Origin of the sequence: Ruegeria sp. R8_1 (assembly GCF_017743815.1) — a bacterium.
Lineage (GTDB): Bacteria > Pseudomonadota > Alphaproteobacteria > Rhodobacterales > Rhodobacteraceae > Ruegeria > Ruegeria lacuscaerulensis_A.
Genome location: NZ_JAGHRL010000005.1, coordinates 173,015 through 288,357 on the forward strand (window position 1 = coordinate 173,015; position 115,343 = coordinate 288,357).

98 protein-coding genes, 1 tRNA gene, 1 pseudogene and 1 riboswitch (2 of these 101 running past the window's edge) are annotated in these 115,343 nt (G+C 57.0%); of the genes and pseudogenes, 55 read left to right on the forward strand and 45 right to left on the reverse strand.

Annotated features, from left to right (window positions below; genetic code table 11):
* From J7380_RS13030 to J7380_RS13075, 10 genes are all read right to left on the reverse strand, one after another.
* Positions 1–1,350, reverse strand: the 5' portion of a protein-coding gene (locus tag J7380_RS13030; protein ID WP_209196216.1) for an alpha/beta fold hydrolase. The gene continues 288 nt to the left of window position 1, outside the view; only the first 1,350 of its 1,638 coding nucleotides appear in the window; the start codon lies at positions 1,348–1,350; its stop codon lies off the left edge, out of view.
* A gap of 27 nt (positions 1,351–1,377) precedes the next feature.
* Positions 1,378–1,857: a MaoC family dehydratase gene (locus tag J7380_RS13035; protein WP_209196217.1), complete on the reverse strand. Its 480-nt coding sequence runs from the start codon at positions 1,855–1,857 to the stop codon at positions 1,378–1,380.
* Positions 1,858–1,860: 3 nt separating this feature from the next.
* On the reverse strand, positions 1,861–3,492 hold the full coding sequence (locus J7380_RS13040) for an AMP-binding protein (protein WP_348539101.1): 1,632 nt from the start codon (positions 3,490–3,492) through the stop codon (positions 1,861–1,863).
* Positions 3,493–3,801: 309 nt separating this feature from the next.
* Entirely contained in the window at positions 3,802–4,644 is an 843-nt protein-coding gene (locus J7380_RS13045) for a fumarylacetoacetate hydrolase family protein (protein WP_209196218.1), read from the reverse strand.
* 105 nt (positions 4,645–4,749) lie between these two features.
* The gene (locus tag J7380_RS13050; protein WP_209196219.1) at positions 4,750–6,252 is read right to left on the reverse strand and encodes an aldehyde dehydrogenase (NADP(+)); all 1,503 of its coding nucleotides are present in this window, start codon (positions 6,250–6,252) and stop codon (positions 4,750–4,752) included.
* 13 nt (positions 6,253–6,265) lie between these two features.
* Entirely contained in the window at positions 6,266–7,378 is a 1,113-nt protein-coding gene (locus tag J7380_RS13055; RefSeq protein ID WP_209196220.1) for a fumarylacetoacetate hydrolase family protein, read from the reverse strand.
* A gap of 1 nt (position 7,379) precedes the next feature.
* The gene (locus J7380_RS13060) at positions 7,380–8,210 is read right to left on the reverse strand and encodes an amidohydrolase family protein (protein ID WP_209196221.1); all 831 of its coding nucleotides are present in this window, start codon (positions 8,208–8,210) and stop codon (positions 7,380–7,382) included.
* Complete coding sequence (locus tag J7380_RS13065; RefSeq protein ID WP_209196222.1) at positions 8,207–8,635, reverse strand: RbsD/FucU domain-containing protein; 429 nt, start codon at positions 8,633–8,635, stop codon at positions 8,207–8,209. Before J7380_RS13065 ends, J7380_RS13060 begins: the two co-directional genes overlap by 4 nt.
* Positions 8,625–9,677, reverse strand: coding sequence for an aldo/keto reductase (locus tag J7380_RS13070; RefSeq protein WP_209196223.1), 1,053 nt, complete (start codon positions 9,675–9,677; stop codon positions 8,625–8,627). Before J7380_RS13070 ends, J7380_RS13065 begins: the two co-directional genes overlap by 11 nt.
* Positions 9,674–10,411 carry a GntR family transcriptional regulator gene (locus J7380_RS13075; RefSeq protein ID WP_247742552.1) on the reverse strand — a complete coding sequence of 246 codons (738 nt, stop codon included), beginning with the start codon at positions 10,409–10,411 and terminating at the stop codon, positions 9,674–9,676. Before J7380_RS13075 ends, J7380_RS13070 begins: the two co-directional genes overlap by 4 nt.
* An 84-nt stretch (positions 10,412–10,495) precedes the next feature.
* Between J7380_RS13075 and J7380_RS13080 the strand changes: the two genes are divergently transcribed.
* The 6 genes from J7380_RS13080 (at position 10,496) to J7380_RS13105 (ending at position 18,310) form a co-directional block, all read left to right on the forward strand.
* Positions 10,496–12,049, forward strand: coding sequence for an altronate dehydratase family protein (locus J7380_RS13080; protein WP_209196224.1), 1,554 nt, complete (start codon positions 10,496–10,498; stop codon positions 12,047–12,049).
* Between the two features lie 39 nt (positions 12,050–12,088).
* Entirely contained in the window at positions 12,089–13,615 is a 1,527-nt protein-coding gene (locus tag J7380_RS13085) for a sugar ABC transporter ATP-binding protein (RefSeq protein WP_209196225.1), read from the forward strand.
* Entirely contained in the window at positions 13,612–14,619 is a 1,008-nt protein-coding gene (locus J7380_RS13090; protein WP_209196226.1) for an ABC transporter permease, read from the forward strand. The genes J7380_RS13085 and J7380_RS13090 overlap by 4 nt, the downstream gene beginning before the upstream one ends.
* Before the next feature lie 41 nt (positions 14,620–14,660).
* Positions 14,661–15,605, forward strand: coding sequence for an ABC transporter substrate-binding protein (locus tag J7380_RS13095; protein ID WP_170355084.1), 945 nt, complete (start codon positions 14,661–14,663; stop codon positions 15,603–15,605).
* A gap of 198 nt (positions 15,606–15,803) precedes the next feature.
* A complete protein-coding gene (locus J7380_RS13100; protein WP_348539102.1) occupies positions 15,804–16,454 on the forward strand; it encodes a GNAT family protein in 651 nt (216 codons plus the stop codon).
* Positions 16,455–16,564: 110 nt separating this feature from the next.
* Positions 16,565–18,310: an adenylate/guanylate cyclase domain-containing protein gene (locus J7380_RS13105; protein ID WP_209196227.1), complete on the forward strand. Its 1,746-nt coding sequence runs from the start codon at positions 16,565–16,567 to the stop codon at positions 18,308–18,310.
* A 54-nt stretch (positions 18,311–18,364) separates the two neighbouring features.
* Here J7380_RS13105 and J7380_RS13110 read toward each other — a convergent pair whose 3' ends face one another.
* The 5 genes from J7380_RS13110 to J7380_RS13130 all read right to left on the reverse strand — a co-directional run bounded on the left by J7380_RS13110 (position 18,365) and on the right by J7380_RS13130 (position 23,638).
* Positions 18,365–19,255 (reverse strand): hypothetical protein, encoded by an 891-nt coding sequence (locus J7380_RS13110; RefSeq protein WP_209196228.1) that lies wholly within the window; start codon positions 19,253–19,255, stop codon positions 18,365–18,367.
* A gap of 148 nt (positions 19,256–19,403) precedes the next feature.
* Positions 19,404–20,702: a hypothetical protein gene (locus J7380_RS13115; RefSeq protein WP_209196229.1), complete on the reverse strand. Its 1,299-nt coding sequence runs from the start codon at positions 20,700–20,702 to the stop codon at positions 19,404–19,406.
* Positions 20,703–20,733: 31 nt separating this feature from the next.
* Complete coding sequence (locus J7380_RS13120) at positions 20,734–22,047, reverse strand: TfuA-like protein (RefSeq protein ID WP_209196230.1); 1,314 nt, start codon at positions 22,045–22,047, stop codon at positions 20,734–20,736.
* Complete coding sequence (locus tag J7380_RS13125; protein WP_209196399.1) at positions 22,044–23,249, reverse strand: YcaO-like family protein; 1,206 nt, start codon at positions 23,247–23,249, stop codon at positions 22,044–22,046. Before J7380_RS13125 ends, J7380_RS13120 begins: the two co-directional genes overlap by 4 nt.
* Before the next feature lie 304 nt (positions 23,250–23,553).
* A tRNA-Leu gene (locus J7380_RS13130) sits at positions 23,554–23,638 on the reverse strand.
* A gap of 296 nt (positions 23,639–23,934) precedes the next feature.
* Between J7380_RS13130 and J7380_RS13135 the strand changes: the two genes are divergently transcribed.
* The 12 genes from J7380_RS13135 to J7380_RS13190 all read left to right on the forward strand — a co-directional run bounded on the left by J7380_RS13135 (position 23,935) and on the right by J7380_RS13190 (position 39,687).
* Positions 23,935–24,342 carry a hypothetical protein gene (locus tag J7380_RS13135; protein ID WP_174821893.1) on the forward strand — a complete coding sequence of 136 codons (408 nt, stop codon included), beginning with the start codon at positions 23,935–23,937 and terminating at the stop codon, positions 24,340–24,342.
* 3 nt (positions 24,343–24,345) lie between these two features.
* Complete coding sequence (locus J7380_RS13140) at positions 24,346–26,358, forward strand: dynamin family protein (protein ID WP_209196231.1); 2,013 nt, start codon at positions 24,346–24,348, stop codon at positions 26,356–26,358.
* Positions 26,359–26,366: 8 nt separating this feature from the next.
* The gene (locus tag J7380_RS13145; RefSeq protein WP_209196232.1) at positions 26,367–28,064 is read left to right on the forward strand and encodes a dynamin family protein; all 1,698 of its coding nucleotides are present in this window, start codon (positions 26,367–26,369) and stop codon (positions 28,062–28,064) included.
* Between the two features lie 32 nt (positions 28,065–28,096).
* Positions 28,097–28,498 carry a hypothetical protein gene (locus J7380_RS13150; protein ID WP_170355095.1) on the forward strand — a complete coding sequence of 134 codons (402 nt, stop codon included), beginning with the start codon at positions 28,097–28,099 and terminating at the stop codon, positions 28,496–28,498.
* 23 nt (positions 28,499–28,521) lie between these two features.
* Positions 28,522–29,367: a hypothetical protein gene (locus tag J7380_RS13155; RefSeq protein WP_209196233.1), complete on the forward strand. Its 846-nt coding sequence runs from the start codon at positions 28,522–28,524 to the stop codon at positions 29,365–29,367.
* A 67-nt stretch (positions 29,368–29,434) separates the two neighbouring features.
* Positions 29,435–31,477 (forward strand): dynamin family protein, encoded by a 2,043-nt coding sequence (locus J7380_RS13160; RefSeq protein ID WP_209196234.1) that lies wholly within the window; start codon positions 29,435–29,437, stop codon positions 31,475–31,477.
* Positions 31,474–32,760, forward strand: coding sequence for a dynamin family protein (locus tag J7380_RS13165; RefSeq protein ID WP_209196235.1), 1,287 nt, complete (start codon positions 31,474–31,476; stop codon positions 32,758–32,760). Before J7380_RS13160 ends, J7380_RS13165 begins: the two co-directional genes overlap by 4 nt.
* 336 nt (positions 32,761–33,096) lie before the next feature.
* Complete coding sequence (locus J7380_RS13170) at positions 33,097–35,238, forward strand: serine/threonine-protein kinase (RefSeq protein WP_209196236.1); 2,142 nt, start codon at positions 33,097–33,099, stop codon at positions 35,236–35,238.
* A gap of 207 nt (positions 35,239–35,445) precedes the next feature.
* Positions 35,446–36,462, forward strand: a complete 1,017-nt coding sequence (locus tag J7380_RS13175; protein WP_209196237.1) for an FHA domain-containing protein — start codon at positions 35,446–35,448, stop codon at positions 36,460–36,462.
* A gap of 3 nt (positions 36,463–36,465) precedes the next feature.
* A complete protein-coding gene (locus J7380_RS13180; RefSeq protein ID WP_209196238.1) occupies positions 36,466–37,254 on the forward strand; it encodes a protein phosphatase 2C domain-containing protein in 789 nt (262 codons plus the stop codon).
* A gap of 19 nt (positions 37,255–37,273) precedes the next feature.
* Positions 37,274–38,536 (forward strand): transporter substrate-binding domain-containing protein, encoded by a 1,263-nt coding sequence (locus J7380_RS13185; protein ID WP_209196239.1) that lies wholly within the window; start codon positions 37,274–37,276, stop codon positions 38,534–38,536.
* Positions 38,537–38,580: 44 nt separating this feature from the next.
* Positions 38,581–39,687 carry a transporter substrate-binding domain-containing protein gene (locus J7380_RS13190; protein ID WP_209196240.1) on the forward strand — a complete coding sequence of 369 codons (1,107 nt, stop codon included), beginning with the start codon at positions 38,581–38,583 and terminating at the stop codon, positions 39,685–39,687.
* A 227-nt stretch (positions 39,688–39,914) separates the two neighbouring features.
* Here the strand turns inward: J7380_RS13190 and J7380_RS13195 are convergent, their stop codons facing one another.
* From J7380_RS13195 to J7380_RS13230, 8 genes are all read right to left on the reverse strand, one after another.
* Entirely contained in the window at positions 39,915–42,128 is a 2,214-nt protein-coding gene (locus J7380_RS13195) for an NADP-dependent isocitrate dehydrogenase (protein ID WP_209196241.1), read from the reverse strand.
* Positions 42,129–42,366: 238 nt separating this feature from the next.
* On the reverse strand, positions 42,367–43,527 hold the full coding sequence (locus J7380_RS13200) for a tetratricopeptide repeat protein (RefSeq protein ID WP_209196242.1): 1,161 nt from the start codon (positions 43,525–43,527) through the stop codon (positions 42,367–42,369).
* 111 nt (positions 43,528–43,638) lie between these two features.
* Positions 43,639–44,664: a proline racemase family protein gene (locus J7380_RS13205; RefSeq protein ID WP_209196243.1), complete on the reverse strand. Its 1,026-nt coding sequence runs from the start codon at positions 44,662–44,664 to the stop codon at positions 43,639–43,641.
* Positions 44,665–44,673: 9 nt separating this feature from the next.
* Positions 44,674–45,912 (reverse strand): FAD-binding oxidoreductase, encoded by a 1,239-nt coding sequence (locus tag J7380_RS13210; RefSeq protein ID WP_209196244.1) that lies wholly within the window; start codon positions 45,910–45,912, stop codon positions 44,674–44,676.
* The gene (locus J7380_RS13215; RefSeq protein ID WP_209196245.1) at positions 45,909–46,841 is read right to left on the reverse strand and encodes a proline racemase family protein; all 933 of its coding nucleotides are present in this window, start codon (positions 46,839–46,841) and stop codon (positions 45,909–45,911) included. Before J7380_RS13215 ends, J7380_RS13210 begins: the two co-directional genes overlap by 4 nt.
* A complete protein-coding gene (locus J7380_RS13220; RefSeq protein ID WP_209196246.1) occupies positions 46,832–47,791 on the reverse strand; it encodes a dihydrodipicolinate synthase family protein in 960 nt (319 codons plus the stop codon). The genes J7380_RS13215 and J7380_RS13220 overlap by 10 nt, the downstream gene beginning before the upstream one ends.
* A gap of 153 nt (positions 47,792–47,944) precedes the next feature.
* Positions 47,945–49,003 (reverse strand): sn-glycerol-3-phosphate ABC transporter ATP-binding protein UgpC, encoded by a 1,059-nt coding sequence (gene ugpC / locus J7380_RS13225; RefSeq protein WP_209196247.1) that lies wholly within the window; start codon positions 49,001–49,003, stop codon positions 47,945–47,947.
* A complete protein-coding gene (locus tag J7380_RS13230) occupies positions 49,000–49,806 on the reverse strand; it encodes an IclR family transcriptional regulator (protein WP_209196248.1) in 807 nt (268 codons plus the stop codon). The genes ugpC (J7380_RS13225) and J7380_RS13230 overlap by 4 nt, the downstream gene beginning before the upstream one ends.
* Positions 49,807–49,945: 139 nt before the next feature.
* Here J7380_RS13230 and J7380_RS13235 point away from each other — a divergent pair, with 139 nt between their 5' ends.
* The 10 genes from J7380_RS13235 to J7380_RS13280 all read left to right on the forward strand — a co-directional run bounded on the left by J7380_RS13235 (position 49,946) and on the right by J7380_RS13280 (position 61,196).
* Positions 49,946–51,205, forward strand: coding sequence for an ABC transporter substrate-binding protein (locus J7380_RS13235; RefSeq protein WP_209196249.1), 1,260 nt, complete (start codon positions 49,946–49,948; stop codon positions 51,203–51,205).
* Positions 51,206–51,299: 94 nt separating this feature from the next.
* Entirely contained in the window at positions 51,300–52,223 is a 924-nt protein-coding gene (locus tag J7380_RS13240; RefSeq protein ID WP_209196250.1) for a sugar ABC transporter permease, read from the forward strand.
* Between the two features lies 1 nt (position 52,224).
* Entirely contained in the window at positions 52,225–53,073 is an 849-nt protein-coding gene (locus J7380_RS13245) for a carbohydrate ABC transporter permease (protein ID WP_170355113.1), read from the forward strand.
* Positions 53,074–53,095: 22 nt separating this feature from the next.
* Positions 53,096–54,436 carry an alpha-glucosidase/alpha-galactosidase gene (locus J7380_RS13250; protein WP_209196251.1) on the forward strand — a complete coding sequence of 447 codons (1,341 nt, stop codon included), beginning with the start codon at positions 53,096–53,098 and terminating at the stop codon, positions 54,434–54,436.
* 13 nt (positions 54,437–54,449) lie between these two features.
* Entirely contained in the window at positions 54,450–56,159 is a 1,710-nt protein-coding gene (locus tag J7380_RS13255; RefSeq protein ID WP_209196252.1) for an IlvD/Edd family dehydratase, read from the forward strand.
* Positions 56,159–56,923, forward strand: coding sequence for an SDR family oxidoreductase (locus J7380_RS13260; protein ID WP_209196253.1), 765 nt, complete (start codon positions 56,159–56,161; stop codon positions 56,921–56,923). The genes J7380_RS13255 and J7380_RS13260 overlap by 1 nt, the downstream gene beginning before the upstream one ends.
* 4 nt (positions 56,924–56,927) lie before the next feature.
* On the forward strand, positions 56,928–57,821 hold the full coding sequence (locus J7380_RS13265; protein ID WP_209196254.1) for a 2-dehydro-3-deoxygalactonokinase: 894 nt from the start codon (positions 56,928–56,930) through the stop codon (positions 57,819–57,821).
* Complete coding sequence (locus J7380_RS13270; protein WP_209196255.1) at positions 57,818–58,423, forward strand: 2-dehydro-3-deoxy-6-phosphogalactonate aldolase; 606 nt, start codon at positions 57,818–57,820, stop codon at positions 58,421–58,423. Before J7380_RS13265 ends, J7380_RS13270 begins: the two co-directional genes overlap by 4 nt.
* Positions 58,420–59,280 (forward strand): SMP-30/gluconolactonase/LRE family protein, encoded by an 861-nt coding sequence (locus J7380_RS13275; protein ID WP_209196256.1) that lies wholly within the window; start codon positions 58,420–58,422, stop codon positions 59,278–59,280. Before J7380_RS13270 ends, J7380_RS13275 begins: the two co-directional genes overlap by 4 nt.
* Positions 59,277–61,196, forward strand: a complete 1,920-nt coding sequence (locus J7380_RS13280) for a beta-galactosidase (protein ID WP_209196257.1) — start codon at positions 59,277–59,279, stop codon at positions 61,194–61,196. Before J7380_RS13275 ends, J7380_RS13280 begins: the two co-directional genes overlap by 4 nt.
* Positions 61,197–61,220: 24 nt before the next feature.
* Here J7380_RS13280 and J7380_RS13285 read toward each other — a convergent pair whose 3' ends face one another.
* The 9 genes from J7380_RS13285 to J7380_RS13325 form a co-directional block, all read right to left on the reverse strand.
* Positions 61,221–62,474, reverse strand: coding sequence for an ABC transporter permease (locus J7380_RS13285; protein WP_209196258.1), 1,254 nt, complete (start codon positions 62,472–62,474; stop codon positions 61,221–61,223).
* Positions 62,471–63,391, reverse strand: a complete 921-nt coding sequence (locus J7380_RS13290; protein ID WP_209196259.1) for an ABC transporter permease — start codon at positions 63,389–63,391, stop codon at positions 62,471–62,473. The genes J7380_RS13285 and J7380_RS13290 overlap by 4 nt, the downstream gene beginning before the upstream one ends.
* 10 nt (positions 63,392–63,401) lie before the next feature.
* Complete coding sequence (locus tag J7380_RS13295; RefSeq protein ID WP_209196260.1) at positions 63,402–64,514, reverse strand: ABC transporter ATP-binding protein; 1,113 nt, start codon at positions 64,512–64,514, stop codon at positions 63,402–63,404.
* Positions 64,515–64,629: 115 nt separating this feature from the next.
* Positions 64,630–65,754 carry an extracellular solute-binding protein gene (locus J7380_RS13300; RefSeq protein WP_209196261.1) on the reverse strand — a complete coding sequence of 375 codons (1,125 nt, stop codon included), beginning with the start codon at positions 65,752–65,754 and terminating at the stop codon, positions 64,630–64,632.
* 314 nt (positions 65,755–66,068) lie between these two features.
* The gene (ugpC, locus tag J7380_RS13305) at positions 66,069–67,157 is read right to left on the reverse strand and encodes a sn-glycerol-3-phosphate ABC transporter ATP-binding protein UgpC (protein ID WP_209196262.1); all 1,089 of its coding nucleotides are present in this window, start codon (positions 67,155–67,157) and stop codon (positions 66,069–66,071) included.
* A 3-nt stretch (positions 67,158–67,160) separates the two neighbouring features.
* Positions 67,161–68,816, reverse strand: a complete 1,656-nt coding sequence (locus J7380_RS13310; RefSeq protein WP_209196263.1) for an alpha-glucosidase — start codon at positions 68,814–68,816, stop codon at positions 67,161–67,163.
* 9 nt (positions 68,817–68,825) lie between these two features.
* Complete coding sequence (locus tag J7380_RS13315; protein WP_209196264.1) at positions 68,826–69,974, reverse strand: carbohydrate ABC transporter permease; 1,149 nt, start codon at positions 69,972–69,974, stop codon at positions 68,826–68,828.
* Between the two features lie 4 nt (positions 69,975–69,978).
* On the reverse strand, positions 69,979–70,986 hold the full coding sequence (locus tag J7380_RS13320; RefSeq protein ID WP_170754134.1) for a sugar ABC transporter permease: 1,008 nt from the start codon (positions 70,984–70,986) through the stop codon (positions 69,979–69,981).
* Between the two features lie 63 nt (positions 70,987–71,049).
* Entirely contained in the window at positions 71,050–72,318 is a 1,269-nt protein-coding gene (locus J7380_RS13325; protein WP_209196265.1) for an ABC transporter substrate-binding protein, read from the reverse strand.
* A 215-nt stretch (positions 72,319–72,533) separates the two neighbouring features.
* Between J7380_RS13325 and J7380_RS13330 the strand changes: the two genes are divergently transcribed.
* The 7 genes and pseudogenes from J7380_RS13330 (at position 72,534) to J7380_RS13355 (ending at position 78,358) form a co-directional block, all read left to right on the forward strand.
* Positions 72,534–73,565 carry a substrate-binding domain-containing protein gene (locus tag J7380_RS13330; protein ID WP_209196266.1) on the forward strand — a complete coding sequence of 344 codons (1,032 nt, stop codon included), beginning with the start codon at positions 72,534–72,536 and terminating at the stop codon, positions 73,563–73,565.
* 2 nt (positions 73,566–73,567) lie between these two features.
* Positions 73,568–74,869 (forward strand): annotated as a pseudogene (locus tag J7380_RS20385) (GH1 family beta-glucosidase); the annotation flags it as partial.
* 42 nt (positions 74,870–74,911) lie between these two features.
* Positions 74,912–75,901, forward strand: a complete 990-nt coding sequence (locus J7380_RS20390; RefSeq protein ID WP_247742571.1) for an ROK family protein — start codon at positions 74,912–74,914, stop codon at positions 75,899–75,901.
* Positions 75,902–75,927: 26 nt separating this feature from the next.
* Positions 75,928–76,854: a carbohydrate kinase gene (locus J7380_RS13340; protein WP_209196268.1), complete on the forward strand. Its 927-nt coding sequence runs from the start codon at positions 75,928–75,930 to the stop codon at positions 76,852–76,854.
* Positions 76,855–76,869: 15 nt separating this feature from the next.
* The gene (locus tag J7380_RS13345) at positions 76,870–77,535 is read left to right on the forward strand and encodes a D-lyxose/D-mannose family sugar isomerase (RefSeq protein WP_209196269.1); all 666 of its coding nucleotides are present in this window, start codon (positions 76,870–76,872) and stop codon (positions 77,533–77,535) included.
* A 96-nt stretch (positions 77,536–77,631) separates the two neighbouring features.
* Positions 77,632–77,877: a hypothetical protein gene (locus J7380_RS13350; protein ID WP_209196270.1), complete on the forward strand. Its 246-nt coding sequence runs from the start codon at positions 77,632–77,634 to the stop codon at positions 77,875–77,877.
* Positions 77,878–77,887: 10 nt separating this feature from the next.
* The gene (locus tag J7380_RS13355; RefSeq protein ID WP_209196271.1) at positions 77,888–78,358 is read left to right on the forward strand and encodes a hypothetical protein; all 471 of its coding nucleotides are present in this window, start codon (positions 77,888–77,890) and stop codon (positions 78,356–78,358) included.
* Here J7380_RS13355 and J7380_RS13360 read toward each other — a convergent pair whose 3' ends face one another.
* The 9 genes from J7380_RS13360 to J7380_RS13400 all read right to left on the reverse strand — a co-directional run bounded on the left by J7380_RS13360 (position 78,359) and on the right by J7380_RS13400 (position 89,427).
* Positions 78,359–79,528: an acetate/propionate family kinase gene (locus tag J7380_RS13360; RefSeq protein WP_209196272.1), complete on the reverse strand. Its 1,170-nt coding sequence runs from the start codon at positions 79,526–79,528 to the stop codon at positions 78,359–78,361. It abuts the gene before it with no gap.
* The gene (locus J7380_RS13365) at positions 79,521–80,915 is read right to left on the reverse strand and encodes a bifunctional enoyl-CoA hydratase/phosphate acetyltransferase (RefSeq protein WP_209196273.1); all 1,395 of its coding nucleotides are present in this window, start codon (positions 80,913–80,915) and stop codon (positions 79,521–79,523) included. Before J7380_RS13365 ends, J7380_RS13360 begins: the two co-directional genes overlap by 8 nt.
* 6 nt (positions 80,916–80,921) lie before the next feature.
* Positions 80,922–83,336: a DUF3141 domain-containing protein gene (locus J7380_RS13370; protein ID WP_209196274.1), complete on the reverse strand. Its 2,415-nt coding sequence runs from the start codon at positions 83,334–83,336 to the stop codon at positions 80,922–80,924.
* An 11-nt stretch (positions 83,337–83,347) separates the two neighbouring features.
* A complete protein-coding gene (fabI, locus tag J7380_RS13375; RefSeq protein ID WP_209196275.1) occupies positions 83,348–84,112 on the reverse strand; it encodes an enoyl-ACP reductase FabI in 765 nt (254 codons plus the stop codon).
* A gap of 168 nt (positions 84,113–84,280) precedes the next feature.
* Positions 84,281–85,609, reverse strand: a complete 1,329-nt coding sequence (glnT, locus tag J7380_RS13380) for a type III glutamate--ammonia ligase (protein ID WP_209196276.1) — start codon at positions 85,607–85,609, stop codon at positions 84,281–84,283.
* Between the two features lie 71 nt (positions 85,610–85,680).
* Positions 85,681–87,009 (reverse strand): FMN-binding glutamate synthase family protein, encoded by a 1,329-nt coding sequence (locus tag J7380_RS13385; RefSeq protein ID WP_209196277.1) that lies wholly within the window; start codon positions 87,007–87,009, stop codon positions 85,681–85,683.
* A gap of 11 nt (positions 87,010–87,020) precedes the next feature.
* On the reverse strand, positions 87,021–87,704 hold the full coding sequence (locus tag J7380_RS13390) for a GXGXG domain-containing protein (protein WP_209196278.1): 684 nt from the start codon (positions 87,702–87,704) through the stop codon (positions 87,021–87,023).
* 1 nt (position 87,705) lies between these two features.
* Complete coding sequence (locus tag J7380_RS13395) at positions 87,706–88,599, reverse strand: glutamine amidotransferase family protein (RefSeq protein WP_209196279.1); 894 nt, start codon at positions 88,597–88,599, stop codon at positions 87,706–87,708.
* A 180-nt stretch (positions 88,600–88,779) separates the two neighbouring features.
* The gene (locus J7380_RS13400) at positions 88,780–89,427 is read right to left on the reverse strand and encodes an XRE family transcriptional regulator (protein WP_348539103.1); all 648 of its coding nucleotides are present in this window, start codon (positions 89,425–89,427) and stop codon (positions 88,780–88,782) included.
* Between the two features lie 126 nt (positions 89,428–89,553).
* Positions 89,554–89,758, forward strand: a riboswitch (cobalamin riboswitch).
* Positions 89,759–89,859: 101 nt separating this feature from the next.
* Between J7380_RS13400 and J7380_RS13405 the strand changes: the two genes are divergently transcribed.
* The 15 genes from J7380_RS13405 to J7380_RS13475 all read left to right on the forward strand — a co-directional run bounded on the left by J7380_RS13405 (position 89,860) and on the right by J7380_RS13475 (position 105,096).
* A complete protein-coding gene (locus tag J7380_RS13405) occupies positions 89,860–90,216 on the forward strand; it encodes a DUF1636 domain-containing protein (protein WP_209196280.1) in 357 nt (118 codons plus the stop codon).
* Positions 90,216–91,019 (forward strand): ABC transporter ATP-binding protein, encoded by an 804-nt coding sequence (locus J7380_RS13410; RefSeq protein WP_247742553.1) that lies wholly within the window; start codon positions 90,216–90,218, stop codon positions 91,017–91,019. Before J7380_RS13405 ends, J7380_RS13410 begins: the two co-directional genes overlap by 1 nt.
* Complete coding sequence (locus J7380_RS13415) at positions 91,016–91,963, forward strand: ABC transporter substrate-binding protein (protein ID WP_209196282.1); 948 nt, start codon at positions 91,016–91,018, stop codon at positions 91,961–91,963. Before J7380_RS13410 ends, J7380_RS13415 begins: the two co-directional genes overlap by 4 nt.
* Before the next feature lies 1 nt (position 91,964).
* Entirely contained in the window at positions 91,965–92,978 is a 1,014-nt protein-coding gene (locus J7380_RS13420) for an iron ABC transporter permease (protein ID WP_209196283.1), read from the forward strand.
* Positions 92,979–93,171: 193 nt separating this feature from the next.
* Entirely contained in the window at positions 93,172–93,687 is a 516-nt protein-coding gene (gene napF, locus J7380_RS13425) for a ferredoxin-type protein NapF (RefSeq protein ID WP_209196284.1), read from the forward strand.
* Positions 93,684–93,977: a chaperone NapD gene (locus tag J7380_RS13430; protein ID WP_170355149.1), complete on the forward strand. Its 294-nt coding sequence runs from the start codon at positions 93,684–93,686 to the stop codon at positions 93,975–93,977. The genes napF and J7380_RS13430 overlap by 4 nt, the downstream gene beginning before the upstream one ends.
* Complete coding sequence (gene napA / locus J7380_RS13435; RefSeq protein WP_209196285.1) at positions 93,974–96,466, forward strand: nitrate reductase catalytic subunit NapA; 2,493 nt, start codon at positions 93,974–93,976, stop codon at positions 96,464–96,466. The genes J7380_RS13430 and napA overlap by 4 nt, the downstream gene beginning before the upstream one ends.
* Positions 96,467–96,493: 27 nt before the next feature.
* Positions 96,494–97,312: a ferredoxin-type protein NapG gene (gene napG, locus J7380_RS13440; RefSeq protein ID WP_209196286.1), complete on the forward strand. Its 819-nt coding sequence runs from the start codon at positions 96,494–96,496 to the stop codon at positions 97,310–97,312.
* Complete coding sequence (gene napH, locus J7380_RS13445) at positions 97,309–98,226, forward strand: quinol dehydrogenase ferredoxin subunit NapH (RefSeq protein WP_209196287.1); 918 nt, start codon at positions 97,309–97,311, stop codon at positions 98,224–98,226. Before napG ends, napH begins: the two co-directional genes overlap by 4 nt.
* Positions 98,227–98,238: 12 nt before the next feature.
* Positions 98,239–98,676, forward strand: a complete 438-nt coding sequence (locus J7380_RS13450) for a nitrate reductase cytochrome c-type subunit (RefSeq protein WP_209196288.1) — start codon at positions 98,239–98,241, stop codon at positions 98,674–98,676.
* Positions 98,677–98,705: 29 nt separating this feature from the next.
* A complete protein-coding gene (locus tag J7380_RS13455; protein ID WP_209196289.1) occupies positions 98,706–99,407 on the forward strand; it encodes a NapC/NirT family cytochrome c in 702 nt (233 codons plus the stop codon).
* Between the two features lie 13 nt (positions 99,408–99,420).
* Entirely contained in the window at positions 99,421–99,678 is a 258-nt protein-coding gene (locus tag J7380_RS13460; protein WP_209196290.1) for a hypothetical protein, read from the forward strand.
* A 105-nt stretch (positions 99,679–99,783) separates the two neighbouring features.
* The gene (locus tag J7380_RS13465) at positions 99,784–103,317 is read left to right on the forward strand and encodes an adenylate/guanylate cyclase domain-containing protein (protein ID WP_209196291.1); all 3,534 of its coding nucleotides are present in this window, start codon (positions 99,784–99,786) and stop codon (positions 103,315–103,317) included.
* A 28-nt stretch (positions 103,318–103,345) separates the two neighbouring features.
* Complete coding sequence (locus tag J7380_RS13470) at positions 103,346–103,603, forward strand: DUF4242 domain-containing protein (RefSeq protein WP_170355157.1); 258 nt, start codon at positions 103,346–103,348, stop codon at positions 103,601–103,603.
* 77 nt (positions 103,604–103,680) lie between these two features.
* A complete protein-coding gene (locus tag J7380_RS13475; RefSeq protein WP_209196292.1) occupies positions 103,681–105,096 on the forward strand; it encodes an FAD-binding oxidoreductase in 1,416 nt (471 codons plus the stop codon).
* Positions 105,097–105,105: 9 nt separating this feature from the next.
* Here the strand turns inward: J7380_RS13475 and J7380_RS13480 are convergent, their stop codons facing one another.
* Together J7380_RS13480 and J7380_RS13485 are read right to left on the reverse strand one after the other, a co-directional pair.
* A complete protein-coding gene (locus J7380_RS13480; RefSeq protein WP_209196293.1) occupies positions 105,106–105,837 on the reverse strand; it encodes a response regulator transcription factor in 732 nt (243 codons plus the stop codon).
* On the reverse strand, positions 105,834–107,024 hold the full coding sequence (locus J7380_RS13485) for an ATP-binding protein (RefSeq protein WP_209196294.1): 1,191 nt from the start codon (positions 107,022–107,024) through the stop codon (positions 105,834–105,836). Before J7380_RS13485 ends, J7380_RS13480 begins: the two co-directional genes overlap by 4 nt.
* A 214-nt stretch (positions 107,025–107,238) precedes the next feature.
* On the opposite strand from J7380_RS13485, the gene J7380_RS13490 reads away from it, so the two are divergent.
* The 5 genes from J7380_RS13490 to J7380_RS13510 are packed head-to-tail and all read left to right on the forward strand — an operon-like array spanning position 107,239 to position 112,531.
* Entirely contained in the window at positions 107,239–108,252 is a 1,014-nt protein-coding gene (locus J7380_RS13490; protein ID WP_209196295.1) for an ABC transporter substrate-binding protein, read from the forward strand.
* 13 nt (positions 108,253–108,265) lie between these two features.
* Complete coding sequence (locus J7380_RS13495) at positions 108,266–109,726, forward strand: sugar ABC transporter ATP-binding protein (protein WP_209196296.1); 1,461 nt, start codon at positions 108,266–108,268, stop codon at positions 109,724–109,726.
* Entirely contained in the window at positions 109,723–110,649 is a 927-nt protein-coding gene (locus tag J7380_RS13500) for an ABC transporter permease (protein WP_209196297.1), read from the forward strand. Before J7380_RS13495 ends, J7380_RS13500 begins: the two co-directional genes overlap by 4 nt.
* On the forward strand, positions 110,646–111,623 hold the full coding sequence (locus J7380_RS13505) for an ABC transporter permease (protein ID WP_209196298.1): 978 nt from the start codon (positions 110,646–110,648) through the stop codon (positions 111,621–111,623). The genes J7380_RS13500 and J7380_RS13505 overlap by 4 nt, the downstream gene beginning before the upstream one ends.
* Entirely contained in the window at positions 111,620–112,531 is a 912-nt protein-coding gene (locus J7380_RS13510) for an SMP-30/gluconolactonase/LRE family protein (protein ID WP_209196299.1), read from the forward strand. The genes J7380_RS13505 and J7380_RS13510 overlap by 4 nt, the downstream gene beginning before the upstream one ends.
* On the opposite strand, the gene J7380_RS13515 is transcribed toward J7380_RS13510, so the two are convergent.
* Together J7380_RS13515 and J7380_RS13520 are read right to left on the reverse strand one after the other, a co-directional pair.
* On the reverse strand, positions 112,528–115,230 hold the full coding sequence (locus tag J7380_RS13515) for a DUF6493 family protein (protein WP_209196300.1): 2,703 nt from the start codon (positions 115,228–115,230) through the stop codon (positions 112,528–112,530). The two genes, J7380_RS13510 and J7380_RS13515, sit on opposite strands and share 4 nt — an antisense overlap.
* On the reverse strand, positions 115,227–115,343 hold the end of the coding sequence (locus J7380_RS13520; protein ID WP_209196301.1) for an SWIM zinc finger family protein. 1,218 nt of this gene lie beyond the right edge of the window; only the last 117 of its 1,335 coding nucleotides appear in the window; the start codon falls outside the window, past its right edge — the gene reads right to left on this strand; it ends in the stop codon at positions 115,227–115,229. The genes J7380_RS13515 and J7380_RS13520 overlap by 4 nt, the downstream gene beginning before the upstream one ends.

Genomic DNA, 115,343 nt, shown 5'->3' on the forward strand with positions numbered 1-115,343 from the left:
CCCGCCCAGCATGTGCACCGTGCGATAGCAACCATCCCACGGCGTGATGTGGTCTGTGGTTCCACCCAGAACGTAGGAATCGCAGGTGACTTTGGACAAATCCGCTGCTTCGCCCAAAACCTCGGCCGTTCCGGATTTCAAGCCGTTGGCCTGCAACAGGTCCATATAGTCGCTATGCAAACCAGCGGACATATTGGTGGTGTCGTCATTCCAGAACAGGATGTCAAAAGCTGGCGGGTTCTGACCCATCAGATAGTTGTTGATCCAATATGCCCAAATCAGGTCGTTGGGACGCAACCAAGCAAAGACCTTGGCCAGATCATTCCCATCAATCACACCTTTGGCGCGCGATATTGTCTTTGCCAGCTCAAGAATCTCCATGTTGGCAAACAGGCCCATTGATGTGTTGGCCGCGCCGTCCGTATCCAAAATGGTCACAAGGAAGGTTGCGCTGGCTGCTCGGTCAATCCCTTTAGCCGCCCAATAGCTCAGGAGCATCGACATCGTGATCCCACCCGAACACGCACCCGCGATATGAACTTTTGGCGAATTGGTTATCTTTGTCACGATCTCTGAGGCATCGTCCAGCGACCGCACGTAGTCATCCAGACCGTAGTCAGCGTCTTCCGAGCCAGGATTGCGCCACGACACGATGAAAACGGTGAACCCTTGCTGCACCAAAAACTCGACCAGACTGCGTTCCGGTGAGAGATCCCACACATAAAACTTGTTGATCTGAGGCGGCACGATAAGGATCGGAGTACCTTTAACCTTGTCGGTCTGAGGCGAATATTGAATCAGTTCGCGCAGTTCATCACGGTGAACAACGTCGCCTTTACTGATACCGAGGTTCTTGCCCACTTCGAATTTGGACCGGTCTACAGAAGACGGCATGCCGCCATTGTTGACAACATCGTCCAACAAGTTCCGCATCCCGGCAACGATGTTTTCACCGCCCGTCTCAAGCGTCTTCTTCATAGCCGACGGGTTGCCCATCAGTACGTTGGTCGGAGACCACGTATCCAGAAACGTCCCCGTCAACAGCTTCATGCGCTCGGCGTCGCGATAATCCAGATCCAGCTCGTCAATCCAGTTCATCGTGTTGCTGCACCAAGCCAAGTAGCTCTGTTTTAGCGAACGGTAAGCCGGATTGCTTTCCCAAACCGGATCCGCAAAACGTTTGTCGGCAGGAGCGTCCTGAGTAGGGCCAAGGCCACTGAAAATGCCAAACATCTGGTTCCCAGTGTTCATACCCATGCGCATGAACTCCATGGGTTGCTTTGCCATAGCGCTGTAGAAATTTGAGATCGCTCCGGCAAACCCGTCGTCTTTGAAGTCTTTGTCAGACATTTCAATGTCCTCCCGTATTCTACGAAATTAGGTAAAGGCCATCGCCAGAGTTTCGGCGATAAGGGCCGGATCTTCCTGCCCAGCGACCCGAGCCGTAACGGTGGATCTGATAAGAATACGACCGCCGCTCTTGATTTCGACTCCGGTCAGAATTGCCGAAACCTCGACCGCTGCCCCGCTGGGAACAGGCGCCAGGAACCGAACCTTGTCCAAACCGTAGTTCATGACGCCTTTGCAGCCGTCAGGAACAATCCCAAGGCCCATCTGCGCCGCAGCCAACAGTGACAACGTCAAATAGCCATGGGCAATCGGGCCGCCAAACGGGCTGTGCTTTTCAGCCTTCTCGACATCAACATGAATCCACTGCTGATCACCTGTAACATCGGCAAAGCCCTGGATGCGGTCCTGGTCCACCGTAACAGGAGCGCTGGGGCCGAAGGTTCGGCCCACATGCTGTTCAATATTCTCGACTGTGTAGTCGATGGGAAACGTCTTTTCGTCGCTCATGACTTACAAACCCCGCAGGTCTTTTCTGAGAATTTTACCCACCGTCGATTTGGGCAGCTCATCCAAAAACTTGATCTGTTTAGGAACTTTATATCCGGCCAATCCTTTGCGGCAATGTTCGATGACTTGCTCAGACGTAAGGTCAGACCCTTCCGTGACGCTAAGGAACAACCGGATTGCCTCGCCCGTCTTTTCGTCTGGAACGCCGACTGCCGCCACTTCCGCCACTTCGTCAAGCATGGCCACATGAGCTTCGATTTCGTTCGGATAGACGTTAAAGCCAGAAACCAGAACCATGTCCTTCTTGCGGTCAACGATTTTGATCAGGCCCTTCTCGTCCCGCACCCCGATGTCGCCGGTGCGGAAGTAACCGTCTTCGGTAAAGTTCGATGCGGTTTCTTCCGGGCGGTTCCAATAACCCTGCATCACCTGAGGGCCTTTGGCGCAGATCTCGCCGGCTTCGCCAACACCGACCCGGTTGTCTTCATCATCCAGAAGAATGATGTCAGTCGACGGCAGAGGATATCCCACTGCGGCCGAGAACTCATCTTGCCCCATTGGGTTCAGGGTCAAGACCGGAGAGGTCTCGGACATGCCATAACCCTCCAGAACATGGTGCCCGGTGATCTCTTTCCAGCGGTTCGAGACGGCCTCTTGCACAGGGGCACCGCCGCCGATCATTGCGCGATAATTCGAAAAATCGACATCCTTCAAGCCCGGATGTGCACATAGCCCGGCAATAAGCGTATTCACGGCAGTTGAGACAGTGAAACCACTGTCTCGGTAAGCCGAGATCAGCTGTTCCGGGTCACGCGGGTTTGCCACAAGATAGTTGGTCGACCCGATCGAACTGTAGGTAATCATATTCACCATCAGGGCAAAGATATGATACAGTGGCAACGGGGTAACGATGACCTCTTGGCCGTGCCGCATGGCTTCAGGCAAAGCGGCTTTCGTCTGCTCAGTATTCGCGACAAGATTCCGGTGTGACAGAACGGCGGCTTTGGACAGGCCCGTAGTACCACCGGTGTATTGCAGGAACAGTAGGTCATCGCCAGTGATAACAGGCGGATTGAATTCCAGATCCTCACCTTCTTCTACCAGCTTGGCAAAGCTCAGCGTTTCGCTCAGGCGCGTGTCCGCAGCCGGACTTGGGATCGGCGTCGCTGTCATGTCGCCCAGATCAACCGTAATCACAGTCTTGATCGGAGTGTTATCGACAATCTCTGCCAGTGTCGGAGTCGAACCACCGAAGATCACGATGATCTCGGCGCCTGCGTCGTTCAACTGATGCTCTAATTCGTGCGGTGTGTACATCGGGTTGACGTTCACCTGAACGCCTCCGGCGCGAATGATACCCAGCATGGCAATCGGGAAGGCCAGGATATTCGGGACCATAAGCGCGATGCGGTCACCCTTTTTGACGCCCAGTTTCGATTGCAGATACGCAGCAAAATCGCGCGATAGCCGATCTGCATCCGTATAGGTCAGGCTACCGCCCAGACCGACATAGGCCGTCTTTTCCGAATAGGTCAGAAAGGCCTGCTCGAACATATCGACCACTGAGCTATAGCTATCGGGGTTAATTTCCACTCCCATGTCGGGCCAAATGACTTCAGATGTGATTTCGGTCACAGATTGTTCCTCCAAAAAAACTGCGCAAAACGCTCAATCCGGCGACAGGTCGCGATACGCAAAACCGTGACCCGCCGATCATGAATTCTGTCTGCAGGCGATCCGCGTATCGTTCAATGTCAGAAGAGGACGAAAAATCGACATGGCAGGACACTTCAGGTTCGTTTCGTAGGGTCACTAAGAACCGTAGGTCGGTTTGGTACCAATGGCGCAAGAGCAACTGCACTTCTTTCCGAGGGCTCCAACAAACAAAAACCCGGCTGGCAAATACCAACCGGGGTCGCGATTCAATAGCTTTTGGGACCAGCTCTAGCCTTGAATGACATCCTGCCGCTGCACGCCCAGTCCCTCGATCCCCAGCTCCATCTTGTCGCCGGGTTTCAGATAGGTCTGCGGGTTTTGCCCCATGCCCACACCCGGAGGCGTCCCGGTCGAGATCACATTCCCTGGCTGCAGCGACATGAATTGCGACAGGTGCGAGATCACAGTGGCGACGCCAAAATGCATCGTCTTGGTCGAGCCGTCCTGATAGCGGTGCCCGTTGACCTCAAGATACATTGGCAGGTTTTGCGGGTCCGTGACCTCGTCGCGGGTCACCAGCCAGGGGCCGATAGGGCCAAACGTGTCGGCTGACTTGCCCTTGACCCATTGCCCCGAGCGGTGCAGCTGAAAGTCACGCTCGGACAGATCGTTGACCACGCAATAGCCCGCCACATGGTCCAGCGCGTCTTCTTCCGAGACGTATTTGGCCTCTTTTCCGATCACCACGCCCAGCTCGACCTCCCAGTCGGTCTTGACCGAGTTGCGGGGGATTTCGACCGTGTCATTGGGGCCGATAATGGCGGATGTGGCCTTGAAGAAAATCACCGGCTCGGCAGGTAGGTCCATACCAGATTCCGCGGCGTGATCGGCATAGTTGAGGCCAATGCAAATGAACTTGCCAACCTGGCCCACACAGGCACCGATGCGCGGGTCGCCCTCGACCAGCGGCAGGGTTGCAGGGTCGATCGCGCGCAAACGTGCGAGGCTGTCATCACTCAACGCGGCGCCTGCGATATCACCGACTTCGCCCGACAAATCACGGATCGCGCCGTTTCCGTCCAAAAGCCCCGGCTTTTCCTGACCCGTGGGTCCGTAGCGCAGCAGTTTCATTCCACCATCCTTTTAAACTGTGATTACCCGCCCCCGATGACCGCGGCACCCGAAAGAAGGGTTGCCACATACATCATTAATGGGGGCGGGTGCACTTTAGTTTGGTTACATCTGCTCGGGCAAAAGCGCGACAGGAATATCCTGATAGCAGACCGGACGCAGGAAGCGACGGATCGACAGCGTGCCCACAGAAGTTGCACCAAAATTGGTCGACGCAGGGTAGGGGCCACCATGCACCATGGTATCACACACCTCGACCCCGGTAGGGAAGCTGTTGGCCAGCAGACGCCCTGCTTTACGCTCTAGCAACGGCAGCAGCGCCTGCGCGTCGGCCGTATCACCCGCGTCCAAATGCAGGGTACATGTCAACTGACCTTCGATGGCGCGCGCCACTTGCAGCATCTGGTCGGCATCGCGAACACGTACAACTATACCCAGAGGGCCAAAGACCTCTTCCTGCAGCTTGTGGTCGGCCAGCCAATCGTCGCCCGAGACGGTAAACAGATAGGGTGCCGCGTCGCGGGTTTCGCAACTGGTGCCAATGATCTGAGTCACGCCAGTGCCGGACGCAACGCGCGAGACGCCATCGCGATACGCGGCGGCAATCCCGTCGGTCAGCATGGTCTGGTTGGCAACAGCGGACAGGCCGGTTTCGGCCGCCGACTGGAACGCATCCGCGTCCGGCCCGTCGATCACAACGGCAATACCCGGATTGGTGCAGAACTGCCCCGCACCCATGGTCAGTGAACCCGACCAACCCGTCCCGATCTCGGCCCCGCGCGCAGCGGCGGCCTGAGGCAGGATGAACATCGGATTGACCGAGCCTAGCTCGCCAAAGAAGGGGATCGGCTCATCGCGTTGCGCGCACAGGTCGAACAGGGCACGACCACCGCCGAGGCTGCCGGTAAAGCCCACGGCCCGGATTAGAGGGTGCTGCACCAGACGAGTGCCCACATCGCGCTTACCGCCTTGAACCAGCGAGAACACACCCGGATGCACACCGGTCGCCTTGATCGCGGCATCAATGGCCTGCGCCACGATCTCACCCGTGCCGGGGTGCGCCGAATGGCCCTTGACCACCACCGGACAACCTGCGGCCAGCGCGGCGGCGGTATCCCCACCCGCGACCGAGAACGCCAGCGGGAAATTCGATGCGCCGAACACGGCGACGGGGCCCAACGGGCGTTGGATCATCTTCAGATCGGGGCGGGGCAGGGGCGCGCGGTCCGGCATAGCCGGGTCGTGGCGCAGATCCAGATAGTCGCCCTTTTCGATATGGCCTGCGAACAGGCGCAGCTGGCCGACGGTGCGGCCACGCTCGCCCTGCAGACGCGCCTCGGGCAGGCCGGTTTCTTGCGTTCCGATTTCGGTGATGGCATCGCCACGAGCGTCGATCTCATCAGCGATTTTGCGCAGCAGCGCCGCGCGATCCGCACGTGAAGACCAACCAAAGCTGGCAAATGCCTCTTCAGCGGCTTCGACGGCTGCATCAACCAACGCAGGCGTGCCCACGCAAAAGTCGTGGCTGGGCCCGTGCGCCGGTTCCGAGGTAAAAGAAGCGTCGGTCGCGACCCATTCGCCCGCGATCAGGTGTTTTCCGGTCAACATGTTCAAATTTTCCTTAAATCAGCCCGCGTTGGGCCAGGTTTCGCATCAGATGAGACGCCCCGAACGTCCATTCCGGGCATTCCGTCGAAAGGCGCACCGTATTGGTCAGAGCGCCCAGTTTGTCGTTCGCAATCGTGACAGTGTCACCGATCTTGTGAGTGAACCCACCACCCGGAGTGTCGCGATCCTGTGTCGGAGCGAAAAGCGTTCCGAGGAACAGCATGAACCCGTCCGGATATTGGTGATGACGCCCGACGGTTTGCTTCACCAGATCCGCGGGGTCGCGGCTGATTTGGGACATCGACGAATTTCCGTTCAGCACAAACCCATCCGGGCCGGTAACAGTCAGGGTCAATTCGGCAATGCGCACGTCGTCCAGATCAAAGTTGTCGTCGAACAGGCGGATCATGGGTCCGATGGCGCAAGAGGCGTTGTTGTCCTTGGCTTTGCTCAGCAGCAAGGCCGAGCGCCCCTCAACGTCGCGCAGGTTTACATCATTGCCCAGCGTCGCCCCCTTGATTTCACCCTTGGACGTCACAGCCAGTACGACTTCGGGCTCGGGGTTGTTCCACGTCGAAATTGGGTGGAGCCCAACATCCGCACCGAATCCAACCGAGGACAGTACCTGCGCCTTGGAAAACACTTCGGCGTCTGGCCCGATGCCAACTTCCAGATATTGGCTCCACAGACCTTCCGAGATAAGCGCCGCCTTTACCTGTGCCGCATCTTCCGAACCGGGCACGATGTTAGACAGGCTGTCACCAATACGGGCGCCAATGCGCTTGCGGATGGCTTCGGCCTTGGCCGGGTCGCCGGCTGCCTGCTCTTCGATGACACGTTCAACCATAGAGCCGGCGAACGTGACACCACAGGCTTTCACCGCCTGCAGATCACAAGGCGCCAGCCATTGATGTTCCCCATCTAGCGGCCCGAGCGTCTCGCCCGAAGCCGAGCGCACATACCCTGCGGCATCGTCCATTTCGAGGATATCGCGCACGGTCGGTGCAGTCTTCGAGGTGATGTCGATAACCTGACCATCGCGCAGGGTTACGACAGCAGGGCCAACACCGGGGCGTTCAACACGCCCGAGCCACAGCCCGTCTGATTCCAGTTTAGGAGAAGTCATTTCAGTCCCTGAGGTTATAGGCACGGGCGGCGTTACCGCCCAGAACCGCATTGCGTTCGTTTTCCGAGAGATCGCTCAGAAGTGTGTCGGTGGTGTCCAACCAGCGCTGATATGTGCTGGCCAAGGTACAAACTGGCCAGTCGCTGCCCCAGATCAGGCGTTCAGGGCCGAACGTGTCCAAGAGGTGCTGAACGTATGGGCGCAAGTCGTCAGTGCTCCAATCCGCAGCGGCTTCGGTCACAAGGCCGGACAATTTGCAATAGGCCGAGGTGTCCTGCGCCAAGGCCGCCATATCCTGAGCCCACCCATCAATCACACCATCGCGTATCAAAGGCTTGGAGCCATGGTCGATGACCACGCGCATCTCAGGATGGCGCGCCAGCAACTGACGCAGAGGGGCCAGATGTTGCGGCAAAGTCAGAGCGTCAAATGTCAGGTCGTTCTGCTGAATGGCAAAAAACGCAGCAGACAATGCGTCGTCCAACATCCAAATGGGATCAGCTATGTCCTGAATCATCGGCCGCATACCGACAAGCGCCGGATGTGCGGACAACGCCTTGATCTGATCAGCCGCGTCCTCCGCTTCGAAGTCGACCCACCCGACTACCCCTTTGATAAAAGGCGTGTGGTCAGCCAGAGACAACATATATTCCGTCTCGGCCACAGTCGGCGCCGCCTGCACAAGAACGGTCCCTTCAATCCCGGCCGCTTCGATTAAAGGGGCCAGGTCTGACGGACCAAAGTCCCGATAAATGGCGGCCAGTTCCGAAGTGAGCCAACCATAATCGCCCCGAGCCAAAGCCCAGAAATGCTGGTGCGCGTCGATTTTCATCCAATCACACCCTTTTTCAGGATGATGTTGCCATACAACCTGCGCTCACCTGTCTGAACTACGGCAAAAGCTGTTGCGGCGCGATCGTAGAACGCGAAGCGTTCAAGACCCTGAACCACAGCCGGGTTGTCTGCCGTTTCATTGATGATCTGCTGAAAATCCGCGACTGCCTCTGGCACAGCATCGGGGTCTCCGACCACCTGCATCGTCAGTGCCGGGTCCGGCACAAAATTGTCCAGTGGCATCACCGACAAAACTGCGCGCAGGACCTCACTGGCCGACGATCCGTCGGCCCGAATGCAGAGCGGTCCTGTACTCGTTCCCGGAAAATTGGCGTCCGCGATCACGATTTCATCGCCATGGCCCATCGCACGCAAGGTGTGCAGTAATTCGGGTGACAGGATCGGGTCGATGTCACGCAGCATCGGCGGCCTCCGAAGGAAGCGGAGCATCAGGCCGGATCAGCCCTTCGCCGCGCAGGTCGGACCAGAGGCCGGCAGGAATCTCGCGATCCAGCAACGCGACATTGGCCTGCACCTCGGCGGCGTTTACCGCGCCCGGGATCACAGTTTTGACGGACGGATGTCCCAACACGAACTGTAGTGCCGCCGCGATCAGAGGTGTCTCGTGCGCCTGACAAACAGCTTCGATGTTGCGGACGCGCTGCAAAATCTCTTCTGGTGCATCATCGTAATTGTACTTTGCGCCCGGCACTGCACCGGTTGCCAGAATCCCCGAGTTGTAGGGACCGCCCAGGATAATTCCCACGTCACGCTTTTCACAAAGCGGCAAAAAGCTGTCCAGCGCCTCTTGTTCCAACAGGGTGTAGCGCCCCGCCAGAAGGAAGCCATCGAAATCGCCCAGACCAAGTAGTTTTTCGCAAACCTGCCATTCGTTCACGCCCGCTCCGATGGCTGCGATTTCACCGGCGTCACGCAGCTCTGCCAGCGCTTTGTAACCGCCGCCGTCAAACAGCTCGCGCACCTTGGCATCGGACATCTCCTGACTGCCCTGGCTGAAAACGCAGACGTCATGGATCAGCAGAATATCCGCATTGGCCACCCCGATCCGTTCGCGGCTGGCCTCGTAGGAACGCATCACTCCGTCATAGGTATAGTCAAACACGATCCGCTTTTGCGGCACGTCAACAAAAGCCTCGGGGGTCACTTCATGCGGTTCACAATCCAGCAGAAGCCGCCCGATCTTGGTCGACAGCTGGATATTTTCGCGCCCGAAGCGGGCGATTGCTTCGCCAAAGCGTTGCTCGGAGCGTCCAAGCCCGTATTGCGGTGCCGTATCAAAAAAGCGGATACCCGCATCATAGGCCGCCTGCAGGGCCGCCTGGGCGTCTTCGTCGGAAACCTTACGATAAAGGTTCCCCAATGGTGCGCCACCGAAACCCATACGGGTCAATGGTACAGGGCGCGCCGTGCGGTTGTTCAGTAATTCTGTAGTTGAAGCGGTCATCCTGCCTCTCGTTCGGTTTGGAGCGATAAGTTGAAAAGGTGGGGTTTTTCCTGACGCAAGACTTCGATCCGAGGCATCAGCTGGCCCATATGGCGGCGCATGGCCTGCTGCGCCATGTCTTCATCGCGCTCGAGTATTGCGTTGAATATCGACCGGTGTTCATCAAGCGTTTCGACGATCCGGCCTGGTGTCGGCAGCAGCAGCATACGCGCGCGGCTAACCTGAAGGGAAACGGTCTGCGCAACATCTGCCAAACGGTGGAAACCCGTGAAATCCATCAGCAGAGCATGAAATTCCTCATCCGCCTGATAAAAGCCCGAGATATCCTCATCCTCGACCAGAAGCTCTTGCAAACGCATGTTGCGGCTCAACCTGCGGCGCTGATCCTCGGTTAGGTCGCGGGCGACTTTGGCAATTGTCGCCAGTTCTAACGCTTCGCGCAGAAACATTCCTTCGCGTATCTCTGACATCGAGAAATAAGAAACTCGGGTTCCGGATTGCGGGACGACGTCCACCAACCCTTCTGCATCCAGTCGCGCGATGGCTTCGGCAACCGGTGCGCGGGACACGCCAAGCCGTTCGCATATCGGCGCTTTCCTGAGGTTCGCTCCGGGCGCAAAGTCCAGAGACAGGATTGCGCGCTTGATAGACAAATAAACTCGGTTGGCCAACGAGCCTTCGGTCGATGAAATGTCACGCAAAAGCGTCGCGTCGATATCTTGTGGCTTATTCATGAAAGTTGATCTAGCATACTAACATGTTAGTTGACAAGTGTGTGATCGCAGTTTAGCAATCACTGGCAAGCAAGCAGGAAAACGATGCAAGCAGATCAAGAAATAAAGGCTTTCACGCCCCCGACTCGCGATACGGTGAAGCTGAGCCCCGATGACAATGTCGTTATCGCACTGCGAGAATTGCAAGCAGGCGAGCAGCCCAGTGATGTGCCGGTTCCGCTGGTCTCTCAGATTTCGCGAGGCCATAAAATCGCGGTTGCGCCAATTTCCAAAGGGCAGAGCGTGATTCGCTATGGTCAGATCATTGGTCAGGCGAAATCGGATATTGCGCCCGGTGACCATATTCACGTCCACAACCTGGGCATGGGCGCGCATCAACAGGATTATGCCTACGCATCTGCAAACACCGCGTTACCCGCAATTGCGGAAGAGCGGACATTTATGGGCTACCACCGCGCCGATGGCAAAGTGGGAACACGGAATTACATCGGGATTCTGACTACGGTGAACTGCTCGGGCTCGGTTGCACGGTTCATCGCCGAGGCAGCCGAGAAATCCGGAATGCTTGACGAGTTTCCCAATGTAGACGGCGTGGTCCCGATTGTGCACGGCACAGGCTGCGGGATGTCTGGTAAGGATGAAGGATACGCGACCTTGTTCCGCACTCTTGCGGGCTATGCGCAGCATCCGAACTTCGCGGGTATTCTTCTGATCGGTTTGGGATGCGAAGTCATGCAGGTGGCAGATCTGGTGGGGGGTCGTCCGATCCGCCCCGATGGTGCTCTGCGCTATATGACTATTCAAAACGAAGGCGGCACGCGGCGCACGATTGACCGGGGCTTGGCCGAGATCAAGGGTATTGCCGAACTCGCCAATCAAGTGAAGCGCGAACCCGCGCCAATCAGCGAAATTACGGTAGGAATGCAATGCGGAGGCTCGGACGGGTATTCGGGCATTACTGCAAACCCTGCTCTGGGATATGCATCCGACCTGCTGGTGCGTCACGGCGGAACGACAATCCTGTCGGAAACGTCCGAAGTATACGGTGCCGAGCATCTTTTGACTCGCCGCGCCGAAACGCCCGAAGTTGGCGCTAAGCTGATCGAGCGCATCCAGTGGTGGGAAGACTATACGGAACGCAACGGCGGCGAGATGGACAACAACCCAAGCCCCGGTAACAAGCGTGGCGGGTTGACGACCATTCTGGAAAAATCGCTTGGCGCCGTTGCCAAGGGCGGCACAGCGCCGATGCGAGATGTCTACAAGTTCGGCGAGATTGTCGACAAAAAGGGCTTCGTCTTCATGGACAGCCCAGGTTTCGACCCGTGTTCGGTGACGGGGCAGGTGGCCTCAGGCGCAAACCTGATCGTGTTCACCACCGGGCGGGGTTCGGTCTCGGGCTATCAGCCGACGCCTTGCGTCAAGCTGGCAACGAACTCTGAGATGTACGCACGGATGGCCGACGATATGGACCTGAACTGCGGTGACATCGTCACCGATGGTGTCAGCATCGAGGCGAAGGGAGAGGAATTGTTCGAAATTCTGATCCGCGTTGCCTCAGGCGAGAAAACGAAAAGCGAAGAGCTTGGATTTGGGGGGGTCGAGTTCGTCCCCTGGCAGATCGGCGCGGTAATGTAATTACGCACCCTGGGGGATGAGGGTAGCATGGGAGGGAACATGACAAAACTGGTCGACATGACGGGGATCGAAAAGTATTTCCCCGGCGTGCACGCGCTGAAAACAGTGCAGTTCGATCTGTTTTCGGGCGAGGTTCACGCACTTATGGGCGAGAACGGTGCCGGGAAAAGCACGCTGATGAAGATCCTGTCGGGGATTTATCAGCGCGACGGTGGTGATCTGGCGATCGAAGGCAAGTCGGTCAGCCCGACCACGCCTGGCGAAGCGCAGGATCTGGGCATCGGTATCATCCATCAGGAACTGAGCCTGATGAATGATCTGACCGTAGCGCAGAACATCTTTATCGGTCGAGAGCCCCGCAAGAGCTTTGGTAGACTGGACGAGGCCGCGCTAAACGCACAGACGGCCGAGATTTTCGCATCGATGAACCTGTCGCTGGACCCCAAGACTTTGGTGGGCAGCCTGACCATTGCGAAGCAGCAGATGGTCGAGATTGCCAAGGCGCTGTCTTTCCGGTCCAAGGTTCTTATCATGGACGAACCCACAGCGGCCCTGAACGATGCCGAGATAGCCGAGCTGTTCGTAATCATTCGCCGCCTCAAGGCCGAGGGCGTGGGCATCGTCTATATCAGTCACAAAATGGACGAGCTTAAGCAGATCGCGGACCGCGTTACCGTGATGCGCGATGGCGAATATGTGGGCACCGTAGGCGCGGCTGAGACACCAATCAGCCAAATCATCGCCATGATGGTGGGGCGTGAGGTGAACGAGAAACCTCTGGACGTGCCCGATCTTGGCGACGCCGAAGTTTCGCTTGAGGTGTCCGGTTTAAATCGCGGCAAAGAGATCAAGGATGTCAGCTTCTCGGTCCAGAAGGGCGAGATTCTGGGGTTCGCGGGCCTGATGGGGGCCGGTCGGACCGAGGTAGCGCGCGCAATCTTCGGCGCGGATGTGAAGGACAGCGGAACGATCCGCGTTCATGGTCAAGAGGTTTCGATCAAGTCACCCAAGGATGCCGTGACGGCGGGCATCGGCTATCTGTCTGAGGACCGCAAACATTTCGGGCTGGCCACCGGCATGAACGTGCGCGACAATATCGCGCTGGCTTCGATGGATCTGTTTACCGGCACCGGAGGGGTGCTGAATGACGGTGAAATCAGCACCACGGCCAAGGGATATATCGCGCAGCTAGGCATTCGCACGCCCTCGGACGTGCAAGAGGTCCGACTGCTGTCAGGGGGCAATCAGCAAAAGGTTGTCATTGCAAAATGGCTGCTGCGCGATTGCGATATCCTGATCTTTGACGAACCCACGCGGGGCATCGACATCGGTGCGAAGTCCGAGATTTACAAACTGCTCGAAGAACTCGCCGAGCAGGGCAAAACCATCATCGTGATCTCGTCGGAACTGCCCGAGATCATGCGCCTGAGCCATCGCATCGCAGTGATGTGCGAAGGCCGACTGACCGGCATTCTGCCCGGCGGAAAAGACACCACTCAGGAAGACATCATGCATCTGGCCACCCAACGTGCGGCGGCGATGCAGGTAACGGGGGCACCACAATGACCACGGCAACAGACGTTGAAAAGAAGAAACCACTCGCGGGACTGTCCGACAGCGGCGCGTATCAAAAACTGCTGGCATTCGCCAGTTTGATCGCGCTGCTGATCGGCTTCTCAATCGCGTCGCCAAACTTCATGCAGACCTCGAACATGATCGCCATTTTGCAGGCAACCTCGGTCAACGGGGTGCTGGCAGTGGCGGCAACGCTGGTGATCATCACCGGCGGGATCGACTTGTCGGTCGGCACGCTAATGACCTTCTGCGCCGTGATCGCAGGCGTGGTGCTGACCTATCTGGGGATGCCCCTGCTGCTGGGCGTAGCGGCAGCCATCGCGGCGGGCGCATTCTGTGGGCTTTGCTCGGGCACTTTCGTTGCCAAGATGAAGATCCCGCCTTTCATCGCCACGCTTGGCATGATGCTGATCCTGAAAGGCCTGTCGCTGGTCATCTCGGGTACGCGGCCGATCTATTTCAACGACACGCCGGGCTTTGACCAGATCTCGCGCGGGTCGCTGATCGGAGAGATCTTCCCAGCGCTGCCCATCCCGAACGGCGTTCTGATCCTGTTCCTGGTGGCGATTGCAGCGTCGTACATCCTGAGCCGCACGGTTCTGGGCCGCTACACCTTTGCCTTGGGGTCGAACGAAGAGGCTGTTCGCTTGTCGGGTGTCAACACCGACATGTGGAAGATGCGCATCTACGCTCTGGCGGGCGCAATCTGCGGCATCGGCGGCATCCTGATCGCCTCGCGCTTGAACTCGGCGCAGCCTGCGCTGGGTCTGGGATACGAGCTTGAGGCGATCGCGGCTGTGGTGATCGGTGGCACGTCGCTGTCGGGTGGTCGCGGCACCATTCTGGGCACGCTGATCGGCGCACTTATCATGGCGGTCCTGACCAACGGTCTGCGCGTGCTGTCCGTAGCGCAGGAATGGCAAACCGTGGTCACCGGCGCAATCATCATTCTGGCGGTCTATGCCGACATGGCGCGGCGCAAAAAGTCCGGCTGAAGAAACCAAATAATAAACGACCAACTGTGGAGGAGAAAAACATGTTTTCACGTCGTTTCATTCTGGGGGCGCTGAGCGCTGCCACCCTTGCAGCCCCGGCCTCGATGGCCACTGCCGAGGAAATCTATATCCCGCTGGTATCCAAAGGCTTCCAGCACCAGTTCTGGCAGGCTGTGAAATCCGGGGCCGAACAGGCGGCAGACGAATACAACGTCACCATCACCTTTGAAGGCCCCGATAACGAAACCATGGTGGACCGCCAGATCGACATGCTGGCCGCTGCACTGGCTAACAACCCCAAAGCCATCGGCTTTGCTGCGCTGGACAGCCAGGCGGCTATCCCGCTGCTGCGTCAGGCGAATGACAAGGGTATCCCGATCATCGCGTTCGACAGCGGTGTTGACAGCGACATCCCGCTTTCAACCGCTACCACCGACAACCTTGCTGCGGCCGGGCTGGCTGCCGACAAAATGGCTGAGAAAATCGGCGGCAAAGGCAAAGTCGCCGTTGTAGCACACGACCAAACCAGCCGGACCGGTATCGACCGCCGCGATGGCTTTGTGAACCGTATCGAAGAAAAATATCCCGATATCGAAGTTGTCACCGTTCAATACGGTCAGGGTGACCACCTGAAGTCGACTGAAGTTACCAAAGCGATCCTGACGGCCAACCCTGATCTCGACGGTATCTTTGGCACCAACGAAGGTTCGGCCATTGGCGTTGTGAATGGTGTTCAGGAACTGGGAACCGAAGGTCTGGTCATCATTGGTTATGACAGCGGCAAAGCGCAGAAGGATGCGATCAAAAGCGGCCTGATGGCTGGCGCGATCACGCAAAATCCCGTCGGCATCGGTTACGAGACTGTAAAAGCGGCGGTCTCCGCGCTGAATGGTGAAGAAGTCCCGGCCCTGATTGACACCGGTTTCTACTATTACGACGCGTCGAACATGGACGACCCGAAAATCTCGGCCGTTCTGTACGACTAAAACCACCCACTCACGGTGACTATCCCGGCCCGCCAATTCGGCGGGCCGGATTTCGTTTGGGTTTTGCAAAACGCAGTTAAGACTAAAAAATTGACCTGGCGATCGATGCCAGTTTCGCAATGATACTTACAAATTACGCAAGGAATGTGCTACTGTTCCCAATATAGTTATTTTTTTACGTTAAAGGTTATTGCTTCTGTGTCCGATAAATCGAAAAATATGTTTCGACTTCGACCGCTGGAAAGGGCTGACGTAGAAACCGTCGCGCCTTGGTTCCAGAACATTGAAGACCTCGCTCTATTTGATCGAACATCACGCATTCCCCAAAACCGCCTCCAGACTGAAGACAGTTGGAAAGATGCTTTCACATCTGAAGGTTCCGGCTGCAAATGCTGGTTCATTGTTGAGTCCGAGGAAGAAGAAGCCTTGGGCATGGCTGGTCTCGAGGGGATTTCGAATATCAATCGCGACGCGGTCGTTGCAATGTTTGTACACAAGTCTGCACGTCGACACGGGGTTGGAATCCGAGCAACCGCGATGATCGTTGACTTTGCGTTCCGGCAACTCGGCTTGAATCGTTTGACTTCATATTACCGCGCCGACAACCACACCAGCCGTGACCTTGTCAGTAGAATTGGCTGTCAGGTCGAAGGCACAATGCGGCAAGCGTGGTTTGCGGATGGAGAATTCCACGACATGATTGTTGTGGGCATCCTAAAGGACGACTGGATGCGGCACAGAGAAGTTCTCGCCTTGGAATTATCCACGGATACTGTCGTGGAAATGGGAGCATCAGCCTCATCCAATTGGTCATGGCCACCCGGGTCGGCAACAGGCAGCGAAAGGTAGAAACAGCCGACAGTCGAAAAAACTAAAAATTGCTATATGCTGAACCGGGTGCCTATTTGGCACCAATTAAACGAGTATTGCCTGTGAATACCTCTAGTCCGAATTTTTCAATGACGCAAAAGCTCGGTGCTGTTTTGTTCGCCGACGTCGTCGGCTATTCCCGCTTGATGAGTGAGAATGAGCTGGACACATATAACGCTCTGAAATCGTTACTATCTCATCTTGAAACATGTTGTGCAAAATATCAGGGACGGGTCGTCGAAGTACGTGGAGATGGGCTGCTTGCCTTGTTTGAAACGGCCACAAGCGCAGTTGAATTTGGCATCGAACTGCATCGGATCGCAAGCCAACACAACGAAACTCGAACAGATGATCAGCGAATCAAATTCCGCGCAGGCGTTCATCTCGGTGAAATTCTGATCGATGATCGCGGCATTCACGGCGACAATGTCAATATCGCGGCGCGTTTGCAGGAAATTGCAGAACCCGAGCGTGTTTACGTCAGCTCTGCAGTCTATGACCAAGTCTGCAACAGGCTGCGGTACGGCTACGAATTCCTGGGCCCCAAGCAGTTAAAAAACATACTCAATCCTGTCTCGACTTATTGTGTGCGCAGCGAAGTCGCAGGCGCGACAATGGCCGGCACCATGCGCCCGGAAACGCCCACGAGTCAGGTTCTGGAACGTCCGGACACTCCGTCCGTCGCGGTGCTTCCCTTCGGCAGCCAGGGCGGAGATGAATCCGACAGTTGGATTGCCGAAGGCATGACAGACGACATCATCATGAATCTGTCAAAGTTCAGGAACCTTTTCATAATCGCGCGAAACTCCTCTTTCTTTTTCAAAGCACAATCGATGCCTCCAAAAGAGGCCGCCCAGAGATTGAATGTACGCTACATCGCGCGGGGCAGCGTCCGCCGGTCGGCCAGCCGAATTCGCATTTCGGCGGAATTGGTGGACGCCACCACCGAACGGACGATTTGGGCGGAACGTTTCGACCGCAGAATCGACGATATTTTCGACATATTGGACGAGGTGACCGAGTGCATCGTTGCAGCGACCGCCGTGATGATCGAGTCCCATGAAAAGCAGCGAATGATCCAGGCGATGCCATCCGACCTCGAGGCGTACAGCTCGGTTCTTCAGGGGCAGCACCACATCTTCAAGTATACGCGAAACGACAATCGCAAGGCGCAAAGCTTCTATCAATCGGCACTGGAACGCGACGAAGGATATGCCCGCGCGGCTGCAGCGCTGTCGCGCACACTAAATATAGACTGGCGGTATTCCTGGACCGAAGACCCAAGCACCGCGTTGGATCAGGCTCTGAGATTTGCACAACGAGCTATCGAGCTCGACCCGACTGACGCGCGTGGGTTTGGCGAACTGGGTTATGTCCACCTGTATCGCAAAGATCACGATGCATCGATCCAGTCATACCAGCGCGCTTTGGCGCTGAACCCAAATGATGCAGATATGCATTCGGACTATGCCGACGCGCTGGCGCATTCGGGCGACAACGAAACAGCAATCACCCATCTGCAACAAGCAATGCGGCTGAACCCGTATTTCCCGGATCAGTATCTGTGGCACCTTGGCGGGGCATATTACAACCTTCGCCGTTACGAGGATGTAATCGAAACCGTCAACAAAATGAACAACCCAACCGAAGGTCAACGAATGCTGGCAGCGAGTCACGCCCAGTTGGGCAATATGGAGATGGCCCGGTTGATTGCGGACAAACACCGTGAAGCGCATCCAAATTTTTCTTTGCAACGGTGGGCCAAGGTTATGCCCGACCGTTTGGAAGACGATACCCAGCATTTTGTCGAAGGATTGAAAAAGGCCGGGTTCTGAAAAAGACAAAGGGCGCGTCGAGCGCGCCCTCGTTACATTGATCGTAAGCCACCCTCAGTCGCCGCCCCGAACTTTGGCCCCACTTACTTTGGCACCGCTAACCTTTGCGCCTGATACTTTGGCTCCGCTTACCTTAGCCCCACTCACCTTGGCTCCAGATACCTTTGCGCCACTGATCGCCGGGCTATCGAAGCCGAAATAGATATCCAGTAGGACTTGCTCGAACTGGCCGCTCATGACGTCCATGCGAATAGTGAAATCGGCCTTGTTGTAGTCCCAGACACGAATGTCGTCAGCGAACTGATAATCGGCCGTTGCAACCCCGGTCAAATCAGGCTTGTTGGGTGCCCGAGATGCAAGTCCACCGGGTGCGTTCTGTTCGGTACCTTTTCGGTTCACGGCTTCCCCGCGCCCATGCACAAGGAACATGGTCGGTTCTGGTAGCTCGTAGTACACACCCTCGTACGAAAAGCCGAAAATCTTGGCGAATCTTGCACCGTTCAGGAATTGATCACCAAGGAAGTTGTTAACACCGCGCCCCCGACGACGTTTTCCCTTGGATTCAAAAAACTGATTTTGGGAGCCGCGATTGTTTTTGAGCGTTTGTTTCCAGAATGTTCGCCGAAAATCATCGCCTTTTCTGACAAGCACGAATTGGCCCTTCCCCAACACTTCCCGATCGCTCAGAATGAATGACCCAGCGTTGTTGGTGTCCTCCGTGGCTTTATAGATACCTGATATTGCTTCGTTGTCGACTTGTACTAGGACTTTGTTGCCTTCTTTCAAACGGACATCGTCAATTTTGTTGCCGATGGTCGGCAAGGCATTAATTTCGTTGTCGACATAAGCCACCCGAACGGTTTCGTAGTCTTTCTTTATTTGAAGATCGTCTACACCGCGCCCGAACAATAGCACTTCTGAAAAACTGAGCAGGGACTCAGACATAATATTCTCTCCCAACTATGGGATCGACGGAGTCTGAGACCTCATCTCCCCCTTTTTTAACACCCGAACAAAGAGTTCGAGAAAATGTGTTCCAAAAATCACCCCTCAAATCCATGCCACAAAATGGCGAAAAAATAAAGGATGTTACTTATTGTCCCGGCACCAAAGTTCGAACCGAGTTGGCATGACTGTCTTCGTCTGGGTTCGGCAAACGCGGACCTGCCGTCGTCAAACCGATATCGCGCATCCGAAAATTACCCTCGATTATTTGCCGGAATGCGCCGCCGGTAATTTCCTGATCCACGGTAACTAGTGCTTTTTCGACACCAAAATAGCTGAGGGTATCAGCATCCAATAGGCTCCAGGTATCAGCTAAATAGGTCCCCAAGTAGTCGCGCGCCTCAAGTAGGGCAACGCGGAAACCCTCGGGGTTTTCCGCGTATCGCCTGTCAAAAACGTTTTGCATGATAGCGCTGTAGTCGGGCGAGTCTTCCAATTGGTCTGACAGATCCTCTTCCTCAGGTGAAATCAGACCGTGTAGCAAAAGGCGTTCGTGATAGATGTCGACGAAAATGTCGAACATTGCTCCGGTCAACGGCTCAGAAAGGGCATGTTCGCTGGACCAACCCGAGGAAAATTCCGAGAGGGATCTGTTATTAGCCGCCGTTCTGATTTGCGCGTTTTCGGACAATTCTGCAAATCGATTCAAACGGTTGAATGTGTAGAGATTGCCCCGAGTGTTTTCCAACAGCTTTTCAACAACTGATCCAAAATGCAAAGACGCCAACAGCGCGACCAGATCGGCGGCGGATTCATGAAACCCGTAATACTCGCCCGAAGCGTCGCCATCAGCAGGCATTCCAATCACGCTATAAATTATGGCGTGACCAATTTCGTGCGCCACGACATCGAAATTCAGACTGTAGGGCCGGTATTCGTTACCGTGCTCATGTGTTCCACCGGTTTCCAGAAAGCCCCACCCAATATGAGCATTGTCGAGACTGGGCAATAAAGACAGTTCCAAACGGTCGAAATCACGCGCGAAATGCCACGGGATGGGGCGGTCGAAATAGCCTTGCCACACATCCATGGTGAAATGAGCGGAACCGAAAAGATGCGCCGCTTCGAAGGACGGATCGGATGGGTCGATATGGATGAAATTTCCCAGTTCATCTGGCATTGCAGGCGGTTGTATATATCCATCCCATGGGGGTAGGTACATGCCCGGTCCGTTAGGACCTGGAACAATAGCACCATAGGGTGTCGTTTTCCCAACCGGATTCACCGTGTACATACGCGGACCAGAAGGTCCGGGACCGATGCTGCCTTGTGGTGCAGATATCTCGACCAGTTCCAACTCTGCGTCAGGTTCGAGAAAAGGCGACTGTGGAAAAAGCAAAAACCGAGTGCCCGGTTCCTCATTCTCCGTTTCTTCGGGTAAGTTCATAATGCGCCCTCCCGCTTGGTTCGCTGGTCCGTCACGCGTCAGAAGGCGACGAGGTATCGGTCCTATGGCAAAATAAAAACTCGGCTTCTATCAAATCGAACAAGGCATCCCGATCGGGAAGTCCCAATGAAACTGCGTATGAGTCAAAATCATCCGGTATGTCCCGGTCAAGTATTGTTTCAAAATACCACAACACCATCGACAACCTTTCAGCCTTCGCCATTTGGCTGGTCGAGAGGGATAAGGCCGCCTTTTCTTTTGCCCGGTCGCGAAACTCGGCATAACGGCCGGCACGGCATAGTTCAGCAATGAGCTGAACCTCAATTCGGTTTTTTCTATCGGCAATCGCCCCTTCAATTCGGGTATTATCGATCAGCATCGCCTCGTAGCTATCAAGACTTAGATCGTTGTCATCGAGCCACCGCATTAAATCGGAATGACGTGGCAGACCCGCGCTGGCCCGGTGGAGCGACATTTGGTGCATGACCGCGTCTCGGTCTGGCGATTTTCCAGTACGCACATCCGCTTCCTGCGCCAATAGGCTAAGCGCGGCGCGTTCGCGCAATCTGGAAAAAAGCTTAGGGTTCAGGCGCAATTCATCCAACACCGCGTGACCGTTGGTTGTTTCTCCATCAACCCGGGCGCGCAACCCCTTCCAAACCAGCGTCCTTTCCATTCGAATTGGGTTTTCTAATGATGGGGTAGATCTGGCCAAGTGTTCGGCCATCTGTCGAAGCATTGCACAGGCGTCCTCAGCCTTCGCATCGACCTGCCCGGTTTGCACCCAAGCTTGGAAGTCGGCGATACCCTTAAGATGACTGAGGGCCTGGCAGATACTTTCCCAGCTTCTTTGCTGGTAATGAATGCTTTTTGCCACGCCTAGCAGTTCATCAGCATTCGCCAAAGACACCAGCCCGTCGGCCACCGCCTTTGCCACCGTCGCACGTACCGACACCATCGGGACACTAAGCGCAGGATATCCAAGCTCTGCTGGTCCATGCAGGACGGCAACTTCATCATCGTCCTGCAAAACATCCGCGCGGTAGTCTTCGAAAATCTGCCCGACACCGATCATTCCCATGTCCGACAGCTCTGCAGCCCTGAGCGCACCCATACTGGCGCTTCCGAAGACTTGTATACCCTGCTCCATAGCCCAAAGAATTTCCTTGTGCCAAACCGACGGAACCCCTTCGAAATATCCGTCGATAATCCCGATAGCACTTGGTCGGTCGCGCGCGGCCCGATAAACATCCCCCTGCCGAACCGGAGGGAGTATCGTGGCCTCCAAATACTCTGCAATCCTTTCATGGGGCAGAGTGGGGCCGACAAATACAACGACACTCATGCCTGGGCACCGCCAGCAGCGTTCGCACGGTGCCCCGGAACATAATCGGGGTCATCATGCGGGGCCTCAAGACCGGGAATAATCGCCCTGACAACCGAAATATCCAATTCTGAGCGAGACAGATTGACGACTACTGTTTGAGCAAGTCCAACCTCGCGCAAACGGTTCAGTAACAACTCTATATCTTCGTCAAATGAATCAGTTGAGTAGGAGGCGCACTCTGTAAAATCCTGAAGCGGAGAGGTTTCTTTGATCAGGTTCTGTACAAAAGCGCTCCGATCAATTTGCGCCTGATCAGTAAACTCTGACGGATCCAAATCATCCCGTGCCCCAGAGATATAGGTCAGACGTGTCTGCGCAGCTTCGGTCACCGCGCGCAAAAGTGCAATCGCACGATCCGGGTGACACCCATCTCCGATGCCAATATGGCCAGTCTTACCTTCTGGTTCGCAGATCACACAGCGAAAACAAGCGATGCCAACATCAGACGTCGTGTCCCAAAGACCAATCTCCAACCCCGCATGTGAGATCATGTTCAGTGCCAGTTGGCATCGTTCGTCTTCAATTGTTCTGACATCTATCCGATGTGGATTTACCTTATGATGCCACAGGGTTGTCGCGTCTCTCTCGATCACTTCACAGATTGCGTGACAACTTGCTTCGGTCACCGTATTTCCAGACGCCAGCCCATTGGTGGTTCTTGGAAAAGCGCAATGCCCTCCTACTGGGGCACTGGTGTAATCCGTGTCTACCATCTCTAAAGGAACCCAACAGTCTAACTGTGTATTCAGGTCACGGCCCTGAACCCACATAATAGCTTGATCTGGATCGAAACGCCCTCCGGTCACACGGGGCAGGGCGTCAATGTCAATAATAAAGGCCCGCTGGATCAGATCATTGTAACGGGCCAACTGTTGCGGAAGTTGAATCTGTTCTGCATGCCAGGACTCGATCGCCTCCATGACGCCTGAAGCCCGGGCCGCGCTAAGAGACAAGCCTTTTCCTAAAGACACTGCAACCGACCGAGAGTTTGGTCGCGCCACCATAACCGTCGGCAAGCCTATTCGATCCAGACCTGTCAGGTTGGCCACTCGCGTAATACCCATCGCCCTCAGGTGTGGTTTGACCAAGCTGAGCGTTTGTTCAGGATCACGCGCCCGATGCGTGTCCAAAATGTATTTTTTCTGTGAGTTTAAGGACATGCGAAGAACCCAGAACAAACCAATCAGGTGTTTAACATGATGTTGAAATCAATATGAAACACGATGGTTGATCAAAGATCAGCGGTCAACAGTAACGCGCAGGGCGAAGCAGAGTCGCCTCAATTTTTAACATAACTATCATTAAGCCTATCTGGCGAGAGGAAGCGAACACATCCTAAACTAGGGTCGCCACAAATACCCTACCTTACTCAAAGCAACTGAAACGGGGCTGTGAAACGGTGGGACCACAGTGGTGGCCAAAACTATACAAACACTAATTTAATTAATGATTACAATGTATACTTGGTGCGGGTGGAGGGACTTGAACCCCCACGCCTTGCGGCGCCAGAACCTAAATCTGGTGCGTCTACCAATTTCGCCACACCCGCATCCCAGACAGAACCTGTCAGAGTGATCGGGTGAATAGCAAAGCTTGAAAGCAAGTGCGAGAGGGAATTTCACCCAGAGCAAAGGTTTATTCCACGATTTTCAAAGAATCCTACGCACGAAATTCACACACCACATTTGCGCCACAATTCAAACGCCAAAAAATCTTATTCGCGTCAAAATAACACCGCCTTGCCAGTAGTTGATGGGGGCTGAGGACTTACCGAGTCTTTTTGCCTCTGGGCCACATACGAGTTTCCAGCTCAACTTCAACAAAAGGGTCGTAACTGTGACCAACATGATGAACTCTGCTGCTACCGAGCAAGACGCCGTTGGTCTTGCACGCGAAAGTTTTCTTGGTGAACTCAAAACCCTGACCAAGGATCATCCCGACACAGGGTTTGGTATCTCATTGCGGACCCATTCGGGTGGCCACTACCTGTTAGCCAATTCCCGGATGCCTCTGCCAAAGACCAAATCCGCAGGTTTTCCGACCGGCCGTCGTCTTGCCTGCCTGGAAAACAGTGAGTGTTTCAGCTCGATCGAAGTGCTTGCCGATTCCGGAGCCTATGAAACGATCACTCCTGTCGATGAAGCGGCGATACTGGGGAATGCTTTGAACCTGATCGCACGCATTGATACGCTGACCAGCACCCAGCCCGATCAGGTCCCTCACCATATCGCCGCGACAGGAACCGGAGGCTGAACCATGGCGCGCAATGATCATCTTTTGTCCGTTGGCAACGAAGCTCTGACGCCTATGACGTCAGCCATGTCCGCGCTGACGACGCAGATCGACCAGCTGACCGAGGTGGCAGACGCGCGCTCGACCGCCCGGCTTGCCACGCTGAAGACTAAGATCGAAAATTTCACTGCCAGCGTTACGTTGGTCGGTCAGGTTAAGGCGGGCAAGTCCTCGATTGTGAACATTTTGGCCGGGCGCCCTGCCCTGTTACCCTCTGATGTAAACCCGTGGACCTCGGTGGTCACGACGTTGAACATAAACACCCGGACCGAAGGCGACACGCGGTCCAAGTTCACGTTCTTCGAGCAGGAAGAATGGGACAACCTGATGATCGGTGGTGGTCGTTTGGGCGAACTGGCAAATCGTGCTGGGGCAGACGACGAAATGGACGATATCCGCCGTCAAATCAACGAGATGAAGGATAAGTCAGAAGAACGCTTGGGCAAGCATTTCGACCTGATCCTGGGGCAAAGCCACCAATACGACTACTTCGACGAAGAGCTTATCCAGCGCTATGTCTGTCTGGGTGATGAGGATGATCCGGATATCAATCCGAAAACCGGAAGATTTGCAGACGTCACCAAGTCCGCTGACCTGTTCATGGACATTCCGCAGTACCCCATTTCGTTGAAGCTCTGCGACACACCCGGCGTGAACGATACCTTCATGGTGCGCGAGCAGATCACTCTGCGCAGCCTGCGGGGGTCCGAAGTCTGCATTGTCGTTCTGGCTGCAAGCCAGGCGTTGACAACTATGGATATGGCGCTGATGCGCATTATCGCGCAGTTTGAAAACCGCCAGATTATCCTATTCGTCAACCGAATTGACGAACTGGCGGACCCTGTAAATCAGGTTCCTGAAATCCGAGATCGCATCCAAGACACGCTCAAGCAAAACAACATCGACGCCAACACCAGCGTCGTTTTCGGCAGCGCGCTATGGGCCGAGGCAGCGATCACCGGGAATCCCGATATCCTGACCGAGGAATCGCGCGAGGCTTTGAACACTTTCTATCTGGCCGCCGGGTTTGGCGATCAGGCACCCTCACTCGACAAAATCTGGGCGCTTTCGGGCTTGCCAGACCTTTTGCTGGCCATGAATGAGCGGATCGCCGAGGGGGCAGGCAACCGCCTTCTCGAGCGCGTTCGCCACAGGGCGCGCAATATCGCAAGCCAAATCCGCGCCACTGCAGTCGCCAAGAGCCTGTCTAATAGCGACGGCATTGTCCGAGATCTGGATGGGGTGTCGACCGAAGAGGCGATCGCAAAGATCACCGAACAATACGAAAAGAAAGTGGCGGAATTGACCACGTCACTGCGTGACAAAGTGATCGAACGTCTGAAGTCGGCGGAATCTAATTTTGTCAAACGTGCAACGGACTCTTTGATCTCTCATCTCGAGCAGAATGGAGAAGAAGGCACGTGGCAATATGATCCGGCAGGATTACGCACCTTGCAAAAAGCAGCCTATTTCAGCTTTGCACGCTCGATGCGCAAGGAAGCCGGTTCGCTGTACTCAACCGCGGCCTCGGATGTCGAAGCCCTGTATCAGAAGCTCTTGGGCAATCATCTAGGCGAGTTTGCCATCGAAGCCCCCATCGTGCCACGGGTCCCGCCCCCATTGGGAATTGGCCGGACCATCGCACTGGATTTGCAAAGCACATGGTGGCGTCGTTGGTGGCAGCGTCGTAAAGGGTTCGAAGCCTATGCCGCAGACTATACGCGGTTGATAGCTTCCGAGGCGAATTCGATCACCAAAGACATCGAAGAAAACCAGGTCGCTGCAGTGTTGGAAAATGTCCGTGCCGTTCTGTCAGACTTCCTGCGTGAGCAGAAGGAGACATTGCTGAGCATTTCGGCCTCGGCCGAAGCGGTTCCAAATCCAAACGCAGCACTGTTGGCGGGTGGGGCGCCCCAGAAATCGCGGGACGATATCCTGGGCGATATCCTGAAAGATCTTAGCAACGAGGCAGCATAAGTAGCGACATGGCAAAAGATTCACAAACCCGCTTCGTTTCATCCAAGGCATGGGAACGCGTCGAGCAGTGGTCCCGCCGCAAACCTATCTTCGCTCTTATGGGCGAATTCAGCGCCGGCAAATCCACCTTGATGAACTTTCTACTGCGGTCGCACACGCTGCCAACGCAGGTAACGGCAACTCAGCTGCCGCCGGTTTGGTTCAGCTGGGGCAATCAATCTGCTTACGTTCAGCGCCACGATGGCTCGCGCGATGATATCACCCTGGATCAATTGGAAACCGTCGGAGTGAACGATGCTCAGTTCATTCGGATTTTCATTGAAGCTGACATTCTGGAGGCCGTCGATCTAATTGACACGCCCGGTATCTCGGACCCCAAAATCTCGGACGATGTCTGGCGGCGCGCGGTTGGTCAGGCCAATGGTGTGTTGTGGTGTACCCACGCGACCCAGGCCTGGCGCGAGACCGAACGCGCAACATGGGTGGCGTTGCCAGAACGGCTTCAGAATAACTCGTTACTGTTAGTGACGCGTGCCGATGTGTTGGGCCCCAAGGATCGGCAAAAAGTCCTGCGCCGCGTCAATCGCGAGGCCGGGCATCTGTTCAATCGTTCGATCTTGTTCTCGGCTCGTGATGCAATTACCGCACGCGACAAAAGCGGCGATGCCGAGCTTTGGGCTCGCAGCGGCGGCGGCAAGATGGTCGACAGCTTCCTTGAGATTACGGAACAGATCATGGACCATCGCGCCGATCTTCTGGCGCGCTACCAGATCGACGACAGCCTATCTCCCATGGCGTTGCATGATCGTGTTGACGAGATTCAGCAGGACAAGTCTTCTCCATTGCAGTTGGTGAACCCGGAAGTCGATCCATTCGAACCGGATCGCGACGAAGTTGTCACCAGTTTCCCCGTGCGCCCTGCCCGCGTGGAATTGCGCGCTGACGAAAGTGAACGCGCCTCTCGTATCGAGCCCGATGAGGCAGATCGCCTGAGGGCCGAGATGACCACCAGTACAGTTGACGCAGCACCGATTGCGGACACGCAGGAAGAAGAGGACGATCTGCGCGCTTTCTTCCGCGAGTCACCGAGCCCTACGCTGAATCTGACCGATGCACCGCTAAACACGTCCGACGAAGATGAGTATGACCTGTTGGATGAAGAGGACTTCGAAGACGAAGACTTAGTCGCAGAGGTCGCGGCTGAGGACGCTGAACAGGATGAAGACGTTTCCGACACCTTTATGGTTTCGCTTGAAGATAAACTGTCGGCAACACCTGAACAGACGGAAGATATTCGGGAAGTTGCAGAAGAAACACCCGCTGAAACATCGGTTTCTTCTATCACGGCGCTCATGGCCGAGCAGGCGAAACATAACGAAGAGTTCGAGCCCGAGACCTCGGGGTTGATCGATATGCAGGTCGTTTCGCTGCCGAACGGGTCCGAGCCACCGGTCCACAAGGAACGACTGGAGGATGTGCTGAACGCTCCCGCGGGCTCTCCTCTCAGCGCCGCCGCCATGTGGCGCGAGATCTCTGAAGATGAGGAGCTGCCGCAGGACGCCGAAAGTCTGAAAAAAATGTTCCTGTCTTTCCTGGACGAATACGATCAGATCGCGGCGGAACACTTTGCGCGCGGCACCAAATCCACGGTCACGCCATTGCCTGAGGTGAACAAAAACGGCGGGGCCGAGTGGCATGTATTGTAACAGGTTTCTGAATTAGAAAAGCAGTACGTAAGATGAAAATCGAAGCCGCTTTGATCACAGCCACCGAGACCATACCCGACTGCATCGCAGCCGGGTATGTCGATATGGAAACGGGCATGTTGCTGGGTGCTCATGCGCCCGACCCGCAAGACCAGAGTGTTCTGGACACTCTGGCAATTGCTGTTGCCAACCTGTTTCAGGGGCGCGGTGTCCGTGGGTTTGAGGCGCTTTTGCGCAGTATTGGAACGGAAGACACACAGGAAGAGGGCTTTGGCGAAATCGCAGTATTAGCTGGCGACCGGATCAATATCTTCCTGCGCACTCCTGCGTACCCGGATCACGTTGTCTGCTACATCTGCCGCAGCAGCGCCAATATCGGTTTGGCCCTTACAAAATCACATCTAAGCCTCGCGCCGGTTACGGCGGCGGTTTGAGCTAGACCAGAGGAGGTCACAGTATGATGGATGCGGAAATACTCGACCTGCTCGAGGATATCGGACGTTCGTCCGTGGCACGCCAGAACCCCGCCGTTACGTTGACAGGTGATTCAGCGCAGACCCGGCGCGATCAGGTCCTGCGCACCATTCGGGGAACGGTACTACCGCGCCGTCTGGAGTTTACAGCGGCAAATGGCGATTGCCTGGCTATCGAAGTTAACAGCTCTAGGGTGACGGATGTATTCCGCGTTCGAACCGGGATCGCCCCTGACTTCGAAACCCAACCGCGTGATACACTGGCTAAGAAACTGGCCGAAATCGTTACGGATATCGCGTCAGCTCCTGGACCGCTGACTTTGATCTCTTTGCAACCAGACGCCGTGCTAGAAGCCGACGACGTCGGCATCACTTTCAGCGAGATATCGAAAGCCTGTTCTCAGGTCGAACTGCCATCTGAACCGATCGTTTCAATCGTGCCAGAGCCCGCTACAGACGACGTGCCAGCCGACGAACAGTCTGTACTGACGAGCGGGTTCTTCGACGGTGCGGCATCTTTCGCGCTTGGCCGTATCCATATCGGGGATAAGTTCGAAGTCCGCACCGATGGCGTTTGTGCATCAGGGCAGCCAGCCCACGCCGACCAAACCGTTTTGGAACAATTCGTCAAAGACCTAGTCGGTTGGAACGAGGATTCTACAAGTGACGATCGCGGTCCTCAGTTGATCGTAATGCGACCAGCCGGTGGCAAGGGAACTGCGCTGGCCGCCCTCAAAGATGGTCAACAGACCGCTATTGTGATCCATGAAAGCCGCAAACTGGGTGCCGCGGTAAACTTGTGGAAGTCTATAACCGGCTCAGGCAGATGACCGGGCCTGAAACGTTCAAATTTTCGGCGAATTCAATTTGTGAGTTCGAGTAACCAGGGTAAATGTTATGAGTGAAAATCAACGTCGCGAATTGATAAGGGTTGCCGAAGATCTGAAAGGTCTAAGCAACGAAGAAACACGTCAGTTTATTTCCCGTATTGTCACTGATCTTACGGATCTCAAGCCCTCTATTGCCTTTGTCGGGCAGATCAAAGCGGGTAAATCACGGCTGATTAACGGGTTCACCGGTCAGGCAGAGTTTCTGCCTTCGGATGTGAACCCTTGGACGACGGTCATTACTGACATGCATTTCGGGCATCCTTCGGGCCGCACCAAAGGGGCCGAGTTTCATTTCTTTGACAACCGGCAGTGGCAATCCCTGATCGCCGAAGGTGAAGAGCTGCGCAATATGTTCCCCGATGACGAGGACAGTTATAAGCGCGAGATGATCGAAGAGCAGGTTGATGCGATGAAAGCGCGCGCCAAACTGCGTCTGGGTTTGAGTTATAAGGACCTGTTGGGTCAGCACCACGACCTCGATAATCTGACGACCGACGATTTGGCGCGGTATGTTTGTGCAGGCGACGACCCGACCGACGACGGGAACCATGACCCCGGCTCGGACCGCGGTCTATACAGCGACATTACCCGAAAGGCTGAGGTCTATTTTGACATCGGCCATTTCCCTTTTCCGCTGACAGTCACGGACACACCCGGAGTAAACGATCCGCTTCTGATCCGCGAAGAAATCTCGCGCCAGTACCTTAAGGAATCAGACTTTTTCGTCGTCGTATTGTCGGCGCACCAAGCCTTGTCACGGGCGGACCTGAAATTGTTCCGCTTGATGCAGGCGCTCGAACTGGGTCAAATCGTAGTCTTTATCAACCGCGTGGACGAGTTGGGCGGTGGTGCAGAGGATGCCGTCAAGGTGCGCGCCGACGTAATAGATGGTTTGGACAAGGCGCTTGGCAATTCGGACATCGATGTACTGATGGGCAGTGCGCAATGGGCCCACTACGCGCTTACGGGCGACGATACCGGCGTCAACCACGACCACGTCCTTGCATGGCTTCGCGCCCATCCCGAACAGATGAAGCAATATCTGGACGGTGTCGAAGAAATCAAACAAGGTCCCGGTCCGATCAGCCGCGAAGGCGTCCTGAGGTTTGCTGCGATGATCGCGTCCGGGCTTCCCGATCTGCGTCGCCACGTCACCAGCGCTTTGACCCACGGCCCGCGCGACGAACAGCTTCGTATGGCATGGCAACACTTGGACAGTTTCGCCAAGGGAGAGTTGGAACGGTCCCGTGCGCATCTGCGGGCCATCGAGGAAGAAATTTCAGGCAAACCCGAAAGCGAAGATGACAACGACAAAACTCTGGCTGGGTTGCGCGCGAAAGTGGCTGACAAGACGTCTGAGATCATCGATGGAATGGATGAAGTTCTAGCCAACTTACGTGGTGTCATGGACGATACAGTGGCCGAAGCGGTATCGGACGTGGTGCGTGGACCCAATGGGGATTCGCCCTTGCTGGCAAAGGGCGGCGAGACAGAACTGAATTTCGGCCCGCTGCGCGATCGTATGCGCGAACTTGTCCAAGGCGCCACTCAGGTTATTCGCCAGCGAATGCTCAGTGAATTATACGCGATCGACATGCAAAGTAACGCCGCCTTGCGCGCCCTGCCCGGCTGGCAGGATCAGACAGACAACCGAATGAACACAAGCGCTGTACGGTGGTTCCGGCCTGACACAACGGCGCTGACACGCGGAATTACGGTTGAGCTGCGCGTGACATGGCTGTCGCGCCTGATTTCGCGTAAAAGCGTTGTTACCCGCGCTGAGAACATGATCGTTCAGGAATTTGAAATGATCGGGGATGATCTGGTCGACACTGCTCGCAGTGACTTGCTTGAGCGGTTGAACACAGTTCTGGATCATTACATGGCCCTTTTGGCAGGGCATCTTGAAAATCGTTCTGGTTCAAGCGAAACAAATGCCAAGGCCGAAGCGCAAGAGGCGTATAACAACGCCCAGCGTGTTGCAGATGAACTGGACACCGTTTTCGGAGCTGACGCCGCGAACGAGATTTTACCTGAGGCAGCTGAATGATCGAATTTCCGGGAACCGAGAAGGAAGTGCGTAAGCTTGAGCACTTTCTGACCGCGACTGAAGACCTTCCTACTGACGCCAAGCTGGACGACATGCGCGATCGCGCATTGGCCCATGCCGAGCGCCTTTCGAATGCGGTCAATATCGGCTTCGCCGGAGAATTTGGTGCCGGGAAATCCAGCCTTGCCAATATGCTGGCGGGTGCCGACATTCTACCGACCGGCCCGCAGCATCTCAAACTGCCGCTGGTGATCGTTGCATATTCCGAAACTCCTGAAACGACAGTGGGATGGTGGGGCAAAGAACCCAAAGTGTATTCCGGTATTGCGCTGGAAAAGGCGGCTAAGGAAAATCCGGATTTTATCTCTGTGGGGATTAACACCCCTGCCCTGCAGGAGATTTCGTTGTTTGATTTGCCTGGAACCGGCGCATTGGACGACAGTTACAAGCCAACACTGGATTTGTTGAAATTCGTCGATTGCGCGATCTGGTGTACCAACGGGACCCACGCCTGGCGTGAGACCGAGCGCCATCTGTGGTCCCAGGTTCCGCAGGAACTGCGTGCTAACAGCTTGCTGGCCGTAACGCATGCCGATTTGCCGCCTGTCCGTGATGCACTGGACCGGGTCCTTGCGCGATTGAACAAGGAAAACGGTGAAATGTTCCGCTCAGTGGTGCCAATTGGCACGCCGGTGGCAGTCCGGGCCATGGCGCAGGAACCCGAACCAGACTTCGCCCTTTGGGAAACGTGCGGCGGGCAGAACTTGGCCGAACAGGTATTGGAAATCGCGTCAAACCGCCGCCAGCATGACATCTCCGCTGCGCAAAGAGATCTTGAAAAAGACTTTTTACCCTATCTGCAAACGCTGGATATTGACGAACCCGAACCAGCGCAGCCTGACACAGCCAAGATGCAGGCAGCCCTGGAATCCGCGCTGCCACCGCTGGAAAATCCGATCCTTGAAGATTGGCTTGCCGCGATCGCCAGTATCTACGAGGACTTGCGAGAATCCTCAGAAATTGAACCCACGGCCTTTTTGACCAGTTGCCAAGAAATCGTCGAGGATTTCGCGGAACGTTTGGAACAGGGCGGGGAAATTGATCCGCAGGCCGATTGGATTCCAGCCGAATTCGAAAAAGCCACAGATCTGCTGTTGCTGCTGCAATTTGAAAGCGGCGATGCGCCTTTGAAGGATGCGGTCAGTATTCTGGCCCAGCTCAGCGACAACCTCGCTTGGGCAGGCAGCCGGGTTGAGTCATCACAACCGCGTACCGGCACTTAACGCAATCACGTTAGGATTGTGCCTTTAAGCTGCGATTCGTCGTGTCAAGAATCATGCGTTCATTGTTTCGGAATCAGTGAACAATCACTCCAAAACCGGCCTTCAGTCCGCATTTTTTTACACCGACGCATCAACATCTAGATTTCTTCCATAGGCTACCACCAGATGTTGATTATTGTGCATTCCCGTTCTCAGTGAAGCCATGAGGCGGCCCCAATAAAGTCAAATTTGAATCGTCTAACATTCCTAGTTGTCCTGCGGTTGTGTTTGTTTGTGAGTTGACGCGCTGTTTCAGCAAAAATGCGGCCGCAAAATGATTAGAATGGGCGGGAAGAAATGAGCCATAATCAGGCTGTCGATGCGACGCACGACGAACCTAAAATTGAAGGTCTGCAACCGGGCGCAAAGCTATTGCGCGGCCAGTACGAGATCCTGCGGTTTCTCAGCAATGGCGGTTTTGGGATCACATATTTGGCGCGTAACAGCCTGGACCGTGAGGTCGTGATCAAGGAATGCTATCCGGGCGCACTGTGCCAGCGTAACGGTGATGCGGTCGAACCCATCGACCCCCGGCAAAAGGAAGATTTGCGCGCAATCATTGATCTGTTCATTCAGGAAGCCCGCAATCACGCACGGCTGGTCCATCCCAATATTGTCGACGTGCATCAGGTGTTCGAAGACAACGACACCGCCTACATTGCAATGGACTTCATCCAGGGTTGCGATCTTCTGGACTACGTCGAGAACCCCGACAACAACGCCGGACCTGACTTTATTGTTCAGGTGACCGAGAAAATGTTGTCGGCGGTGTCATTCATCCACCAAAGCGGAATGTTGCATCGCGACATCTCGCCCGACAACATTCTGATTGACAGCAACGGTGAACCCGAACTGATCGATTTTGGCGCCGCCCGCGAGCAGGCCGCGAACCAATCTGCTGCACTTTTGACGCTGCGGGTGATCAAAGACGGCTACTCTCCGCATGAGTTTTACGTACGCGGGGCAGAACAAGGCCCCAGCAGCGATCTCTATGTACTGGCGGCGACTTTGTATCACGCGATCAGTGGCGAGCGTCCGGTCGATGGGCAATCCCGGTTGAACGCCTTCAACAATGGCACCAAAGATCCGTACCTTCCTCTGGCTGGGCGGTACAAGGGATACCCCGACGGCTTCTTGGAAGCGATCGACAAAGCGATGGAGGTTCACGCTACGGACCGCCTGCAAACAGCATTGGACTGGTTACGTATGTTCCGCGGCCCCGGCGTGATGTTCGATACGTTTGAATATCGCCCTGTTTCGGTCATCGTCGCGATGGATCGTTTGGACGAAGAGGCAGAAAAAGCTCGGGTCAAAGCTGAAAGCGAAAACGCCGAGGCTGTCGTGACAGCCTTGCTTGCGGGTAATCCTGACATCGCCCTGGGTCATGAAGACAAGAAAGAGGATGAACTGGCGACTTTTCAAGCACCCGAGGAGCCTCCGGTCGCAGTTGACACGATCGTAAAGAACGGCTCTGGCGGCGGGGCTAAACTGATGGCCGGTGTTGCGGTTGTTGCTATTGCCCTGGCCGCGGGCGGCTATTTTGCGATGTCGGGCAAAGACGAGCCTGCAATACAGCCAACCGACCCCGAGGTCGCCCTCGCGCAGATTGCGGCGGCCGCCGAGATCCCGGAACCCGCCGTTATAGATGAAGTCGAAGTTGCAGAACCAGCCACAACAGACGGCGCAGTCAACGTCGCGATCGAAGAAACACCCAAGCAGGTGGAGTCAGAGCCGGAACCTGTCGAGCAGACCCTGGCTGAACCGGCTGTCACACAAGAGGCGGAAGCCCAGACAGCCGAACTCCCTGCCCCTGCGGATGACACCCCAATTACTCTTGCCGAGGTTCAATTCGCCTTTTCACATTGGGACGTGGAAATCCCATTTCAGATTTCCAAACGGCGTGTCTCGACTGGCAATGTAATCGCCGTCACTGGAATCGACCCGACACAAGATATGTCGGTGATCGGCGAATGGGTCGAACGTGGCGCCGCAATCTATACCCTCAACGGAGAGCCAGTACAGTCCGACGCAAGTTTTGCAGCACAGGTGTTGAACGACCTGAACGTCGACCCCGATGGCTATATCCGCGTCACAGCTCGGTATCGTCCGCTGGGTGAAAAACGAGCGATGAACGGCCTTCTGGCGTTGCCGGCGATGCGTATGGTCGGCCTGGAAAACGGCTATGGCCTGACAATCCGAAACTCAGACGGCCAGGGGTGGTCAACGATAGTCAAGACAGTACCGACTGACACTGCAGGCGGACTGCGCGAAGGCGATGTTTTGGTATCGGAAGCGCAGACAGGAAATGTGTTGGATGGCCCTGAAAGCCTGGACGCAATGCTGACGGCTCTGGTCGCCGAGAACCAACCACAAGCCCGCCTGACCGTTTTGCGCAACGGAGCCCAAACCGATGCCGTCATGCAACTAGCGCAGGAGTAATTCACCCGGTTCGTTTTGTATCCGCCAGTGTGTGTTTGCTGAGGATCGTACCCAAGTTCGTACATCTCTGTCGGGGCCCGGCCCGTCGCGGAAAGTAACAGTGACTATGGTTTCCAATCATCAGTGCCATTGCGCAGACCTGCGCGAAGGTGAGTAGCAGCCCCATGGGACCGAAGTCCCGTGCACAGAAGCAAAGGTGTCGTCACCATGTTCAAATACAAAAGCCCTCTGAGCCGGCTTCTAGAAGGTGCCGGCAAGCCGAAAGAAACCGAAACCGAAGAGGTCACCGAGGTCAGCGCTGACAAACCCGAACCGATTGCGGATTTCAATGCGCTGCGAGTCGCACTGGCGGGTAACAACATGCCGTCATCGGGTAGCTACGAAGACACAGAAGATCTGCTTCCCGAAGAGGACATGCCAGAGTTCGCAGAGAACGAAAACGTGGCCGACGCCTCGGATGACAAAATCCTGTCTGAAGTTGTCGCCGAAGCGCACGAGCCTGCAGACGAGATTGAGCCAGAACAGGTCGAAGAAGACCCAGTTGTTACGCTCCACGTTGCCACCGAGGAAACCATTGCCGAAACCGAGGTCGTTCTGGTCGACGCCACCCCTTCGGAACCCGTGATCGAAGTCGTTGCCGAGGAACCATCAGCCCAGATCGAAGAAGTTACCGCGGAAGTGGTCGATGGACCTCGGGCGCCTCAATCAGAAGAACCCGCAGCCGAGGTGGTTGAAACACCGCCCGCTCCGCAACCAGTGCAATCGGATCGTCGTGGACGGGTCAAAACCACCTTCTTGGGCTTTGAGCGTGCCGACACGCATGTGCAGGATCTGATGGAAACATCCGAACCAGTGGCCAAGACGGAAAGCGCGCAGCAAACATTCCCGGTTGGTTGGCTGGTTGTGACGGCCGGCCCAGGACGCGGGGCCTGCATAACGCTGACGGAGGGCCTGATGCAAATCGGGCGCAACGACGATCAGGCCATTCAGCTGGACTTTGGCGACACCGGCATTTCCCGCAGCAATCACGCTGTCATCGCCTATGACCCCGAAGATCGCAAGTGCTATCTGGGTCACGGCGGCAAGGCCAATCTGGTGCGCCTGAACGGCAAGCCCGTCCTTAGCACCGTAGCGCTGAACAGCGGCGACTTGATCCGCATCAGCGAAACCTCGGTTCGGTTCGCAGCCTTCTGCGATGATGGCTTTGACTGGCGGGACGCCTGATAGATGTTGGCAACCCCGGCATATGACATTGCGCTGATCCTGGATCAGGGTCGGCGTGAATCGCAGGAAGACGCGGTCGCCGCGCGCATGTTCGATGCAGCGGGAGCCGGATATATCGTGGTCGCTGACGGCATGGGAGGGCACGCGGCGGGCGATGTAGCATCAGAACTTGTCATAACCGCATGGCGCGAGGCGCTGGACGCTGAACTGGAAGAAACTGTACCGTCCGAGAGTGCGCTGATCGACGCGTTGCCATTGGCCGCCATGCAGGCCAATGCCGCCGTGGCACAGCATTCCGAAGAACAGGGCGAGGGGTTCAACATGGGTTCAACCATGCTGGGCATCCTGCTTTTGGAACAGCGGGTTTTTTGGATCTCGATTGGCGACAGCCCCTTGTACTTGTTTCGGGACGGAATGTTGCGGCAAGTCAACGAAGATCACTCGATGGCGCCGATCATCGACGCGCAACAGGCCGAGGGCAAGTTGACCCGAGAAGAGGCGCTGTCGCACCCGGATCGGAACCAATTGACCTCGGTCATCATGGGTGCCGCTATCCCGAAAGTGGATTGCCCTGAATTCCCGCTGGAACTGACCACATCGGACGTACTGATCGCTGGCAGCGATGGGCTTCAGTATCTTAGCAACCCCGAGATTGAGCACATCCTGCAGACGCAGTCGAAGGCTTTGGCACAAGATATCGCAGATGCGCTGTGGCGCGCCTTGCGCGACAAAAACGACCCCGATCAGGACAATGCGTCCATCGCAGTTCTGAAACTGACAAGAAACGATTAAAGGCAAAGCGACAGGACACATGAGACCTCATCTGATCATCTCCAGCCTGGCTCTTGCGGCTGCGACCGGCACCGTCTCGGCGCAAGAGGCGTGCTCGACTTACGAAATTCAGCGCGGCGATAGTCTGCGCGAGCTGGCTATTCAAGTTTATTCGACCGAAGATTTTGGCATCATCTTTGACGCCAACCGCGATGTAATCGGGAACAATCCGAACGTAATTCGTGTGGGTGACGTACTAACCCTGCCTTGTCTTGAAGATGTAGGCCGGGCCCCCACACCCCCTGCAACCGAGGCTGAGGCAATGGCCGCCGAGATGGCGTCCGAACTGGTCAAGGCCGCAGAGGAACGTGCTGCAAAAGCCATTGCCGAGGCCGAGGCGCGTGTCGCGGCAGCCGAGGCAGAAGCCGAGCAAGCCAGCCAGGAAGCAGTTTTGGAAGCCAAAGCCGCAGCCCGGCAGGAAATTGAAGCCGCTCGCGCCGAAGCGGCCGCGCTGATCCGGGATGCGGATGAAAGCGAGCAGCCTGAAATTCGCGACCGCCAGCTATTACTGATCACCGGCGGCAACTATGCACCTTTCACAGACGAAGCTCTGCCGCATCGGGGGCTATACACAAACCTTGTGGAAACCGCGATGCTACGTGCAGCGCCGGAACAGGGATACAAGATCCAGTTCGTCAACGACTGGTCCTCGCATCTGGACCTGCTGATGCCGACCCTGGCCTTTGACGCAACCTTCCCATGGTCGCAACCGAATTGCGACGAACCCGCGGCCTTATCGGAAACAGACCGCAACCGTTGCGAAACCTACGACTTCTCGAACCCATTCTACGAAGTGGTCGACACCTATTTCGCGCGCGAAGGTTCGGGCTATGAACAGACCCTGACATATGCTGATTTCGCCGGCACCACGATCTGCCGACCCGAAGGTTGGACGTTGTCCCACATGGACGCGGTTGGCCTTTACGAACCGGCAATCTCACTTTTGCGCCCAGTATCCCCTGACGATTGTTTTCATGCAGTTATGGAAGGTCGCGCGGATATCGTCGCGATCGAAGCCCATCTGGCCGTCGAAGCGATATCGCGCCTGGGATACGAACACCGCATCATCGAAAACCCCAACCTTGCGGCGATCAAGTCGCTTAACGTCATGACCCACAAAGATAATCCGGATGGGGAAGCGATCCTTGAGACGCTCAACCAGGGTCTGGCGATCATGCAGCAATCCGGAGAGTGGCGCGACATCGTGTCAAGCGCTCTGCGGTATCAAATGGAAAATGGCTAAGGCCCCAATTGGCCTAACAACAATAATGTCTGGAGGATGAGGACATGTTTAATATCGATCTGAAGAAAGTTGCGCTGTCGGCCACCGCCGTCACTGCCCTGAGCGCCGGAGCCGCCGCAGCACAGGAAGCCTGCACAAACTACACCGTTTCCGATGGCGACACGATGGCGACCATTGCAATCGCAGCCTATGGCACATCAAACTACCAGCCGATCTTCAACGCGAACCGCAACATCATCACCAACCCGAACGCTCTGGAGCCCGGCCTTGTTCTGGCTCTGCCCTGTGAAGATGGCAGCCTTCCCAACGGTCAGTCCGCGCAAGAGATCATTGCAGCCGAAGAACAGCGCGCGGCAAGCGTCAAACGCTCGAACGTATATGCGCCGCCCATCAAAATGGTTGCGGGCAACGGCTGGGAGCCCTTCACCACTGAAGGCCTGAGCGGCGGCGGCATTATGACCCGTCTGGCGACAACCAGCCTACAGCGTGCGGGCAACCAGCGTGACTATTCTGTCAGCTTCGTTGATGACTGGACGTCGCACCTGGAAACTCTGCTGCCACTCGGCGCGTTTGACATTTCGATCGCCTGGACTGTGCCGGATTGCACGAACCGCACCTATGAGTGGTCCCCTGAAACCGAAGCACGTTGTACGCAATTCGTGGCCTCGGTGCCGGTTTATGATGTGGTCGGCGGCTTCTATACCCTGCCAGAAAGTGACTACACAAACGCCACCACTTTCAAGGATTTCGAAGGTGCAACTGTCTGCCGCATGCAGGGTTGGAGCATGGTCGTTCTTGAAGAAGTTGGCCTGAACCATGACAACACAACTGTGGTTCAACCAAACTCGGCACGCGAATGCCTGGATGCGGTTTTGACCGGTACTGCAGATGTCGCCGCATTCGAAGTGGAACTGTTCGCAGCGACTATGAAAGACATGGGCCTGACCTCGACCGACATCGTAGAGAACCCCTATGTCTCAACACTGTCGTCGATGAGCTTCCTGGCGCACCGCACCAACCCGTTCGCTCGTGAATACATCGCGATGATGAACAAGGGTCTTAACGAGATGCGTGAATCCGGCGAATGGTACGCGATCATCTCGGATACGTTGCGCGAGCAGAACGAAAAGCTCAACGCAGCGTCCAACTAAGGCTAAACAAGAAAGGGCTGGTTGAAAAACCAGCCCTTTCTTAGATCACCAAGCCCCTAAGGGACTCCCCCAATTACCAGACTTTTCTGGACGTATAGGATGCAGCTAACCCACCCGGTGAGGTTTCGACCTCTCCACTCACTCTAAAAGGGGCCGACTTTGGGGGTCGGCCCCTTTTACTTTTCTAAATTCTTTGCACCACACGCCATGACGCGGGCCAAATGATTTTAGTCGATCAAACCGTTCAGGGTCGCACTTGGGCGCATAACCTTTGCGGTCTTAGCCGGATCGGTGTGATAGTACCCACCCAGATCAGCGGCACCGCCCTGCGCGGATGCCAGTTCCGCCAGGATCGTCTCTTCTCCGTCTGCAAGTGCCGTCGCCAATGGTGCAAATTCGGCGGCAAGTTCGGCATCGTCCGATTGCGCGGCCAAAGCCTCGGCCCAGTAACGGGCGAACCAGTAGTGGCTGTCGCGGTTGTCGGGCTGGCCAACTTTGCGGCTGGGCGAGCGATTGTGATCCAGAATACCCTGCGTTGCGGCCTCGGCCGCGGCACCCAGAACGCCTGCCTTGGCGTTGCCCTTGCTGTCGGCGAGGAAGTTCAGCGATTCACCCAGCGCGCAGAATTCACCCATCGAATCCCAACGCAAGTGGCTTTCTTCAACCAGCTGTTGCACGTGTTTCGGGGCGGAACCGCCCGCGCCGGTTTCAAACAGACCACCGCCATTCATCAGTTTGACGATGGACAGCATCTTGGCCGAGGTGCCCAGTTCCAGAATGGGGAACAGGTCGGTCAGATAGTCGCGCAGCACGTTTCCGGTGATCGCAATCGAGTCTTTGCCCGCTGTGATCGTTTCCAGCGACTGACGGGTCGCTTCGCGCGGGGCCAGGATCAGGAACTTGTCATCCACACCTGCAGCCTCAAGCGCCGGTTTGACGTAGTTGATAAGCTCAGCGTCGTGGGCGCGGTTTGCGTCCAGCCAGAAGATCGCCTCGGACCCGGTCAGGCGCTGACGGTCAATGGCCAGCTGGATCCAGTTCTCGATCGGGGCTTTCTTGACGGTGCAGGACCGCCAGATATCACCCTTTTCAACGTCGTGCGAATGCAGCGTCTCGCCATTGGCCAGAACGATACGGATGGTGCCGTCGGCGGGTGCCTGGAACGTAGTCGGGTGGCTGCCGTATTCCTCGGCCTTCTGCGCCATCAGGCCCACATTGGCGACTGCTCCGGCGGTAGCCGGGTTCAGTGCACCATTGGCTTTGAAGAAGTTGATCGTTTCGTCATAGACGGAGGCATAGCAACGGTCAGGGATCACGCAATTGGTGTCGCCCTTGGCGCCAGCTTCGTCCCAGCCTTTACCGCCTGCGCGGATCACGGCGGGCATTGAGGCGTCGATGATCACATCCGACGGCACGTGCAGGTTGGTGATGCCTTTGTCACTGTCGACCATATACATGGACGGACGGTCGCCCTTGATCGCGTCGATGGCGGCCATGATATCGGCATTGCCCTGAACACGCTCCAGCAGATCACCCAGGCCCGAGTTCGGGTTCACACCCAGCGCATCCAGCTCTGCACCAAATTTTTCGAACACAGGGGCCAGCCACGCCTTAACCGCATAGCCAAATATGATCGGGTCCGAGACCTTCATCATGGTGGCTTTCATGTGCAGCGAGAACATGGTGCCGTCTTTCTTGGTGTCCTCAATGGCCTCGGCAAGAAACGCGGACAGAGCTTTGACGGACATGAAAGTCGCGTCGGCCACGGTGCCCTCGGCCAACGGCCAGCCGTCTTTCAGAACGGTGGTGGTGCCGTCTTTGCCCACGAATTCGATCCTGGCATCGCCTGCCTGCGCGGCGGTGATGGTGGCCGATTTCTCGTTTGCGTAGAAATCATTGCCCGACATCGAGGATACTTTGGTCTTGCTGTCCGAAGCCCAATCACCCATCGAATGCGGGTTCTTCTGGGCGTAATTCTTCACGGCCTTTGCCGCGCGACGGTCGCTGTTACCTTCGCGCAGAACCGGGTTCACGGCCGAACCCTTGATGGCGTCATAGCGCGCGCGAATGGCTTTTTCTTCGTCGGTCGAGGGCTCTTCGGGATAGTTCGGAATGTCGTAACCCTGCGATTGCAGCTCTTCGACGGCGGCCACCAGCTGCGGGACCGAGGCCGAGATATTGGGCAGCTTGATCACGTTTGCTTCGGGCGTTTTCACCAGCTCACCCAAAGCGGCCAGATCATCGGTGATGCGCTGCGCGTCTGTCAGGTTCTCTGGGAAGGTCGCCAAAATGCGCCCGGCCAGAGAAATATCCTTGGTTCCAACGCTTACACCGGCCGCCGAGGCGAATTTGCGGATGATGGGCAGGAACGAGGCGCTGGCCAGCTCGGGCGCTTCGTCTACAATGGTATACAATATGTCGAAGTCTGATTTATCTGCCATATTCTTTTACCTTTTTTAAAGCCTTTCGGGGCGTGCGTTCCAAGAGCTGGCCACTTCTGCGTGGCCAAAATGGGGCGCGACTAGATTACCGCCCCAACGGTGACTCTGATTTGACAGGGCCTCCCTTAAATCAGGATTGCCTTGGGATCAATTCCCTATCTGGGGCGCAAATTGACACGGGCAGGTCGATTGTTCCGCATCCAACACGACAAAAACACAAACCGAAGGAAAAACACAACTATTGGTCAGTCGATTCCGATACCGGTTTCTCAAGTTGGAAGAAGCTCATGTCCCAGACAACTCGCTGGACGTAGTCCTGGACCACCTGATCCAAATGATCTTCGGACCCGGCATAAGCCGCCCATGGAACGGAAACGCCAGCTGGGGCAAACAAACAGTTCAAAACCCACTTTCGCCCGGCATATCCGAACCTTTGCAGCGCCGTTTCCAATTCTGATTTCGCCAAGTCAGGCCTGCCAGCCAAAGCAAAAAGCCGACCGCTCGATAGCAACTCTTTTTCGCCACGCCACTTATACCAATCAATCGCTGCGTCATACCATCGCGTGAAAAAGGTACCCTTATCTTTTTCAACGTCACCCTTCTGAAGGACGGCAATCTTCTTTATATATTCGATCCCCTTGTTCTCATCACCGATCTTGAGATGAACCAAAGCCGGCCAGTACAAATCTGATGTTTTGCCCGGCTCTAGCCGCGCAAGGTTATGTGCCGCCTCAAGAGCGCTGTCGCGGTTCCCGGTGTATTTCAGGTCGTAAAGCAGTTGAGAGTAGTGCACCCAATCTTCGTCCGGCCAGCGATCCTTGGCCTGTTTTAGAAATGCCTCGACCCCGTCAAAGCCGTTCAACTCATAGCTTAGATCCAGCAACTCATAACCAGCCTTGCCATAGCCCGAGTCGATCTTCAGGGCCGCTTGCAACCCGCGCCTTGCGGCGCGCGGGCGCCCGTTCCGTCTGTCAAAACCGGATTTGCGGTACAAGGCAAACAAACTGTCAGAATCTATCTGCAACGCGCTGTCATAATCCGCTGCTGCCGCCTGAGTGTTACCAAGGGCGTCATAGGCGAACGCGCGTCTCAAGAGTGAATTTGCGTCGTTGGGATACACCTTCAAAGCACGAGTGTAATCCGCTACCGCCTTGTCAAACTGCCGGTCGCAATAATACGCCCAACCTCGGGCTCTAAACAGCGCATTACGATTGGCCTCGGTGGCTCCGTTTCCGTTCAACAGCGCCGTACACGCAGACACTGCCTGGGTGCGCTTTGCCTTACCGCCGAAACAAGTCAGCGCAAGCTCGGAATAATCGACCGAGGATTGAGACGGCGCGTTTGCTGACAACAGCAGCGCGGTTGCAATAAAAAATAGGGCGGCAACCCGAACTTTCATGAGGATCCTTTCGCAGAGGCGACTCTTCTTAAGGTAGTAATGAGGCCCGCGGCTAAAAAGGTTTGAGAAGTACAACAGATCGTACGTGATGCCTGCAAGGCACGGTGTCGTCTAAACGCCCCAAGTGTCGCTTAACCGATACCCGCCTTGCCATGGGTCATCGGGATCCAGCATGTGCTGATGGGTACCGGTGATCCAACCCCGGCCGCTGATCTCGGGGATAATAGCAGGTCTGCCTTCCAGATCCGCATGCCCGGTAATGCAGCCTGTGAAACGCGAACCAATGATCGAAACAGCCTCGAATGTTTGACCAACAGCCAGCTCTCCCTTGGCGGCCATCAAGGCCATTCGAGCCGAGACAGCCGTTCCCGTTGGCGAGCGGTCGATCTTGCCCGGTTGTATCGCCACGGCAGATTTTCCGGTCAAGCCAGTCGGAGTCGCCTGAACCGGTCCACAAAACGCGCAGAATGAGATATGGGTCCAATCCGGGTTCTGAGGGTGGGTAAAACCCAGCTGTTCATTCGCAGCATTGGTAATCGCTACCCCAATGCGCGCGAGGTCCCGAGCCTCGTGCGCTACGATATCAAAACCCAATGTCGCCGCGTCGACCACGACAAAGCTGTCGCCGCCATATGCTGTGTCAACGACCAGCTCCCCCACACCGGGCACATCCAGTGTAGCGGCAGTTTTGTCCGCAAAACTGGGGAGGTTCCGAACATGAATACGCTCGGCTTTGCCATCGCGACAGTCAGCACGAACCCGGACCAGACCTCCCGGCGCTTCCAGCGTCAGATGCGTTTCCGGCTCTTGCATCGGGATCATACCGCTGTCCAGCAAAACGGTGGCGACGCAGATCGCGTTCGAACCGGACATGGGCGGCGTATCTTCGGGTTCCATGATGATGAATGCGGCATCCGCGTCGGGATGTTTGGGCGGCACCAAAAGGTTCACGTGGCGAAAGACACCACCGCGGGGTTCATTGAGTACAAAATTGCGCAAAGTCTGATCCTGCGCAACGAACGAGCGCTGTTCCCACAGGGTATCTCCGGGCGGGGGCAACACACCCCCTACGATGACGTCACCCACTTCACCCTCTGCATGGGCCGATATGACGTGGAGTGTTTTGACGCTGCGCATTTGACTTCTCTAAAATCGAGTAGCCGCGTAAGGCGTCATCGGGATGGGCAGTTCATCGTCGTCGATCAGCCCTGCTACAAGTTCGGCCGTACCCGCCGATTGAGTGAGCCCCAGATGCCCATGCCCAAAGGCATAAATGACATCAGGTGCGTGCGTAGCCGCCCCAATGACCGGGATACTATCCGGCAGGGATGGCCTGTGGCCCATCCATTGCGTTCCCCCCGCCGTGCTCAACCCCGGCAGAAATTGAATCGCTTTGTTCAGCAGCGTGTCGGCGCGCTTGAAATTGGGAGGCAAAGTCAGCCCACCCAATTCGACTGCACCACCGATGCGCACGCCGCCGTTGATGCGGCTGGCGACAAACCCGTGTCTTGAAAAGGTCAGATGCATCCGCAGATCGAAAGCGCCGGGTGGCAGGGTTGTGTTGTAGCCGCGCTCGGTTTCTAGCGGGATATGGTCGCCCAGTGTTTGCGCCAGATGATGCGACCAGGCACCCGCAGCCACAACAACTTTTGTTGCGTCCAGTGTCCCGTCGTCAACGGTTATCCGCACACCATGTTCTAACGGAGTCAACGCGCGAATATTGCGTATTTCGATCCGCCCCTGCCTTTCACGAAACGATTTGGCCAAATGGTCGACCCACTGCTTTGGATCGATCACGTTAAGCCAGTTTGGGGTGAAACCAGCATGAGTGAACCGTCGGCTAAGTCCCGGCTGTTTCTCGGCGATCGCCTCGGGAGTCTCAAGCAGTTCAAACTCGATTCCGTGCGCGCGTCTAAGATCCCAGGTTGGCAGGCTGGCGTGATATTCGGCCTGGGACTCATACAATTGCAGCTGCCCATCGCGCTGCATCATCTCTTCGCCATTAACAGAAGGGATCAGTCGCTCCAGAGCGGCGCTGGAAATCTTCATAAGGTTCGACTGCGCGCCCAACAAATCCGCATAGCGCGACGGCTGGCTAGCCCGCCAAAAGCGATACATCCAAGGTGCAATCTTGAACGCATAGGCAGGAGGTATCGACAACGGGCCCAGCGGGTCCAGCAACCATTTCGGCGCTTTGCGCATGATGCCAGGTGTCGCCAGCGGTTCGACCTCGGGGAAGGCAAAAGCCCCGGCATTTCCGGCCGAGGTTTGCGCGGCGACTCCGTCTTTGTCCAACACCAGCACCGAGTGTCCCCGGCGCTGTAACTCCAGCGCGGTTGTGATGCCGATGACTCCGGCCCCGATGACAACAACCTGCTGAGTCATAACTGAATGCCGTTGCGGAACGGATCAGCTGAGGCAAAAATCAAATTGGCCTGGGCCATTATATGAGCCTGCCCGGTAATCGAAGGGATAACTCCACCTTCTTTGCCAGGCTGATACGACAGGCGATACGTGCTACCAATAATGCTTTGTTGAACGATTTCCTCGCCTGGGACCAAAGCACCATCTGCCGCCATACAGGCCAACAGGGCCGAGCATCCCGTCCCGCAAGGCGAACGGTCGTAATTGTCGTCCGGGCACAGCACAAAGTTGCGGCTGTGAAGGTCCGGGTCAATTGGCGTGTCCTGAAGGATGACATGATCAATCAGCTCGCCCTTTTCGCCCCCGATGCCCTGCGCGATCGACGCCTTGCGGATGGCAACAGTCAGATCGGTCAACGCGCGAATTCTGTCAGACGTTACAGGGATCGGGCTGGGATCAACAATAAAGAACCAATTGCCCCCGTAGGCAACGTCGCCCACGATTTCACCGTGGCCCGGTACGATTATTGTCACGTCACTATGGACCCGTCGGCTTTCGATATTCCTGACTGTAACAGTGTTTTCGTCATGCAGAGTAACCGCCACCACACCGGCAGGAGTTTCAATTCGGTGCTCTCCGACATCAATGCGGCCCAGATGAGCCAGTGTAACCGCCAGCCCGATTGTGCCGTGGCCACACATACCCAACACCGCATCTACGTCGAAATAGATCACACCAGTCACGCAGGTTGGGTCGACCGGTTCAACCAACAAGGCACCGACCATTGCCGGTTGTCCACGTGGTTCAAGAAGGATGGAGCGGTAGAACTCTTTGTGATCGGCCTCCAACCTCCGTGCACGGTCAGCCAAGGGACCGGTCCCCAGATCCGGCGCGCCGTCAAGGATGACCCGCGTGGGCTCCCCACCGGTATGGCTGTCGATCACATGCATTCAGCGATCACTCCACCCTGTTTCGACCAGTTTGCGAACCATGCACCGAACAGCGCGTATTGCTGTTCGCAATAGTTGCGTTGTGCATCTGTCAGTTCATCTGTTTCGTTGAAGTGCAGACGGTATTCCTCTTCCCCGTTCAGAACCAGCAGGTGTTTGTAGTAGAGCACCAGATCAGGCCCTTCGTCAAAGCTGGACAATACATGAATTGCCTCGGTCAGCTCTTGTGCGCGTTGGCGGGCTTCGGCGTGGCCTTTGGCTGCTTTTTTAGACAACGCGGCCAGCAATAGCGCTTCGCGTGGCAATGCAGTCCCAATCCCGGTGATCGAGCCGGTGGCACCGCAATTGACAAAACCGTGGTAAACCTCGGTATCAACCCCGACCATAAGCGTGACTTGATCGTCTTGGCTGGTGATATTTTCAGCCGCATAACGCAGGTCATCCTTGCCCCCGAACTCTTTGAAACCGATCAGGTTGGGATGTTCCGCGCGCAAAGCAAAGAACAAGTCAGCACGTGTTGTGAACCCATAATAGGGACTATTGTAAATAATCGCGGGCACGTCCGGTGCGGCATTCAGAATCGCCTTGAAGTGGTTCCGCTGCGCAGTCGGAGAGCTACCACGGGACAGAACACGTGGGATCACCATAAGCCCTACAGCTCCGACTTTTTGTGCGTGGGCGGCATGGGCAACAGCAGACTTGGTGTTGATTGCTCCGGTGCCGACAACGACGGGCAGACCGGCATCGACCAGACGTTCTACCCCTTCCATGCGTTGCGCATCAGTCAACAACGGCCAATCCCCCATCGAGCCGCAATAGACAACCGCCGACATGCCTGTGTCTATCATCTGACGTCCTTTGCGAACCAAAGCGTCAAAATCCGGCTGGCGATCCGCTGTGCATGGGGTCATGAGCGCGGGCATAGTGCCGGTAAAAACGTTGGTGGTCATCGGACAATCCTTCGAAAACACAAGTTTGAGAACGCAGCGCATGCGCTGCTTTTCTTTGCGTTATCGGATATTGGATACAAAATCCACACTCAAATAACTAAAAAGGCGTCGAACTCAATGCGCGACGCCCTTCTAGCCCAAAATCTACAAAGACTATCGCAGCCGTTCGCCTGTTTCGTTGTCAAACAACATCGCCCGCTCGGCCGAAAACGAGATTCCGATTCGTGCGCCTTGTTTGCTGCGTTCATCGTCACGCTCTTCGATGATCAGCTTGTCACCATTTGCGGTCAACAGATAAGAATAGCTGACACCGCCAAGCGCTTCGGTCAGGTCCACGGTGCAGGTATCACCTGTACGATCGACCAGAAGGTGCTCAGGCCGTATCCCCAGCGTCACTTTCGTCGCATTTGCGGGGACAGAAGACGTCACCGGTACAGGATGATTGAACGCGGGGTGCGTTACACGGCCATCAACCACGTCACATTCCAAAAAGTTCATCGCTGGCGAACCAATGAACCCGGCAACGAATCTGTTGTCCGGGTCGCGGTACAAATCCATCGGAGCCCCGACCTGTTCGATCCGACCGTCTCGCAGAACGACGATCTTGTCGGCCATAGTCATCGCCTCGACCTGATCGTGGGTCACATAGATCATGGTTGCGCCGATTTCATTGTGAAGGCGCGCGATCTCAACCCGCATCTCGACCCGCAATTCGGCGTCAAGGTTCGACAACGGCTCGTCGAACAGGAACACGTCGGGACCGCGTACAATGGCCCGGCCAATGGCAACACGCTGACGCTGACCGCCGGACAAAGCCTTTGGTTTCCGTTTCAGGTATTGGTCCAACTTCAGAATGGCCGAAGCCTCCTGAACCTTTTGGTTTATCTCGGCTTTCGCCACGCCGTTCATGCGCAGGCCAAACCCCATATTCTCGGCCACAGTCATGTGCGGGTAGAGTGCGTAAGTCTGGAACACCATCGCAACGCCACGCTTGGCCGGGTCCAGATGTGTCACATCTCTTGCACCGATGTGGATTTCGCCTTCGGTGGTTTCCTCAAGTCCAGCAATCATTCGCAGCAGTGTGGACTTACCGCACCCGGAAGGGCCAACGAAAACACAAAACTCTCCGTCTTCGATCTGCAGATCGATTCCATGAATAACCTGCGTCTCGCCATATCGCTTGATCGCACCGTTCAGAGTGACCCCTGTCATGTCCCTTGCATCCTGTCGCTATTTCCGTTTGGGCGGGTTTCCGGGAACCGCCATGACTGCGCCTCAGCTCCGATCTGATCGGCCACACGGCGGACCCGAGGCACCCAAGCTTGTAGCTGGGCAAAACTCATCCGCTCGGTTGACCCAGTGATCGAGATCGCCCCCAGCATGCGCCCCCCTTCGGTCAGGACTGGGCAGGCAACGCAGATGATGCCGGGCTCATGCTCTTCATCATCAACGGCATATCCGCGCTCTCGGATCGCAACCAGATCAGCGCGCAATAGCTGCTCGGAAGCGAGCGTCTTGTCTGTAAAGCGATGAAAGCTCTGCTGTGACAAAGCTTTGGCCAGTTGGTCAGGCTCCAAATGTGCCATCATCGCCTTGCCGACACCCGTGCAATAGGCAGGACCCACCTTTCCCGCTTGCGAATACATTTCGACCGGCTGCGTCGCGTTTCTTTTGTCGACGTACAAAACCTGACCGGAATCCAGCTGCGCCAAATGAACAGTTTCCCCGGTTTCACGGCTAAGCGCGTCCAAAAATGGCCGGGCAATCGGCGCGAGTGAGCTTTGGGTCCACGCTGCGTGGGCCAGACGGACCAGACGCAGACCCGGCGCATAGGTCTGTCTGTCGGGGTCATAAGACAACATACCCTGATTGGTCAGCGATTGGAGAAACCGATATAGCGTGGCCTTTGGGAAATCGCTGTGCTCAAGCAATTCGCCAAAGCGAACCGGACGCGCGAAAGCCGCAACCTGATCCAGCACATCACATGCTTTACCTATCGTTCCGTCACCAGCCACGGGCGCGCATTCTCCTCCACTTACCCGATGGCCGAGGCCACGAGGGTCTTGACAAGACTAACCGAGTCGATGTGTAGTTTTCAACATATAAAACTGAGTTCCACAATATGGAACCATATGGAAGCTAAGGGAGGAAACCATGCATTCCATCTACAAGCGCACAACGGCCGCGCTGGCCATGAGCGTTGCACTTGCCATTCCGGCCTATGCCGAGTTGACCGGCGAGCTTCGGATTTTCCTTGATACATCGAACCCGGCGCCACGCGCGACGATGGAGGCGATGATCGATCAATTCGCAGCTAAACATCCGGGGCTTGAGATCGAAACCACCGTGATCGACCGCGAAGCCTACAAGACCCAGATCCGCAACTTCCTGACCGCCGATACTCCCGATGTGGCCAACTGGTACGCCGCCAACCGCATGAAACCCTATGTCGAGGCCGGCCTGTTCGAAGACGTCTCGGACCTATGGGCTGAACCCGAAATCGGTGAAAACCTCGCCTCGACAAAGGGCGCCATGACCATCGATGGCAAGCAATGGGGCGTACCTTATACCTATTACCAGTGGGGCGTGTACTACCGCAAAGACATCTTCGATGAGCTGGGCCTGTCCGAGCCTACGACTTGGGAAGAAGAGCTGGCGAACTGTCAGAAGATCGTCGAGTCCGGCCGCGCCTGCTATACGATCGGCACCAAGTTCCTTTGGACCGCCGGGGGCTGGTTCGACTACCTCAACATGCGCACCAACGGGTTCGATTTCCATCAGCAACTGGCCAATGGCGAAGTCAGCTGGGAAGACGACCGCGTCAAACAGACTTTTGCCAACTGGCGTCAGTTGATCGACATGGGCGCATTCGTCGACAACCACCAGACCTATAGCTGGCAAGAGGCCCTGCCCTTCATGGTCAATGGCGACGCCGCGGCCTATCTGATGGGCAATTTCGCAGTGGCCCCCCTGCGCGAAGCGGGTCTGACGGATGACCAACTGGATTTCTACCAGTTCGTCGCCATCAACCCCGATGTCGAACTGGCCGAGGACGCGCCAACCGACACGTTCCACATCCCATCGAACGCCTCGAACAAAGAAGCCGCGCGTGAATTCCTGCGCTTTGTCGTTTCGCCCGAGGTGCAGACCCAGATCAACAACGGCCAGAACCTCGGTCAGTTGCCGATCAACGCAAAATCTTCGGTGGATGACGACAAATTCCTGCTGCAAGGGTTCGAGATGCTGTCGACCAACAGCCCCGGCGGCGTCGCCCAGTTCTGGGACCGCGATGCACCAGCGGAAATGGCCAAAGTCTCAATGGAAGGCTTCCAGGAGTTCATGGTCAAACCCGACAATCTGGACCGCATCCTGTCCAAACTGGAACGCGCTCGCGGCCGGATTTACGAGAACTGATCCGGGCAGGCCGGACTTCGGTCCGGCCTGATCCACGTACAGCGTCAGGCGGGTGCCAACCCGCCTGACACCGCCGAACAACCACGGAAGTCCCATGTCCGCAGTCGACACCCCTGAACACGAAAGCTGGTTCCACAGAAACCAACAGCGTATCGCACCGTGGCTGTTTCTTGCCCCCGGCCTGCTGTTCTTCATGGTCTATGTGATCATCCCGGTCTTTCAGTCTTTCAACCTGTCGCTTTACGAATGGGACGGGTTGGGCGCGGCGGAATATGTGGGGTTTCGCAATTACGAAGACCTGTACTGGGAGTGGGTCGACCGGGATGCGTTCTATACCTCGCTCAAGAACAATCTGATCTGGCTGATCCTATATCTGGCCGCGATCCCGGCGGGTCTGTTCATCGCGCTGTTCCTGAACCAGACGGTTGCGGGCATACGCCTTTATAAGTCGCTGTTCTTCTTCCCCTTCGTGATCTCTCAGGTCGTGGTGGGGCTGGTCTTTACATGGTTCTACGACCCCACCTTCGGCCTGCTAAACGAATTCCTAGGCTTCTTCGGCCTCGGCCCTCTGAACGTGCTGGGGGATGAGCGGTTCGTGACCTATGGTATCATCGTCGCGGGCCTTTGGCCGCAGACCGCCTATTGCATGATCCTCTACCTCACCGGCCTGAACGCCGTGGATCCCGAACAGATCGAGGCCGGACGTCTGGACGGTGCAAAAGGCTGGCGGATGCTGTGGCACATCATCCTGCCCCAACTGCGCCCCGCTACCTTCATCGCCTTTGTCGTGACAATCATCGGCGCGCTGCGCAGCTTTGACCTGATCTCGATCATGACCCAGGGCGGGCCTTTTGGGTCGTCCCGCGTACTGGCCTATTACATGTTCGAGGTCGCCCTGTCCGAATACGGGTTCCGCATGGGATATGGCGCGGCGATCGCCGTGATCCTGTTCCTGATCATGCTGTGTTTCATCGCCTATTTCCTGTGGTCGATGTACCGCGAAGAAAGGGGGCACTGACATGTTCCCCAAACCCATAGAAAAACAACCCCGCGCGGCCCAGATCACCTATCAGGCGATGCTGCCCATTGCGCTGCTTCTGTGGCTGGGGCCGTTGCTTGCCGTAGCGCTGTTCTCGGTCAAACCGGCGGCAGACTTTACCAACGCTAATTATTGGGGCCTGCCCTCTAGCTTTGAGGGCGCGGTCAACTATGGGCAGGTGTTCTTCAATTCCGACATGCCGCGCTACCTGCTGAATTCATTCCTGATCACCATCCCCACCGTGATCGGCGCGGTGGCTCTCAGCTGCATGACCGGTTTTGCATTGGGCATCTACAAGTTCCGCTCGAACCTGTGGATTTTCTTTCTGTTCGTCGCAGGCAATTTCGTACCCTTCCAGATCCTGATGGTGCCTGTGCGCGACCTGACGCTGGAACTTGGCCTCTATAACACCAAAACCGGGCTGGTACTGTTCCACATTGCGTTTCAGACTGGGTTCTGCACGCTGTTCATGCGCAACTTCATCCGCGCCCTGCCGTTCGAGTTGATCGAAGCCGCACGGGTCGAAGGTATCAGCGAGGTCCGCATCTTCTGGTACGTGGTCCTGCCACTGATGAAACCGGCGATTGCCGCGCTCAGCGTGCTGATCTTCACCTTCATCTGGAACGACTATTTCTGGGCCGTCGTGTTGACCCAGGGTGCCGAAAGCCAGCCGGTCACGGCGGGCATTACCAGCTTCAACGCCCAGTTCCGCGCAGCCTACCAACTCATGAGCGCGGGTTCCATCGTCGCCGCCCTTCCGCCGGTGGCCATGTTCTTCCTGATGCAGAAACACTTCATCGCGGGCCTGACGCTGGGGGCAGTGAAATGACATCAAATCAGAGGTTTGCAACATGGTAAAGATTGCCTTTATCGGAGCGGGCTCGACCATCTTCATGCGCAATATCGTGGGTGACGCGCTGCTGACCCCATCTCTGGCCGACAGCCACTTTGCCCTGATGGACATCGACCCCAACCGGCTGGCCGAAAGCGAAACCGTCGCTGATGCCATGATCCGCTCGGTTGGCACTGGGGCCAGTGTCACCACCCATACCGACCGCCGCGCAGCGCTGGATGGGGCTGATTTCGTGATCACCGCGTTTCAGGTCGGTGGCTACAAGCCCTGCACAGTGACGGATTTCGAAATCCCCAAGCAATACGGGTTGCGCCAGACCATTGCCGATACTTTGGGTGTCGGCGGCATCATGCGCGGGCTGCGCACCGTGCCTGTGCTGTGGGACATAGCGCAGGACATTATGCAGCTGTGCCCCAATGCCACCCTGCTGCAATATGTCAACCCGATGGCTATCAACACATGGGCCCTGGCCGAGCACTTTCCGGCGCTGAAGCATGTGGGCCTGTGCCATTCGGTCCAGAACACAATCGAAGAGCTGGCCAACGATCTGGATCTGCCCAAGCATGACATCCGCCACAAGGTCGCCGGGGTGAACCACGTTGCCTTCTTTCTGCGGCTAGAGCATCAGGGGCGCGACCTCTACCCCGCCTTGCGGCAGGGATATGCCAGTGGGCAAATACCGAAGCCACCGCTGCTGATGCCGCGATGCCCCAACAAGGTGCGGTACGAGGTGATGGATCATCTGGGCTATTTCTGCACCGAAAGCTCTGAACATCTGGCCGAATACGTGCCATGGTTCATCAAAGACGGGCGGCAGGATTTGATCGAGCAATTCTCGATCCCGCTGGACGAATATCCCACCCGCTGCGAGGAGCAGGTCGCCGCTTGGCAGGAACAGGCCAAGACCCTGACGGATGGGCGCGATATCGACGTGACCCGCAGCCATGAATTCGCCGCCGACCTGATGAACGCCATCGTCACTGACACGCCCTATGTCGCTTACGGCAACCTGCCCAACACGGGCCAAATCCCGCAATTGCCGCTGGGTGCTGCGGTTGAAACCCCCTGCCTGGTAGACAGCAACGGCGTGCAGCCTTCGGTCGTCACCGACATCCCGCCGCAACTGATCGCGCTGATGCGCAGCCAGATAAACGTCCAGGAACTGACAGTCCGCGCGCTGGTCGACCAGAACCCCGAACACATCTATCACGCCGCGATGATGGACCCCCACACCGCCGCCGAGCTGGACCTGCGCCAGATCCGCCATCTGGTCAGCGATCTGCTGACCGCTCATTCCGACTGGTTGCCGGACTGGTGCCAGCCCGCCAAAGCCGCTTGAAAGGGCTTCGCAAATGACCAAGAAACGCCGATCAGAACACTGGTATGGAAAGCTGGACAAGGACGGGTTCATCCACCGCTCGTGGATGAAAAACCAGGGCTTTCCAGATCACGCTTTTGATGGCCGCCCCATCATCGGCATCTGCAACACATGGTCGGAACTGACGCCTTGCAACTCGGGCCTGCGCGATCTGGCCGAGGGCGTCAAACGCGGCGTATGGGAGGCCGGCGGCTTCCCGGTCGAGTTCCCGGTCATGTCGCTGGGCGAGACCCAGATGAAGCCCACCGCCATGCTGTTCCGCAACCTGCTGGCCATGGATGTAGAGGAATCCATCCGCGCCTATGGTATCGACGGAGTTGTCCTGCTGGGCGGGTGCGACAAGACCACGCCGGGCCAGTTGATGGGCGCGGCCTCGGTCGATCTGCCGTCGATCGTGGTCAGTTCCGGCCCGATGCTGAACGGCAAGTTCAAGGGCAAAGATATCGGCTCGGGCACGGATGTGTGGAAGTTCTCGGAAGAGGTCCGCGCGGGCGAAATGACCCTGCAGGATTTCATGAACGCTGAATCCGGCATGTCGCGCAGTAAGGGTGTCTGCATGACCATGGGCACGGCCTCCACTATGGCGTCCTTGGTTGAGGCGATGGGCATGTCCCTGCCCACCAATGCGGCGCTGCCCGCCGTTGATGCGCGCCGCATGGCGCTGGCGCATCTGACCGGCAAACGGATTGTCGAGATGGTGGACGAAGACCTCAAACCCTCGGATATCCTGACCAAAGAGGCGTTTCAGAACGCAATCCTGACCAATGCCGCCGTGGGCGGGTCGACCAACGCGGTGGTTCATCTGCTGGCGCTGGCGGGTCGCGTGGGCGTGGACCTGACGCTGAAGGATTTTGAAATCGGGTCAGAAATTCCGCTGCTGGTGAACTGTATGCCCTCGGGCCAATACCTGATGGAGGATTTCTGCTATGCCGGTGGTGTTCCGGTAGTGCTGAACGAACTGAAGCCCTTTTTACGGCCTGCGATAACCGTTCTGAACAAGGACATCTCGGCCCATTATGAGGGGGCCGAATGTTACAACACCGACGTCATCCGACCCTTCAACGATCCGGTGAAACCTGCGGCGGGCCTGCGGGTTCTGCGCGGCAATCTTGCGCCGAACGGGGCAATCGTGAAACCCTCGGCGGCGACAGATGAATTGCTGGAAACCGAAGCCGAAGCCTTTGTGTTCGAAAGCATCGAAGACCTGAAGGCCAATATCGACCGCGACGATCTGCCAGTGACGCCCGAGACCATTTTGGTGCTCAAGGGTTGCGGCCCCAAGGGCTATCCGGGCATGCCCGAGGTTGGCAACATGCCGATCCCGGCCAAGTTGGTCAAAGAAGGCGTGCGCGACATGATCCGCATCTCGGACGCGCGCATGTCGGGCACCGCTTTCGGCACCGTCATCCTGCATGTCAGCCCCGAGGCGCAGGCGGGCGGCACGCTGGCGTTGGTCAAGACCGGAGACCGCATCCGCGTATCGGCCAGCAATGGCGAACTGGAACTGCTGGTGGATGAAAAGGAGCTGGACGCCCGCCGCGCCGCGTGGCAACCGGACGATCCGCACTACACCCGCGGCTATGCCCGGCTTTACATCGACCATGTGCTGCAAGCCGATCAGGGCGCGGATCTTGATTTTCTGGTGGGCAAAGACACCCGCCTTGTCACCCGAGAGAGCCACTGATGACCCAACCCGCCACCTTCCACGACCTGCACGGGGCCTCGGTCTACATCACCGGCGGTGGGTCCGGCGTGGGTGCAGCCCTGACCGATGGGTTCATGGCGCAAGGGGCCAATGTGGCCTTTATCGGACGCTCGGACGCCAGCGAATTTGTCGAACAGATGCGCGACAAGCACGGCCGCGCACCCTTATTCCTGCAAGGCGACATGACCGATACCGACTTACTGCACGCCACCATGCAACAAGCCGCCCAGGCACATGGCCCCCTGAACGTGCTGGTCAACAACGCTGCCAATGACAAGCGCCACACGCTTGAAGAAACCACGCCCGAATTCTGGGACTGGATGATCGAGGTCAACCTCAAGGCTTATTTCTTTGCCTGCCAACAAGCCGCGCAGCAGATGACGGCGGGCGGGGCGATCATCAATTTCAGCTCGATAAGCTACATGATGGGGAATGCGGGCTATCCCATCTACACCACCGCGAATGCCGGTATCACCGGCATGACCCGGTCGCTTGCGCGCGAGTTGGGGCCGCAGAACATCCGCGTCAACGCCCTGGCCCCCGGCTGGGTTCTCACGCAAAAACAGCTGGATATGTGGGCCACGCCCGAGGATCTGGCCGCCCACATGGACCGCCAATGCCTCAAGGAACATTTGACGCCAGCGGATATGATTGCGCCCACCTTGTTTCTGGCCTCAAACGCCAGCCGCGCCATGACCGGACAGTGCATGGTGGTGGATGGCGGCGTCGTGGTAACGGGGTAGCACCATGAGTATTGAATGGATTGCAGCGGACTGGGGCACCTCTCACTTGCGGGTTTGGGCCATGCAGGGCGGCAACGTTCTGGATCAGGCTCAATCCGACAAAGGGATGGGTAAGCTTCCGAAAGATGGGTTTCAAAACGCGCTGTTGGAACTGATCGATGACTGGTTAGGGGACGCACCGGTCGATGTCGTCGCCTGCGGCATGGTCGGCGCGCGCCAGGGTTGGGTTGAGGCCCCCTACTCGGCCGTGCCAACGACCCCGGTGCCTGAAACGCCTGTTCGTGTACCAAATACAGACCCCCGCATTCGCGCTTTTGTGGTGCCCGGACTGAAACAGGCTACCCCGCCAGATGTGATGCGTGGAGAGGAAACGCAAATCGCTGGTTTCCTGTCTGGGCGCAAGAACTGGGATGGTGTGATATGCCTGCCCGGCACGCACACCAAATGGGTCCAGGTCAGCGCCGACGAGGTCGTCAGTTTCCGAACTTTCATGACAGGCGAGATGTTCAGTCTGCTTAGTGAGCAATCTGTACTCAGACACTCGGTCGGTGACGGCTGGGATCAGGACGCTTTTGCCGAGGCCACGGCGGACGCCCTGTCGAAACCCGAACAGATGGCGGCACGCTTGTTTGGGCTGCGCGCATCGGATTTGTTGAACGCAGATGATCCGGGCACCGCGCGCGCGCGATTGTCCGGTTACCTCATCGGGGCAGAACTGGCCGCCACCCGCCCCTACTGGCTGGGGCAACAAATCGCAATCATCGGGGCGGACAACCTTTCCAAGATCTATGCGCACGCGCTTAAACAGCAGGGCGCATTTGTTGAAATTGCGAACAATACCCAGGCCACTCTGGAGGGTCTGCGTCAAGCCCGGAACCGCACGAGGCAAACAGCATGAGCAGACCCATTATCGCCATTCTCAGAGGACTGCGTCCTACCGAAGCTGCAGATGCAGGCGCCGCCCTGATCGACGCGGGCATCGACAAAATCGAAGTTCCGCTGAACTCTCCCGACCCGCTCGAAAGCATCGGGATTCTAGCCGACAAATACGGCGAAAAATCCCTGATTGGCGCTGGTACGGTCTTGACCACAGATCAAGTGGAAGCCGTGGCCGGTGTCGGAGGTAAGCTGATCGTTTCACCGAATTGCGACATCGACGTCATCAAACGATCGGTCAGTCTGAACCTGCAAAGCTGGCCAGGCATCTATACACCGACCGAGGCTTTCAATGCTCTCAAAGCCGGGGCAACCGGCCTTAAGCTGTTTCCCGGTGTGATGGCAGGCCCCGCGGGTTTGGCTGCGTTGCGCCCCGTTTTGCCCGCAGGCACACAAGTCTTCGCCGTCGGTGGCGCAGGCCCTGAAAACTTTAGCGAGTGGATCAACGCCGGCGCAGATGGGTTCGGCATAGGATCAGCCCTGTTCAAACCGGGTATGTCAGTGCCCGAGATTGCCGAGCGCGCCCGCAAGATCGTTGCGGCCTATGACAAGGCGGTTGGATGAACTCCGTCTACGACGATCGCCCCTGCGAGCTGGGCGAGGGGCCACTGTGGCACCCCGGTCGGCGACAGCTGTTCTGGTTCGACATTCTTGGAAAACGGCTGCTCACGCAACGTGACGGCGCACCCCAAAGCTGGCAATTCGATGAACATGTCTCAGCAGCAGGGTGGGTCAACCGGGGCGTGCTGCTTATTGCGTCTGAAACCGGCCTGTGGCGGTTCAGCCTGGACACTGGCGAAAAAGAGTTGATCGCAACACTAGAGGCAGACAATTCCATAACGCGTTCGAATGATGGCCGGGCTGATCCGTGGGGCGGGTTCTGGATCGGAACGATGGGCAAGAACGCGGAACATGGGGCTGGGGCGATCTATCGGTTTTGGCGTGGCGAAGTCCACCGTTTGGTGCCAGATGTCACGATTTCGAACGCCATCTGTTTCGCGCCGGACCGATCCTGTGCCTATTTTTCTGACACAATAACCAAACAGGTTATGCGCTGGTCGCTGAACCCTCAGACTGGCTGGCCGGAAGGCGACAGCACCGTTTTCCTTGACCTGCGCGATGATCACCTGAACCCTGACGGCGCGGTGGTAGATGCCGAAGGCCAGATATGGATCGCACAATGGGGTGCGCATCGCGTCGCAGTGTATTCTCCTGACGGGCAGTTCCTGAAAGCCGTGACCTTTGACGCGGCGCATACGTCATGCCCGGCGTTTGGAGGTGACGATCTGACAACCCTTTTCTGCACAACCGCGCGCCAGGGGCTGGATGCCGAAACGCTTAGAAACCATCCCACAAACGGTATGACCTTTGCCGCCCCAAATGCGGGGCAAGGCCAGCCAGAATACAGAGTGATCCTATGAAGCCCGAACTCGGCGTCTGCTATTACCCCGAACACTGGCCAGAAGAAATGTGGGCTGAGGATGCCGCCCACATGGTCGAGACCGGGCTGTCCTGGGTACGGATTGGCGAATTCGCCTGGAGCCGGATGGAGCCTGCTCCGGGCGATTTGCAATTCGACTGGCTGGATCGGGCTATTGAAACACTCGGAGCAGCCGGTCTGAAAGTGGTTCTGGGAACCCCGACTGCCACACCTCCGCGGTGGATGATTGAGAAACATCCTGACATGCTGGCAACGAACCCGGATGGAAGCCCGCGCAAATTTGGTTCACGCAGGCACTACTGCTTTAGCCATGAAGGTTATATCGCGGAATGCGCGCGGATCACCCGTATCATGGGCGAACGCTATGGCCGAAACCCTCATATCGCAGCATGGCAGATCGACAATGAATACGGCTGCCACGAGACCACCCTCAGCTACAGCCCGGTCGCGCTTGTCGCGTTTCAGAGCTGGCTTGAGACGGAATATGGTTCGATTGACGCGCTCAATACGGCGTGGGGGAATGTGTTCTGGTCGATGGAATATGACGGGTTCGACCAGATTGACCTGCCCAACCTGACTGTGACTGAACCCAACCCCGCCCATGTTCTGGCCTTTCGCCGGTTCAGCTCGGATCAGGTGGTGGTGTTCAACAAGGCACAAGTGGACGTGTTACGCGTGCTGACCGATGCGCCGTTGTTGCACAATTACATGGGTCGCGTGCTGGAGTTCGACCATTTCAAGGTGGGCGAGGACTTGGATATCGCCACATGGGACAGCTATCCGATCGGCTTTCTGTCTGACCGTCTTGAGGTGGACGAGGCGCACAAGACCGCCTTTTTGCAACAGGGTGATCCTGACATGCAAGCCTTCCATCACGACCTCTACCGCGCGGTGGGGCGGGGTCGCTGGTGGGTGATGGAGCAACAACCCGGCCCGGTGAACTGGGCCCCATACAACCCGGCGCCGCTGCCGGGTATGGTCAAGCTTTGGTCGCTTGAGGCTGTCGCCCATGGGGCCGAGGTGGTCAGCTACTTCCGCTGGCGTCAGGCACCGTTCGCACAAGAACAGATGCATGCTGGGCTTTTGACGCCGAATGATCGCCCCGCCCCCGGATTAGCTGAGGCGCGGGAAACTGCAGACACCTTGGCCGAAATCGGTCAGGTGGCCCAAACAAGGGCGGACGCTGCCATTCTGTTCGACTATGCCTCGGACTGGGCATGGGCCACGCAACCTCAAGGCGCTGGATTTGATTACTTCCGGCTGGTTTTCTCGGCCTATCGCGCCCTGCGCCGCGCGGGACTGTCGGTGGATTTCCTTTCACCCGACACAATCCCAGAGAACGGATACAAAATCATTCTGGCACCGGGCCTGGCGACAATCGACAAAGACCTTGAGCATCGCATCCAACAGGGATGCACTCTGGCGATCCTTGGACCGCGCAGCGGAGCGATCACCCACGATTTTCAGATCCCAAGCACAGGCCGCCCCGGATTAACCGGATTGGACAGCGAAGTTGACCTGATTGAGACCTTGCCACCGTCGATCCAACGAAACGTCACAGGTGGTGGTGCGGCCCAGCATTGGGTCGAGCGGTTGTCGGGAACAGCTCCGGCCTTGTTGACTCATGCAGATGGCAGCCCCGCGCTTACAGGTACAGATACCCTTTGGTACCTCGCTGGGTTTCCCGATGAGCCTCTATGGGATCGCGTCGTTCAAATGGCGGCCCAACATACGGGATTGAAACTGCACCCTGTTCCCGGTGGTCTGCGCCGCCGCGAGACTGAACACCACGTTTTCCTGATCAACTACAACGCGACACCGGTCACGTGGAACGGGCACGTGATTGATGCCTGTGATGTATTGATCGTTGAGAAAGAAACGCCCGCCGAAGGATAATTCCGGCGGGCGTGATTGACGTCGCTAGTCTGTCTTCAGACTGTTCGGATCAAAGGCCCCGCCGAACCCACCGTTTGTCGACGGCTGCGGCTCCGAGGTCGACTCCTCGTCGCCTCCGCCCAACGTGTTCGGTGCAAACACATTGCCAAACCCGCTGTTGTTTGACGGTTTCGGCGTTGATTGCGCACCACCCTGTTCGGCCTCTTCCGCTTCGCGCTGTTTGCGACGTTCTTCGCGTTGCTTCCGCAGTTCTTGAATACGTTGCTCTGCCTCAAGCTGCTTTTGCTCTTTGACGTTGGCGATGCATTGCGCAGGGTTATAGGCTGTCGCGGTGCCAACCACGGTGATCGTGGCCACGCCGAAGACAACCACCAAAAGGGCCGCCACGTTGCCCGCGAAGAAGCTGGGCAACTTGATCTTGCCCGCCAATTCCTCGACCGTGGCGTTCTTGCGCGCGGCAGCCACCAGCTCCTGCCGTTTCAGCTTGGCCTCGTTCAGCAGAGCAAAGAACACAGTCAGCGCCACGATGATGAAGGCCAAAGCCGAGATCGAAGGCGTGATGCCGTACCGCACCTTTTGAGCCAGTTCGATGGTCAGCGTCGGGTATTCGCCAAAGGTGAAGGTGGTCGTGTTGTAGTTCTCAAACGACGCCAGAAAGGCCAGCACCGCAGCGCTGGCAATCGCCGGACGCATGAACGGCAGCAGGATCTTGCGAAACGCCTGCGCATGGGTCGCGCCAAGGTCCAGCGCGGCCTCGGTCAGGGCCACGTCATACCGCTGCAGGCGTGCCACCAGCACCAGCATGCAATAACTGGCGATAAAGGTGGACTGGCCGATCACGGTCAGGAAGATGCCGTTCGACAGCACACTGTCCGCGCCCAGCCCCAGCATCCGGTTGATCCGGTCCCAGAACACCAGTGTCGAAATCCCCAGCACCACGCCGGGGATCAGGATCGGCGCGATGATGATCGTGTAATAGGTCGCGCGCAGCTTAGGCCAGATTTGGGTCAGCATCAGCGCCCCCGCCAGCCCCATCGCAACCGACAGAACCACCGTGCCCGCCCCGATGATCAGCGAGTTCTTGATGCCGTTCAGGATGCGCTGATCCTGAAACAGTTCTCCGAACCATTGGAAGGTCAGACACTCCCACGGGGTCATTCGCGGGAAGGCGGAGGAGTTGAAGGCTGTGACCGACATGATCACCAGCGGGCCCAGCAGATACAGGAAGAAGATCGCCAGATAGACCCAGATGCTGATACGAAGGAAGGACAGGTTCATTTCCCGATATCCCCCATATTCACCTTGAACAGGCGCATCACGGCCAGCACGAACAGGATACAGGTCACCAGCAGAACGATCGCGTAGGCGGCCCCCTGCGGCCAGTCATTGTTATCGTTGAATTGCTGATAGATCAGCTGTGTGAACCACAAGCTGGACGGCCCGCCCAGAATCTGCGGAGCGGCCAGCGCACCGGCCGACAGCATGAACACCATCGTACAGCCCGAGCTGATCCCCGGCTTGGCATAGGGAATGACCACTCTCCAATGGATACGCCACCACGGCGCACCCAGATCGCGCGCGGCCTCGATCTGATTGTGGTCCAGACTTTCGATCACGTTGTAGATCGGGAAGATCATCAGCAGGATGTAGGCATAACCAAGCCCTGCATAGAGCGCGATGTCGTTGCGGATAAAGTCGAACGGCGTATCGAAGACGCCAAGGCCGACGAACAGGGTGTTCAGCACGCCAGTCTCGCCAAATATGATCCGCAGGGCAAAGGCGCGCAGGATCTCGTTGATCCAGTAAGGGATGATCAGCATGATCGCAAAGATGCGGATATGGCTGCCTTTGGACTGACCCAGATAATAGGCGATCGGGTAGCACAGGATCAGGTTGAAGATCGTCACACAGACCGCAGCGAGCAAGGTGCGGAAGAACACGCGCAGATCAACTGCGTTATAATCCTGACTGCCTCCCTCGGGGCCGTAGATCAGATATTTGTAATTCTCCAGCGTATAGACATCCTTGGGCCCGCCAATCTCGGGCGGGGGCAGGTTGGGCCGGAAGGAGAAATCCAGCATCGACAGCTGAGGCAGGATGATCAGACCGATGGTCCAGAAGATCACCAGACCCAGAATCGCCAGCCCCATACCGGTGCCGTTGCGGTTGAAAAATTCTTTCAGGAAACGGGGCATGTCATTTCCCCTATTCCGCCGCCAGCTCACCCGCCGGAACCAGAACCGCGTTGCGGGTCTCGTATTCCAGCCGGATGGTCTGGCCTGTGTGATCCTCGAAGGATTGCCCGACATTGGGCAGGGATACCTTGATCTCTTTCCCGCCGGCACCTTCGGTGAAGATGTTGAAAACGTTGCCTTCGAATTCCTCATGCTTCACACGTGCCGTAACGCAGTGGTCGCCTGGCGCGTCATCGGAAGCGATAGCAAAAGCTTCGGGCCGGACGAACATCATCGCCTCATCCCCTTCGCGCATCTTGCCCTGATTGGCAGTGGAAATCCGCGCCACCAGATCGCCGGTGCGATTGGTCGAGATCACGGCCTCAGTCCCCATGATCTGCTTGATCTTGCCTCGGAACACGTTGTTTTCCCCAACGAACGAGGCTGCAAAAGCCGTGTTTGGGTCATTGTAAATCGTCTTGCCGTCAGCAATCTGGTCGATCACACCCGCCCGCATCACGGCGATGTTGTCGGACATGGTCAGCGCCTCACCCTGATCGTGGGTGATGTAGATAAAGGTAATCCCCACGCGCTGCTGAATTTCGCGCAGTTCCGTGCGCATGTGCTGGCGCAGCTTAAGATCCAAGGCCGAGAGCGGCTCGTCCAGCAGCAACACGTCGGGTTCGGCGCACAGGGCGCGCGCGATGGCAACTCGCTGACGCTGACCGCCTGACAACTCGCTGGGCAGTTTATCGCCCTGCCCCGGCAAGGCGATCATGTCCAGCAACTCATCCGCGCGTTTACGGCGCTCCTTGGCGCTGGCGCCTTTGATTTCCATTGAGAAGGTGATGTTCTCCCAGACCTTCATCAGCGGAAACAGCGCGAGGTTCTGGAAGATCAGTGCAGTGGGCCGTTTGTTCGGACCGATCCCGCGCATATCGTTTCCACCGATCAGAACGCGCCCTTCGCTGGGGTCAAGAAAACCGGAAACGGCCCGCAAGATCGTCGTCTTGCCGCAGCCCGAGGGGCCAAGGAACGAAAAGAAATCGCCCCCGTTTATGTTCACATTGGCATCCCGCACGGCCACGAAATCGCCGAACCGAATCCACAGGTTTTCCAGATCTACGCCGACCCCTGCACTCATTTTAGGTATCTCCGTCTGGTGCGGATGGGAACCACACCGAAATAGGCTCCGTCACGCCAAAGCGCACGGATGGATGGCCCCCCGCGACATCGCGGAGGGCGTCGTTTCAAAGCGATCAGGCGCTTTTGAACTTGTTGACGAACTCGGTCCGGGTTTCGGCATACCACGGCGCTTCGGCCGGCCACGGGTTGAGGTTGGCCAGCGAGTCGCCCGGATAAGCCTCGGCAAAGTTCTTTTTGTAGGTGTCGCCCGAATATTGGTCGGCACCCAGAACCGGCGAGTTATAGCCGTGGCTGTCAATCGCCACACCAGCCGGCTTCGCCTGATAGGCAAAGTCGATGAAGGCGTAAATCTGATCCATATTCGCCGCACCGGTCGGGATCGACATACCGTCAACCCACGCCATCGCACCTTCGACCGGAGCCTGATAATGCACCGGCTCACCTGCCGATTTCAACGCCAGCGGCGGGCCGTCCCAGGTTTGGCCAACCACAACACCTTCGTTCAGCAGACCGTTTTTCTGAGTATCCGCGTCATTCCAGATCAGCTTGATCCGGTTCTTGCGCTCGATGCACCAGTCGGCGATCTGGCCCCAAACCTTGCGCATGGTGTCTTCGTCACCATAAGCGGCCCAGACCGAACCCGGTTCCATCTCACCGGAACGTTCCATGTAAAGACCTGCGCCCAGCATCATCGAATGCGCGCGACCCATGGTTTTGCCCGCGTTCTCCTCGGACCATACATCGCCATAAGACGGCGCGTCGCCTTCGGGCAGCCATAGATCGGTGCGATAGGCAACGCCTTCGGTGCCCCAGATATGCGGCAGCCAGTGTACCCCTGCGTCGCCAAAGTTCCACGCATCCGTGCCGATCGAGGCCATAGCCGGGTTCACCAGATCAATCGGCACCTTGTTCATGTCAAAGGGCTGCAGCAACTCTAGCGGCTCCCACTGCAGGGACCGGTTGTTAGTGGGCGAGACGATGTCAAAGCCCTGGCCCTTTGTGGCCTTCATCTTGTTGATGATCTCTTCGTTCGAACCAATACCAGTATAGTTGACCTTGATTCCGGTCAGAGTTTCAAACTCCTGCAGGAAGGACGGCGGCAGGTAGTCCGACCACATCAGGATGTTGATTTCACCCGACGAGGCCAGCGCGCTTTTGCTATAAAGCGGGGCAGCCAGCGCCGCCGCACCAGCGCCTTTCAGGACTGTCCGCCGGGACAGGGTCTTGAATTCAGTCATAGTCGTATCTCCCGTTTTCATTAGTTTTTTGTTTTTGTGTCTACACGCTAGACCTTTGCGAGACCTCTGTCAGTCCAAAAGTGACAGTTATCAATTTTCATAGGTCCAGTTTGCGCTGCTCTCTTGCACGATCCTGTGCGCAATTCAGCAAATGCACGGGTCTAGCCCGAAAAACCTCAAAATTGCAGAAACGCTAAAAATATGCCGCTTGATCCACATGCCGATAAATGAGGCAAGACGGAGCAGACCCGCTTACATTTCGAGTGAAGCAGGCAAAACCCGATACGAGAGTGCTTTAGTGATTTACAAAAGAATCAGGATGTTGCGCGCATGCTTTTGCCATCATGGAACAAGTGCACTTTCTCAGGGCTAGCCGAGACTCCGACTGTTTGCCCTCTTTTACCGCGTTGAATCCCTTGCAATTTGGCAATGACGGCTTCGGCGCCTTTACGACTCTCGAAATACAGCAACGTCACCTCGCCCAATGCTTCTGTGAAATCGACAACGCCTTCGAACGCAGGGTTTTCATCGGTGGGTACAAAGTCTTCGGGCCGGATGCCGACATTGACCTGCTTGCCCATGTCTTGCTCTTGGGTCGCGATACCACTTGTAACCGTTCCGCCTGAATCCAGATCAACCACCGTCTCGGAACCAGTTTGCACGATGACACCTGGCAACAGGTTCATCGCCGGAGAGCCTATGAACTGCGCGACAAACTCATTGTCGGGTGTTTCATACAGCTCCAACGGAGTACCAACCTGTGCGATACCCTTGTTGGCCAGAACAACAATCCGAGTGGCCAGTGTCATGGCCTCAACCTGATCGTGGGTCACGTAGATCATTGTGCTGTCGGGCATCGCCTCTTTCAGGCGCGCAATTTCAATGCGCGTCGCAACACGCAGGGCGGCGTCGAGGTTCGAAAGCGGTTCGTCGAACAGATAAACCTTGGGATCGCGCACAATGGCCCGCCCAATGGCAACCCGCTGTCGCTGCCCCCCGGACAGAGCCTTGGGCAAGCGGTCCAGAAACGGTTCAAGCTGAAGGATCTGGGCGGCCCGTTCGACCGCAGCATCCACATCCGCCGCGGGCATCTTCGCGATCTTGAGGGCAAAGGCCATATTCTCGCGCACGGTCATGTGGGGATAAAGCGCATAGCTTTGGAACACCATCGCAATGCCGCGCTGCGCCGGGGGCACATCGTTCATCACCTGCCCTTCAATCTCAAGCGTTCCGCCCGAGATCTTCTCCAGCCCTGCAATCATGCGCAGCAAGGTGGATTTACCGCAGCCCGAAGGGCCTACGAACACGATCAGCTCGCCCCGGTCAATGTCCAGATTGATGTTTTTCAGAACATCCACATGACCATAGGTCTTGGCCACGTCCGTGAGTTTGAGTTCCGACATAGCCTACCCCTTATCCCGCGCCAGCAGGCAGAATTGTGCAGCGTCGAGGGACAGTGTCCCTTCCCCGTCGACGCTGCCCAACTCCTCCCCGATTACGTACCAGTTCCCCTCCGGCAGAGTGATTTGGGTCGGATCCGAGCCCAAATTGAAGGCACAGAAAACCTGCTCGGTCGGGGCATCCCGCAGGAAGGCCAGAACAGGGCCGGTTTGGGTCATTTGCACCTGTTCCCCCGACATCAGTGCCGGATGCGCATGTCGCAGCGCAATTGCGCGACGATAGTGATGCAGCATTGAGTTTGGGTCTTGTTCCAACCTGTCTACGGCGCGTTCGGCTTGCGGCGGGCTGACGGGCAGCCAGGGACGACCGGCACTAAATCCCGATTGCTCGTCCTGCGCGGCCCAGACCATCGGCGTGCGGCACCCGTCGCGTCCTTTGAATTCTGGCCAGAATTCGATGCCATAGGGATCTTGCAGGTCTTCAAATGCCACATCCGCCTCGGGCAAGCCCAGCTCCTCACCCTGATACAGGCAGGCCGACCCCCGCAGGCACATCATCAGGACCGCATGCTGTCGAACGGCCTCGTCGCTTAATCCCCAACGCGTCGCGTGTCGCTGAACGTCGTGATTCGAGAAGGCCCAGCAAGGCCACGCGTCACCGGCCTTGTCCTCAAGTTGGTCAAAAACCTGTTTGGCGTAAGACGCGGTCAATGCGCGTTTTTCCAGAAACTCGAAGGCATAGCACATGTGCATCCGCTTATCGCCGGTGGTGTATTCGCCCATGATCTCAAGCCCGCGCTGCGCGTCGCCGACCTCACCCAGACAGGCGCGACCTTCGTATTCGTCGGTCAACGCACGCAACCGTTCGAGGAAGGCAATATTCTCAGGCTGACTTTTGGAGAAAAGGTGATCCTGATGGTTATAGGGGTTCACCATCGGCGCAATCGAGGCGTTGCGCTGATCCATCGGCAGGCCGGGATTGTCGCGCAGCTGCTTGTCGTGGAAGTAGAAGTTGATCGTATCCAGCCGGAACCCATCGACGCCCAATTCCAACCAAAACCGAGCCACATCCAGCAAGGCGTCCTGAACCGCCGGGCAATGAAAATTCAAGTCGGGCTGCGAAGTCAGGAAGTTGTGCAGATAATACTGCAACCGGCGCGAGTCCCACTGCCAGGCCGAGCCTCCGAAGATCGACAACCAGTTGTTTGGCGGCGTTCCGTCCGGTTTCGGGTCCGCCCAGACATACCAATCGGACTTTTCGTTTTCGCGGTTGGACCTGCTCTCGCTAAACCACGGGTGCTGATCCGAGGTATGCGACAGCACCAGGTCGATCATCACTTTCAGCCCAAGCCCATGCGCCTGATCCAGAAGCTCTTTGAAATCCGCCATCGTTCCGAACATCGGGTCGACATCGCGGTAGTCGCTGACATCATATCCGAAGTCCTTCATCGGAGATTTGAAGAACGGCGATATCCAGATCGCATCGACCCCAAGCGAGGCGATATAGCCCAGACGCTGAGTTATTCCTTTCAGGTCGCCGATCCCATCGCCATTGCTGTCCTGAAAGCTGCGGGGATAGATCTGATAGATCACACCGCCACGCCACCAATCGGACGCTGCTTGGGTTGCCTTGGTTGTGTCCACAGTGTTCTGCACGTTCATCAGAAGCCTCTATTTGACGGATCCGGCCAGCAGGCCACGGACCAGATATTTTTGCATTGCGAAGAAAACGATCAGCGGCACGGCGATCGAGACAAAGGCCGCCGTGGCCAGAATTTCCCAGTTACCGCCCCGCGTGCCCAACAGCTCGACGATCTGGTTGGTCATGACGGTGGTCTGACCCGACGCATCGATCAAAAAGACCTTGGCGACCAGCAGATCATTCCAAGTCCACAGGAACTGGAAGATCGCGAAAGAGGCCAGCGCCGGGAAACTGAGCGGCAGGATTAGTTTGGTGAAGATCTGAAACTCGGTCGCTCCGTCGACCCGCGCGTTTTCGATCAGGTCTCGGGGAAGGCCCGCCATGTAGTTGCGCAGCAGGTAGATCGCCAGCGGCATCCCGAACCCGGTATGGGCCATCCAGACCCCAAGATACCCTTTCCCGATCCCGATATTGAGGTGGAATTTCAAGAGTGGGATCAGCGCCAGTTGCAACGGCACCACCAACAATCCAACTACGGCAGCAATCAGCAGGGCGCGGCCGGGGAAGTCCATCCACGCCAACGCATAGGCCGCAAAGGCGGCCACCAAGATCGGAATGATTGTCGCCGGGATGGTCACAGTCAGAGTATTGAAGAACGCCCGCCCCATACTGTCCGAGGAATCTTCGGCCAACAAAACCTTGTGGTAATTGGCCAACGTGAACTCGGGCGGCAATTCTGCAGTCACGAATACACGGGCGCCCCGGCTGCCGGTAAATTCTTCCGAATTCTCTATCCGGTAGTTGCCTTGCGCGTCCACGGTGATCGTACCACCCCGACGCAGTTCGGCCGTGTCACCAGGAACAAACGCATCCACAGCCCGAGAACTGACACCCCATTGTGAGATCGTAGCCGTCGTTCCCGCGTCAAACAGGTTGCCTTCGATCACGTAAACCCCGTTTTCCAGCACCTGTGTGTCCGGCGCGGCGGACCGCAAAGTCAGGTTCTGTTCGGACGGGAAAAGCGATTTCCACCAGCCGCTTGTGGCAATCTGATCGGCCGTGCGAAAGGACGAGATCAACAGCCCAAGTGTTGGCACAACCCAAAGCACGACCAGAAATATGACCGAGGCATGGACGACCCAGCGCAGCGCCGGTTTGGTTCCTGCAATATCGCTCATGGCCTCACTCCATCTCTTTGCGCGCGTTGCGCACGTTCCAGATCAGGATCGGAGTGACCAACAGCATGATCACCATGGCCGAGGCCGACCCCACACCCCAGTCATTGGCGCGGAACAGCTTGTCATACATGTAGTTGGCCAGAACCTGTGTCTCCCACTGGCCGTTGGTCATGGCAAAGACGATGTCAAAGACCTTGAGCACGGTGATGGTGATCGTGGTCCAAACGACCAGAATGGTGGTCTTGATCTGCGGAACCTTGATGCGGAAGAAAATCTGAAACGGGTTGGCGCCGTCCAGAATGGCGGCCTCAACGGTTTCTTCGGGGATGCCGCGCAAGGCCGCGGACAGGATCACCATGGCAAAGCCGGTCTGAATCCAAATCAGCACGACCATCAGGAAGAAACTGTTCCAGAACGGGATGGTCAGCCACGTTTGAGGCTCGGTCCCGCCAAAGAAGATGTAAAGCGCGTTCAGCATCCCGATTTGGTCCTGCTCGGCCGGGCGGGTGTCATAGACCAGCTTCCAGATCACCGATGCACCCACAAAAGAAATCGCCATCGGCATGAAGATCAGCGACTTGGCGATATTGCCCCAACGAATGCGATCGGTCAGTTGCGCCACCAAAAGACCCAAAGCGGTGGACATCGCCGGCACGATGATCAGCCAGAACATGTTGTTGCGCATGGCTTCCCAGAACTTGGGCTCATTCGCCATCTGGATGTAGTTTTCCAGACCCACCCATTCATAGCCCCCACCGGGCACCCGATCCGTAAGGGACAAGCGCAGCGTTTCGACGACCGGATAGGCCAGATACAGACCCAACGCCGCCAACGCCGGGAACAGGAACAGCCAAGGCCGGATCATGTTCGCGCGGTTGATATTACGCCCTGCATTCGGGCCACGCGCCGGGAACAGCACTTTGTCCAGAAATTGGTTGGAGAGGTAGAAATAGCCCACACACCCTGACACGCCGATGGCGATGGTCAGCAGGCCTTGTAATGCCGGATGCATGCCGCGTCTCCCTTGCGACGGTGGCAGGCAACCCGAACTGGCGGGTTGCCCGATCAGGAACGCTTAGTCCAGCGCGTCCCAGGAGGATTGGATTTCGTTGGCAACCTCTTCCGCCGAGGTCCCGCCCGCATAGTCGACCATGCCGGTCCAGAACGTCCCTGCGCCAACACCGCCGGGCATCAGGTCAGACCCGTCAAACCGGAAGGTGGTTGCACCTAGAAGGATGTCGTTCATCTTCCTCAAAGTCGGGTCCGAGAACAGCGACGTGTCGACACCCTTGTGCGGCGTAAGGAACCCGGTCAATTGCATCCAGGTCTCGTGCGCTTCGGCGGTCTGCAGATACTCGATCAAAGCATGAGCGCCGGGGCTGTCATTGGTGATCGCCCAAAGCGTGCCCGCACCCAGAACCGGGCTGCCAAGATCCTTGCTTTCATAGGCCGGGAAGTAGAAGAAATCCGCGTCCTCACCCACAACCGTGCCTTCCGGGAAGAATGCCGGAATGAACGAGGCCTGACGGTGCAGATAGCATTGCGGCGGAGAGCTGAACATGCCTTTGGGACTGTCGCGGAAATCGGTTGTGGCCACGGCCCCTGCCCCACCAGCGACATAGTCGTCGTTGCGGGCGAAGGCTCCGAATTCTTCGATGGCCGCGATGACCTTGGGGTCATTGAATTTCATCTCATTTGCAACCCAGGCGTCATAGTCCGCGGGCGATTGTGTACGCAGCATCATGTCCTCGACCCAGTCGGTCGCGGGCCAGCCGGTCGCTCCGCCAGACCCCAGACCGATACACCAAGGCGTCTCGCCATCTGCCACAATCTGGTCCGTCAGAGCTTTGAGTTCCTCCATCGTGGTCGGCACTTCGTACCCGGCGTCCTCGAAGTTCTCGGGAACGTACCAGACCAGCGATTTCACATCGACCTTGTAGAAAAACCCGTAAAGGTTATCAGCCCCGTCCGGGCCTGCATATGTCCCCAGATCGACCCAGGATTGGCCCGCAGCATAATTGTCGCGAATCCAATCGGATGTGCCATCTGCCAAAGGCGTCAGAAAGCCGGATTTGGCCATGTCCGCGGCCAGACCGGGCTGTGGGAAGACCGCAACGTTGGGGGCAGATCCCGCTTCCGCGTCGATGCGGATCTGCTGTTCGAAACTGTCCGAGCCGACATAGGCGTACTCATGCCCGGTCGCGGCAGCAAAGCCGTCCAGCACCTTTTCGACATTTTCCTGATCCGGCCCCAACCAGGGGCCAAACACCGTGACCTTGTCGGCATGCGCCGCGCCCGCCATCAGGGCGAACGTTGCCGCGCCTGCGTAAAGCGAGTGTTTCATGAATTCTCCTCCCAACTCTGTCGCGCCCAAGAGACTCAACTTTCAAAGCGCTTTGAATGCCGAGCTTTATCCGCTAACATTCAAGTTCTGTCAATATTAGGTTTGAAATTCGCCAAATAATTAATAAAACACACGGTGAGTAGAAACAGGTTGACCCAATAGGAAAACCCACTCACAACAGTTTTGCCACCAATTTGAAGGCGCTTTGAAACTAAATGAACCTAAAGCAGCTCTCAGAAATCCTTGGTCTTTCGCAGACAACGGTCAGTCGCGCGCTGAACGGATACCCCGAGGTGAACGAGGCCACGCGAGAGCGGGTTCAGGCGGCGGCGACCAAACACGGCTACCGTCCGAACAGCCGCGCCAAAGGTCTGGCCACGGGTCGTTCAATGGTGATCGGACATGTGATTCCCAGCTCATCGCAACATGAAATGGTGAACCCGATCTTCGGTGATTTTGTTGCGGGGGCCGCTCGGACCTATGGCGCGCATGGCTATGACATGATGTTCACCAATGCCGACGACACCTCGATCGAACGCACCTATCGGGACTTGTTCCAACGCGGCGCTGTCGATGGGGTCGTTTTGCAAGGCCCCAAGGTCAACGAACACCGGGTCGAGGTTCTGACCCGCATGGCGGTTCCATTCATCGTCCATGGCCGTTCGACCGGGATCGAGGTGCCGTATGACTGGGTCGATGTGAACAACAAAAGGTCATTCCTGAGGGCGACCCGGTTTCTGATTGATCTGGGGCACAAACGTATCGCGCTGATCAATGGGTTAGAGGATATGGATTTCGCCCAACGTCGCCGCGAAGGATATCTGCAGGCTCTGCAAGAAGCCGATCTGACGCCCGAACCCGCTCTGATGCGCAGTGCCGAGATGACCGAGGTTTACGGCCATCACGAAGCCCGCGACATGCTGCAGCTGGACAACCCCCCGACGGCCATATTGGTCTCGTCAATGATTTCTGCCATCGGAGTGCGGCGCGCTTTGAATGAGGCTGGGCTGAAAATGGGTCGCGATGTATCGGTCATCGCGCATGATGACGACCTGTCCTATCTCAAGAATGGACAAGACGTGCCGATCTTTACCGCAACGCGATCCTCGGTCAGGCAGGCTGGGGAGATCGCCGCCGAAATGCTGATCGACCGGATCAAATCACCGGACGACCCGGTTAAAACTAGATTGCTGGAGGCCGAACTGGTAGTTGGCGGCTCGACCGGCCCCGCCCCTGACAGGTTCTGAACATGAAATATACCCGTGCTGATTTCCCCAAAGATTTCCTCTTTGGTGTCGCAACCTCTGCCTATCAGATCGAAGGCCACGCGCAGGGTGGTGCAGGTCAGACCCATTGGGACACGTTTGCGAACACGCCCGGCAATGTGGTGCGGGGCGAAAACGGAGATATCGCCTGCGATCACCTGAACCGCTTTGATCAGGACTTTGATCTGGTGCGCGAGGCCGGGTTTGATTGCTATCGCTTTTCGACCAGCTGGGCGCGGGTTCTACCCGAAGGACGCGGTGCCGTGAACGAAGCCGGGCTGGACTATTACGACCGACTGGCCGATGCGCTGCTGGAACGTGGCATTCGCCCCTGTGCGACGCTCTATCATTGGGAACTGCCCTCGACGCTGGCGGATTTGGGCGGGTGGCGCAACCGGGATATTGCAGGATGGTTCGCCGATTTCACCGAGGTCATCATGGGCCGCATCGGCGACCGGATGTTCAGTGTTGCCCCCATCAACGAGCCCTGGTGCGTGAGCTGGCTGAGCCACTTCGACGGCCACCACGCCCCCGGCCTGCGCGATATCCGTGCGACGGCCCGCGCGATGCACCATGTTCTGCTGGCACATGGCCGTGCGATCGAGGCGATGCGTGGTCTGGGCATGTCCAATCTGGGGGCGGTGTTCAATCTGGAATGGGCCGAACCCGCCGATGACAGCGCCGAGGCGCGCAAGGCAGCCGACCTCTATGACGGTATCTACAACCGGTTCTTTCTGGGCGGCGTGTTCAACAAAGCCTATCCGCAGAATGTTCTGGACGGGCTGGAACCTTATCTGCCCGCTGGCTGGCAGGATGATTTCGACACGATCGGCGCGCCCGTGGACTGGTGCGGGTTGAACTACTACACCCGCAAACTGATCGCGCCCGCCGACACCGCCTGGCCCGGCCTGCAAGAGGTCCCTGGCCCCTTGCCCAAAACGCAAATGGGTTGGGAAATTGAGCCTTCCGCCCTGACACGTTTCCTGACCCGGGCCGCGCTTGAATATACCGGCGATCTGCCGATCTATGTGACCGAGAATGGCATGGCCAGCCCCAAACGCCAGCAGGATGAGGACCGGATCGACTACCTCAACCAACACTGGACTGCCGTGAAAGACGCGTTGGATCAGGATGTGCCCGTCAAAGGCTATTTTATCTGGTCGCTGCTGGACAATTACGAATGGGCCTTGGGCTACGAGAAACGCTTTGGTCTGGTTGATGTGGATTTTGATACGATGGAGCGGACACCCAAAGCGTCCTTTGAGGCGGTGAAAACTGCCCTCGCCGGTGCACAAGTCTCCGCCCCGCTGGCACAACCCGCCGGAGCCATGCATGAACACTGGAATCTGGTGGCTGATATCGGCGGGACCAACACCCGTTTGGGGGTTATCTCAAACGGGAGACTCACCGATCTGCGCAAATATCCGACGGGTCAACTGCCGCAACTGCTCGAGGCGTTTCACAGCCTGCGCGACGAGATTGGCACCGACCCCCGCGCGGTTGTCGCCGCCGGGGCGGGCCCGGTGCGGGATGGTACGATCCGCCTGACCAACGCACAGCTTGATTTGTCCGAGGATGACATCGGTCGTGCAACCGGCGCGCAACATACTTTTGTGATCAATGATTTCACCGCAGCGGCGTGGTCTGTGGCCGAAATCGGTGCCGGCGATGTCGAAGTGTTGCAGGGAGCAGAAACCCCACCGGTCGGGACCCGCCTGGTCGTTGGGCCGGGCACCGGGCTTGGGGTTGGGTCGTTGCTCTATTCCGAGGGGCACTATCATACGGCATCCGGCGAAGGCGGCCATGTGGGCCTGTCCCCGCGCCAGGCTGACGAGGTTGAAGTATTTCGCGCCGCCCGCGAGGTCGCGCCCGAGTGTTTCTTTGACGACTCGCTGACCCTTGAGGCCGAGATGTTCCTGAGCGGCACCGGCCTGCCCATCCTCTACCAAGCCATCCAACTCGCAGCCGGTCAAACCAGTGCGGAAACCCGTCCCGCAAAGGATATCCTGCAAGACGCGCTGGCTCAAACCGACCCTCATGCGGTGCGCGCGGCCCATATGTTCACCACGCATCTGGGGGCCGTCATGGGCGATATGGCTGTAACCATGATGCCTGCGGGCGGTGTTTTTCTGGTGGGCGGCGTGGCCGAAAAGAACCGTTGGCTGTTCACGGACGCCTTCCGAGACGCCTTCAACGCAGGGGGACGGTTTAGTGAATTGCGCCGGTCGATGAACCTTTATGTCTCGGAACAGGATGAATTTGGCATTGTTGGCGCTAACAATTTCTGCAAAAGTGCGCTCGCGCGTCGGATGGCCTGACACGACCAAACCGGAAAGGTCCCTGAATGATCTTGTGCTGCGGTGAAGCGCTGATCGACATGATCCCCGCCCCGACCACCGACGGTGGGCAGGGTTTTGTTCCCCATTCCGGCGGGGCGATTTTCAATACCGCCATCGCGTTGGGTCGTTTGGGCGCATCGGTCGGAATGCTCACTGGTTTGTCCCGCGATATGTTCGGCGATCAGCTTGTCGACGCCTTAACCAACAGCCACGTAGATCAGACGCATGTCATTCGCTCGGATCGTCCAACGACTTTGGCATTCGTACAGTTGAAAAACGGCCACGCGACCTACTCGTTTAACGACGAAAACTCGGCGGGCCGAATGCTGATACCCAAAGACATGCCGCCGCAGTTGGCCGGTGTTACGGCCCTTTATTTTGGCGGGATAAGTCTTGCTTGCGAACCCTGCGCTGATGCCTACGCTTCGGTTCTGGAGCAGCATGGTTCTGACCGCGCCGTTATGCTGGACCCTAACATCAGGCCAGGCTTCATCAGGGATGAGTCACGGTATCGAACGCGGTTGAACCGTATGATCTCGCAGTCGGATATTGTAAAAGTATCGGACGAGGATCTTGATTGGATTCTTCCCGGACAAAAAGGTACCGCTGACAAAGCCCGGCGATTGCTACAAGACGGACCTACCGCCGTGATTGTAACAAAAGGCAGCGATGGGGCTACGGGCTATTTGGCAGACGGAACAGAAATATCGACACCCTCCAACCCGGTCGAAGTCGTCGATACGGTCGGCGCTGGCGACACGTTCAATGCGGGCGTTCTTGCAGAGTTGCAGAATTCCGGTCACTTGACCAAGTCAGCCGTACGCCATCTTACAACTGATGCGCTAGGCGCGGCCCTCATCAAAGGGGCACAGGTTGCTGCGATCACTGTATCCCGCGCCGGGGCAAACCCACCCTGGGCGCATGAGCTTTGAGCTGAAGAGGCACAGATGAAACGATCTGAAATTAATTCCATCAAATCCGAAGCAGAGGCATTTATTCACTCTTTCGGCGCTGTATTGCCTCCGTTCGCCACGTGGTCGCCTGACCGTATGCGCAGCGATGATGCGCAAGGGATTCGAGACCGTAGTTTGGGCTGGGATATCACCGATTACGGGCAAGGCCGGTTTGATGAGCTGGGATTATTCCTTTTCACCTTGCGCAACGGCGACGTGACCGATCTGAATAAAGGCCGGGGGATGCTCTATGCCGAAAAGCTGTTGGTGTCCCGCGACAAACAGCTTTCGCCGATGCATCGCCACATCATCAAGGCCGAAGACATCATCAACCGCGGCGGCGGCGATCTTGTGATGGAGATTTATGCGTCGGACCCGGATGGCGGTATTGACCGTGACAACCCTGTCGTCGTCCCCAGCGACAGTTGTCCTGTAACCATCAAACCCGGAGAGCTATTGCGCCTGCAACCGGGAGAAAGCGTTACGCTAATGCCCGGGATATGGCACGCCTTCTGGGCGGAAAAGGGCGACTGCTTGATAGGCGAGGTCTCCACAGTTAACGACGACCGCACGGACAATGTATTCGAAGACCCTATCCCGCGTTTTGCAACGATCGAAGAAGATGTTGCGCCTGACTTCTTGCTGGTATCGGACTACTAGCCACATAAGTCCGTTTTACTAAACGGAAAAACCCGGTATCATTCTTAAGCGCACTGCAAAGCTGTGATAATATGTCAGCGGTGAAAGGGCCCGAGGATGGTAACAAAAGCCGAGTTGGAAGCAGAAGTTGCGGAGCTCCGTCGACAACTGGCCGAAAGGTCCCAGACTGAAAACCCTGCCGAAACCGAAAGCGTAACCGAACAGATTTCGGACACACTGGATCAATGGACCTCGCAGATTGACGAGGTACTGACGGAATTTGAGGATATTCCTCACAAGAAGTCGATTATGTTTGCCATCGGAATCTTCGCGGTTGGCTACCTGATGGGCCGTTCCCGGTAGGAGACCACGCATGAGCCGCATTTCCCGAAATATTTCGATCATCCTGCGCGCCGAACGCCTGATTGCGCAACGGCAGGTTGCTGTCGCAGCGAAACGAACCGGCATCTACGCCGCGGCAGGATTTGCCATCGGTCTGGCGGTAGTGATGCTGAACATAGCCGGCTTCTTCTGGCTTTCGGCGACGCTGACCAAACCTGTGGCTGCTCTTGTTCTGGCCGGGCTTAATCTGGTACTTGCCGTCTTGCTGGCATTGATCGCGAACTCGATGACTGCGTCGACGGATACAACCGCAGCCGTCGAGCTGCGCGATATGGCCCTGCAGGACATCGAGGTTGAAATAAAAGAGAACCTGACCGAAGCGCGAAACGTAGTCTCGGGCGTCCGGCGCGATCCAATGGGCGCACTGACGCCAGAAATCGTCAGTGCGCTTTTGGGTTCCGCGCTCAAGTATGCGCGGAACCGCAAGACGAAAGCAGATTGATTACATCATCGCTGCAGCGGCCCGCGCGATCACCATCTCTTCATTCGTTGGGATCGACAGAATTCGGACTCGGCTGAAATCGGTCGACAGAACTGTACCGCCATCTGCATTGCGTGCGTGGTCCATCTCAATTCCGATCCACCGCATCCCATCACAAACCATTTGCCGAATTGGGGCTGAGTTTTCGCCAACACCACCGGTAAAGACCAGTGCATCAATCCCCTCCAGCGCGGCCGACAACGCGCCCAACTCCCGACGGATGCGGAACACGTAATAGTCGATGGCTTTGCGCGCATCTGGCGTATCGGCGGCCAACAGAGTCCGCATGTCCGAAGAAATACCTGAAAGACCCAAAAGTCCTGACTTGCGATATAGGACTTCGGCGATTTCATCCGCAGACATGCCATCTTGCTGCATCATATAAAGCACAACACCGGGATCCAGTTGCCCGCTGCGTGTGCCCATAGGCAAACCATCCAACGCCGAGAACCCCATAGTCGATGCAATGGCACGCCCTCCGGAGACCGCGCACATCGAAGCACCGTTCCCCAAATGAGCGATAACCACCCGGCCATCGTAAAGACCCGGTGCGATCTCTTTCAGCTTTTGTGAAATGTAGTCATAGCTAAGTCCGTGAAAGCCGTACCGACGCACACCTTTGTCATAATAACTTTGCGGCAGCGCGAAAGTGTCATTGACCCACGGGTGCGTACGATGGAACGCGGTATCGAAACAAGCGACCTGCGTCGTGTCGGGGAAAGCCGCGCTGGCGGCACGAATGCCCGCAAGGCTGTATGGTTGGTGCAGCGGCGCAAAGGGAATAAAGCTGCTGAGAGTGTCAATAACAGCGTCGTCAATGCGAACAGGCTCGGAATATACGGTGCCCCCATGCACCACGCGATGCCCGATCGCACGGACCTGAATGTCAGGCAGATATTCCTGCGCCAGTTCCAGAAACGCGTGGATTGCTTCGTCATGGCTTTTGGTATTGGTCAAAGGCCGGTCTATCGACCGTCCACCAGCGGATTGCGCCAGCAGACGCGGCGCATCGCCCAAGCGTTCAATCTGTCCACGCCACCGCATACTGGGGCGATTGTCATCCACCAGTTCATACAGCGCAAACTTGAGCGAAGAAGAGCCGGCGTTCAACGCCAGAACATGATCAGCCATGGATTTTACCTTTGGTTGCATTGGCGTGCAGCGCTGCCACTGCACAAGATGCCAGGCGCGACGCATCGTCGTCTGACCGGGACGTCAGAATAATGGGCGCTGCTGCCCCCAGAACGATGCCAGCGGCCTCGGCATGAGAGATAAAAGTAAGCTGTTTCGCCACCATATTTCCGGCCTCGATATTCGGAGCGACCAGAATATCCGCAGCGCCGCCGACCTCGGACGTGATACCTTTGGTCCGTGCCGCGTTCAGGTCAACCGCGTTGTCCATCGCCAGAGGGCCGTCGACCAGACCACCTGTGATCTGACCCCGTTCGGCCATCTTGGACAGCAGCGCTGCGTCTACTGATGAGGGCATATGAGGGTTTATCGTTTCGACCGCCGACAACACCCCAACTTTCGGGGTTTCGATCCCTATCGAGTGCGCCAGATGAATTGCGTTCTGGACGATATCCGCCTTGGTCTCGAGGTCAGGCGCGATATTGACTGCGGCATCCGTTACCATGATCGGCCGCGACATGCCCGGTACGTCCATCACAAATACATGCGACAATCGCCGCCCGGTCCGCAGCCCCTTTTCCCGACGCAGAACCGCGTGCAACAGCTCATCAGTATGCAGATACCCCTTCATCAAGGTTTCCGCCTTTCCTTCGACCACCAGGTCTACTGCCTTATGCGCAGCTACCCCATGGCTGGCGGCTTCGACGATCTCGATACCTGTCAAATCGGCACCCAGTTCGGCTGCAGCGGCTTCGACCTTGCCTCGGTTCCCTACAAGTATAGGCGTGATGATGTCGTTAGCGTAGCCCAGCAAGGCACCGCCAAGCGAATTGGCATCCTCGGGGGCGACAACCGCTGTTGGCATCGGATCAAGCGGACGCGCCTTTTCCAATAGCGCGTCGAAATGGCGATGGCGCTGAACAACAAGACCCGGAACTTCGACCGAGTCGAACTCCATGTGTTGGGCGGGTGGTGTTACCTGAACACTTCCGCTGAGGACCAGAATATTGTCGCCAACGCGGTGCACTTCGGTTGTGCAGATCAGATCGCCGTCTTCCAGCTTTTCCGCGACAGTAACAAAGGCCGTCAGCTCATCCCCTGCCAAGACCGGAACATGAAAGGCTAAATCTGCACGTCGGGTCTGCGTCCCTGCGCCCGGCAGAATATTTCCCAACACCGCCGCCACCAGGCCCGCAGGCCACAACGCAGGTGCGACCGCTTCGGGCCGACCGTCGCCATCGCCATCATAAGCCGCCAGATGCAACGGATTATGATCACCTGATGCCGAGGCAAACGCGTACAGGTCGTCGACTGTACACAGTCGGGTCAATTGCGCCTCATCGCCAACTTCCAGTTGCGAAAACGTTCGATTTTCGAGGATTTTCATTCTGTATCAACTCTGCTTGATTTCAGCAGGCCGCTTTGCAGGTCTGCGAGTCTTTGATGTCCGAAGTTCCGCTGTCTTAGGCTCTGGCGCAGGCAGGTCAAGCACTTGTCGCAAGTCTCGAACCATAGCTACCAGCTCGGTCGTAGGTTGCGGAATATCTCCAACAATCCTCTCGATCAGATCAACAGCTTTGCTGCGCTCGTCCTCGGCGGGCAATAGATCAGACAAACTGCTCAGGGCGCCTTGTTCATCAAACGTCGTTATGATCGTCTGTTCGTGCAAAAGGCGGCGACGCTGTTCAACTGTCAGGTCTTTGAACGGATCCTCATGTTTAAACACATGAGCCCAACGATCCAATATTTCCGAGCGAAAACTTTGATTGCTGTAGGCCAGCAGGATCAACATGCGGACGACAGCTTCGGCGACGCCCCCTTGTTTCATATGGGCCAATGCGGCCTGCACTTCGGGAAGGGCCTTCAGTCCTTCCGGGTCTGGCAAGGTTCGATGGGCCGCATTTTTTCGCCCAAACCAGGTCGCCACCGGGCCGCCCCACATAGAAAAGAACGCGGCTTCGTACCAGGCATCGCGCAGGTCCCGGCCCAGGTCCATAATCTGCTCGATCCAGTCCCCTGTCAGTTTCTCCAATTGCAAAAAGGGATTGTCCTGCGCAGCAACCAAGCGATTTTCCTTGGCCAAGTCAGCGGTCATTTTCACGGGCAACATCGCAGGCTGAGCAGAGGACGCCAACGCACGTTGCTGCCGCAAAGGATGAAGATCTTGCAAAGCCTGACCCGTGGTTGGCGTTACAGCAGATTGCACGAAGGGGCGGCCAAAGGTTTCGTAGATATTTGCCTGAGTTTCCGACATATGCGCCACAGCAGCAAAACAGGTCTCATCCTGCTGGCCGTCATCCAGCGCTGCCACATCTTTCAGTGTCCGCTCCAAAAAGCGGACTTCGAATTTCTTGTCGAGCCCCTCGCCCTCGACGTTTTCGATTTTCATCTCATAAAGCCCCGGTGCCATGGCTTCGACCGTTTCGAGGGTCGAGGCAAGCTCGGTATGCTCTTTCCGGGCGACCTTGGACGATACGAAAATACCCAGATGCCCGACTTCGTCGTGCAACATGTAAATGATCCGCTGACCGCGCAGGCGGATTTCTTCTTCGTCGGTATAGGTTGCGGCAATCCAGTTCAGCGCCTGTTGAGGCGGTGTGATATTGTCACCCTGGCTGGCGAAAACAAAAATCGGGCCCTTCACTGCCTTGATGTCGATTGGCACACCAGGCTCCAGCTGCGCCGTGTTCTTGACCAAACGATTGCCCACAAACAGCTGCTCGACGATCCAGTGGATTTCGGCTTCGTTCAAAATGAAGTAACCACCCCACCAGCGTTCAAAGTCCAGAAACCGCTGGCGGCCGCCTTCGGGATCACGATAAAGATCAAAGTACTTTCCAAAGTAATTCCGGCTGGGGTTCAGCTGTTCGAAATTCATCACCAGATTGGCACCGTCAAACTTGCCGGCACCCAGATCGGACCAGAACATCGGCTGCCATGTGCCGCCCAGAACTCCGGCATTGTACCGCATCGGGTTTTCCCCGACTTCGCCTGACCAAGGGGCAATCGGCGCTCCGTTCAGCACAAGCGGGCCCGTCAAGTCGGGGTTGCACGCTGCCATGATCAACGTGGCCCAACCGCCCTGACAGTTACCCGTGACAACAGGTTGAGGACTGTTGGGATGGCGGGCGCTTACCGTTCTGACAAATCCAGCCTCGGCATGCATGACATCAGCGAGGGTCTGGCCCGGCACCGGGTCACGACCAAAGCTGACAAAATAAACCGGGTGCCCCTTGGACAGCGCTACCCCGACCTGACTGTCGGTTTTAAATCCGCCTATTCCACCACCGTGGCCCGCCCTTGGATCAATGATCACATACGGGCGTTTGGTGTTGTCGATTTTGACACCTTCAGGCGGCACGATCTGCAACAGCTGATAGTTGCAAGGCCGCTTGAGCTGCGCACCATCCACCACAACTTCGTAATCGTAAACCAATACGGGTGGACACCCAGCAGCTTCGTGTTCAAGGAAAATATCGCCGCGCTCACGCAGCACATCCATTGTCAAAGCGACCCGCTGGCTTGCGTCCTTCAGGTAATCCGCCCAATCCTTCGCAATGAACGATGAGCCAGCAATTCGGGCAGACGCGTCTGCAAAGCCCTGAAACAGGTTTCGCGTACGCTCGGAGTGATCCGTCGCGATTTTGCTGGATTGCAACGCAGCTGACTTTGACAGCAAGTTCCATTTGACCTGCGATTGTTCCAGCGCATTTTCAACGGCACTAACGGTTCTGTCATTTGCGGCGGCTGCATCGCGGGCCATATCGGACCCGAACTGCAGAGACTGGGAATGTGTATTCGGTATCATGAAGACATCCTTTAACCGACGATACTGTATCCGCCGTCGATGGGATGGACCCCACCGGTGACGTTGAATGCTTCGCGACTGGCAAGAAAAGCGGCATAGGCACCGACATCCTCGATCGTCGCCAAATGGTGCGTGGGTGCTCGGGCGGCGGCATCTGACAGCAGGGCATCGAATTCAGCCAGCCCAGAGGCAGCCCGTGTTTGTAACGGGCCTGGCGACAAGGCGTGAACCGAGATACCCTTTGGCCCCAGCTCTGCAGCAGCATATCGAACAGCAGCTTCAAGCGCCGCTTTGACCGGGCCCATGATATTGTAATTCTCGACGACCCGGCTGGCACCCAGAAACGAGACCGTCATGCAGGTGCCGCCATGATCCATCAATGGCTCTGACAGACGGATCATACGCAAAAAAGAATGGACCGAGATATCCATGGCCAATGCAAACCCCTCGGCCGAGCTGTCCACAACGCGACCATGCAAATCATCACGCGGAGCAAACGCGATCGAATGCACCAGTGTATCCAGCCGACCCCACCGCGCGCGAATCTCATCAAACAGCGCCTGCGTCTGGTCTGGTTTTCGGACATCCAGCGGCATAACGATTTTTGCCCCGACCTGATCCGCGAGGCCTCGCACATGCGGTTCGGCCTTGTCATTGAGATAGGTCAATGCGACCTCGGCCCCCTGCGCATGCGGGGCGCGGGCACAACCCCAGGCAATCGACTGATCATTGGCCACGCCAATAACCAGCGCTTTCGTTCCATCCAGGCGGAACATGGTGCCGATCCTCTCGTTTTTTTCTGCGCTGCAGCATAGGCGATTCCACCCAATACCACAAAGTTTACGCTACGGCATCGCGTCCAAAACCGCCCATGCCGCAGCGCCGCATAACAAGAGAATGTAACAACCGCACAAGAGTTGTGCTGAATATCGGCGTGTTGCCAATCAGATGTCTAAAGTATGGTCTTTCTCCCAGCGTGAGAAATGGCTGACGAAGGAATTCCATTCCTGATGCTTCATCTTCAGGTAGGCGCTGGAAAATTCGTGCCCCATTGCCGCCTTCAGCCCCGCGTCACTGTCATAGGCGCGCAGCGCGTCCAGCATGTTCAGCGGCAGTTTCGGTGCGTCGGTTACAGTGTGACCCTCAGCATACATGTCGATATCATGACGCGGGCCGGGATCGGCTTTGGAGCGCAGCCCGGACAGCCCCGCCGCGATGATCACCGCCTGTAACAGGTACGGGTTTGCTGCACCGTCCGCCAAACGCAGCTCGAACCGGCCCGGACCGGGCACGCGCACCATATGGGTGCGGTTGTTGCCCGTCCACGTGACGGTATTGGGTGCCCAGGTCGCGCCCGACATGGTGCGCGGGGCATTGATGCGTTTGTAGCTGTTCACCGTGGGGTTGGTGATCGCAGCCAACGCGCTTGCATGTTTCATGATCCCGCCGAGGAAATGTTTGCCCTTCTCGCTCAGGCCCACTTCTCCGGTCGGGCCGTCGCCTTCGCCCGCGAATACGTTGGTCTTGGCATCAGCCCCCGGTGCATCCCAGACCGAGATATGGGCGTGACAGCCATTGCCCGTCAGCCCCTCGACCGGTTTGGGCATGAAGGTGGCGCGAAAGCCGTGTTTCTCGGCCACGGATTTGGTCATGAACTTAAAGAAGGAATGCTTGTCGGCGGTGCGCAGAACATCGTCGAATTCCCAGTTCATCTCGAACTGGCCATTGGCGTCCTCGTGGTCGTTCTGATAGGGTCCCCAGCCCAGATCCAACATATAGTCGCAGATCTCGCGCACCACGTCATAGCGGCGCATCACCGCCTGCTGGTCATAGCAGGGCTTGGCGGCGGTATCGAACGGATCGCTGATCTGCTCACCATCCGGGGTCAGCAGAAAAAACTCGGCCTCGACCCCGGTTTTGACATGCAGCCCTTCGGCGGCGGCTTCGTCGATCAGGCGGCGCAGCACGTTGCGCGGGGCTTGGGCCACGTCTTCACCTTCCATCACGCAATCGGCGGCGACCCACGCAACCTCGGGCTTCCAAGGCAGTTGAATGACCGAGGACGGATCGGGTACCGCCAACATGTCTGGGTGCGCCGGGGTCATGTCCAGATAAGTGGCGAACCCGGCAAAGCCTGCGCCTTCGATCTGCATCTCGGCGATGGCCTGCGCGGGGACCAGTTTGGCCCGTTGTCCACCGAACAGATCGGTGAACGAGATCATGAAGTATTTGACGCCTTTTTCCTTGGCGAAAGCAGCCAGATCTGTCGTCATGGTCGGCTTTCCTTTCCCTGTTGAATCCAAAAGAAAAGGCGCGACCCCGGTCAGGGTCGCGCCCGCTTGTCTCAGAACCCCGGCTTGCCCGGATACCAGTCTGTCCCCGCCAGAGGCACGCGCGCCATCGCGGCGGCCTCCATCGTCAGGGCGCACAGGTCTTCGGGTTCCAGATTGTGCAGATCGTTGTGACCGCAGGCGCGTGCGATGGTCTGCGCCTCAAGCGTCATGACCTTGAGGTAGTTCCGCAGACGCCGCCCGGCCTCGACCGGGTCAAGACGCGCGGCCAGTTCCGGGTCTTGCGTGGTGATGCCCGCCGGATCGCGGCCCTCGTGCCAGTCGTCATAGGCCCCGGTGGTGGTGCCCAGCTTCTGATACTCGGCCTCCCATTTCGGATCATTGTCGCCCAAAGCGATCAACGCCGCCGTGCCGATGGCCACCGCATCTGCACCCAGCGCCATCGCCTTGGCCACATCCGCGCCGTTGCGAATACCGCCCGAGATCACCAGCTGCACCTCGCGATGCACGCCCAGATCTTGCAGCGCCTGCACGGCGGGGCGGATACAGGCCAGCGTCGGGATGCCCACATGTTCGATGAACACATCCTGCGTGGCCGCGGTGCCGCCCTGCATCCCATCCATCACCACCACATCCGCGCCCGCCTTCACCGCCAGCGCCGTGTCATAATAGGGCCGCGTCGCGCCGACCTTGACGTAGATCGGCACCTGCCAGCCGGTGATTTCGCGCAGCTCTAAGATTTTTATCTCAAGGTCATCCGGGCCGGTCCAGTCCGGGTGCCGACAGGCCGAGCGCTGGTCGATCCCTTTGGGCAGGGTGCGCATTTCGGCCACGCGGTCGCTGATCTTTTGACCCAACAGCATGCCACCACCGCCGGGTTTTGCGCCCTGACCCACCACGATCTCGATCGCATCAGCCTTGCGCAGATCGTCGGGGTTCATGCCATAGCGCGAAGGCAGATACTGATAGACCAGTTTCGAGGAATGACCGCGTTCCTCGGGCGTCATGCCGCCGTCGCCAGTGGTGGTCGACGTGCCCGCAGCGGACGCGCCACGCCCCAGCGCTTCTTTCGCGGGGCCAGACAGCGCGCCGAAACTCATCCCTGCGATGGTGATCGGGATATCCAACTGGATCGGGTTCTTGGCAAAGCGCGTGCCCAGCGTAACGCTGGTGTCGCAGCGTTCGCGGTAACCTTCCAGCGGATAGCGGCTGACCGAGGCCCCCAGAAACAACAGGTCGTCGAAATGCGGCACCTTGCGTTTCGCGCCGCCGCCGCGAATGTCATAGATGCCCGTTGCCGCCGCGCGCCGGATTTCCGCGTTGACCGGGTTGGAAAACGTCGCAGACTGAATCGGCATCGTGCGTGGTGTGTGATCGTCCATAACAGTCTTCCTCAGTATTCTGCCGCGTTGTCGACATCGAAATTATACAGCTGACGGGCCGAGCCATAGCGTTTGAACTCTTCCGGCTTGGCATCCGCGCCTGCGCGATCCAGCAGGTCCGCCAGTAGGGTCAGATGCTCGGGGCGCATCTCTTTCTCGATACAATCCGCACCCAGGCTTTTGACCGAGCCGCGCACGAATAGCCGAGCCTCGTACAAGGAATCCCCCAGCGCGTCGCCCGCATCGCCGCAGACCACCAGCGTCCCCGCTTGCGCCATGAAGGCGGACATGTGGCCGATATTTCCATGCACCACGATGTCGATCCCCTTCATGGAAATCCCGCAGCGCGAGCTGGCATTGCCCTTGATCACCAGCAACCCGCCATGGCCCGTGGCCCCGGCGTACTGACTGGCGTCACCCTCGACGATCACTGTGCCCGACATCATGTTCTCGGCCACGCCCGGCCCGACCGAGCCTTCGACCCGAACGGTCGCCTGCTGGTTCATCCCCGCACAGTAGTACCCGGTCGAACCTTTGACCGTGACCTCAATCGGGGCATCCAGACCGACGGCGATGGCATGGCTGCCCTTGGGGTTCTGAACCTGCCACTGGGTCTGGTTCGTCTCGGTGCTTTGGGCCTGAAGGGCGGCGTTCAGTCCGCGCAGGCCCTGTTCGGCAACATCATAGCTCTGCATTTTAGTGGCTCCAGAAATAGACGGTTGCGGGTTCGGGTTCCCAGACGCGGGCATCCTCGATTCCCGGCAGGTTGACCAAGGCGCGGTACTCGCTGCCAAAGGCCACATATTGATCGGTTTCGGCCATTACCGCCGGTTTGCAGGCGATGGGGTCGCGAACCACGCCGAACCCATCCTTGGTGCCGACCACAAAGGTAAAGAACCCGTCGAGATCCTCAAGGCTACTTTCCAGCGCCTCACCCAGAGTGGCCCCGTTTTGCATTTTCCATGTCAGGTAGGCCGCGCCGACCTCGGTATCGTTCATGGATTCGATCCGCACGCCTTCACGCATCAGTTTGCGGCGTAGCGCATTGTGGTTGGACAGCGACCCGTTATGCACCAGACATTGATCTGCGCCGGTGTTGAACGGGTGCGCCCCTTCTGTGGTGACGGCGGATTCAGTGGCCATGCGTGTATGGCCAATCCCGTGGCTGCCGGACATCGAGGTCAATTGGAACCGCTCCGCCACCTCCCGAGGCAATCCAACTTCTTTGTAAATTTCGATCGCATCGCCGTCGGACATGATCCGCAGGCCAGGGCGCAATTCCCTCAGCGCCTGCCGCGCAGCGCTGACTTTGTCGTTGGCCATGCTCAGAACCGCATGAGTGTCATTGCGACCCAAGCTGACGGGGCTGGTCAAGACGTCGGCCAAATCTTCGGCCAGAGTCAGAAAATCCGCGTCCGGATTGTCGGATTGCACGGTGAGCTTTGCCTGATCTCCGACAGGTCCATAAATCGCGATCCCGGCGCTGTCCGGGCCGCGATCCGTCATTGTGATCAGCATTTCTGTCAGCATCGCGCCCAATTGAGGCTCGAGCGTTTTGTCCTTCAAAAAAAGGCCGACAATTCCACACATGTGTCAGCTTCTCCTGTGTTGAGTTGGGCAGACGCTAACACCCGAACTTCAGGTTATCAACAATGGGAAATTAATATTCATATCAGGAATATTTTGGGCTATCTATTTCCCCCGCATTCAAAAATCACAGAGGGCACCCCGCAAAACCTCAGCAGCGGTTTATCAATCGCCGAATCGTGACTAACGTTTTTGTGGATATGAGATGATCGACAGGTAGCGAGCTGGCAGTTTGCGCAGCACTTCGGGTCCGTGCGGTGCGTCCGCATCAAAGAACAACGTATCCCCCGGCTCGAGCAGATAAATTTGATCGCCGTGTCTGTAGTCGACTTCGCCTTCAAGCATGTAGAGCATTTCAATCCCGTCATGCTGGAACGTGGGGAAAGTGTCGGACTCTTCCGTCAGCGTGATCAGATAGGGTTCGACCACAACACCGCTGGCATTAGACCCCATATGACCCAAAAGGCTGTATTGATGGCCTGCGCGTGTCCCGGCTCTTTCTGTTTCAACGCCCTTTCCCGCTTTGGTGTGGGTTGCGTTTCGGGTTTCTTCATATCTGCGGAAAAAGGCAGTGATCGGTGTGCTTAGGGCATTGGCCAGAGATTGCAGCGTCGTCAATGAAGGCGATGTGTATCCGTTTTCGATTTTTGACAGCATACTGATGGACAATCCGGTCAGCCCCGACAATTCCGCAATTGTTACGCCCTGCTGTAACCTCAACGCGCGGATTTCCCGACCGATCGCCGTTTCGAGGTTCTTTTCACCGGGGTCCCTGACCTTGTGGGGATCCTGAGAAAACTGAAGTTTGGACCTATCGTTTGATGCTTTCACCAACCTATCCTTAACGCCTTTCGCTTCGCCGTTATCGCCTGCAATTTTCCTGAAGGGAAACATATTTTCAAAACTATATTCCTGCGCAACCTCCGGTGATTTGTGTTGACCGGCGATCTGATCTCGGGCAGTGACGCATTTGATGGTTCCCTGGGGCATGCTCCAGCGGTGAAAAGGGAATACGGTGAGGTTTAAGTGCCAAGTCCGTAACTGCCCCCGCAACTGTAGGCGGTGAGCGAAGCCAATATCCCACTGACATGAATAATGTCGGGAAGGGTGGCCAAGCCTCGACCCGCAAGTCAGGAGACCTGCCATCGCAACCGAAACCAACCCGGGGCGGGGCGTCCTGGAAGGAGGCTTGATGGTACCTCGTACGCCTTTATGCGCGACCGCGTTTCAGTACGGCCTCAGCGGCCGTGCAACAGGCGCTTGATGACCGGGCCCACTGATCATTTTGTTCTGATCTGCGCGACCTGTCAGGGTCTGGAGGCAGCGCAGCACATTGCGGATGCCTTGTGCCCTGAATTGCCTGCGGGTTTCGCAGTGCGTACAGTAGATTGTATGGCTGGATGCGATCACCCGGTCACCGTCGGATTTCAGGCCCCGGGAAAAGCCCAATACCTGTTTGGTGATATCGGCACCGAGCAGGAGCTGAATGCTCTTGCCCAATTCGCCGCGCAATACCTGGGCAGCGCGACTGGTTGGACAAAGGCCACAGACAGGCCTGCACCTCTGATAACCAAGACATTGGCGCGCATGCCGGCGTTGGCTGTTGGAGGAGCTCGATGATGACCAGACCCTTCCTGCAGGCGCGTGGTGTAGCCTACTATTCTTTTCACGGTGAAGTTCTGTTGCAGGACATCTCGTTCGATCTGGAAGAGGGGTCGGTTCTGGCCATTGCCGGTCCGAATGGCGCTGGCAAAACCACTCTGCTGAACTTACTATGTGGCGCTGAAGCTCTGTCCGAAGGCGACGTTCTGGTGCAAGAGCAGAGCTTGAAGACATTGTCAGCGACGGAGCGCGCCCGAAAAATTGCCGTCGTCAGTCAGCAAGAATATCCCGATGGGCGGTTGCATCTGCGTGACTATGTGGCACTTGGGCAAATTCCAATTCGCTCGGACCGCTCCTCTGAAGATCACGCAAACGACTTGACGCGAATTCTGGACCTGACCGGCCTTTTGGAGCTTGCCGACAAGCGCATGGCAGTGTTGTCGGGTGGCGAACGTCAGCGCGCCCATATCGCGCGTGCGCTGGCGCAGAACCCTACTCTTCTGTTTTTGGACGAACCGACGAACCATTTGGATCCCGACGCCAAAGGGCGGATGTTATCGCTGGTCGCTGGACTGGGGATAACCGTCATAATGATTGTCCATGACATTGTCATGATCCCCGAATTCGCCACCCATGTCGCGTTGATGAAATCTACCCGGCTGACCGGGTTTGGCCCTGTTTCCGAGGTCCTGACGACTCAACATGTGCGCGACACGTTCGGCGTCGACTACTTATTCTTTCAGCACGACGGTCGGATGATCCCCGCGCTGGACATACGAAAAACCACTGTTTCCCAACCCTCCAGGAGATTTCCAAAATGAAACATATCTTGTCCGTGGCTCTGGTTATAGCCATGGCGAGCGGTGTTGCCGCGCATGAAGTGACCGTAGACAATTGTGGTGAACCGCTGGTGTTTGAAACCCAGCCCGAACGGTTGGTCGTACATGACATGAACATGACAGACATGGCCTTTGCGCTGGGTCTGCAAGACAAAATCGTCGGTCTCACGGGCATCACCGGCTGGTACAAAACCAGTCCTGAATTCGACACGCTACGTGGAGATATCCCCGAACTGGCCCCGAAATATCCCTCGGTGGAAAACATTGTAGCGGTAGAACCCGATCTGTTTTTCGCTGGATGGTACTATGGAATGCGTCCCGGTGGAGATGTAACGCCAGAAACACTTGCCCCGTTCGGGATCAAAACCATGATCCTGACTGAAAGCTGCGTTCATCTGCATAAAGACCGCCCCGAGGCCAGCATGGACCTTTTGTTTGACGACATTCTGCGACTGGGCAAAGTCATGCATGTCGAAGACAAGGCCGAAGCGCTTGTATCTGGTTGGAAGGATGAACTGACCGCAATCGAGGCACAAACCGCAGACTTACCGAAACCTCGAGTGTTTCTGTTGGATGGCCCGGCGGACGCTCCGTTCACTGCCGGGAAATACGCAATCCCCAACGCAATGATAGCAGCGGCGGGTGGTCTCAACGTTACCCGTGATATGGACACAAGCTGGGGTCGCACGTCGTGGGAAACCGTGGCAGCCGCGAACCCTGAATTTCTAGTGCTGTTGGATTATCAAACCGGAAACGGAGCAGCGGATACGTTCAAGTTTCTGCAAGAACATCCTGTGATGTCACAAACCGACGCGGTCAAAAACGAGCGCTGGATCGGTTTGCGGTACGAAGAATTGACACCTGGGCCGGCAAACATTCAGGCCATCGCAAAATTGGCAGCGGCCATGCGCACGGGCCTGAACTGATTTGGGCCGTCTGGGGCTGACACTTTTGATGGGGGTGGCCATTCTGGCCGCCCTTCTTCTGGTTTCGACAATCTACGGAACCACATCCATTCCTCTGTCCGATACGGTCTCAGCTATTCTGCTCGGCGCTGGTGTGATCGAGGGAGACATGTCACCCCTTCACCGTATCGTCTTCGACCTGCGCCTGCCCCGCGCGCTTTTTGCCGCCGTGATCGGCGCTGGCCTTGGAATTGTTGGAGTTGTGCTGCAAACGACTACCCGAAACGATCTGGCCGACCCGTTCCTGTTCGGCCTGTCCTCCGGTGCGGCGGCGGGGGCAGTGTTCGTCATTACGGTGACTGGTGACATACTGGGGTTCTGGACTTTGCCGATAGCAGCATTTTGTGGGGGTCTCGTGGCCTCGGGCATTGTGCTGGCTCTGGTCCACGGGCTGCGAACCAGTGCACCGGAAAAGCTCATCCTGGCTGGGCTTGCCGTGTCGTTTCTGTTCTCGGCGTTGACTAATTACCTGATTTTCGCAGGTGACAACCGTGCTGCGCATTCTGTCATCTTCTGGATGCTGGGCGGATTGGGTCTGGCGCGCTGGGAAACCTTTCCGCTCGTCTGCGCCGGTTTGGTCCTGATTCTGGCCTATTCACTATATCGCAGCCGTTGGCTGGACGCCTTGTTGACCGGTGACATGACGGCGTCAACACTGGGTGTCCCGGTTCAGTCGCTGCGTTTCAAAATGTTCTTCGTTGCCGCTTTGGCTACGGCTGTATTTGTCTCAGTCGCCGGGGTGATCGGGTTCGTCGGGCTGATGGTTCCGCATATCGCGCGCGGAATTGCCGGACCACTGCACACCCACTTAATCCCTGCGGCCGCAGTGGTCGGCGCTGTTTTGCTGACCGGGTCCGATATCCTCAGCAGGCTGCTGCTGGCCCCGCAAGAACTGCCGGTCGGCATAGTGACCACCTCGTTAGGGTCCGTTTTCGTGTTCATTTTGTTGCTGAGAACTGCAAACGCGAAGCGGTAGATTACACGGAACCTGTTTACGCATTCTTGGGCTGAAAACTGTGATCACCAATCAAATTCCGACATTCATTTAAAAATATATCCTAGATCAACCTTAATAGTGCCCAAAAAATGATCTAAATCAAAACCGGCTCGTTTCAAAAAAGCTAATCGGAAATTAGTAAACAAAAGAAACGACGAGAGCCAGGTCAAAAATGGACCCAGTGACGACCCGTCGCGCGTTCCTGCGCGCCCGATTTCACGAAGAGGACGGCAAAACAGCCCGGCCTCCGGGATCGGACGGCCGTGTCTTTTATGATGATTGCACAAAATGCCAAGACTGCGTCGAGGCTTGCCCCGAAGGCGTTCTTTCAATCGCGGCAGATGGATTTCCCGCGTTCACTCCAACCGAAAATCCCTGCACGTTTTGCGGCGCGTGCGCTGAAGCCTGCCCAACACCGGCGCTTGATATCGGCCGATTGGCCCTGTGGCCATGGCGCGCGTCGCTTGAAAAGCAAGCATGCCTATCCATGAACGGCGTCAGCTGTCGCATCTGTCAGGATAATTGCGAGCAGAATGCAATCCGATTTTCGCTCCAAACCCAAGGGCGCGCGGAACCCGCTTTGAATGTTGACGCGTGCAATGGATGCGGATTGTGCGAGGCGCTTTGTCCTGCTGACGCACTTACACTGAAGCACAACCCTCAACCTCAAATGGAAGCGATACAATGAACATCTGCGGTTGCCTTGCCCATGTCGCGCCGGACTATGCCGCCAATGCGGCGCAATCCATGGCCGCAACTCCGGGCGTCGAACTCCACGCCCAGACCGAAGACGGCCGTTTCGTCGTCGTTGTCGAAGATACCCCTGAACGCCTTGCGTCCGAGACCATCATGGATCTGCACCAGATCCCGGGGGTCGTGTCTCTGACGTTGACCTATCACCATTTCGAGGACCTCGCAGAGACCCGCCCGCGTCCCGATGCCCCAAGCCAAACCACCAGCCGGAGGCTCACGCTATGACACATTCTGAATCACGCCGGACATTCCTCAAGGCCACTGCGGCCACAGCCACGGCCTCGGCCGCCGGTATTCCGCTGGCCACAGGCGCGGCCGACGCTCAGGCGGCGACGCCGGATATCCGCTGGGACAAGGCCGCGTGCCGGTTCTGCGGAACGGGCTGTTCCGTTCTGGTCGGCACCAAGGAAGGCCGCGTTGTGGCCACTCAGGGCGACCCGGACGCGCCGGTGAACCGCGGCCTGAATTGTATCAAGGGCTATTTCCTGTCCAAGATCATGTATGGCAAAGACCGCCTGACCACTCCGCTGCTGCGCAAGACCAATGGCGAATACGACAAGAATGGCGAGTTCGAACCAGTCAGCTGGGACGAAGCCTTTGATGTCATGGCCGCCAAATGGAAAGAGGCACTGGCCAAGAAAGGTCCGACCAGCGTGGGCATGTTCGGCTCGGGTCAGTGGACGGTCTGGGAAGGCTATGCCGCTGCCAAGATGATGAAGGCGGGTTTCCGGTCGAACAATATCGACCCCAACGCGCGGCACTGCATGGCATCCGCTGTGGTGGGCTTTATCCGCACCTTCGGTATTGATGAGCCGATGGGCTGCTATGACGATTTCGAACACGCAGACACGTTCGTTCTGTGGGGCTCGAACATGGCCGAAATGCACCCGATCCTGTGGTCGCGCCTGACCGATACGCGCCTGACCAAACCAGGGTCCGAAGTGCATGTACTGTCGACTTACGAGCATCGTTCGTTCGAGCTGGCCGACAATGGTATGGTTTTCAAACCGCAAACCGATCTGGCGATCCTGAACTATATCGCCAATTACATCATCCAGAACGGCGCCGTGAACGAAGAGTTCGTCAAGAACCACGTCAACATCACCAAAACGGCCACCGATATCGGGTACGGCCTGCGCGACAATCACCCGCTGCAGGAAGCCGCCGAAAACCCCAATGTCGGCAAAATGGAACCGATCAGCTTCGAGGAATATGCCGAAGCGGTTTCCAAATACACGCTTGAGTACACGTCCGAACTGTCCGGCGTTCCTGCCGACAAGCTGGAGCGTCTGGCCAAGCAATACGCCGACCCCAACCGCAAGGTCATGAGCCTGTGGACCATGGGCTTCAACCAGCACACACGCGGGTCGTGGGTGAACTCGTTGATGTATAACGTCCACCTGCTGGTGGGTAAGATCTCTGAGCCCGGCAACTCGCCGTTCTCGCTGACCGGTCAGCCTTCGGCCTGCGGTACGGCGCGTGAGGTCGGCACCTTTGCCCACCGTCTGCCCGCCGACATGGTGGTCATGAACGACAAGCACCGCGAGATTTGCGAGACCGCGTGGAACGTGCCCGCAGGCACCATCCCGGCGAAACCCGGTTTCCACGCAGTGTTGCAACACCGCAAGCTGAAAGATGGCGACCTGAACGCCTATTGGGTGCAATGCACCAACAACATGCAGGCCGCGCCCAACATCAACGAGGAAGGCTATCCCGGCTATCGCAATCCGGAAAACTTCATCACCGTGTCGGACCCCTACCCGACCGTCACCGCCGTCTCTGCTGACCTGATACTGCCCACCGCCATGTGGGTCGAGAAGGAAGGCGCCTATGGCAACGCGGAACGCCGCACCCAGTTCTGGCGCCAACAGGTCAAGGCACCGGGCGAGGCCAAGTCGGATGTCTGGCAGGTCATGGAATTCTCGAAACGCTTCACCGTCGAAGAGGTCTGGGGCGAGGAATTGCTGGCCACCATGCCTGAACATCGCGGCAAGACCATGTATGACGTGTTGTTTGCCAATGGCGTGGTCGACCAATACCCGCTGTCGGAAACCGCCGAAGGGTTCGACAATGACGAATCCGAGCACTTTGGCTACTACGTCCAGAAAGGTCTGTTCGAGGAATATGCCGAGTTCGGTCGTGGCCACGCGCACGATCTGGCCCCGTTCGAGACCTACCACCAGGCCCGTGGTCTGCGCTGGCCGGTCGTGGACGGTAAGGAAACACTCTATCGTTTCCGCGAAGGCTATGACCCTTACGTGCCCGAAGGCGCGGGCGTGAAGTTCTATGGCAAGAAGGACGGCAAGGCGAACATCATCTTTGCCCCCTATGAACCCGCCGCAGAAGAACCGGATGCAGAATACGACCTGTGGCTGTGTACCGGACGTGTGCTGGAACATTGGCACACCGGTTCGATGACCCGCCGGGTGCCTGAACTGCACCGGGCCTTCCCTTCGGCTGTTGTGTTCATGCACCCCGAGGACGCACGGGACCGTGGCCTGCGGCGCGGGCAAGAGATCGTGATCTCGACCCGTCGCGGCGAAGTAACCAGCCGCGTCGAGACGCGCGGACGCAACAAGGCCCCGCGTGGCTTGGTCTTCATGCCGTTCTTTGACGAACACCAGCTGACCAACAAGCTGGTTCTGGACGCGACCTGCCCGCTGTCGAAGGAAACCGACTTCAAGAAATGCGCCTGTAAGGTCGAGCGCGCGTAAGAGACTGGCAAGGCAAAGGTAAGACCCATGTCTGGTGTTGGCTCTCCCCTCTCGCCGCAGCGGCGCCGGTTCCTTCAGGACTCGGCGCGCGCCGCGGGCGGCTGCGTGGCGGCCGGGTCCTTGTTGGCCTGGCTGGCGCGCGACGCGCGGGCTTTGCCGGCCGAGGCCTTGCGTCCCCCCGGTGCCTTGCCGGAACAAGACTTCCTGTCCGCCTGTATCCGTTGCGGTCTGTGCGTGCGGGATTGCCCCTATAACACGCTAAAGCTGGCCGAGCTTGGCGTCGATGCCGTCGCCACCGGCACACCCTATTTCACCGCGCGCGACGTGCCCTGTGAGATGTGCGACGACATTCCCTGTGTCGCCGCCTGCCCCACCGGGGCGCTGGACCCCACGCTGGACAATATCGACGACGCCGAGATGGGCGTGGCCGTTCTGGTCGATCAGGAAAACTGCCTGAACTTTCAGGGCCTGCGCTGCGATGTCTGCTACCGGGTCTGCCCGGTGATTGACGAAGCGATCACGCTCGAGACCGCGCACAACACCCGTTCGGGCCACCATGCGCTGTTCATTCCCACCGTTCATGCCGACCGCTGCACCGGCTGTGGCATGTGCGAGAAAAGCTGCGTTCTGCCAGAGGCAGCGATCAAGGTTCTGCCCGCCCGGCTGGCGCGCGGCAGCAGTGCCGACCACTATCGCAAAGGCTGGGAAGAAAAAGCCGCCAAAGGCGCACCAGTGGTCGAAGGCATCATCGACCTGCCTGACCGCCTACCCGGACCGGGCACCGACAATCTGGTCACGCCGGGTGGATTTGCACCCGATTACAACTTGCCGGGGGCTGGACAATGAGTGCACGCACACATCTCCCCGTCGGCCAGGAGGCAATCGAAGCCAAAGGCTGGATCGGCGCGCACAAGTACCTGCTGCTGCGCCGTGCCTCTCAACTGTTCTTTCTGGTCCTGTTTTTGCTGGGCCCGTGGTTTGGCATCTGGATCGTTCAGGGCACGCTGGCCGGGTCGCTGACCCTTGGCGTGTTGCCGCTGACCGACCCGCTTGTGCTGCTGCAAAGCGTGGTTGCCGGGCACTGGCCCGAGCTGACCGCCCTGATCGGAGGCCTGATAGTCCTGGTCGCCTACGCGCTGATCGGCGGTCGCGTCTATTGTTCCTGGGTCTGCCCGATCAACCCCGTAACCGATGCCGCCCATTGGCTGCATCGCAAGCTGGACCTGCCCAAAGGCTGGCAACCCAAACGCGGTACCCGGCTGTGGATCCTAGCTACGGTGCTGATCGTCTCGGGTCTGACCGGCGTCATTGCGTGGGAGCTGATCAACCCGATCACCATGCTGCATCGCGGGCTGATTTTCGGCGCGGGCTTTGTCTGGGCGATGATCGTTGCAATCTTCTTCTTCGACCTGTTCGTGTCACGCCACGGATGGTGCGGGCACCTGTGTCCGGTCGGGGCTTTCTATGGCCTGATCGGCACCAAAGCGATGTTGCGTGTCAGCGCGCCCAATCGCGCAGCCTGTGACGACTGCATGGATTGCTTTGCCGTTTGCCCGGAAAACCAAGTCATCTCACCCGCGTTACGCGGCAAAACAGGCACCACACCGCTGATCCTGTCGCCCGACTGCACGAATTGCGGCCGCTGTATCGATGTCTGCGCGGTCGATGTCTTCAAGTTTACTCACCGGTTCGACGACCAGGTCGCCGCGCCTTTCGATCCCGTTCCCGCGCCCGAGAGGCGCGCAGCCAGACCTACCTAAGGGAGTGCCAAGATGAACAAGCCAATCCTGACCGGCGTCGCCGCCTTGATCCCCGTCATCCTTCTGAGTGGGTTCGCCCTTGCCCAATCCGCGCAAGTCGAAGCCTTGCGCGGGGCCGAGGTTGATGAACCCGTTCCACTCGATCAGGTCCACCGCACTATCGAAGGGCGTATGCAGAGGAATTACCGGCAGCAACCTCCACTGATCCCGCATTCAATCGACCAGTACCAGATTGATCTGCGGACCAACCAATGCCTGTCCTGTCACGACTGGACAAAGGCCGGTGAGCGAAATGCACCAACCTTGTCGATGACGCACTACCTGGATCGCGAAGGACGTGAACTGGATCAAATCGCCGGTACTCGGTACTTCTGCAATCAGTGTCATGTTCCGCAGGCAGACACGCCCGCGCTCGTCGACAATGTTTTTGAACCTTCTTCCGGAAACTGATCCAACGCTTGACTGAAAGGAGCACCGACATGGCAGACTCCCCCGAAAAACGCGGCTGGATTGGCCGCATCTGGAACGCGATCTGGACACCGGCCGTCATGTTCAGCTCGGGTTTTCTGGTGCTGGCAGGTTTTCTGGCTGGCATCCTGTTCTGGGGCGGGTTCCACTGGACCCTGGAACTGACCAATACCGAGGAATTCTGCACCTCGTGTCACACGATGGAGACCAATCTGGGCGAATACCGCGAAACGGTTCACTATAACAACCACTCGGGCGTCCGGGCGATTTGTTCGGATTGTCACGTTCCCCATGAATGGAACCACAAAATCAAGGCCAAGATCATGGCTGTCAAAGACGTTTATCATGAATTGGCTGGCACAATCAGTACGCCTGAAAAATACGAAGACCATCGTCTGAGTATGGCCTCGGCTGTGTGGAAAAAGATGAAGGCATCGGACAGTCGCGAATGCCGCAACTGCCATAACTTCGACTACATGGACTTCACTATTCAGGAAACCCGCGCCGCGTCCGAACACCAAAGGGCGATCGACAACAACATGACATGCATCGACTGCCATCAGGGCATCGCACACAGCCTGCCGCCCGGATACCTGGAACAATACCAAGAGGTGACGGAAACTCTGGCGAGCAAAGCGTCTGGAACGCTGCAAGATCAGGTTGCTGACGGCAGCGCAGAAATCCGGTCATTCCTGACCAAGCAGGCCGACTGAGAAAGGGCACGATATGCTTGAACTTCTGGGAACAATCGGCGCCAACATTATCAGCCTGCCGGGCATCTTGGGCCTTGCGCTGGGTATGATGACCCGCAACCTGATGCTAGGCGCGGTTATGGGCGGTGTCGTCGGTGTGCTTGAAACGCTTATCTTTGCACACTGGTCCTTTGCCAATATCCAGACCATCGAATTGGTTATCGCAGTTGTCGTCGGCTTCTGTGCCGGAGCACTTGGATCGGCGATCCGCGTCAAAGGTGCGACTGTCTAACTAAACGGTATCGGCGACGCGAACCACCGCGTCGCCTACGCGCTTCCCGTTGCGCGCCTGAACGCTCAACTTGATCCAAAACCGTTTCCGCCGCATGATCCTGAAATGGGTTTTGAAGTCGGAACATGGCTGCAAGAACTTGGGATGGGTCAGTACACCGATGCGTTTCGGCAAAATGACGTCGATGCGCGTGCGCTGCCTCTGCTTACGAATGACGACCTCAAGGAAATAGGGGTGTCATTGGGCCACAGGAAAATCCTGCTGGCTGCCATTCAGGAATTCGATCAACAAGACCATGTCGATTCTTCGGCTACTTCTTTGCTTCCGGATCAAGCGGTCAAAAACGATGAGGCCGAACGCAGGCATCTGACGGTGTTCTTCGCTGATCTTGTCGGCTCGACAGAACTGACGAACCAATTGGACCCCGAAGACATGCGCCTGCTGTTGCAAACCTATCAGGACGCAGTTGCAGGTGCGGTATCGCGCTATGGCGGCTTCGTCGCCAAGTATCTTGGCGATGGATTGCTGGTCTTTTTTGGTTGGCCGCGTGCATTCGAGGACCACGCCTTGCGCGCGGTTAAGGCCGGTTTGGAGGCTATATCCCGCGTTCAAAAGCTCCGGACACCTTCCGGTCAACCGCTGGCCGCACGTATAGGCATCGCAAGTGGCGATGTAGTTGTTGGCGATACAATCGGCGAAAACACACATGAAGAAGGCGCGATGACGGGTCCAATCCTCAACCTTGCTGCTCGGTTGCAGGAAAAAGCCCCGCCGAACACGGTTGTTCTGACACAAGAGGATTCGCAAGCGATGCTGCATCGTATTTTCGAATTCTCGTCGCTTGGGCGCGTCGAACTTAAGGGATTTGAAGACCCCCGAGAGCTCTTGCAGGTGGTTAGTGAAAGGCAAGCTGAAAGCCGGTTTAAAGCAGCACATCGTGATGACGGATCAAACCAGCTTGTTGGGCGCAGTTCCGAAAAGGGTATCCTGCAACAAACCTGGCTTCGCGCTCACGCAGGACAGGGTGAAGTCATTCTGCTGACCGGAGAAGCGGGCATAGGTAAATCACGCCTGACAGAAGAATTTCTGAACGACGTTACGAAGGCCGGTCAGGCTGATATCATCAGACTGAATTGCTCGCCTTATCTAACCAGTAGTCCGTTCCATCCTGTAACCGAGCGGATATCACAGGATGCAGGAGTGGAGCCAGGATTCGACGATGACCAGGTGTTGCGCCACGTCCGGGCCATGCTCGAAGCGCGGCAAGGCATCGACTTGGATCAGGTTCTTCCCGTTTTTGCAGCGTTGGTCGCCCCCGCAAGCGCATTGGCTCGGGATATTCTGGACCTGTCCCCGCAGGAACAGCGCGACATAACCGTGCAAACGTTGATAAAAACGGTGCAGGCGCGGTCGCAGGTTAAACCGGTCGTTCTGTGCGTGGAGGATGCGCATTGGATCGACCCGTCGACGAACGCCTTGCTTGATCGGTTCCGGGCGATCTGCGCAGATTTGCCGCTGATGATCCTGATCACTCACCGCCCTGGCTGGGAACTACAGCGCGACGCCGGTGATGCGCACGTCCAGACCCTGCACCTGCGTCGTTTCAACTTTGAACAGGTTGAAAACCTGATCCAAAACATATCGGGCCAGTCACCAGACGCGTCTCTGGTTCGCCTGATCATGGAAAAAACCGACGGCGTGCCTCTATTCGTCGAAGAACTTACCAGCGCATATATGGAAGCCGGAGAGGAAAATCTGGCCGTTCCGTCTTCGTTGAAGGGCGCATTGATGGCCAGGCTCGACGCCGTGTCGCCAGAGGCAAAGCAAATGGCGTTGACAGGCGCGGTCATCGGTCGCGAGTTTCCGCTGGACCTTCTGGCGGAGGCAATTGATCTGGAAAGACCGGACCTGCAGTCGGGGCTGGCAGAACTGGTGGAAACGGGACTGGTGTTCGAAAGCGGACACAGCGGCGGCCAATTTGTTTTCCGGCATGCCCTGATCCGCGATACCGCATACCAATCCATGCTGTCTGCGACCCGAAGAGCCCAACACGCAAACGTAGCCAAGGCCCTGACACGTCTGCGATCAGCCGAGATTGCGCGCCGACCTGAATTGGTCGCAAGGCATTTGACCGAAGCGGAAGACTGGCAGGTTGCGTTCACGCAATGGAAATTGGCAACAGAAATGGCCCTTGCCCGATCTGCCAGCCAAGAAGCGATGACCAACGCGACCGAGGCACTTAATGCTGCAGAGAACCTTGGAACGCAAAACAGCGCCGAAACAATCACGGCGATGGTTCTGGTTGGGCGCAGCTACGACAGCCTCGGGGATCTGCCTCAAGGGATTGCCAAGCTCAAACAAGCCTCCGACGCGGCCCGCACACTGGGACATGCCGAACTGTCCGCAGACATTGCGCAGCACTTCGCGGATTCGTGCATGATGTCCAGCCAACGTCACAATGAGGCGATCTCATTGTGCCTTGAGGCACTGAACGGTCTGCCCGAAGACGACGAAAGACGCCAGTGCCAGTTGATGAGCCAACTCGCCCGGGCCTATATGTTTATCGGTCAGTTTAATGAAGGGGCGGAGTACGGCCACCGCGCCATGAAACTGGCGGCAAATCTCGGTGACTACAAATCGCAGTTCTCCGTCATGATGATGCGTTTTGGTGCCCCGTTTGTGGCTCGGCAGGATGAAGAGGCACGAAATTGGCGGCAAAACCTGCAAGCCATGCACGACGTAGCCGAAAAACTGGGCACGATTGACCAAGGGCGCGACCGGACCCTCAGCCTGTTTGTTGGGGCCGAGATGGCTGACAGGGTTATGCTTGACCGCTCGCTCAAGCTGCTGACAGAGGTCTCGCAAAAGGACAATCACCTGCAGCTTTACTGGGTTCAAATCCACGCGCGCGCGATGGTTGCCATCATGGAAGGCGCATGGCAACAAGCCGAAGCATTCGCGACTGAGGCTGTAAAGATCGGCCGAAAAACCCACGGCAAACACATCGAAGGTGTGTTCGGCGTGCAGATGTTCACGATCCGACGCGAACAGAACCGGCTTCACGAGGTCGCTCCGGTAATTAAGAAACTGATGGAGGAAGACCCCGACGACATCACTTGGAAACCTGGCTTTGGTCTTATCGCCGCCGAGTTGGGCTATTCCGACCCGGCGGAGCGGATTCTCAACGAATTGGCGGCAAAAGGGTTCGACCTACCGGCAGATGCCATGTATTCAACTACGCTGTCATATCTTGCAGATATTTGCGTCGCGGTTGGCAGGCAAGACCATGCGCAAACGCTGTTCGACCTGCTTTTGCCCTACGAGGACCTGACGATCACTGCTGGTGCCACCACCGTTTGCACCGGGGCGGCCGCACGCCGGCTAGGCAATCTGGCAACCTTGCTGGGCGATCGCGACATCGCGGAACATATGCTGACCAAAGCAATCGAGATCGACACAAATATGGCCAGTCCGCCTTGGATCGCGCACAGCAAGGCTTCATACGCGTCTGCTTTGCGAAAATTCGGGCATAAGCAGAACCCCGAACATGCGTTTCACCTAGAGGCCGAAGCGTTGGCAATCGCACAGAATTTGGGTATGATTTCCCTTATGTCTAAGCTTGAAGGAACAGTCACTTAGTTCATGAACGCATGCCCTGGGGGTGCATATGCCAAGATATATTATTGAACGCCATTTCGCCGAACAGCTGAATATCACGGACGACGGCAAAGCGCACATCAAGGAAATTAACGATGAGGAGGGGGTCGAATGGATCTTCTCGTTCCTTAGTGCCGATAAACGCAAAACCTATTGTCTTTACGAAGCGCCTGACGAGGAAAGCCTGAGAAAGGCAGCCGCGCGCCTGAATATTCCGGCAGATGTTATAACTCCGGTAGATCGGATAGATCCGGGAGTTTTTGCGTAAGACGCAATAATTGAAACTCCAATTTCTATCAGAGGCAAGTGGCAAGAGACCTTCCATTATTAAGGAAGGCATCGAATATGTTCGACGTAAAAACTCTGCATGGGACTTCGGCCCAAGTTGACCAGTCTTCACTGGATGATCTTAGTGCGGCTTTACGCGGTGGCGTGTATTGCGAAGGCACTGCGGAATACGACGCAGCACGCACAACATGGAACAGTATCGTGGATCGCCATCCTGGATTCGTCATTCAGGCTTTGGGTGCAAGCGACGTACAAAAGGCAGTGAATTTTGTAAGGGACGCTGGTCTGGTCATGTCAGTTCGGTCGGGCGGACATCAGATCGCCGGTCACGCTGTTGCTGACGATGCGGTTATGCTGGACTTGTCCCAGATGCGATCGGTCCACGTAGACCCGATGGCCAGAACCGCTCGGGTCGCACCTGGCGCCTTGCTTGGCGACGTTGACCGCGAGACGCAGGCCCACGGCTTGGCCGTTCCGCTCGGGATCAACTCGACAACCGGAACAGCCGGATTGACCCTGGGCGGAGGTTTCGGCTGGACCACACGCAGGTTTGGAATGACCATCGACAATCTGCTTTCAGCCGAAGTCGTCACGGCGGAAGGTATGATCGTCACTGCATCACCGTCCAGCCACCCCGATCTTTTCTGGGCAATCCGTGGTGGCGGGGGGAATTTCGGCGTCGTCACCTCGTTTGAATTCCAACTGCATCCTCTCGGTCCTCAGGTCCTATCCGGACTGATTGTTCACCCCATCGAAGCCGCGCCAGATTTGTTGGCCGAGTATGTGCAAATAGCGGATTCTGCCCCCGATGAATTGACAGTCTGGAGCGTGATGCGCAAAGCGCCCCCTCTGCCCTTCCTGCCTGACGAATGGCACGGGCGGGAAGTTCTGATCTTTGCCGCCTGCTATGCCGGCCCCATGGGAGATGGCGAGGACGCCATGAAGGAGTTACGCGGGTTGGGCTCTCCGATTGCGGATGTCATTTCGCCCCACGCCTTTGTGGACTGGCAGGCGGCGTTTGACCCTCTTTTGACACCGGGTGCGCGGAACTACTGGAAAAGTCACGATTTCAGCACGTTAACATCAGATGCGATAACGGGGTTGCTGAATGGTATCTCCAGCTTGCCCGACCCGGCATGCGAGGTGTTTATTGCGCATGTGGGCGGTGCCATGGCCCGCGTGTCTTCCGACGCCACCGCATATCCGGAACGGTCCGCGCATTTCATCATGAACGTCCACACCCGGTGGGAGGACCCGCAAAAAGACGACGAATGCATTGCATGGGCACGCGCCCTCTATGATCGTATGACGCCCCATGCCACCGGCAGCGCCTATGTCAATTTCATGCCCGAAGATGAGGCCGATCACATGGCCGGTGCCTACGGTGAAAACGGGATGAGACTGGCCAAGGTCAAGGCGCAATATGATCCGGAAAACCTGTTCAGGCTTAACCACAATATTCTGCCCGCCTGACGCGTGGCGCTATACGGGAAAAGATGATCGGGCCAACCAGCTGCTGAGGTCTTTCTCTGCTGCGACGATGGCTTCGTTGTTGAGAATCTGAGACGTCATTGCTTTTGATACGGCGCGGACACGTTTGTTGATCGCGACATCGCCGGCATCAATCAGCAAATCGTTCACATCCAGTTTTTCGTATATCGAAAGCAACCGGTTTTGTATCGTGCGCAGCGCCAATTTGCGACGGGCAGCAATCGCCTTATCCGGCAGGCCAAGTGCCAAATCGGTCAGGATGGCTAGTTCAACCTCGGTCAGGGCTTCTCCGGATCGGTTTTGATCCCTTTGAATCTGATGAATCTCGCGATCCACCATGATCTGGGCTTCAAGCAAAACCGCCCGCAAAGCCAGATGCATCCGGGATGGGCTGGCCGTCTTTAGGACATAACCATAAGCCGCCTCTTTCGGCACGATCCGAGCAATGCCGCGCAAGTAAGCCTCATCCGAATAGTTCGACCAGAATAGAATACGCGTGTCAGGTCGTTCTGACCAAATGGTGCGTGCGGCCTCGATACCATTGCGCTCTTTCATGCGCAGGTCCATGACAATGGCTTCAACGGCGTCCTGACGGGCCTGAATTTCTCCGTCCCGGCCATTTGTCGCCAGACTCACCTCTGACGCTTCGGGCAACGCTTCCTGAACCAATTCCTTCAAGTAATTGGCATGCATCGCGTCGTCTTCGACCAACAGAACTTTCATGCACTCACCTTTCTGTTGGGGCATTCGGACACCGGAAGACAAACACTGATTTCAGTGCCTTCAGAACACCGAATATCAAACTGCGCAGCGATCAATCTGGCGCGTGTGCGCATATGGGTCAGACCACCAGACGCCTTTTTTGTCTCGAGTGCGGAGGCGCTTGCGCCATTGTCCCTGATCCGCAAGTGAAGCCCTTCGCGACATTCGATCTCGACCAGGATCGAAGAAGCATCCGCATGGCGTACAGCATTGTTGATGGCTTCTTGCGCAATCCGAAACAAAGCGATCCGCTTGGTTTGTGGCAGGTCATCTATCAGACCATCAGAAAAATCACGCACGTCAATCTCGATGTCCTGATCGGTGCCTACCGCGCGCTCTAAATGAGTTCGGACAGCGTGTTGAAAGCCAAACAGTTCCAACAACGATGGAATGGACGTGTCGATTATTTCTCGCAGACCCTGAATGCAGATCTGCAAATTGCCGCGGAGCGCTTCGATGTCTTTAACTGTCTTACACCGCTCCAACTCACGACTGATACGGGTCATGTCGGCCAAAGTCTGATCATGCAGATCCATGCCGATGCGCTGACGTTCCAGTTCCAACGCGTCTGTCAGGCTTAGCGCACCCAGACGCAACCCTTCCTCGCGTGCCTGCAACTCGGCGCGCATGATCGCTTCGCGCCGCGTTTGTTCATTTGCACGCAAGGCATAGAAATATGGGGCAAGGATATCTGCGATATTGCGGACTTGTTCCAAGGCTTGTTCATCGTAGAAATCCGGCTTTCGGGAAGAACAGTTCAGTGCCCCGATTGTACGGCCAAGTACCTTCATCGCAACATTCACACGGCTGCGCATTTCATGCCTGATGATGGGTCCGCAGTCTGCGCCTTCGAAAACGTATCGCGGGTCCTCCAAGGCATTTCCAGTGAGTAGACTGTCACATTCGCCGCGCAATATATCGCGTACCGGAGATACCTCGACAGGAGCCCGCGTACGGCTCCAACTTGTGCGAAGACCTACTTCGTAGCTTGTGTTCCAGTATCCTTTGTCGTCGATGAGACAGACATCCAAATGATCGACCTGCAGAATCCGGTCAATCTCGGACTTGACCGAGCGCAGCGCGGATTTGATGTCCAGGTTTCCCGCCAGGTGGTTGGAAATCCTAAGGTAGTAGGCAAGATCAGCCATCGACGCACTTTCAGTAAATCGGCCAGCACACCAGAGTATAGAAGTCCGCCCCGATCCTGTCATGCGGATTACCGCAGCAGTTTTGCGGGAACCCGCAAGCTTTGCGCGCATCCTACTCTTAACCTTTCGGACCTGCCGGGGAATCTTTCCGACATCGTCCCGGAGGAGCGGGTGCGGTATTTGTGCGGCGGATCGGCCGCCGAGGGAGGAAAGAATGACACTCAAGGCCATTATGCTCGGCGCAGCCGCCGGGATCACGGTATTCGCAGCCACCAACGTTGTGGCGGACACATCTGACAAGCGCATCGCCTTGTCCAACAACTATGCCGGTAATTCATGGCGCCAAGCGATGCTGGAAAGCTGGCAAAAAGTCGGAGAGGCTGCGGTTGCAGACGGTAAAGTTGCTGCCGCTGATGCCTTTACGACGTCCGAAAACCAGGCCACCGAGCAGGCTGCGCAGATTCAAAACATGATCCTGCAGGGTTATGATGCGATCGTGATCAACGCAGCCTCGCCCACAGCGATCAACGGCGCCGTCAAAGCTGCCTGTGACGCCGGAATTACCGTTGTATCCTTTGACGGTATCGTACAGGAACCCTGCGCATGGCGCATCGCCGTTGATTTCCAACAAATGGGTCGCGAACAGGTCAAATATTTGGCTGAACGCTATCCCGAAGGCGGTAACCTGCTTGAAATCAGGGGCTTGGCAGGCGTTTTCGTGGACGATGAAATCAGCGCCGGCATCCATGACGAAGTGAAGAACTCCAACTTTGAAATCGTGGGTTCAGTCCATGGCGATTGGGCTCAAGATGTGGCTCAGAAAGCCGTTGCGGGTATTTTGCCCAGCCTGCCCGAGATTGTCGGTGTCGTGACCCAAGGCGGTGACGGTTATGGCGCCGCACAAGCCATCGGAGCCACCGACCGGGCAATGCCAACCATCGTCATGGGTAACCGGCAGGATGAGCTGCAGTGGTGGTCAGATGAAAAAGCCGCGAACGGTTATGAAACGACTTCGCTGTCGATTGCACCCGGTGTCAGCACCCTGGCCTTCTGGGTGGCGCAGCAGGTTCTGGACGGAAATGAAGTGCCCAAGGACCTTACCGTTCCCTTCCTGGCTATTTCACAAGACGAACTTGAAGACGCGTTGAAAACCACGCCCAAGGGTTCGGTTGCGAATGTCGAATACTCCTTGGAAGATGCCAAGGCCGTGATCGCTTCGTCCAAGTAAATCGATGAAAGACATGCAAACGATATCCGGCGCACCTGATGCGCCGGTTGTCGCGCTGGACGCGGCCCATATGTCATTTGGGCCAGTTCAGGCGCTTCGGGCCGCATCGATCGAGATCAAAGCCGGGGAATGTGTTGGTCTTGTTGGCCACAACGGCGCAGGGAAATCAACGCTGGCCAATGTGATCAACGGGCGGTTAACCCCAACAGAAGGTGCGGTTCGGTATCGGGTCTCGGACCCCGCCCATAAAAACAGCGAAAACGCGCAGGCGTCCGGAGTGCGTAGCGTGTTTCAGGAACTCTCGCTTTGCCCAAATCTGACGGTTCTGGAAAACCTGCGGATCCCGTATCGCAATATGCCGCGCAAAGGCTGGCGCAAAATCGCGTCACAGAAAATGTCGGACGCTCTGGACCTTGTCTTTCCCGGCCATGACATTCGCCCTCGCGCCACAGTTGGCGATCTTAGTATTGCCGAACGCCAAATGGTCGAGATCGCCATCGCTTTCGCCGACCGCGACAGCGAGCCCAGTCTTGTCATTCTGGACGAACCAACCTCGTCGCTGGATGCGGCAATCGCTCAGCAGTTGCTGGACCATATCAAGCGTTACTGTTCCGAGGGCGGAGCGGTTCTGTTCATTTCGCACATGATGGGCGAAATTTTTGACGTCTCGACCCGCATCGTGATCATGAAAGACGGTCAGATCGTGGATGACAAACCAGCACAGGCGTTTACCCGTCAATCGATCGTTGACGCAATGGGGCATGTCGCACCAGATGACGCGCAGGGACAAGCGCGATCCGAACGGGAGCTGGGGCCTGTCCTTGTCAGCTCTGCTATAGGGCTGAACGCGCGCCAGGGCGAGATTGTGGGTTTGGCCGGTCTGGCCGGGCATGGGCAAGCCGAAGCGCTGGCTCAGATCTTCTTTGACCATTCCTCCGTCTGGAAATCAGGCAAGCGCCCCGAGGTTGTTTTCGTGGCAGGTGACCGCGCCCGAGACGGTGTGATGCCCCTATGGTCCATTTTGAGGAACCTATCTTTGACGACCTTACCGGAGTTCAGCAAACGCTGGATGGTCGACCGACCGGCCGAGTCCGGGCTGGTCCAGAAATGGAAAGACCGGATCGGAATTCGCACAGACAACCTGCTGAACCCGATATTATCTCTGTCCGGCGGCAATCAGCAAAAGGTCCTGTTTGCCCGTGCGCTTGCATCCTCGGCCCCTTTGGTCGTGATGGACGATCCGATGCGCGGCGTGGATATCGGAACGAAAAAAGAAGTCTATCAAATGATTCAAAACGAAGCCGCCAAAGGCCGCAGCTTTCTTTGGTACTCGACCGAGACCGACGAAATCCTGGAATGTGACCGGGTCTTTGTGTTTCGCGCTGGCGAAATCGCTGCAGAACTGGTCGGTGATGAGATCAGCGAAGAAAACATCCTGCATGCTTCATTCGAAATGCAGGAGGCAGTGCAATGAGCGGCGATCGTCTGCGTCTGGCCCTGCCGGTTTTGTCGCTTGTTGTTTTGTTGGGGGCCGTGTTCTATCTGCAGCCCCGCGCGATGAGCTATTTTGGTCTGAACCTGCTGTTCAATCTTGCCATACCAGTGGCTTTGGCCACCATCGCCCAAATGATGATCATCATGGTAAATGACATCGACCTTTCCATCGGGACGTTTGTCAGCTTTTGCGCCTGCGTTACGGCGACATTTGTCCATGACACCCCTGTTATTGGCTACATGATCCTGGCCGCAGCCATCTTGGCTTACGCGCTGCTGGGCGCATTGATCCAATTGCGCGGATTGCCCGCCATCGTTGTTACATTGGGCATGTCCTTTGTCTGGGGAGGCCTAGCGGTCTTGATCCTGCCATCCCCCGGTGGAGCGTCGCCGGAATGGCTGAAAACACTAATGAGCCTGAAAACTCCGCTGGTTCCGATCGCCGTTGTTGCACCACTGGTCATTGCATTGGCCGTGCACTTCTTGATCAAGCGATCTTGGGTCGGAGTGATCCTACAGGGTGTCGGCGGAAATGACCGTGCAATGGAACGTGCAGGATGGTCGTTGGCGCGGTTGCGAGCCTCGGCCTACGGGCTGGCGGGGCTGTTTGGCGTACTTGCAGGGATGTCTCTGGTCGGCCTGACAACCGCCGCGGATGCCAATATCGCACTGCGTTATACGCTGTTGTCGATAGCAGGCGTGATTCTCGGCGGTGGGGAATTCGTCGGCGGTCGTATTTCACCATTCGGGGCCGTGATTGGTGCTTTGACTTTAACGCTGGCCGCCAGTTTCCTGTCGTTTCTGCGCCTGTCACCGGACTGGCAGATTGGCGCGCAGGGCGCGATCCTGATCCTTGTTCTTGCCGTTCGGCTTGTCTTCATCCGCAAAGGGGCTGTTGCATGACCGACAACACATCAGAACCGATGACGGCTACGAACCCGGTGCGCGCGTTACTGAGAAAACCCTGGATTTGGGCCTTTCTTGCAGCGGCCATCACCTTCGGCGCAACCAGTCTGATCGCCGGATCCGGGGCTGGATCGCTGTTTTACGCCGCCCTGACCTTTGCATCTTTTTCTGCCATTGTCGGCATTGGTCAAATGCTGGTTATCACTTTGGGTCCCGGCAACGTCGACCTGTCCATTCCAGCTTCGATGACTTTGGCAGCCACGCTTGCCTTGAAATTCATGGACAGTGAAACCGCGATGATCCTGCCCGGCCTGCTGGTCGCAATCGGGGTTGGTATCGGCTGCGGGGTCATTAACTTTGGCCTGATACTGTTGCTGCGTATCCCGCCTATTATCGCCACGCTGTCAGCCTCGTTCCTGTACCAGTCGCTTGCGATCTGGTCGAACCGGGGCCTGCGGATCAAACCGCCCGAACCGTTGGCAGAATTCGCAACCGGTGGCGCCCTTGGTATTCCGAACATCGCCGTTGTCGGCATCCTGTTGGCCATCCTCGCGTGGGTCGTGCTAGAGCGCGCGATTGCTGGCCGCTGGATTTCGGCAATCGGTCAAAACCTGCGCGCCGCCCGTCTAAGCGGAGTTCCCGTCAACGCGGTACGTTTTGGCGTCTACGTGAACTCGGCCGTCTGCGCTGCACTTGCGGGGTTTTTACTCGCCAGCTTCTCGGGCGGGGCCAACCTGAACATGGGAACCGAATACATGTTGATGTCGATTGCCGTGGTCGTGATCGGAGGGTCATCCATCGCTGGCGGCAATTCAAATGTGCCCGGTATCTGGGGTGCCGCTCTCTTTATGTTTTTGATCGTCTCAATGCTGAACTCGTACGGGCTAGGGGCCGGAATTCGGTTGATCCTGACCGGTGTCGTTATCGTCGGGGTCGTCGCATTGGCCAGTCGCAAAGGATATGATGTATGACCCTTTCGCAGACATATGAAATTATACGCCCGGAATTTCGCGATCTGATTCACACCAATGTGGGGCTTTCCCGAATATCTGCCGGACATATCTGGACTGAAGGTCCTGTTTGGTTTCCAGCTCATAATCTGCTGCTGTTTTCAGACATTCCGAACGCGCGGATATGTCAGTGGACACCCGACGGAGGGGTGAGTGTTTACCGGCAGCATTCGGAGTATGCCAACGGCAACACCCGCGATCCGATGGGTCGTCTGGTAACTTGCCATCACGGAACCAGATCGGTGGTCAGGACCGAGCACGACGGCAGCAGGTCTGTGATTGCAGATCGCCACGCGGGGAAACTCCTGAACTCTCCCAACGACGTGGTCGTGCGACAGGATGGTTCCATTTGGTTCTCGGATCCAACTTATGGCATACTGTCAGACTTGGAAGGGTACAAAGCCGAGCCCGAACAGGACGGTAGTTTCGTGTATCGTGTCGATCCCAATTCGTTTGAAGTCACTGCGGTCACGAAAAGCTTTGTCCAACCAAACGGGTTGGCGTTTTCAAAGGATGAAACCCGTCTTTTCATCGCTGAGTCCGGCAGCAGTCACGATCCATCTGTATCATCTGTTCTTCGCGTTTTTGATGTGGGTGAAGATGGCACTCTTGCGACCGGTGCTGAGTTTTGTGAGATTGACAGCGGCCTTCCTGATGGGCTGCGTGTGGATCGACACGACAATATCTGGTGCTCGGCAGCGGATGGGGTTCATGTGTTTTCCCCTGACGGTGATCTGCTAGGAAAAATCAGAGTTCCCGAAACCGTTGCCAACCTGACTTTTGGTGGCGCGCGGGGGAATGTTCTGTTCATCACCGCATCGACATCCGTGTACTCGATCTTTGTCAATTCTGCCGGAGCCAGACCCTAGTCTATAGGGCCATTGAAACCGACCAGCTTTTTGGCGAACTTACCTGTTTTGCCCGCGACCTTGATGTTGTTGAGGGCGACAACGGCTTCCGTGTTCTCAAGACCCGTGCCGCTCGCGGTACACAATTCGTGCAGCAACTCAAGCAATCCACCCAAGTCTCGTGGCACATCGTCGGGCAGGTCCACCAACATCCAGGACAAGGCGCGTCTGACCGCCTTGCCATGCTGAGCGGACACAACTGCCACCTCGGCCAAACGTTTGGTCCATCGCCGCAGCGGCAACGCTGCGAAAAAGACAAGCTGACGGGCGGCGGCACCGAATTCGGTCGGACTGAACGTCCTCTGCGCGATGACCGTCGCAAGCGCATCAACCGATCTTGTTCCGATCCCTTCATCGGCGCTAGCCAAATACCAAGCCAACATTGCGTGAGACATCGGACCGGTGTTTAGTCCCGGTCTGAAGAAAGGGTCCAAAAACATCAGACAGAAATGGTTGGTTAACTTCTGGTCGAGTTCCAACTCGAAGATACCAGACAGAAAAAACAGTTCTGATTGCGAGGGTCTAAGCCAACCGACCCACGGGCTTGGGTGAGTGAACCAACTGACACCTGGATCACCAAGATATGTGTGCACAAGCTTTGCCGGCACCGCAAAACCCAATTCTCGGGGTAAATGCTTGGGTATCTCAGGCGAAATGTCCACCCGCGGCATGGGCCAGAAGTATTCGTCGATCCGACGAATTTCGGCGTGGAACGTATAAATTGCTGGTACACCCGCTCCGGGAATGGAGTGTCCGACCAACTTCTGAACTGCGGGATCAGGTCTGCATGGCAGCCGTGAAGCCCAGGCAAGCGCCCATAATTGCGGATCTTTCTCGGGAATGTGATCTGCGCCCATTGCGTAGGCCAGCGCTCTTTCTTCCTCGGTTTCGGGCGTGAAATCCAAAAGGGCCGCTTCGCGATCCTCTGGCGCGAGTCGCATTAGCGCCAGCTTAAAATCCGCCTGCCCCGGAACCAACTTCTGCTGCCGGTACTCATTCATACGCTGGATCAGCTGTTGCGGAGCCAGGTATCCACGATTGTCGGTCGGAGCAGACAACATGGGTACCGATAGACCGGCCTGCACAAATTCCAGCAGTTCGGCAGAACGCGCAGAGAACATACCAACAAAGCTGTTTGGATCGGTTTCCAAAGGAATATGACCCGAGTATCGGGGCTGCAGGGAGGGTTCTATTTCCGCCACAAAATCGCTACCGCGCGCCCACGCGAGGGCCGTAGCTGCAATAGGAATCTGCAGATGGCTTCTGCTTTCAAGCCCAGCATCAGTCCCGCGCGCCCTCAACTGGTTTGCCCGCTTGGCCAACGGATTCAGCAAGGGCTCTGCTGACGCGCCAAAGCGTGCCATGCCTTCCAGAGCACGCTCGGTCAGTACTGCATCATCGCAGTGTTCAAGCAGCGCCAAAAACGTTTCAACAGCTTCTTCCGCCGACGCAACTGGAACGATGTCTTCGAGCACTGGAGTTGGGTAAGGGGTTTCATTGGTTTGGACAGGAGCGTCTTGCAGATGAGCGGCAAGTCGAGTTTGAACAGTAGGGGCTGCCAACTCCAGGTAATCCCGCATCCGAGCCTGTATTTCGGCATCTTTCACCTGATCCAGTTCTTCGACCAAATCAAGCGCCAGCGCCTGAACTTCTCCGGCCTCAGATATCAGGGCCGAAACGGCGACTTTGGCCACGTCATGCACGCGTTGGGGATGCCGTTTGGCACTGCTTTTCAATAGCTTTATCGCCAATTTTGCCGATGATTTTTGCCGACTTTGAAGCGCCGGTTCGATAGACGTCACAAGTAAAGCCGGGTCCACCCCCCCATTTGTGTCCATCCGTTTCAAAAACTTAAGGGCGAATGCAACAGTGGGTGGCACAGGGCTGCTCAGCAAGTCGAGGTAACGGTTTGCCCGGTGTGCAACCTCATCTTCCGTGGGATCCATAGCGACGTGGAACCGGGAATACCATCCAGCCCTGAACTGGCCAAAGTCCCGCTCTAACGCATCCAAGGACGCATCCAGAAGCCTTTGCCTGTCCAAAGTTCCGTCCTGGCTGAGTTCAATCAGTAAGTTGGCCCATGAAACATTTCGCCCACAGTACTTATCGCATGCGGCTAGGCTGAGGTCGCCGCCACCTTCGACCTCAAAAAACCGCCAGACATCCTCGGCAAGAAATTGTGAGCGGGCCAATTCCGGAATGCCGGCCTGTCCAGCATAATATCCAAGTATGTAAGCATCAGTTTTGGGGATGGTGCAAAGCCCCTTGTTAACAAGGGCGTGGATTGTAGTGATCAATCGAGGGTTATCTTCGACCGCAGCTTCGGCCCACGCGTTCATCCAGCTTGGTTTCAGTACGGCAAAAACCTCCTCCAGCGGAATTGAACTTGGCAGAATGCGCCAATCACCGCAGCTGTATTCGGACGGGCGCGCCGTTGCCAAGACAGCCACGCCCAAAGCCTCCAAATCCTTGGCGAGATCAACTGGAGGTTTGAGACCGTTAAACCGAACGTCCCAGGCTGCTTTCTGCTGACGCTTTTGAACTTTCAGCGCAGTTGGAGCAAGTTTACGGCGGTCCTCTTCGGAAAGATCGGCCAGTGCCTTCAGGACACGCTTGGCCGACTTTGTCGTGACCAACCGGATGAAATCCGTTTCGTTCAATGCAAACGCTCCAACTCCATCTCTACTGCAAGAACATGCTTGCAGGGCCCCCGCGTCGTCTGATGTTTGGCGTACCACGGACAAGTACAACTGTATCCGCCTTGAGAGAGACG

Bases quoted from the DNA above. Each gene is read 5' to 3' on its own strand.
- J7380_RS13480 (WP_209196293.1), bottom strand. From the start codon at position 105,837: ATGAAAGTTCTGTTGGTCGAAGACGACGCGATGCATGCCAATTACTTG.
- J7380_RS13485 (WP_209196294.1), bottom strand. From the start codon at position 107,024: ATGGCTGATCTTGCCTACTACCTTAGGATTTCCAACCACCTGGCGGGA.
- J7380_RS13405 (WP_209196280.1), top strand. From the start codon at position 89,860: ATGACCGGGCCCACTGATCATTTTGTTCTGATCTGCGCGACCTGTCAG.
- J7380_RS13165 (WP_209196235.1), top strand. From the start codon at position 31,474: ATGATCGAATTTCCGGGAACCGAGAAGGAAGTGCGTAAGCTTGAGCAC.
- J7380_RS13495 (WP_209196296.1), top strand. From the start codon at position 108,266: ATGCAAACGATATCCGGCGCACCTGATGCGCCGGTTGTCGCGCTGGAC.
- J7380_RS13070 (WP_209196223.1), bottom strand. From the start codon at position 9,677: ATGACCGCTTCAACTACAGAATTACTGAACAACCGCACGGCGCGCCCT.
- J7380_RS13285 (WP_209196258.1), bottom strand. From the start codon at position 62,474: ATGAACCTGTCCTTCCTTCGTATCAGCATCTGGGTCTATCTGGCGATC.
- J7380_RS13430 (WP_170355149.1), top strand. From the start codon at position 93,684: ATGAACATCTGCGGTTGCCTTGCCCATGTCGCGCCGGACTATGCCGCC.
- J7380_RS13455 (WP_209196289.1), top strand. From the start codon at position 98,706: ATGGCAGACTCCCCCGAAAAACGCGGCTGGATTGGCCGCATCTGGAAC.
- J7380_RS13490 (WP_209196295.1), top strand. From the start codon at position 107,239: ATGACACTCAAGGCCATTATGCTCGGCGCAGCCGCCGGGATCACGGTA.
- J7380_RS13060 (WP_209196221.1), bottom strand. From the start codon at position 8,210: ATGAAAATCGACGCGCACCAGCATTTCTGGGCTTTGGCTCGGGGCGAT.
- ugpC (WP_209196262.1), bottom strand. From the start codon at position 67,157: ATGTCGGAACTCAAACTCACGGACGTGGCCAAGACCTATGGTCATGTG.
- J7380_RS13300 (WP_209196261.1), bottom strand. From the start codon at position 65,754: ATGACTGAATTCAAGACCCTGTCCCGGCGGACAGTCCTGAAAGGCGCT.
- J7380_RS13205 (WP_209196243.1), bottom strand. From the start codon at position 44,664: ATGCGCAGCGTCAAAACACTCCACGTCATATCGGCCCATGCAGAGGGT.
- J7380_RS13035 (WP_209196217.1), bottom strand. From the start codon at position 1,857: ATGAGCGACGAAAAGACGTTTCCCATCGACTACACAGTCGAGAATATT.
- J7380_RS13370 (WP_209196274.1), bottom strand. From the start codon at position 83,336: ATGATACCGAATACACATTCCCAGTCTCTGCAGTTCGGGTCCGATATG.
- J7380_RS13280 (WP_209196257.1), top strand. From the start codon at position 59,277: ATGAAGCCCGAACTCGGCGTCTGCTATTACCCCGAACACTGGCCAGAA.
- J7380_RS13220 (WP_209196246.1), bottom strand. From the start codon at position 47,791: ATGACCACCAACGTTTTTACCGGCACTATGCCCGCGCTCATGACCCCA.
- J7380_RS13245 (WP_170355113.1), top strand. From the start codon at position 52,225: ATGTTCCCCAAACCCATAGAAAAACAACCCCGCGCGGCCCAGATCACC.
- J7380_RS13345 (WP_209196269.1), top strand. From the start codon at position 76,870: ATGAAACGATCTGAAATTAATTCCATCAAATCCGAAGCAGAGGCATTT.
- J7380_RS13385 (WP_209196277.1), bottom strand. From the start codon at position 87,009: ATGGACGATCACACACCACGCACGATGCCGATTCAGTCTGCGACGTTT.
- J7380_RS13465 (WP_209196291.1), top strand. From the start codon at position 99,784: ATGGGTTTTGAAGTCGGAACATGGCTGCAAGAACTTGGGATGGGTCAG.
- J7380_RS13475 (WP_209196292.1), top strand. From the start codon at position 103,681: ATGTTCGACGTAAAAACTCTGCATGGGACTTCGGCCCAAGTTGACCAG.
- napG (WP_209196286.1), top strand. From the start codon at position 96,494: ATGTCTGGTGTTGGCTCTCCCCTCTCGCCGCAGCGGCGCCGGTTCCTT.
- J7380_RS13500 (WP_209196297.1), top strand. From the start codon at position 109,723: ATGAGCGGCGATCGTCTGCGTCTGGCCCTGCCGGTTTTGTCGCTTGTT.
- glnT (WP_209196276.1), bottom strand. From the start codon at position 85,609: ATGACGACAGATCTGGCTGCTTTCGCCAAGGAAAAAGGCGTCAAATAC.
- J7380_RS20390 (WP_247742571.1), top strand. From the start codon at position 74,912: ATGCATGAACACTGGAATCTGGTGGCTGATATCGGCGGGACCAACACC.
- J7380_RS13135 (WP_174821893.1), top strand. From the start codon at position 23,935: ATGATGAACTCTGCTGCTACCGAGCAAGACGCCGTTGGTCTTGCACGC.
- J7380_RS13200 (WP_209196242.1), bottom strand. From the start codon at position 43,527: ATGAAAGTTCGGGTTGCCGCCCTATTTTTTATTGCAACCGCGCTGCTG.
- J7380_RS13390 (WP_209196278.1), bottom strand. From the start codon at position 87,704: ATGCAGAGCTATGATGTTGCCGAACAGGGCCTGCGCGGACTGAACGCC.
- J7380_RS13145 (WP_209196232.1), top strand. From the start codon at position 26,367: ATGGCAAAAGATTCACAAACCCGCTTCGTTTCATCCAAGGCATGGGAA.
- J7380_RS13330 (WP_209196266.1), top strand. From the start codon at position 72,534: ATGAACCTAAAGCAGCTCTCAGAAATCCTTGGTCTTTCGCAGACAACG.
- napF (WP_209196284.1), top strand. From the start codon at position 93,172: ATGGACCCAGTGACGACCCGTCGCGCGTTCCTGCGCGCCCGATTTCAC.
- J7380_RS13175 (WP_209196237.1), top strand. From the start codon at position 35,446: ATGTTCAAATACAAAAGCCCTCTGAGCCGGCTTCTAGAAGGTGCCGGC.
- J7380_RS13275 (WP_209196256.1), top strand. From the start codon at position 58,420: ATGAACTCCGTCTACGACGATCGCCCCTGCGAGCTGGGCGAGGGGCCA.
- J7380_RS13235 (WP_209196249.1), top strand. From the start codon at position 49,946: ATGCATTCCATCTACAAGCGCACAACGGCCGCGCTGGCCATGAGCGTT.
- J7380_RS13050 (WP_209196219.1), bottom strand. From the start codon at position 6,252: ATGTTGACCGGAAAACACCTGATCGCGGGCGAATGGGTCGCGACCGAC.
- J7380_RS13255 (WP_209196252.1), top strand. From the start codon at position 54,450: ATGACCAAGAAACGCCGATCAGAACACTGGTATGGAAAGCTGGACAAG.
- J7380_RS13210 (WP_209196244.1), bottom strand. From the start codon at position 45,912: ATGACTCAGCAGGTTGTTGTCATCGGGGCCGGAGTCATCGGCATCACA.
- J7380_RS13450 (WP_209196288.1), top strand. From the start codon at position 98,239: ATGAACAAGCCAATCCTGACCGGCGTCGCCGCCTTGATCCCCGTCATC.
- J7380_RS13180 (WP_209196238.1), top strand. From the start codon at position 36,466: ATGTTGGCAACCCCGGCATATGACATTGCGCTGATCCTGGATCAGGGT.
- J7380_RS13350 (WP_209196270.1), top strand. From the start codon at position 77,632: ATGGTAACAAAAGCCGAGTTGGAAGCAGAAGTTGCGGAGCTCCGTCGA.
- J7380_RS13190 (WP_209196240.1), top strand. From the start codon at position 38,581: ATGTTTAATATCGATCTGAAGAAAGTTGCGCTGTCGGCCACCGCCGTC.
- napA (WP_209196285.1), top strand. From the start codon at position 93,974: ATGACACATTCTGAATCACGCCGGACATTCCTCAAGGCCACTGCGGCC.
- J7380_RS13240 (WP_209196250.1), top strand. From the start codon at position 51,300: ATGTCCGCAGTCGACACCCCTGAACACGAAAGCTGGTTCCACAGAAAC.
- J7380_RS13170 (WP_209196236.1), top strand. From the start codon at position 33,097: ATGAGCCATAATCAGGCTGTCGATGCGACGCACGACGAACCTAAAATT.
- J7380_RS13295 (WP_209196260.1), bottom strand. From the start codon at position 64,514: ATGAGTGCAGGGGTCGGCGTAGATCTGGAAAACCTGTGGATTCGGTTC.
- J7380_RS13045 (WP_209196218.1), bottom strand. From the start codon at position 4,644: ATGAAACTGCTGCGCTACGGACCCACGGGTCAGGAAAAGCCGGGGCTT.
- J7380_RS13105 (WP_209196227.1), top strand. From the start codon at position 16,565: ATGACGCAAAAGCTCGGTGCTGTTTTGTTCGCCGACGTCGTCGGCTAT.
- J7380_RS13065 (WP_209196222.1), bottom strand. From the start codon at position 8,635: ATGCTGCGTGACATCGACCCGATCCTGTCACCCGAATTACTGCACACC.
- J7380_RS13215 (WP_209196245.1), bottom strand. From the start codon at position 46,841: ATGCATGTGATCGACAGCCATACCGGTGGGGAGCCCACGCGGGTCATC.
- J7380_RS13505 (WP_209196298.1), top strand. From the start codon at position 110,646: ATGACCGACAACACATCAGAACCGATGACGGCTACGAACCCGGTGCGC.
- J7380_RS13320 (WP_170754134.1), bottom strand. From the start codon at position 70,986: ATGCATCCGGCATTACAAGGCCTGCTGACCATCGCCATCGGCGTGTCA.
- J7380_RS13360 (WP_209196272.1), bottom strand. From the start codon at position 79,528: ATGGCTGATCATGTTCTGGCGTTGAACGCCGGCTCTTCTTCGCTCAAG.
- J7380_RS13260 (WP_209196253.1), top strand. From the start codon at position 56,159: ATGACCCAACCCGCCACCTTCCACGACCTGCACGGGGCCTCGGTCTAC.
- J7380_RS13160 (WP_209196234.1), top strand. From the start codon at position 29,435: ATGAGTGAAAATCAACGTCGCGAATTGATAAGGGTTGCCGAAGATCTG.
- J7380_RS13195 (WP_209196241.1), bottom strand. From the start codon at position 42,128: ATGGCAGATAAATCAGACTTCGACATATTGTATACCATTGTAGACGAA.
- J7380_RS13355 (WP_209196271.1), top strand. From the start codon at position 77,888: ATGAGCCGCATTTCCCGAAATATTTCGATCATCCTGCGCGCCGAACGC.
- ugpC (WP_209196247.1), bottom strand. From the start codon at position 49,003: ATGACAGGGGTCACTCTGAACGGTGCGATCAAGCGATATGGCGAGACG.
- J7380_RS13080 (WP_209196224.1), top strand. From the start codon at position 10,496: ATGCAAGCAGATCAAGAAATAAAGGCTTTCACGCCCCCGACTCGCGAT.
- J7380_RS13265 (WP_209196254.1), top strand. From the start codon at position 56,928: ATGAGTATTGAATGGATTGCAGCGGACTGGGGCACCTCTCACTTGCGG.
- J7380_RS13395 (WP_209196279.1), bottom strand. From the start codon at position 88,599: ATGTGTGGAATTGTCGGCCTTTTTTTGAAGGACAAAACGCTCGAGCCT.
- J7380_RS13290 (WP_209196259.1), bottom strand. From the start codon at position 63,391: ATGCCCCGTTTCCTGAAAGAATTTTTCAACCGCAACGGCACCGGTATG.
- J7380_RS13150 (WP_170355095.1), top strand. From the start codon at position 28,097: ATGAAAATCGAAGCCGCTTTGATCACAGCCACCGAGACCATACCCGAC.
- J7380_RS13075 (WP_247742552.1), bottom strand. From the start codon at position 10,411: ATGAATAAGCCACAAGATATCGACGCGACGCTTTTGCGTGACATTTCA.
- J7380_RS13315 (WP_209196264.1), bottom strand. From the start codon at position 69,974: ATGAGCGATATTGCAGGAACCAAACCGGCGCTGCGCTGGGTCGTCCAT.
- J7380_RS13470 (WP_170355157.1), top strand. From the start codon at position 103,346: ATGCCAAGATATATTATTGAACGCCATTTCGCCGAACAGCTGAATATC.
- napH (WP_209196287.1), top strand. From the start codon at position 97,309: ATGAGTGCACGCACACATCTCCCCGTCGGCCAGGAGGCAATCGAAGCC.
- J7380_RS13095 (WP_170355084.1), top strand. From the start codon at position 14,661: ATGTTTTCACGTCGTTTCATTCTGGGGGCGCTGAGCGCTGCCACCCTT.
- J7380_RS13460 (WP_209196290.1), top strand. From the start codon at position 99,421: ATGCTTGAACTTCTGGGAACAATCGGCGCCAACATTATCAGCCTGCCG.
- J7380_RS13410 (WP_247742553.1), top strand. From the start codon at position 90,216: ATGACCAGACCCTTCCTGCAGGCGCGTGGTGTAGCCTACTATTCTTTT.
- J7380_RS13250 (WP_209196251.1), top strand. From the start codon at position 53,096: ATGGTAAAGATTGCCTTTATCGGAGCGGGCTCGACCATCTTCATGCGC.
- J7380_RS13270 (WP_209196255.1), top strand. From the start codon at position 57,818: ATGAGCAGACCCATTATCGCCATTCTCAGAGGACTGCGTCCTACCGAA.
- J7380_RS13340 (WP_209196268.1), top strand. From the start codon at position 75,928: ATGATCTTGTGCTGCGGTGAAGCGCTGATCGACATGATCCCCGCCCCG.
- J7380_RS13125 (WP_209196399.1), bottom strand. From the start codon at position 23,249: ATGTCCTTAAACTCACAGAAAAAATACATTTTGGACACGCATCGGGCG.
- J7380_RS13365 (WP_209196273.1), bottom strand. From the start codon at position 80,915: ATGAAAATCCTCGAAAATCGAACGTTTTCGCAACTGGAAGTTGGCGAT.
- J7380_RS13310 (WP_209196263.1), bottom strand. From the start codon at position 68,816: ATGAACGTGCAGAACACTGTGGACACAACCAAGGCAACCCAAGCAGCG.
- J7380_RS13155 (WP_209196233.1), top strand. From the start codon at position 28,522: ATGATGGATGCGGAAATACTCGACCTGCTCGAGGATATCGGACGTTCG.
- J7380_RS13055 (WP_209196220.1), bottom strand. From the start codon at position 7,378: ATGACTTCTCCTAAACTGGAATCAGACGGGCTGTGGCTCGGGCGTGTT.
- J7380_RS13325 (WP_209196265.1), bottom strand. From the start codon at position 72,318: ATGAAACACTCGCTTTACGCAGGCGCGGCAACGTTCGCCCTGATGGCG.
- J7380_RS13510 (WP_209196299.1), top strand. From the start codon at position 111,620: ATGACCCTTTCGCAGACATATGAAATTATACGCCCGGAATTTCGCGAT.
- J7380_RS13085 (WP_209196225.1), top strand. From the start codon at position 12,089: ATGACAAAACTGGTCGACATGACGGGGATCGAAAAGTATTTCCCCGGC.
- J7380_RS13115 (WP_209196229.1), bottom strand. From the start codon at position 20,702: ATGAACTTACCCGAAGAAACGGAGAATGAGGAACCGGGCACTCGGTTT.
- J7380_RS13090 (WP_209196226.1), top strand. From the start codon at position 13,612: ATGACCACGGCAACAGACGTTGAAAAGAAGAAACCACTCGCGGGACTG.
- J7380_RS13120 (WP_209196230.1), bottom strand. From the start codon at position 22,047: ATGAGTGTCGTTGTATTTGTCGGCCCCACTCTGCCCCATGAAAGGATT.
- J7380_RS13415 (WP_209196282.1), top strand. From the start codon at position 91,016: ATGAAACATATCTTGTCCGTGGCTCTGGTTATAGCCATGGCGAGCGGT.
- J7380_RS13110 (WP_209196228.1), bottom strand. From the start codon at position 19,255: ATGTCTGAGTCCCTGCTCAGTTTTTCAGAAGTGCTATTGTTCGGGCGC.
- J7380_RS13140 (WP_209196231.1), top strand. From the start codon at position 24,346: ATGGCGCGCAATGATCATCTTTTGTCCGTTGGCAACGAAGCTCTGACG.
- J7380_RS13185 (WP_209196239.1), top strand. From the start codon at position 37,274: ATGAGACCTCATCTGATCATCTCCAGCCTGGCTCTTGCGGCTGCGACC.
- fabI (WP_209196275.1), bottom strand. From the start codon at position 84,112: ATGTTCCGCCTGGATGGAACGAAAGCGCTGGTTATTGGCGTGGCCAAT.